The following is a 115,343-nucleotide window of genomic DNA, read 5'->3' on the forward strand; positions in this document are numbered from 1 at the left end:
AAATGAACTTACAAGAACAGGAAGACAATAGATCATGGCATGAAAAAACAGCCATTTATGCGCAATCATTTTTGCATGGAGTTATCGAATTTTTTCAAGGTGCTGGTGATGCAGCACTAGAAAACTTTGTTGGACTACAACCACATGAGAATGATAAATTAGAAAGTAAGACAACTTACCAAGCTGGAAGGTTGGCTGGAAATGTTATATCAATAGCCGGGTCCATTGTAGAAATGTTTGAAGCTATTTCGCTCATAGGCGGATCTAATTTCTTAACTATCGTCGCAGAAGTAGGAACTGGCGGATTAGCATCACCAATTGTTATTCCATTAGATATAGCAGCAACAGCTGCTGGGGCTAGTCTTTTTGCACATGGTGGATTTGTATGGGATAAATCGATTCAAAATACTAAGGATACTATTCAAAAAATCCAGTCTTCTGGTGGAGGTAAGGGTGCGAGTAATCGAATACCTTCTTATGGAAAAGATTCTGTACCTAAAGGTCCATACCGTGAAGTAAATGGTTATCCAATAAAAGTGAAAGCAGGAGCTCAAGAGAAGCATATTCCTGATACACCGAACTATAAACAAGAATTAGCAAATGGAAAAAATAAGAGCATTTTCTATGGCGATAATAAAATAGCACAAGAATTGCTTGATAAGTTCGCCGGAAAAGGTGAACTATTAAAAAACGGTAGAGAAAGAGTAGACTTTGGTGAGCCAATAGGAAAATATTATGACCGCAATACTGGTGAATACCATGAGACTACTAAAGGGTTGATTCATTATGGAAAAGATGGCGCTCATATAGTACCATCAAGACCATAAAAATCATAAGAAAAGAGGATGCAAATGGGGTACGATTCTTTAATTGGAACATTAATAAATTATGAACATAGTGACATGATACTAGAATGGAAAAGTGGATTGAGGATTATTGGAGAACTAGATACAGTTTTTGAAACAGACAATGGACTAGATGAGGATGATATAAATTATACAGAATATGATGCAGCTGTATTTAGAGTAAATAATATTTTATCTCGACCTAATACAAACGAAGGTACTGTATATAATTGGTTAAAACAAGAAAAAAGTTCATTGGTTGAAATTTCTCTCTATGATGATCCGCCAAGTGCAGTGTTTTTAACTGACGGAAAAAGAGTATGGGAAAGAGAAATGTGTAAATAATAGGTGGCATTTAAACTGTTACCTTATTAGTCAAATTAGATTTAGTTAATTTTGATATATGGTTTTTAAAGGAATCAGAACAGGCTACTAACATATACTCTGGTATGAAGAAAAGATATCCTAATCGTAAGCTGATTCCTTTTGCTAAAAGATTTGATAATGATGATACTGCATGTTTTGAAATCGGCAAAGGAAGTAAAGTTCAATTTATTCATGATTTTACTTGTGAAGGTTTTGAACAAAGAAAAGAATTTGATGACTTTTGGGATTGGGTTGAATGTGCTATGAAAGAAATGATAGATTACAATCGAAGTGAAAAAAACAATAATCAAAATCATTTAAAAATTTAATTGAATAAGTATCTTATGCTTTACGTCATGCTCCGTGGGAATACGAATTGGAGTTAGATGAGAATGGCTGGGTGTCTGTTGAGCAACTTTTACACGCACTTCACCAATCCATTGAATGGAGAGATGTGAAGATAGAAGATTTAAAAATAATGATTGAGAAATCTGAGAAAAAAGGCATGAGCTAAAAGAAAATAAAATTCGTGCGTTGTATGAACATTCTATTCCCATGAAAATAGTAAAGGAAGAAGGCGTTCCACCTAAATTTCTTTATCATGGTACATCTCCTCGCTTTTTAAATTCTATTGAATTAAATGGGCTATCACCTATGTATAGACAATATGTCCATCTTTCTGAAGATATTGTAACTGCTGAATTAGTGGGGAAAAGAAAAGATAAGCATCCTATTATTTTAGAAGTTAATACTGAAAAAGCTAGAGAAGAAGGCGTTAAATTTTATTTAGGAAATGAAAAAGCTTGGTTAGCAGATGAGATTCCTAGTGAGTTTATCGCAATTAATAAGAATTAATTGAATCTATTCTACTAGATTATGACGGCAGGAAAAAATTTTTCTTTAGGATATATATTTGAATGAACCATGTTATCTGTCTTAAAATAAACAAATAAAAGGCGAGTTACTTATGGAAAATAATCAACAAGAGAGACTTCACATTTGAGGTCTCTTTTGTTGATTTAAATTGAAAATTATTATTTAAGCGAATGCACTTTCGTACCTCGCATTTCACAGGCACATAGGCTTCAATTGATGTTATATAGTATGTTTTTCAATGTAAAGAAACATTAGAAAAAGCTGGACAATATTATTAAATAGCCGGGTCCATTGTAGAAATGTTTGAAGCTATTTCGCTCATAGGCGGATCTAATTTCTTAACTATCGTTGCAGAAGTAGGAACTGGCGGATTAGCATCACCAATTGTTATTCCATTAGATATAGCAGCAACAGCTACTGGGGCAAGTCTTTTTGTACATGGTGGATTTGTTTGGAATAAATCGATTCAAAATACTAAGGATACTATTCAAAAAATCCAGTCTTCTGGTGGAGGTGCGGCTAACGGTAAACCTAGCAGTAACAAAAATACAACTGTAGATAATTTTGATGCAAAAACAGCTACAAATAAGCAAAAAGGTAATTATGGTGAAATAAAATCTAGTGACAATTTATTGAATAATCAAAGTTTAAAAGAAGCTGGATTTGATTTAAAGCCAGTCGGAAAAAGTGCACCATCAGGCATAAATGATAAAATAGTAAAAGGAATTGATGGATTATACGAAAATGCAAATGCAGAATCAAAGATCAAATATGTTATTGATGAAGCAAAGTTTGGTAGTTCACAATTGGGGAAAACTAAAGATGGACGACAAATGTCAAATATGGATAGATGGTTCTAGACGTTTGGAATCAACTGTTGGAGAAGAAATGGCAGATAAAATTCGAGAAGAAATGCTTTTGAATCCTGAAAATGTACAAAATATACTAATTAATGTTGATAAGGATGGTAATGTGGTTAAAAACATTTTGGATTCTTCTGGGAAGAAAATAATTGAGTAAGGAGAATGAAATGAGAGATATTTTAAAAAATGAAGATTATTTCGAGGATTATTTAAATAGACAGAATAATAGAATAGAAAAATATAAAGAATTAGCAATAAAAGTAAAAAATGAAAGACCAAATGATTTAGGTAGTATTAAAAGAGCTTATGGATATATTGAATCAATTTGTATTGATAAATTTAATTGTTTATATTCAATGGGAAGACCTATGGAAGTACTAAGAGATTTTTACCCCGAAATAATTGAGGCGATGAAAAAGGGGTGGAGTGGCAAATATAGATATGTAGATTTATTGTGGGTTCTTTCTATTGGGATAATGCTTGATGTTTCAAAAGATTATATAATTGAATTAGAAAAGTTGGTAGAAAAAGAGAAATTGAATGATTATTTGATTGATTTTTTATTTAGTTATAAAGATGAAAATTGGGAAGGGAATACCACAGAATTTATCTTTGTAGACCCATATAAATCAATTTATCATGTGATCAATGCAAAGAATAAAGAAGAATCAGTAAAGGAATTGAAAGAATATTTAGAGGGGAAATGGTATAAGGGGCATAGTGATACAGGCTGGTATGACTCACATGAAAATAAAAATGATATCTACAATGGTTATTGGAGTTACGAAAGCGGAGCAATCGTAAAGATTTTAAAATTAGATGATTCAAGTTTAAAAAATACTTTATACTACCCTTATGATATGGTGCATTATCAAGGAAAATAAATGTAAGAATCCACAGTGTTCAACTTTTTACACTGTGGATTTTTTAGTTTGTGTTAAAGTATCTATAAGGGTAATGTTGGTAAGGGATCTAGTGAGCTAGAAGTAAGATTGATGCAGAACTAATTAGGAATTATCACTGTTTTTTTTATCTAAATAATCATAATATCTATAGGAGGAATCAAATAGAATGAGAGATTATTTAATTATAGAAGAAAAATGTAGAGAAGGAATTGAATATAATAAAGAGTTTATTCAAGAAAATAAAGAGGATATTAAAAGTTTAGAAGAAGGTGAGAAAAAGGGAATTCAAAGATATTCTAAGGATAATAATAGTATTATAGAAGGAACCTACTTATCAAGCTTTAATTATGAGTTAGAGGATATTATTGCAAAATATTCTCTAGGAGAAGCTATCCATACAATAGAAGGAGATTTTGACAAAGCTCTTATTAATTTGAAGCATATAGGAAAAAAAGAAGTTGGATATTTAAATCTAATTTGGATGATATCTCTAGGGATTTTATTAGAGACGGAGAAAAAGAATCTTGTAAGTTTAGCTAAGCTAGTTGAGAAGGAAAATATGAATGACGCAGTAATTGATTTCCTCTTATGCGCTAGTGATATCGGATACACAAAAGTGACGAATAGATATTATAAAGAAAATCCATATGCAAAAACGAGAGAGATTATAGAACTTGCACAAACAGATAAAAAAGAAGCATCTAAAAGATTACAAACGTACATGGAGAAAGAATGGTTTAAAGGCCATTATGATTATGAATGGAAAAATGCGCATAAAGAACCTGGATATGTAGGGTATTGGAGCTTTGAGACAGCTGCAATAGTAAAGATACTCGAACTTGATGATACAAGTTTAAAAGATAATAATCATTATCCATATGATTTGGCACATTATAAAAATGAAATGAAATTCAAGCATATAGACCTAAGTGAATATCACTATGAAGATGAGACAGAAGAAATCGAGGATATAGTAGAAGGAATTGAACATAATCCTGCATTGGAAAATATTATTCCGCCAAAATGGCATTCATTGGTCAATGAATTAATACATGATTATGAGAATATGGATGATAGTAGTTTTTATGAAAAATACAAAAAAACGATAGGAATAGGTCAAGTGTGGTTCTTACCACAAGAGTATGAAGAAGAAAATGAGCAAAAAAATCTATTAGGAAGTTTAATTGTGTTTGCCCTGACGGTAAGAGATTATATATTACAACTGGACTATAAAGAAGATTTAGAGGACTACATTGATAATCTTAAAAATTTCTGGAATGGATCAGAAACAAAGTTAATTCAATTTATGTTAGAAAATGATCAAAATTATTATGCATGGGTACCAAAAGAAGCAAGTATCCCAAATATGTATGAAGTAAAGATAGAGAGTGTCGATGTAGAGGAAGTTCTATAACGAACAAATCGAAATGTTTTTTATTATATGTAATATTAGAATGCATTTTACTAGTTAATTGAAAACAATGCATGCGTGGCAGAAAAAAGGATGTATCGTTACTAAAAATTAGAGGGAAAGAAGGGTGTTGGATTGAGTTAAGCACCTCATTGTCAATATACGACAATAGGTGCTTTTTTGCGTGCAATGAAGAAAAAATAAAAGATTCATTTTCACTCTATTTCATCTTTGAAATACATGTTATAATTTGGAAAAAATATATTCTTAATTTTTAGATAATTAAAAGGTGGTAGATTACTATATGAGTACATTAAAGAAAATTACTAACAATATTTCGAAAGTTATTATAGGAAAAAACGAATCGATAGAACTAGCAGCCATTGCTCTAATAGCAAGAGGACACATTTTATTAGAGGATGTACCTGGGACAGGAAAAACAACATTAGCGAAAAGTTTGGCTAAAAGTGTGGACGCTAAATTTCAAAGAATACAATTTACAGCGGATACTTTGCCGGGAGATGTTATTGGTCTTGAATATTTTGATGTGAAGGAATCCGAATTTAAAACGAGGTTGGGTCCTATTTTTGCAAATATAGTAGTAGTAGACGAAATAAATCGTGCTGTACCGAGAACGCAATCTTCGTTACTGGAAGTGATGGAAGAACGTACTGTTACGATTGCGAAACAGACACATTCATTACCAGAACCCTTTTTAGTAATTGCAACGCAAAATCCTCTTGAATCGGCCGGTACATTTCCTTTACCTGATGCTCAGTTAGATCGATTTTTACTTACTATACGCCAAGGCTATCCTACAAGAGAAGCAGAAAAGGAGATGATGAATCGTTTCCAAACAAATGATCCGTTAGAAACGTTACATTCCATTATTTCAACTGAAGAAATTATTACAGTGCAAAAACGTGCAAGAGAAGTGTTAGTAGGAAATGATGTGCAAGATTATCTACTTGAAATTATTGAGGCAACGCGTAAACATGAGTTAATTGAAATTGGTGTAAGTCCTCGGGGTACTTTGGCATTTATGAGAGCAATTCAAGCACGGGCAATATTAAATGAAAGAGATTATTGTACGCCAGATGATATTAAGACGCTTGCTGCATCTGTTTGCGCTCATCGGTTAACGTTAACGATTGAGGGGGAGATGAAAACGACGAAAGAACAAATTATGAAAGAAATTCTTCATACGATTAGTGTGCCAGTGGAGAATGTACGATGAATCAACAGCTTGTGTATACACCTTTAGCGGAGCCTTTCGTAATGGTTGTTATGTCAGTTGTAGCCGTTATTTTATGTGTATTTTCAAGTAATCTACTGTTTCTATCTCTCGTATTTTTGTATGTAATTTTAATAGGTGCTATGCATGTATATATACGTAAAGTATCTCGTGTTGAATGGGAATATAGCCAAGGAAATTCAAACGTTTTTATAGGTGAAACGAATATGTGCAAAATGAAAATCTCAAACAAGTCGTTATTCCCTATTTTCAATATCGTATTTCGATTTAAATGTGAAAATAAGTTAACTTGGAATCATGATGAAATAAACAAAAATCATAGTACAGGTTCAAATTATTATATGAATTTTAATATAAAAGGAAGAGAATCGGTTTCATTTGATTTGCAAGCTGTAGCTGTAAAAAGAGGAATTGCGAAATGGGAAGAAGTTGAAATTGTCATTACGGATCCTTTTGGATTCATAACGAACCATATAACGTATAAACAAGTTGGAACGCCGTCTTATTTAGTTTTACCAGCTGTTCCGAAAATGCAAGTTCCTGAATTGCAAGAATGGTCACGAGGGTTTCGAAAAGCGATGTCATCCCCCTTATATGATGAAACGAAAGTAATGGGAGTGAAGTCGTATGAAAATGAAGATTTTCGTTCTATCCACTGGAGTGCAACAGCGAAAACAGGGACGATAACCGCGAAAAAGTACGAGCGAACACAATCAGATAAATATGCGATATATCTCAACTTGCAAAATAAAAGCGGTATTTCTTTGCGAAATGATACAGAGGAACTCATTGAATTAACGGCAGGCATATGTAAACAACTGCTTATGCAAAACTGTTCATTTGAAGTATGGATCAATAGCGTAAAAGATAACGGTTTGCTACATATAAAGAACGGTCATAACCGAAAACATTTGCAAAATGTATTAAAAGTACTTGCCTCAATATCGGACCAAGATACTCCTGTATCGTCTACTTATTTTTACACAGCAGGCTTTCGGCGAAAAGAATTGGATGCAGTTCCTTTAATTCTTGGTACTTCCCCAAAGAAATACAGTAGAACGAATAAATGGGTCGTAATTAAAGAATAAGAAGGGGTTTATGTTATGGCTAATAAAGAGCGACATATGAAGGTGAAGATTTGGAGTATTAGAGTTTTCATGATACTTTTCTTTACGGTTAGTGCGATAACGTTATCACAAGGTGTTGTGCATGTACAAGACATAGTAAAAGGGCTTTTTTCTAGTAAGACGGAGACAATATCGGAAAGAAATTATGATTTTACTAGTTTAGATGAACAGTTTGATGAACCTGAAAGAATTATAGATGAAGAAACAGGAGTTGTAGATACAAGAACAAAAATAGATAGGAAAATTCCACTTTTTGTACGAAAAAATTCATGGACTGATGTGTTTTCTGTTCTTTCAAATGCATGGATTAGTGTCGTTTTTTATGTAATTATTGCAGTGGTCATTCTCTATGCTTTTTATAAATTAACGAGGAGAAAGGTAACGAAATTAGAAATAGAACAGGATAAACAATCGATAACAAAAGAAAATATGGATAGAACCGAAAAGAACAAGAAAGTGAAGCATCAGTTTGAACAGCCGTTACTTAAAGATAAGATAAGGCAAACGTTAGTGGAATGGGAAAGAACATTACCGTTTCATGAACAGAGAAGGTCATATGAAACGATGCAACAATGGTTAAGCAGAATTTGTAGAACGCAAGATATTATTCCGATATATGAGTCTGTCCGATATGGAGAAAAGACGTATACGGAGTTAGATGTAGAGAAGACTGTACGATGGATAGAGCGAGACGGGAAGGCGTGACATTAATATAAGTAAATGAAATTAACTGTAAATTAATTTCATTTACTTATATTTAATTACATGGTAATGTATACTTACTTTTTTATATCTCTACCAATGTAAAAAGGTAGCCTTAGTAAAGTATTGCTCGTTGAATTTTTTTTGAGGTTATCTTCACTTCATCAATATAGAATGAAAAAGTGATGAATCCATTACGGGTATCATGTAAATAAAAAATATAATTTATATTTAAATTTTTGTGAGGGTGTGAAAATAGAATGAAACCGGTATTGAAAAACATACTCCTTTCCTTTATTTTTTCTGCAGCAGGGATGTGTTGGTTCCTATTTATGTTAGTTAGAGGAGACGGAGATTGGTTATTGTCTTGGGTAGGTGTATTAATGGCCTTTTTATCTTTATACACGTTAATAGATTTATATTGTAAGTATACATACGATAAAAAATTAAGTGAATTGTTTATCAAAGCAACAATTACTACCTTTAGTTTTGCAGTATTGGGAATCACATTTGGTATTGTACACGAGCTATTACAGCCATGGAGTCTTAGTTTAATGGTTTGGTATTGGTTGTTAGTGTTACTTTTATTTGTAACGACCATAATATTATTAGTTTTTGTATTATTTGTTAATCGTAAAAATTATAATATTCCTGGGAGATATAGAATACTTATACTGTTTAATCTATTTCTTACGTTAGCCCCAGTGCTGTGGCCATTACTACTTACTCTTATCGGGAATGGCATGAACGCTAGTGCAGGATGGTAAAAGTGAATGAACTAAAAAGTTGATATAGGGTTTTAAGTATGTAAGAGAACGTGTTTTGATAAATTGAAAACACGTTCTTTTTTTATTTTCATACATTACTTTTTCTCATCTGGGCGTCTAATTTTGAAAGTAAGTATTTCGTAAGGAATGGATAAGAAAAAAGAGAGATTTATTATATAAGATGAAAGTGTAGCTTGAATCAATACGATATGGATAGAGGAGAGAACCTTATGAAAAAATGTACTTCAATAAAGTTAGGAAGTTTTGCAGTTTTAATAGCGGGTACTACTCTTTTCGCACCAGGTTTTAATGTGAAAGCAGAGTCTACTCAAAATATTTCTAGTCCGTCACAAGCACAGGATCAAAAGAATCGGAATAGTTGGAAACAAATAATGCAGGAAACAGTACAGCTTGGAACACCAGGGGTATTAGCGAGGGCATCAAACAATGGAAAGATTAGTAGTTATACTGCAGGCGTCGCGGATTTAAATAGTAAGAAACCAATGAAATCGGATTATCGTTTTCGGATTGGAAGTGTGACGAAGACTTTTACTGCTACGACTGTTCTTCAATTAGTAGGAGAAAATCGTGTACAACTTGACGATTCTATTGAAAAGTGGCTACCTGGCCTCATTCAAGGAAATGGATATGATGGCAATCAAATTACGATACGTCAACTTTTGAACCATACAAGTGGTATAGCTGAATATTTAAAGTCAAAAGACGCTGACATTATGAATTCGAAAAAAACGTATACAGCAGAAGAAATAGTGGAAATAGGGCTTGCTCTACCTCCAGATTTTTCGCCAGGTAAAGGTTGGTCGTATTCAAACACGGGATACGTAATACTAGGAATGCTTATTGAAAAAATAACTGGTAATAGTTATGCGGAAGAAATTGAAAAGCGAATTATTGAACCTTTGGACTTGTTAAATACGTTTTTACCAGGTAATTCACCAGTCATCCCAGGAAAGAATCATGCTCGAGGGTATATGAAAATTGACGAAACAAGTGAATTGAAAGACATGACGTATTATAATCCGAGTTTAGCTAATTCAGCGGGAGATATGATTTCAGATGCGGACGATTTAAATAAGTTCTTTTCATCTTTGCTCGGTGGTAAGTTATTGAAAGAACGCGAGCTAAAAGAAATGCTTACTACAGTTCCAATAGAAGGAAAAGATCTTGGTGATGGATATGGCCTTGGGATCTATGAGACGAAACTTCCAAACGGTGTTTCAGTTTGGGGTCACGGAGGAGCAATTCCTGGGTTTATGACTTTTGCTGGCGGAGTAATTGGAGGCAAGCATACATTTGCTGTCAATGTTAACTCTTTAGGTGCGGCTGGTATTCTTACACAGTTTAATAAAATGATGCAAATTGAATTTAAGAAATAAATGAAAAGAATGTAAATGGGATCCTGTTTTAAGGGCAGTATTAGTATTCATAGTATGGCATCAAGTGTAATTCAAACTTATAGTCTGGTGGTAAAAAAGGATGTCGGTTACACGACATCCTTTTTTATTGAGAATCAAAGAGGTGTGTTTTGAATTTTGAAAATTGTTATTTTTGCAATCATTCCATATAATGAAAGGTATAGGGGATATACAGGGGAGTTATGAATGGAGAATACTTTAGTTTGTTAATTGTTTTTATTTTAATAAATAAAAGTAAATTGATTTGGAGTGAAATTCATTGGGAGAAAATCAGTTTAGATGGAGTAACACACAATTACGAGAACATGTTGAAGTAATAGATGGTAAAAGAAGTCCGCACATTTTATGTAAGAACGCAACTTATTTAAATTCCTATATGCGCGAGTGGATGCAAGCAAATATTTGGATCTATGATGACCGGATTGTTTATGTAGGGGAAAAGCTGCCAGTGCAACTGCATGAATGTGAAGTCATTGATTGTGATGGAAAGTATGTAGTTCCAAGTTACATAGAACCTCATGCACATCCGTATCAATTATATAATCCTGAAACTTTAGCGAATCATGCGATGCAGTTTGGGACAACAACTTTTATTAATGATAATTTAACTTTATTTTTCACATTACAACGTGAAGAAGCATTTCGTTTATTAGATGAATTTGAAAAGATTCCAGCAAGTATGTATTGGTGGTGTCGTTTTGATGGACAAACTGAATTGCAAAACGGGGAAACTTTATTTAATCGTGAAGAAATAATAGAATGGCTTAAGCATAAAGCAGTTCTTCAAGGCGGCGAACTAACAGCGTGGCCAAAACTATTACATGGCGATGATGAAATGTTAACTTGGATGCAGGAAACGAAGCGATTGCAGAAGAAAGTAGAAGGACATTTTCCAGGTGCATCTGAAACGACTTTAGCGAAGTTAAAACTGTTAGGTACAGATTGTGATCATGAAGCGATGACAGGGCAGGAAGCTTTCACTCGTCTTATGCAAGGTTACACTGTTTCCCTAAGAAATTCTTCAATCCGCCCAGATTTAGAAGTTTTACTGAAAGAATTGTTGGAACTAGGCGTAAAGCAGTTTGATAGATTCTTTTTTACAACAGACGGCTCACATCCTTCGTTTTATGAGAATGGAATGACAAACGTTATGATTTCTACCGCGATAAAACAAGGAGTGCCAGTAATAGATGCATACGATATGGCAAGTTATAATATTGCTCGTTATTATAATATGGAACATGTACATGGTTCGATTGCGACAGGTAGAATTGCTAATATCAATATTTTAGAAAGTAAAGAAAACCCAGTACCAATTAGTGTCCTTGCAAAGGGGAAATGGGTGAAGCGTGACGGTGTAAATACACATGAGGCATTACATATAGACTGGAGTAAACATAAAGTAACTCCATTATCATTAGATTGGTCAATAGAAAAAGAGGATATGATTTTCTCTAATAAAACGGGGATACACTTATTAAATAACGTTATTACAAAACCATACACTAGTGAAATCAATATAGACTGTGATGAATTGTCCACAGATCATGATGAATGTTTCCTTATGATGATTGCCCGTGATGGCAGTTGGCAAGTGAATACAGCTGTGAAAGGTTTTGCGAAAAAACTAGGTGGGCTTGCTAGCTCTTATTCTGGTACAGGTGACATCATTCTTATCGGAAAAAGAAAAGAAGATATGCTAACAGCTTTTCGTAGAGTAAAAGAGCTCGGTGGTGGAATGGTCATAGTAGAAAACAATGAAGTGTTACACGAAATAGCATTACCATTGCTCGGGATTATGTCTAATTTAAAAATGAGAGAATTAATACAGGAAGAGAAACAGATGGTGAAATTACTACAAGAGCGTGGCTACGCGTATGATGATCCAGCATTTACAATTTTATTCTTTTCTGCGACGCACTTGCCTTTTATACGAGTAACACCTATAGGATTATATGATGTGAAAAGTAGTAAGGTAGTTGCCCCGCCCGTGAATTTGATAAAGCAATATTAAAAGGAAAGATCCTATAAAAATTTTATTTTATAGGATCTTTCTTATTATTAGCATAAGAATATTGTAAGCCTCAAATGATATAGTATCTAAATCATTTGAGGTGATATGTAAATATGAAAAAAATATTTTACATTTTAAGCGTATTTATTCTGTGTGTATCGATACAACACGTTGTACATTCCCAATCAGATGCACCAGAGTTATCTTCGGATTGTCTCGAAGAAAGAAAAGTTAGAGATGAAAAGTATGTGAAGAATATAATACAGGACATTAAATCCACATTTAATTTAAATATTGATGAACATAGTTTTTGGGAAGTAAGTAAAAGAGATTTGGAGGCTGCCCATTTGATGTATGGTGGAAAGGAAAATGATTCTTATTATAATTCGCTAACTAAAATTTATGACAGTGGTAGATTTAGCGAACAGCCCAGCCTATTTGTGAGGGCGCAAGAAGCATTTTTACTTTATAAAGAACAAGATAATATCAATGTAATGAAAAGCCTAAAACTAGACGTTGAAAAAGGGGAATGGCTCGTTATAAAAACGAAAAAGAAGAAAGGGAAAAAAGTGAAATTCAAGCCGTTGCAATGTGAAAAAGATTATATGAAAAAGAGAAATGAATAACAAAATACTTATTCATGCTATTTTATTCAACGATATTTTGCTGTTGATATGAAATAACAAAGGTAAACGAACATATTAGCTTTATGGAATATGTTTGTTTACCTTTGTTTGAGAGATTTAAAAATTGGGATGTTGTTAGTTGAAATTTATTTACTGGCTAATGAGCTTATAGCATTCAATGAATTTGTTCTTCATAAACATTAGATTTTGTGTCAAATGATTTATACATTGCCGAATCACCTATGTATATTTTATTCTACAGTATTTATAAAAAATGTTGGCTATTCATAAGAAATATAATTGGCACAGTTTTTGCTTGTATTACATGTAAGGAAGGGAGATTGTATGTAAGGAATCTGTACTCGTAATAGTATAAAACAAGCTACTATTGCATTATTAATCATATTTGTATTTATGGCGGAACTGTAAATACATACAAATAAGTGGTTTTTTGGTTTTAAAATTCTGAATTTTCTTTTAAATTATTAGGGGGCAATGGTATGGTTAAATATTCGAAAATTTCTAAGTGGATTCTTGGTGTGGGACTAGTGACGATAACATGTAATGGTTTGCAAATTCAAGCAGAGACAAAAGAGAAAAATGTGAAGAACGTATTACAAATGGAGCCGGTAGGAATACAGAAATCTGTTGATGAATTGGCGCACCCTTCAAAAGTACAAGAAAATGCATCTTTTACAAAACGATTAAAATTAGCGGATTTATCGCAGCGTCCACTAGCACCAACCGATAATATTAAACCGTTAGCTGAAGAAAAAAAGTATTCAATGGCTGAGTTAAATCAATTAAATAACAAACAATTAACTGATCTTCTTGTGACAATTAAATGGTATCAAATTCCGGAATTATTTCAGTTTAATAGTGATAGTCTTAAATTCTATCAAGATGATAGTCGAATGCAAGCAATTATTAATAAACTAGCAGAACAAGGACAAACTTATACGAAAGATGATTCAAAAGGAATTGAAACATTAGTAGAAGCTCTACGTGCAGCATTTTATTTAGGTTTTTACCATGATGAATTAAGCAAACTAAATGAGCGTAGCTACCATGATAAATGTTTACCAGCTTTAAAAACAATTGCAAAAAATCCAAATTTCAAACTTGGTACATCAGAACAAAATAAAGTAATTGCATCATATGGAAAATTAATTGGAAATGCATCAGCAGATGTTGAAACGGTTTTATATGCAGGTGAAATTTTTAAACAATATAACGATAATCTTGCAACTTTCATTGAAGACCGAACAAAAGGAGACGCTATATATGAGTTGATGAAGGGAATTGACTTTGATATTCAGACGGATATGTACACGACTGGAAAAGAGCCAAAAGATACGATGTGGTATCGAAATATCGATAACTTTATTAATGAAATAAATCGTTTTGCACTACTTGGTACAGTAACAAATAAAAACGGATGGTTAATTAATAATGGAATTTACTATGCTGGCCGATTGGGCAAGCTTCATAGCACGCCGACAAAAGGACAACAAGTTGCTACAGATGCAATGCGAATTTATCCATATTTAGGAGAGCAATACTTTGTTGCGGCAGAACAAATTACTACAAATTATGGAGGAATAGATGCGAATGGAAAAACTGTAAATTTAGATCAAATTCGAGAAGAGGGTAAAAAGAAATATTTACCGAAAACGTATAAGTTTGATGATGGTGCAATTGTCTTTAAAGCTGGGGATAAAGTTAGCGAAGAGAAAATTAAACGTCTATACTGGGCGGCAAAAGAAGTGCGTTCTCAATTTTATCGTACAGTTGGTAGCGATAAACCACTTGAAAGTGGACATGCTGATGATGTGTTAACGATGGTTATTTATAATAGCCCAGATGAGTATCAATTTAATCGTCAACTGTACGGATATGAAACGAATAATGGTGGGATTTATATTGAAGGGACAGGGACTTTCTTTACATATGAACGTACACCAGAGCAAAGTATTTATAGTCTGGAAGAATTGTTCCGCCATGAATTTACGCACTACTTACAGGGAAGGTACGAAGTTCAGGGATTATGGGGCCAAGGGGAAATGTATCAAAATGAACGTTTAACATGGTTTGAAGAAGGGAATGCAGAGTTCTTTGCAGGTGCAACGCGATTAGATAGTGTAGTACCACGAAAAAGTATAATTGGTGGGTTATCTAATGATCCTACAAAACGTTATACAGCATCACAAACATTAAATGCGAAATATGGAACGTGGGATTTTTATAATTATTCGTTTGCACTACAATCATATATGTATAATAAGCGCCCAGAAATGTTCGATAAAGTACATGATTTAATTCGCGCAAATGATGTTTCAAGTTACGATGAATACCGTGCTACATTAAGCAAAGATAATAAGTTAAATGAAGAATATCAATCTTATATGCAAATGCTTATTGATAATCGTGATAAGTATACAATTCCACAAGTATCAGATGAGTATTTAACTCAGCATGATCCAAAATCGCTTTCGGACGTTACTTCAGATATTACGAATGAAGCGAAACTAAAAGATGTGAAAGTAACAAAGAATAAATCACAATTCTTTAATACATTTACACTACAGGGGACATATACAGGAAGTGCGGCTAAAGGAGAAGTTGAGGACTGGAAAGTGATGAATGAAGCAACAAATGATATGTTGAAACGCCTTTCAGGAAAAGAGTGGACTGGATATAAAACATTGACTGCTTATTTTGTAAATTACCGTGTAAATAATGCTGGGCAATTTGAATATGATGTTGTGTTTAGCGGAGTGAATACGGAAGAAGGTACGGCTGTAGAAAAAGAACCAAATAATTCATTTGAAACAGCAAACCCACTATCTTTGAATATTTTGTTAAGAGGAACCTTGAGCGATCAAGATCAGGGGGATAAATTTGTTATTGATGTAAAGGATCAAAAAGATTTACAAATTTCGGTTACGAACGAACAAAATCTTGGACTGAACTGGGTATTATATTCTGAATCAGATCTAAATAATTATGTAGCTTATGCAACAAAACGTGATGGAAACAAATTGCTTGGAAATTATAATGCAAAGCCAGGGAAATATTACTTAAGTGTATATAAGTATGGTGGTGGAACAGGGAATTATACGGTACAAGTAAAATAGTTTACTATAGTTTGTTTTGAAAGGCTACTTATCGCATTTTGTAGCGAAATAAAGTAGTTTAATGTTAAACATTAAACTACTTCAATATATCCCTGTTCTAATTATAGAACAGGGATATATTGGCTTTACATTTTTAAATTAAATAATCTCATTGGATTTTGATAAGAAAATAATTAATATAGATTTGAATTCTCATTCGTAAAGCATGTTTTAATCTTCTTAATGCTCTTTCATTTTTGTCTCAATGTTTGTTTTCAAATCAGTGGATACTTGATTGAAATACCCCAAAACGATCTTCCTAATATCATCGGATATAACTTTCAAATCACTAGCTAAGTTTTCAGCGAGATGTTCTTTTTCTATTGGCTGTAACTTCGTATAAAATTCACTAGCCTGCGTAAAGTTATCCTGTTTCGTTATAGAAGTTCTTTCAAGTTTACCTTCAACGTACCTTCCTTCACCGGTTGTAATTTGATTAGCAGGTGTCCAATCTTGCTGCTGGTTAATCGTTAATTTGCGAAATTCGGGACCAATTCTTCTTCTTTGTGAATCACTGTAAATGTTAGCGCGACCTTGCAGCATTTTATCATCTGATAGTTCTGCACCATCCAGTAAATTAGAAGGGGAGAATGCGACTTTTTCTACTTGTTCCATAAAATTTTCAGGATTTTTATTTAATACCATTTTCCCGACTGGTATGAGAGGATACGTTTGTTCATCCCATACTTTTGTGTCATCTAAAGGATCATAAGAAAGGTGCGCTTCATCTTTCGGATCCATGAGCTGGACGTATAAACCATACTCCACTGGTTTACCATTTTCAATAGCATCATATAAATCTTTCCCGCTATAATCAGGATTTTCGGCAGCTAGTTTAATTGCTTCTTTACTAGTAATGTACTGTACACCTTCAAACGGGTACCAATGATACTTTACATACTTTCGATTACCTTCCGCATTTCTCCATACATATGTATTAACACTATGTCCTGGAATGTGGCGAAGACTTTTGGCCGTACCATTATTAGAGTATAAACGGACAACAAAATGAATAGATTCAGGTGCTTTAGCGACAAAACTCCAAAATCTATTAGGGTCTATTAAGTTATTTTTAGGTGAAGGCAATAATGCTTGAATCGTTTCAGGGAAACGCATCGGATCACGGACAGAAAAAACAGGAATGTGATTACATAAAAGGTCAAAAATGCCTTCTTTTGTATAAAATTTTGTAGAAAAACCGCGTACATTTCTAGCAGTATCCGGTGTTCCTTTCGTACTAACAGCTAACGAAAATCGCACCATAATAGGAACTTTCTCATTAGAATTTTGTAAAAAACTTAATTTAGTATGTTCAGACATCGAATATATCGTTTGAAAATAACCGAACGCACCAAATCCTTTTACATGAACAGGTCTTTCTAAAATTTTTTCATGAATAAATTCTTGTAACGTCTCGTGAAGTACACTATCTTGCTCTAGAACAGGTCCACGTGAACCAACTGTTTGTGAGTGGAGTGTAGCTTGTTCATTACGTTCTCTATCTTCATTAAAGTCATTCCCTAGTAAAGATTGCCCCTGTTTATCATAGTTTTCATTCATCGATATAGCCTCCAAATTTATTTCGTCTATTGTTACTAAATATGATTTTATAACCTTGATTATGTATGACATGCAAAGTAGTAACAGACCGCTAGATGAAAAAAATGCACATGTAGTGGACCTGTTGAAATAGAAGAAATTATGGAAAAATGAATATCGTGAAGAAAATTACTATTAAAATTTTAATCTGAAAAATAAATTTATAGAGAATAAACATAAATAAACAGGAAAAATAACTAGGAGGAATTTAACATGTCGGATTGGTTTCAATTAGATAAAGAATATATGATGTCTACATATTGTCGTACAGAGGTTGCAATGGAAAGAGGAGAAGGGTGTAAACTGTATGATGTAGATGGTAAAGAGTATTTAGATTTATTTTCTGGCGTAGGAGTAAATGTATTAGGATACAATCATCCTAAAATTGTACAAACGACAATGGAGCAAGTTACAAAATCGTTGCATTTACCGTTTCATTTTTTAAACCCAGTTGCGATTGAGTATGCAAAGAAATTAGTGGATTGCTCATTAAAAAACGGAAAGGTCTTTTTTACAAACTCTGGTACGGAAGCGACAGAAACAACTTTGAAATTAATTGATAAATATAGAGCTAATACGAATGAAGAACGTGAAGGAATTGTAGTGCTGAAGAAAAGTTTCCATGGGCGTACGTTAGGGGCACTACATTTTACGAGACAAGAAAGTGTATATCAAAATTTCCCTAAAACATCGATTCCTGTATACGAAGTAGAGCGCGAAAATATAGACCAATTAGAAGAGACTATTATTAAAGAAAACCCAATTGCGATTATGCTAGAGCCTGTATTAGGAAGTGGGGGGATTTATCCTTTATCAAGTGAATATTTGCATGGTATTCAATATTTATGTGAAAAATATAATGTACTTCTTGTCGTTGATGAAGTTCAAAGTGGTATGGGGAGAACCGGGAAACTGTTTGCGTATCAAAATTTTAATATTACACCGGACATTATTCAAATTGGTAAAGGAGCAGGAGGCGGGATACCGCTAGGGGGAATTATTGTAGGTGAAAAGTTATGTGATGTATTTTCACCAGGAGATCACGGGACAACATTTGCTCATTCATCAATGGGAACAGCTTTAGGTTTAACTGTATTAAATACATTACTTGATGAGGGGTTAATGCAAGAAGCTTATGAAACGTCACTATATTTGAATGACAAACTGCAAGACATTCAGAAAGAAAATTCTTATTATATTCAGGAAGTGCGTCATGCTGGCATGATGTTTGGAATTAGTCTGAATGATACGAATGAAAATGTGAAGAAATTACAGGTTGAGCTAATGAATAAAGGAATGTTAGTCGATGTAACACAAGGGAATATTATTCGATTACTTCCGCCGTATATTATTACAAAAGAGGAAATTGATGCATTTATTAATCAGTTTATTTCTTGTCTGGTTAAAGTAGCTGTTTTAACAATTGTTTAAAAATAAATTTCAAGTTCTACTCTTCAGAATACATTCTTTTTTTCATAAATATATCAGTAGCTATGAAATATTCTTAATTATTTCTTCAGTTGTGATTGGTAAAATAGTATGTCTTCATCTACCAAAAAAATGTGTCTAAAAGGGGAATAATTTGAGTTATTGATTTGAATTTTAAAAGTTTTATTTCAGAAGCATTATTTTATTTAGTAATTTATATATTACTAGACGACATTTGTCTGGTAAAAAGCCAAAAAATAAGAATGCTAGAACATTTTCAAAAAAATAACATACGAATATAAATATAATGAGAATGAGGTGATATGTTGGAATACAAGGATATTCAATTCACGTCCTTACAAATGAGAACTGATAGATTTGGGTGGGCCGGTATTCAATATACAAATAAAAAGCAAGCTATTTTATTTACTCGAAATGGAGGGGAAGAATGGGATATTGTCAATCCTCTTAATTCTATAATATTATCCATATATCCGATAAACTCTCGAAGCTCTTGGGCATATGGTTTAACAAAAACGAATGATAATCTAGTGCCTGCTATATTTTATACAGTTAACAGAGGGGAAAAATGGAGTGAGTTTATTTTACCAATTGAAGAAAATTGGGAGAAATCGACTGATGTTCAGGTACAATTGCATGCCACGAATATGGATAGTATATGGATTATAATATCTAGAAAACTCGCATCGAATAAATTTGAGCATAATTTGTATTATTTGAAAACTAAAGGACAAGTATGGAAGGTAATAAGAAAAATAAATATTAGTGATAGTATATCAGGTGTAACATTTATAAATAGGTTAGTTGGTTTTATTTCTCTACAAAAAAAATATAAAGAATCAACGATATATAAAACGGTAGATGGTGGTAGAACTTGGCACCCTATAAAAAACAATCAGAATATTCAAGAGGTTAATAACGGGAATTCCATGGCTTATAAAACGATCTATAAAAATAACTTGTTAGCGATACCAACTAAAACGAATGATAATATATTTTTTATAAATTATTCATTTGATAAAGGTAATACATGGCATACTCCAAATCGAAAAATAAACACTAGTAAAGTTGCTATTTCTTTTTTCAGTGCACATTATGGTTGGGTTATAAATAGTGAGAACGGAGATGTGTATCAAGTAAAGAAAAAAGCATCGGAATGGATAAAATTATCAAGTAATCCGTTGTTAAAAAATGTATTTTGTTTACATTTTATAAATGAGCATAGTGGCTGGGCTTGTAGTAAAGAAGAAATATTTACTACAACAGATAGGGGTATAACCTGGAAGAAAGTGTTATATAAAATTAATCATATTGATAAATTAACTTAAAAAAGAGTCCTAAAAAATTAGGACTTTTTTTATGATTTTTAAAAGGCGAGAGTTGTAATATACATAATTAGAAGGGGGAAGGATAAAAGCGTAAAGCATATATTTTCAAAAAAATGGACGTTTGTTTTTACACAGTACAATCCATTTTTGAATATATTGATAAAGTAGCAAATTTAGAGGGAATAGTAATACTTAATATTTTATGTTCATATTAATGATGCCACATGGTGTGTAAAAAAGGGGGATTGTAATGAGATCATTAACAGTTATTATTTCGTATAGTGATAGAGCACAAATATTAGAAGATTTAATTAAAAATGTATGGGAGCTAAACCCAATTGAAATTATTGTTATGCTCCCTAATGATAGAAGTAAATTATATGAAATAGCAAAGAAATATAGATGCCGAATTGTTTTGACAGAGAAATATAGTGGGCATTATCGCGGATATGAAGCTTTTATAAAGGAAGCAAGAGGAGATGCTTTATTATTTTTAGATGGTAAATTTTCATTATCTACAGATGAAATGAAGGGATTTATTGAACCAATTGTTACAAATCAGGCTGATGTAATTTTGAATAAAATAGATAAGTTTATAGAAATAGATAAATGTCCGAATGTGGATATTGTATGGAGAAAAATGTTAAATGAAATTTTAGGTCGGCCAGATTTAAAATGCAATTCAATGCTTTCATTACCATATGTGCTTACGAAGGAAGTATTGGTTAATATCGGTTGTGATTTTATAGAAGATGCCATTCTTTCTCATATCAAGATTGTGAGTCAAGGGTGGCGGATTAGCGATCAATATGCAATAAACACTTTATCTAAAGATGAAACTTTAGAAGAAAAAGGATATTTAATAAAAAAGGAACTATCAAAAAATGAAAAAGAGAAAGTGAAAAAATATCTAATTGGAATATCTAAAGGGATAGAGGAAAAAGGGAGAAGAGGAGGGTTTACTGATGCAGGAAAAAGAAGAGATATTATTCAAAGGTTAGGTGAATTAAAACAATACCCTTGTTATCATCAAGGTTTTGGGATGCATTCTTCAATTTATGGTGGAAAGCAACTTTCTGTAATTATACCGGTGCAGGATGAAGAAGACACTATAGAACAAGTGATACTTGAGACTAGAAAAATAGAACCGCTAGAAATTATTGTTGTTGTAAATGGGTCAACAGATAATACCGCCAATATTGCTAAAAGTCTTGGTGCTACTGTTATTAAATATAACGAGCGACTTGGCCATAATGTTGGACGTGCAATTGGGGCACTTGAAGCGATAGGAGATATTCTCTTATTTATTGATGGTGATTTTAGTATTTCAGGAAGTGATTTGCATTGCTTTACGCAAGCAGTCTCAGATGGTGTAGATATAGCATTAAATAATCTAAATCCAAGTTTAAATCCGCCTTTTTATATTGTTGATATTGTAAAGTATATGCTTAATTTAGCATATAATCGTCCTGAATTAAGTAATGGTTCGTTAGTAGCTATTCCACATGCAATGAGTAGATCATGTTTAGATGCAATAGGATGGGAAACTTTATTATGCCCTAGCCTTGCTCAAGTGAAAGCTATATTACAAGGATACAGAGTAGAGTGTGTGCACTATGTAGATGTTGTAAAGCCGAATAGAATTCGTTTAAAAGAACATGTAGATTACACTGGGCATCCTCCAGCAGTATTAAGAATTCTGGGTGATCATATTGAAGCACTCTCCTACTTAATAGAAAAGTTAGATTAGGGCAATGAGTTATATAAGAGAATTGGTGAGGTGTAAAAATGAAGAAATTACTTTCCATAATCATATTAGTTGAATATGAAATAGGTTTGTTAAATGAAATTATTCAGAGTGCTAAAAGTTTATTTCCATATGAGATTATTATAGTAATAAATGAGAAGCGAAACATAAACAAAAAAACTCTAACTGAATCTGGAGTTAAATGTATTAGAAGTGATTCAGAAAATATGCGTGTTATAGGGGCAAAAGAAGCAAAAGGAGATATATTGTTATTTTTAGATGATAGTAATAGTATTTCTGCATGTGAACTTAAACAATTTATGCAACCTGCTATTAAAGATAATGCAGATGTGGTTTTAAATAACTTGCACTCTTTCTTTATTGAAAGACAGAAAAAAGAATTTCCAGGTGCTAATATTATTTGGAGACAAATTATAAATGAAGTGTTAGGAGCGAATGAATTAAAAATAAATTCTTTGCTCTCTTTACCAAATATAATTACAAAAAAAGCTTTACAAGAAATTAAATATGAAACTCTTAAAAACCCTGTTTTGGCGCAAATAAGACTTATTGAAGAAGAAAAAAAGTTTAGTTGCCATTACTTTATAGAAACACAATTGGCTAAAGAGTTTTGTTTAGAAGAAAGAGCATTAAATGAAAGATCATTAGTAGATATAGAAAAGAAAAATATGAACAAACACTTAGTTGCTATGGCAGAATGGTTAATGAAAACTGGAATTAGGGGAATGTATCATGATGTTACAAGAAATCGAAAACTTGTAAATATTCTTAAAAAACATAATACCATCCCTTTTTCACAAAAAGGATGGGGAATTCAATCACAAAAATATAACGGAAAACAATTGTCTGTAATTATACCCGCTCAGAATGAGGAAGCAACAATTGGACAAGTGATTTGTGAAGTGAGAAAAATTGAGCCCCTAGAAATTATTGTCGTTGTAAATGGTTCCACAGATAATACAGCAAATGTTGCTACGCAACTTGGTGCTACTGTTATTACGTATAAAAATCCGTTAGGGCATGATGTGGGAAGAGCAATTGGCACTGTAGCAGCAAAGGGAGATATTCTTTTATTTTTAGATGGTGATCTTGTTGTTTCTGCAAAAGATCTATATCCATTTCCACAAGCTATTGCAGATGGATGTGATGTTGCCTTAAATGATTTAAATCCCTTTTTATGTAAACATTTTCCCCTTCATATTGTCACCTTATTTAAATACGCGTTGAACTTAGCATGTGATAGAAAAGATTTAGGTGTAGGTTCACTTACAGCAATTCCACATGCAATTAGTAAACAATTTATAAATGATATCGGATGGGATATATTACTCTGTCCAAGCGTTGCGCAGGTAAACGCTATTTTAAATGATTACAAGATAGAATGTGTACATTATGTAGACGTAATTAAAAATAATCGGCTCCGCCCGAATGAAAATGTTGTAGCGAAAGGAATTTCTCCAACTATATCACTCATTCTGGGAGATCATTTGGAGGGTTTCTCTTATTTGTTGAATCATAGCAAAATGTAAGTATATTTTAGATAGATGGGAAGGGTGATTAAACTGTTAGATCAGTATAAAAAAATCAATATTTCATATGAACAATTACAGCAAATGAATTTTCAAACTACGGAACCTTTTATACTCAAAATTGATTGGGATAAAGTAGCTTATGAATTTTTAATTCGTATTAAGCATAATGCTTCCAATGTTATTGTTTTTGGCTCTGGAGCAGGTGGTTTTCAAGAACAACCAATTGGTCCACCTATTTTTCATAGACATTCTTGGATGGAAGAATTTGAAGATACTGTTATATATTATAATGATCCTACTTTATATCATGGAGAAATATCTTTAGGTTGGGGACAGGGGGAGTTAGATAGATTTTATTTACAAGATATCGCAAATATTTTAAAACTATTATTGATAAAGTTGCAAGTTGATTCGAAAAATGTGTTGTTTTATGGAAGTTCCGGGGGAGGATTTATGTCTTTAATATTAGCTGGTTTCGTAAAGGGTTCCACAGCTTTAGTTAATAATCCTCAAACAAATTTAATGAAATGGATACCTGTACCGGTAAATCAAGTTTTCAATTTATCTTATCCAGGCTTATCAAGAGAAGAAATTGAAGAGAAATTTGGCGAAAGAATTAACATCACGGATTTTTTTAAGAGTATTGAATACGTTCCAAATATTTATTTTTTACAAAATGTCGCATGTGAATTTGATGTGCAAAATCACTTACTACCATTTATTTCTGGGTTAGAGCAAATGGATGAAAATACGGAAGTGAATCAAATTTTAGTAGACTTATATTTCGACAAGAAAGCAGGGCATGCAGCTTTAGAGAAGAATGAAACGATTGAATATATAAAAAAGGTAAAACCTAATCAGACTGTAAGAGAGGTGAAAGAAGGAGTGGAATTGTCAGTCGTTATTGTCGTGGGAGAGCAAAAGTCGAAATTAAATCGAATTTTAGAGAAATTAAATTATTTAAAACCACTAGAAATTATCATTGTAGCTGATAATAGAATGAATACTATACAATCAATAACGACAATTGTTGAAAGTAATGTTGTTGTTATTGAAGAGAAAAACAAATGTAAAGCACCAGTTAATGGGGCAAGAATAGCCAATGGAGATGCTGTCTTATTTTTAGACGGAGAAGATGTTGTTTTTTCAGTGGAGTTAGCACAATTTTTAAAGCCGCTATTAAAAAAAGAAACAGATGTAATATTGAATAACGCAGACTCCGTATATTTTGAAAAAATGAAAATAGAGTGGCCGAGTATTGCTATGGTGTATAGAAAAGTATTAAATGACGTATTAGGACATATAGATTTAAAGTATGATTCGATGTTATCTATGCCATATGCCATTTCAAAAAAAGTAATTGAAGACATTGGATATGACATCTTACAGAATCCTATACTTGCTCAAGCAACACTTATTGAGAAAGGGTGGCGAGTACACACCTCATCAGCAATTACTAAAACCTCTTTGAATAATATATCTACAAATAAAAACTCTTTCTCTGGAAATGAATTAACTAAATTAGAAGTGCGTGAGATTAAAAAAAATGTAAAAGTATTAGAAAACTGGTTACAACGAAAAGGTGATAGAGGTAACTATACGGATGGAGGAAGGAAAAGAGAAATTATAGAGCAACTAAAAATACAAAAAAATTATTTGCGTTTCCATAAAGGATGGGGAATGAAGTCTTCTATTTATAATGGAAAACAGCTATCAATTATTATACCAGCACAAAATGAAGAAGCGACGATTAAACAAGTTATTCTTGAGGCAAGAAAAATTGAACCGAAAGAAATAATTGTTGTTATAAATGGATCGACAGATCGGACAGAGGAAATTTCAAAGCAATTAGGAGCAACAGTGATTGTCTATCAAGAAGCGTTAGGACATGATGTCGGGCGTGCAATTGGTGCGCAGGAGGCCATAGGAGATATACTTCTCTTTATAGATGCCGATTTTGCTATTCCAGCAAAAGATTTACATCCATTAACGCAAGCTGTTACTGACGGTGTTGATATTGCTTTAAACGATTTAAATTTAAATCTTAGATTCCCTCTATATATTGTAAATATATATAAATATATGTTGAATATTGCTTGTAACCGTAAAGATTTAGGAGTGGGATCTCTTGTAGCGGTTCCTCATGCTATTAGTAGAAAATGTTTAGAGGGAATTGGCTGGGATACTCTTCACACATCATGTATTGCACAAGTAAAAGCAATATTAGAAGGATATAAAGTAGAATGTGTTCATTATGTAGATGTAATGAAACCAAATCGTATTCGACCACATGAGCACTTCGCGACAATAGGGCATCCGCCAGCTGTATTAAGAATTACTGGTGATCATTTAGAAGGCCTTTCGTATTTATTGAAGCATAGGAATTTTAAAGATTTATTTCTATTTTAAGAGGTGATTCAGTCGATTAATCAATTGAGAAATGTAAATATTTCATATGAGCAACTTGAAGACATTTATTTTAATATGGAAGAACCGTTTTTACTAAGTGTAGAATGGCAAGGAATAAATTATGAGTTTATTATTAGAATGAAATTACAATCAAAAAAACTTATTATTTTGGGTTCGGGGGCAAGTGAAAAGCAGTCGCCACCTATTTTTCAAAGATACACTTGGATTAAGGATTTCGAAGAATCTGTAATTTTTTATAATGATCCAACCCTTTATTTAGGTGAAATTTCTTTAGGGTGGGGGCAAGGAACGATAGATAGGTATTACTTGAAAGATATAGCGATAATTTTAGAAAAAATAATAAGAAAGATAAATATTTTAAAAGAAAATGTGTTACTTTATGGAAGTTCAGGTGGAGGATTTATGTCCCTTATATTAGCAGGTTATTTAAGAGGGACTTTCGCATTGGTCAACAATCCTCAAACCATATTAACAAATTGGTATACTACTCCTATTACACAAGTTTTTCAGCTATCATATCCTAACTTATCAATACAAGAAATTAAAGATACGTTTGCAGAGAGAATAAATGTTATTGCATTTTATAATAAGATAGGCTATGTACCGCCAATTTATTACTTGCAAAATATAGCAGCTGATTTTGATATGAAAAATCATTTGGAGCCTTTTATAACTGGATTACAAGAATTAGAAAGGATAGATGCTGTAAATAAAGTTAAATTAGATTTATATTTTGATAAACAATTAGGGCACATCCCTTTAGAGAAGAATAAAATTATGCCATATATGAAACAAACGCTCTATGAAGATAGAATATTGTAATTAAAAGTTGAGAATCTCTTCATGTATTTGAAGAAGTTTTTACCTCTTTAGTTTATTTTATCTCACTATTTGCGGGCAGTAAAACTCCCACCTCAAAATTCGGCTGTAGCAAAGAAGTTAGGTGGGAGATTAACTGCCCATAATAGCCCGATTGGTGAGGGCTGAATAAAGTTGTAACGATATTATTATTTTCTCATAAATTGATATTATGTGTAAGAAAGGAGGGAATATCTTGTCTTGCATCAACAAGAGTTGTTTTAACATTTGCTTAGAATCTATAGTTAATCCAAATGGTGGGGCAGAAATATTTGTAAGGTGCAATGATGAATGTCCATCTAATTTCAATGTAATACCATTCATTGCATGTATTGCTATTTCAGTAAAGGATGATTTTAGTTTCTTATCTTATTTAGATAGTTTAATAAAACGTTAATTAACTATCCAATTAATATTAAAGAAGCACCTAATTTATTAAATTTAGTAAGAGAGTTGTATCCGAATTTAAGTAACTGCATATATTGTTAAGAGAAAGGAGGGAGAGTTATGGCATGTACTACGAATAATGTTTGTTTTGATGTGTGCCTTAAGATTACAATTACCCCTGGAAGTGGAATTGATGCAGTAGTGGATTGTGGGGGCACATGTGGGACAAGTCCTACAATTGTAATTAGTTCTAGTGGATCAATTGTTATTACTTTACCATTAATTGCATGTTTCTCAATCTCGCTAAACGATGATTTAAGTGTTGCATCTTCATTAACAAGCCTCTATTTTCAAACTTCTTAAGAAAGATACAGAAATGAAAAGCCTGCCTGCTACTTTTCTTTTGATCTAATGTAAAAATAAAAAAGATGGTTACAACCATCTTTTTTATTTTGCTATATATTTAAAATAAATTCATATATTATTTGGTGGTAAGAATATACAATTAAAAGCATTCAGTGTTTCTTTTTTGTTCGATGAGGTAAGAAATTGCTTCTATATGATCACCAATGATTTGTTGCGTTGCTAATGAAAGAAAACCTTCTTGAGAGAAGTGTTTTTCTGGTCGAACACGATTCATCTTATCAACATCGACAGAATGGGCATTTTTCACATGAAGGCCTGCTAAAATTGTTTTAACTTGACTTGAGGTAGGTGAAAGAAGTGAATCAAAACCAATTGTATCAATACATTTGCGACTAAAAGCATGAGGCACAGCAATTGTGGATCCCATCCCTAAATCCTTTCGATTACATGCTAAATTCACAACATATTTACATGCGGTCACGATAGAATAAGGAAATCGATACATATAGTAATACTCTAACTTATTTAAAGCTAAATCTGTACCATTTTGAACAGATTGTACAAATGGTAATAGATCAGAACTAGGAATTAAGAAATCACCATCTATAAATAATAATATATCACCTTTTGCAAAACGTGCGCCAACAGCACGTCCAGTATCATTACCAAGTGGCTCTTTGTAGCTAATAACTGTTGCACCACAATTCTTTGCCAATGCCTCTGTTTTATCTGTTGCTCCATTAACAATAATGATAATCTCTAAAGGTTTTAATTTTTGTACCTCATAAATTACAGATTCTATCGTTTTTTCTTCATTTTGAACAGGGATGATAACCGATAATTGTTTATCCCCATAAGTATTCGAATAAAATTCTTTACCTGTACTTATTTTTGGCATATATTTTTGTTCGCCGTTTTGAAGCCCTAAAATAATATCCCGCCTTCGGCTACTATCAGTGTAGTTTCCTCTTGAATCTTGCGCTATATTTATCCAATGTTCAATAGCTTCAAGATGATAACAAGTGAGTTGTTTTGAAGGGAAGGAGGGGATTTGAGGTATATAAATTTTTAGATGATTGCAAATCTGAAATTTATATTTAATAATTTTCATTTGTGCCAATATCGGATTTGATAAACTTTCTGGAGTAATTGCCTCTAGAACTTTTTTTGTTATTGCATAGGGAGGAAATAATAATGAGTTAACATTTAAATCTGAACGATGAAAAAAATGATTCGTAACTTGCTGCCACATCATTGCTATATTAGGCCGTTGCTTCTTATAAAAAAAATAATCCAAATTATTTAATACTACATCAGCGGATCCGTCTAGTAATGGTTGAAGAAATTGTATAAGTGTGGAAGATTGAATAATGTAATTTTCATCTAAAAATAATAGGCAATTACCTCTTGCCTTTTTTGCTCCAATTGTATAACAAATATTATATTCTGTTGATTCTTCTAGTGTAATAACTTTACAACTGTAAGATCGTGTAATATCAATACAATCATCAATACATCCGTTAATAATAAGAATAACTTCTAAAGGTTTCAGTTGTTGACATGCTTTTAGAATTTCGGGTAAAACGCTTGTTTGATGCTGTATGGGGATAATAATAGAGATTGGATTTTTACACATAAGTAGTCTCCTTTTTAATCAGAGGTAGTTATTAATAAGAATAGATAAAATAGGAGATAAATATTTTCTTGTTACAAACATAGCAATTATTTAGTTTTATCTGCCTCCGAATTTTCATTAACTGAATTAGAACCTTTGTTTATACCAGAAGCTATTAAATTATTGAGAACACTAAGATCTAATTGCATAGGGATTGAGTTTTCGGATGTAGTTTTCTCATTTTCTTTTTTTGTAGTTAATATTGTTCTTATGGTTTTTATTTCTTTATATTGTTTTAAGATGATGAAAAAACCAGAAATGATTAAGAGAAAAGACAAAGAAGTAAGCAAAAATATTATCTCCAACATAAAATATCCTCCTTCAAAAAGAAAATTATAATAATATTATCTAATTAGGTATTTAATGATACTCCATATTTTTATGGTTGAATGCAATAAGAAGAAATTCGTATTAATGAGTTCGCTTTTCTAAATATATGCAAAATTTCAGTAAAAGTTACTGGTTTTTAAGTTAGAGGAAATAATTATAGGTACGTTGTACAATCTAATGAATTAAAGATTTATTTGTAGTGTAAAGGTATATATTATATAAGCTACACGTCATTATATAAAAGTTAAACAGGGTGTAACTTTATAGAAAAAGAGCATTTAATTGGACAAATAATTAATTATGTGAAATAATAATAACAGATAAGGAGACGTTGTTTTTCCTTAAGTGCTTCGAATTAATTTTATTCAATAAGAGAAGGTGTGCTTAAAGAAGTTAAATTAAATAAGGAGCTGTTTTATTATATGCAACAAAATAATGATTTAAATTTTGAACCTCAAGACGTTAATATTGTCAATCCTAAACAAGCCAGGAAAGCAGTAATTGCTACTGGTATAGGGAACGCAATGGAGTGGTTTGACTTCGGATTATACGCGTATTTAGCGGTAATTTTAAGTCAATTATTCTTCTCAGGTGTTGATAATAGTGGATTGCAACTTGTACTTACATTCGGTACATTTGCAGCAGCCTTTCTCGTTCGACCAATCGGAGGTGTATTCTTTGGTAGAATAGGAGATAAGTACGGCCGAAAAATCGTGTTAAGTACTACTATTATTTTAATGGCACTTTCTACATTATTCATCGCATTACTACCAACCTATGAACAAATTGGTGTATGGGCACCAATACTACTTTTAGTTGCCCGAATGATTCAAGGCTTCTCTACAGGCGGCGAATATTCAGGAGCAATGGTTTATATCGCAGAATCTTCTCCAGATAAAAAGCGTGGTATACTCGGTAGTGGTCTTGAAATTGGAACACTCTCAGGTTACATTGCTGCATCGGTAATTGTTACCATTTTGACGTTATTGTTAACAGATGAGCAAATGCTCAGCTGGGGATGGCGTATTCCATTCTTAATAGCTGCACCAATTGGTTTGGTCGGTTTATACTTACGCCGTCATCTAGATGAATCTCCAATCTTTGAAGAGATGGAAAAAGCACAAGAGGAATCTGAAGACAATGAACAATTTTCATTTATGGATATTATTAAATATCACAAAAAAGACTTCTTATTAAGCACAGTAATTGTCGCCTTCTTTAATATTACAAATTATATGATTCTTTCGTATATTCCTTCTTATCTAACTCAAGTACTTAAAGTCGAAGAAACAACAGGCTTATTAATTATTTCTATTACGATGGCACTTATGATTCCACTAGCACTATATTTCGGTAAATTAAGTGATAAAATTGGTAATAAACGTGTTGTGCAAATTGGTTTACTTGGTTTAACTGTATTTGCAATTCCAGCATTTTTACTAATAGGTAACGGACATATTGCAGCTATATTTGCAGGTATTTTCGTACTAGGTTTCTTCTTAAGTGTATATGAAGGAACATTACCTTCATTATTACCATCACTCTTTTTCACTGATGTACGTTATCGAGCACTTTCGATCTCATTTAATATTTCTGTATCGATATTCGGTGGAACAACACCGCTTGTATGTTCATACTTAGTTCATGCAACTGGTAACCCGCTCGCACCGGCATTTTATTTAGCAGGTGTAAGTATTATTGGATTAGTTGTATTTAGTGTACTATTCGTTACGACTTCAGGGCGTGCGCTAAAAGGTTCATATCCTACAGTAGAAACGAAAAAAGAAGCACACCAAATCGCTAAAGAAGATCCTGAAGAAACACTTTGGTGGCATGAAGAGTCATTAGAAATTGAAGCAGGGAAGAATGCTTCCATTTAAAAAGCAACGTAGAAGTATAAAAAGACTCCTATGAATATAGGAGTCTTTTTGTTACGTTATTTCTTTCGTTTCTTCAAACTTTTTTGATATGCATAAAGCTTATGAATCTCTTCCTTAAATTCATGTAGAAGTACAGTGTTTGCACCATTTGAATACCGCACCGTATTATAAGCATCTATAATAATATCACTTTGAATATTTACATCTTCTTCATCGTTTATTCTTTCTAGCCAAGCCTCAACAGTTTCTCCCCGTTTTCTATTTAAAGGAGAGGTTAACTTACTCTCTAGCTTGAAAATTTCCTTCCGAATTTCGTTATGTGGCGGTTTATTTCGTTTAAAACGATTTTGGCTTATTCCTTCTTTATCAGTAATGATAGTAGATTCGAAGGCGGGCATATTTGGTAAACTTAAATGTTTTCGTTTTTTTACTATTTTCCAAACGACGTAAATAGCGATAGCTGTACAGACTATTATTGTAGCGCTATTTATGAGTATTGGATCAAAATCAGGAATTTTTTTTCCGTCTTCAATTTTGGGTTTTAAGAGATGTCCTTTATTTGCCCAAACATCTTCAGTATCTTTTAATTCCGCTGCTTTAATTAATGGCATTAAAGCATAGCCGACGCCTAATGCGACTACTTCCGTTATAAAACCAAAAATAAGTCGAATGAAAGGAAATACTTGAACAATTAATATACTCATTAAGCCAATCGTAATGATAGAAGCAAAACGTAATAGTTGTTGTTTGCGATTTGCCCCGGTTAACCAAAATGTAATCATAAGATGCAAGGCTAACATTAATAGTTTCCACAACGGTGGAAAGGGTGCATAAAATATAGCTGAAACGACAAACCATACAATACCACCTAAAGATTTTTGAACTGGATATCCAGGTCCGACCACATGTACGATAAAGAAAAATAGTGGTAATATGATTGTGCCAAAAAGAGAAAAAGGTAAAAATAAAGAGAAAAGAACGATTTGAAGAACTAAAAGTATTACAAATCCTGTTGTTTTTTTCTGCATAAATTTATGAATAAGAAATACTCCAATATAGCCTGTTGTTAAAAATATTGCAATACTAATTAGTTCATCTCTTTCTGTTAATAATGAAAGCAGGAGGAGCAGAATGAAATCATGAATGTGATATAGCCAAGTTTTCAACTGGTTCCACCATCCCTTCACTAGTAATGAGAAACGTTGGCTGCGAGAGAAGAGGGAGTTCATTTCTTTGTAAACCAATGTATATCATTGTAGACGATCGTTCTCTCTTTCTCTTTACATAATGAAGGAATCCTTGTTTCGGAAGTAACGTACTATCATCTGAAATACGGGCTAATTCTTCTAAAGCTTTTGCATATTGTGTTTGTCCTTCATTTAACGGTACATGTAATGCACCGCCTTCTGCTAATACACTAATAAACAATTCAAACGGAATGTGGTGCTTCGTTGTGTACTGGAAAATGTATGTTGCATATGAAATAAGTTCTTCTACATTATCTTTCCAACCAAATCCACGATCGGCAGCTAAAGAAAGACAAATCGTCCAACTATAATTTTTTACAGGTTCATATTGCTTCGCTTGTAATTGTTGCATTTTAGCAGATGCCTTCCAATGAATAGAGCGGAAAGACTCACGCTCATATCGCTTTACACCGATAATAGATGTTTCATCATTGTAAAAAGAAAAATTCGTTCGATAAAATCCATTCAAAAGTTGCTGAAGTTCTTGCAAACCTGCTACTTCTTTAGGAGAAGGATACACAATAATTTCAGTCCTTAATTTATCAAAAACAGGTAAATGTACAGTTAATAGATGAAATGGATCTTTTAATACACATTCAAACTGTTCAATTTGAAACACACCACGCTTCGTTGCGGTTAATGTTAAACCCCATTTTTGTGCCGAATGTGCGGGTTGTGAAAATGGGAAAGAGAATAATGTTTTTGATATTTGTTCAATGCCTTGCTCTTTATGCGGTATAAGGGACGAATTTAAATGAAAGTAACAAACACCATTAACGAGCGGTATGCTGGCTCCATTTTTTAAATGAATAAAAAACTGTCCAGATTCCTCAGGAAAAAGCCGTGTAGTTTGTTTCTCATTTATGATTTGAAACTTCTTCTCTATGAAAGCGACATATTTATAAATAAAAATCGCAAATATATAATAGAAGAAAAAGAGAAACATAAGCATTCGTTGCGGGAAAAAGAATGTGAAAAGTAACGCGATTGGAACGGTTAGTTGAATAATATGGAGTTGAAAAAATAAAGGCACAGTTACAACACGCTGTCCATTCATGCTTGCTCAATCTCCACAGGTACGTCAACTTCTTTTAAAATACTTTGCATTATATCATTTTTAGTCGTGCGCAGGGCACCTTCCATTGATAAGACGATACGGTGATTCCAAACAGAAGGAACTAACAATTGTATATCTTCTGGTGTGCAATATTCTCTCCCGCGTAAAAAGGCTAAAGCTTGAACAGCACGTACTAAAGCTAATGTGGCACGTGGGCTTACACCGTTAGCGATATAATCATGATTTCTTGTAGCATGAGCAAGTTTAATAATGTAATGTTCTAACGGTTCCGAAACAAATATTTCTTTTACTCGTTTTTGAGATTCTAAAATATCTTCTAATGAGATGACAGATGTGACACTTTCTAATGGTAAATCGTTCCGAAAACGTCGCATCATTTGTAGCTCATCTTCAGGAGTAGGATAACCGATTGAAATCGTCATTAAAAAGCGATCAAGCTGTGCATCTGGAAGAGGGAAAGTCCCTTGTGATTCAATTGGGTTTTGCGTCGCAATAACAAAGAACGGTTTCGGCAGAGGCGTAGATTGTTTTTCGAGCGTCACTTGTCGTTCTTCCATCGCTTCTAACAAACTCGACTGCGTTCTCGGCATTGCACGGTTAATTTCATCTGCTAGCAAAATGTTTGTCATAACTGGTCCAATTCTTAATTCGAATTCGCTTGTTTTTGGGTTGAAGTATTCAATACCTGTTACATCACTTGGAAGTACATCAGGGGTGAATTGAACGCGAGAAAAACTACCACCAATACTTTTGGAAATGGTTTTCGCCAGTAACGTTTTCCCAGTACCAGGCACGTCTTCGAGCAATACATGCCCACCAGCAAGAAGTGAAACGAGCAGTAGATCAATAACATTTTCTTTCCCAACAAACACAGATCCGATGTTTTCTTTCAATTTATTTATCATATGTACCATTCCTTTCATTATAAAAGAGCTAATATTTCTATATTTTAACAAATTATTCAGAAAATTTGTATGGTTTTTTAATTCAAAGAAATGGATATTTAATTATTAAATTACTCTTGCATATTTTGGAATATGATTATACAATATCGATATGCGATGTATCGTAAGTCGATATATCATAAGGCGATGTATCGGAGGTAGTTATAATGAATGGGAAGGCGCAAAAATATATTCCGTTAACTGAGGCGACATATTACATATTATTGTCACTCGTGAAGCCGTTGCATGGCTACGGAATTATGCAAATGGTAGAAGAGATGACAAATGGGGAAGTAAAGCTCGGCCCTGGTACTTTATATGGAAATACGACGAAATTACTAAAAGAGAAGTTAATTGTTGAAGTTGCCTCTACAGACAGAAAGAAGTGCTATGAGTTAACGCCGTTTGGGAGAGAAGTGCTGGAACTGGAGTACAATAGATTGCAGAGATCTGTAAGGAATGGAAATAGTATATTAGGGGAGTGAATGGAAGATGGAGATAAAAAGGGTATTTAAATTTTTTACGGCATGGAATTTAGAAAAAGAAGAAGCTTTTTTACGAAAGATGCATCAGCAAGGTTGGGCATTACAAAAATATAATTTAATGTATACGTTTCAGAAAACTGAGCCAAAAGATGTAATATACAAAGCTGATTTTAGATTGGTTTATAGAGATTCGAAAGAACAACAACAAGAGTATTTCGAAATATACGAAATGTCAGGTTGGAAACGCGTAACAAGTTTCACAAGATGGAATTATTTTTGTAAAGAGGTAGAAGAGGTTAATGAATTGCCTGATATTTACTCAGAAAAAGAGACGAGGATACAAAAACTAAATGAATTATTGCTATTCCTTGTTATTATATCAGCAAGTATATTACCATCAATGTATAACCTATTTTTAAGCCCGATGGAATCAAGATTGCCAATGTGGGCGAAAGTTACGACAGGTCTTTCAGGTTGTATGTGGATGTACTTTTTTATAAGACTCTCTTGGAAAATCAAAAAATTAAAAAGTGAAATATTATAATAAAGAGTGGAGTTTAAAAGAAGTTGATGAGAGGGAAAACCGGGATCAACTTCTTTTGTTTCTATATAAACGTAATTTGCTCACTCTTTTTTACATAATAAAAACTATGCAATTAAGGTGTAGAACTACTAGTTAAGTATTAAAATCTTATAACCAAATAAAAATCATAAATGAATAAGAAATGATTCTTAATAATAAACCACTAGTCAAAATGATCCGAAATCCTAAATATTAATATTACTTGATGTATTGCCCTTTTTTGAATATTAGCAAAATAGTGCGAAGTTTAACATATAATAAGGAAGAAATCCATTTTTAATTAACTTATTAAACGAAAAAATCCCTTATAGAAAAATCTATTTCTATAAGGGATAATCATGTTTTTATTAGAAAGACTGATTTTGAGCAGGTTTAATAAATTGTTCTGGGTTTTCAACAAGCCCACATACAGCGCATTGGACGCGATAAGTAGGTCCTTGATAGGCCATATGAAAAGCATTCATCGTTTCATTTGTGTATTCTTCTTCTACTTGACCAGTTTGTGGATTTAATTTGACTGGTTTTACTTGTTGCTCAAGAATATTAAAGCGGGTACGGTTTGTTTTACAACTTGGACATAGCATTGGTTCCATATGTATACACCTCCATTTGTATCATTTCTTAAAATCTTTAATTTTATGCAAGCAAAAAACTTTCTCAATATAAATAGGTGTTTAATGTATTTAAAATTCAGAAAAAATAAAATATAATAAAAGTACGAACTGGTTATGTCCAAACCAAATCTCCTGTTTTATGCCAATAAGCTGGGGGGCCGAGAAATCGGCCTCATTTTTTTTTGCTCATTACTACAAGGAACAAGGTTTTTATGAGACTTTTGTCGAAATTTTAGGAATAGATACAAAGGGGGATGTAAAATGAATTTGAAAATGAAGTACATCATTTTATATGTAGAAAAGTTTGAGGCATGTTTAAGGTTCTATAAAGATATTTTACAGTTACCTATAAAAGCAGAGCACGGAACATATATTGAATTTAATACTGGAACTACCATTTTAGCGATGAATACGCGGCAAGATGTGAAAGAATTAACAGGACTACCGCTTACAGAAGGTGAATTACAGTCTTCTCATTTCGAATTAGGATTCGTTGTTGAGAATGTACAAGAAACGATTGAGCAATTTAGAGAACAAGGAATCAAGATTTTAGTTGAACCTATTGTAAAACCGTGGGGACAAACAATTGCCTACATTGCTGATCCAGATGGAAATTATATTGAAATTTGCAGTTCATTAGAATAGAAGGAGAAAAAGAGATGGGGTTTCCGAGACTAGAAACAGAACGTTTACAATTAAGAGAACTAACACTGTTAGATGCAGAAACGATGTTCCGTTATTTTTCAAAAGAATCTGTTATACGTTATTTCGGAATGGATTCTTTTGAAAATATTGAGCAAGCGAAAACAACGATTCAAACGTTTAAAAATCGTTATGAAGAGGGCAGTGTATTTCGCTGGGGAATCGAGAAAAAAGGGACGGGCCAATTAATCGGAACGTGCGGATTTCATTTAATTAATAATCATCATAAACGAGCTGAAATTGGTTATGAATTAGACGATACATATTGGGGACAGGGGTATGCATCTGAAGCATTACAAGCAATTTTAGCTTATGGATTTGAAACATTGCAACTTATAAGAATCGCAGCGGTTGTATATGTAGAAAATAAATCTTCTCAAAAATTGTTAATAAAAGCAGGATTTCAAGAAGAAGGATTACTTCGAAAATATATGATTCAAAATGGAGTTGCTCATGATACTATTTTATATTCTTTATTAAAAGAAGAGTGGAAGAAGTAATGAGCACAAACGAACTTATAACGATTATGAAGAAGCATAGGGAAAATAGATTCATTTTAGGTATAGATGGTTTAAGTCGATCTGGAAAAACAACATTCGTAGCAAATTTAAAAGAAAATATGAAACAAGAAGGCATTCCGTTTCATATTTTCCATATTGATGATCACATAGTGGAGCGTAATAAACGATATCATACTGGATATGAAGAATGGTACGAGTATTATTATTTACAATGGGACATTGAATGGCTAAGGCAGAAATTTTTTCAAAAGCTACAACATGAAACAAAATTGAAATTACCTTTCTTTCATGAAGAAACAGATATATGTGAAATGGAAAAAGTACAGATTCCTATTGTAGGGGTAATTGTTATTGAAGGAGTTTTTCTGCAGCGAAAAGAATGGAGAGATTTCTTTCATTATATGGTCTATTTGGACTGTCCAAGAGAGACAAGGTTTCTACGTGAGAGTGAGGAGACACAGAAAAACCTTTCAAAGTTTGAAAATAGGTATTGGAAAGCAGAGGATTATTACTTAGAAACGGAATTGCCTAGGGATAGGGCGGATTTAGTCATCCAATGATTTGAAAATAGAAGGTGAATAGAATGAATATTTTATGGGATTTTGATGGGACGTTATTTGATACGTATCCTGCATATACAATAATGCTTTCTGAAATATTAGGTGACTCAGTAGAAAAACAAGAAATATACAAAAACTTAAAAATATCATACTCTCATGCAATTCAGTATTATAATATTTCATGCGAGCAGGAAGAAAAGATTAAAGTTTTGAAGGGAAAATTCACGCCAAAAGATATGAAACCTTTTGCAGGTGTCGAAGAGGTTTTGAAATTTGCAGATAAAAATGTGATTATGACCCATAAACATAGGGCAGGAGTTATGGACATTTTAAAATATTACGGCTGGGAAAAATACTTTGTAGATATGGTTACAATTGACGATGGCTTTCCCCGAAAGCCCAACTCTTTAGCTTATAATCATTTACATAAAAAGCATAATATTGATTTAGCTATTGGAGATAGAGAATTAGATTTATTACCTGCAAAAGAATTAGGTATTTCAACATGTATGTTTCAAGGTAATTGTGATGTAGCGGATTATTCTTTATCACATTACTCGGAGTTTTTTAAGATAGTGAGTGATAGAGAGTTTTCTTTATAAAAAAAGTTATTAATAAAGACTGAATCTTTCATTTTAAAGGTACAGTCTTTATTTTTTAGAACTCTTTCATTTTGTTCTGCATTAACAGGCAGCCTGATTGGTTCAACTAATAATCAGTGGAGGGTGAACAAAACTTCCACTGATTAAAGTTTCACTTTATTTTCTGTATATAATAATTACTAGAGATAAAAGGATAATCGTCCATTTTTATTAAGGAAGTAGCCAGGTTAATTGTTAGATAGAAATAAACTGAAAGATAAAGTGATAGCGTCCACTTTATCTTTTTTATATTTTAACCAAATTATGGTTATTCATGTTAATATGAACTCATAGCTATATAGAAGGGATGGGGTTAGTATGAAAACTGAAATTGTTCCTAAAAAGAAGTACAGTATAATAAGCTATGTATCTTTACTCATCGGCATTTTGTGTTTTCTATTCGTTTTTATAACGCCAACAAGGATAGCCAATGCAGGTAATATAGTTGGAGATTATATTACAATTGCCCTGACAGGTGTAGGTATCATGCTTTCAATAATCACAATGACGAAAAGAACAGAGAAGAAGGGAATTGCTATTCTTTCATTAATACTGCCCTCATCATTTTTTATATTCTGGATCATAGCAATTATCCTATTGTTTACTGGTCAAATTAGTTTTGCGCCGTAATGTATAATAAAAAGATTCCTTCTCGTATGATATCGATATCAGGTTCAGTTACGGGAGAGAGAATATAAAATAACACATAAATTAGGGATGTAAATCACATATGATTTAGCAACCCTTTTTTTATTGTTATTATAGTGTTTAAGCACTTTTATATAGTTAAATAGCGTTCTAAATAACAAGATAAATGGAAGAATTATGTTAAAATAATTATAAAGATTATGAAAAAATGTTCTTAAACTAACAGTCAGGTTACTTTAAGAAAGTTTTTTCAAAGGAAATGGTAAATATCATATTTTGAAGGGGTGATTGTAGTGGAGTAAGTAATGTTTTTAATCTTGGTTAAATACTTTGAAGGTAGGGGTTTATAGCTATGAATACAAAACTAATAATAGTAGAAGGGTTACCTGGATTTGGAAAATCAACCGCTGCAAAGCTAATAAATGAAATTTTAAGCCAAAATAAAATTGAAGTTGAACTATTTTTAGAAGGAAATTTGAACCACCCAGCCGACTATGATGGTGTATCTTGTTTTAATAAATTTGAGTTTGATAGATTATTATCTAACAGTGGGGATTTTAAAGAAGTGCTCCTTAAGAAAGTTCTAAAAAAAGGAAGCAATTATTTATTACCATACAGAAAGATAAAAAATGAGTTTGGTAACCAGTTTTCGGACGAATTATTTAACGTTATTTTAAAAAATGATATATATGAATTATCATTCGATAAAAATGTTGAATTAATTGTTGACAAATGGAATGACTTTGCTGAAACTGCTCTAGAAGACAATAAGGTTTATATCTTTGAATGTTGTTTCATACAAAATCCATTAACAATTGGGATGATTAAATATGGTGAACAAAAAGAAAAAATAATAAATTATGTAATGAAAGTTGCAAAAATCATAGAGAATTTAAATCCAATGTTATTGTATGTAGAACAAGATAATCTTGAATTTTCATTTAGGAAGGCGTTAAAAGAAAGAACTCCAGAATGGTCCACAGGAATTATTGACTATTACACTAACCAAGGCTATGGGAAAGAACATAACCATTCAGGTGTAGAAGGAGCGATAAAAGTTCTTGAAGCTAGAAGGAATTTAGAATTAGAAATATTCGATATGTTAAAAATGAAAAAAGAAAAAATCAATAATACAAAATATGAAATTGACTCATATAGGTCAATGTTAAAAGATAAGTTAGCCATACAAATGGTGAAATAGCTTTTTACACTAACTGGTGCTTTAGTTGAAGAAGGAAATAAAGACGCTCAGAATATCTTCTGAGCGTTTTATTTTGTTATTTCTAATGGTTATTAGCATTTTTCTCTTCCTACACTGAACCCATTACTCATATGAAGGACTCTTTTTACTCGGTATCTTCAGGTTGATATTCTAAAATATCACCCGGTTGGCATTCTAATGCTTTACATATTGCTTCTAAAGTTGAAAAACGGACTGCTTTTGCTTTTCCATTTTTCAAGATAGAAAGGTTAGCCATTGTAATTCCAACCTTCTCCGAAAGTTCTGTTACACTCATTTTTCTTTTTGCTAACATTACATCAATATTAATAATAATTGCCATATTATTCACCTCAGACCGTTAAATCATTTTCTGATTTTATATCTATAGCATCTTTTAATAGTCTTTGGAGAACGGCAGCAAAGACCGCGATTACCATTGAAGCAAAAATCATAATCATTCCGATAATAATAATGCCGGGGGCGTCATCTCTCTCTGCCACGAGATAGAAAAGTGGCATACCTAATATATATAATACACTAATTGCCAATGCGCTGTACTTAATATTTTTTAATGCTTGAACAGATAACTCTGAGAATGCGTTATTTTTATCAATATAGTTTAAAAGCTTAAATGTTTGGTACAGTGCGAAGTAATAAGGTATTGCTGTTGCGTATAAATTGATAAATACAAGATATTTAATATATGCAATATCTGGATATAATTCTGCGGCGAAATTTCCTATTTTAGGCACTAAAAAAATGCACATAGCAAGAACCGGGATTCCGATCAGAATTACAACGGTCTTTAAAAAGAGTGTGGATCCTTGTTTCATAAAAAGCACCTCATTTATTTAATATCTTATTAATTTAACATGGAATTTATTGTTTAACAATAAATTTTTATTTCTTTTAATCGAGGATTTATTGTTAAACAAGTAATTAATGAAAAGGATGTTAAATCTTTTTTATAAGATAAATGATACATATCGATATTTAATTAAAGAAAGAGAAAGTAACTATTGTTAGCTTTATGAGAATTGGGAACTAATAAAACATATGTAGGTTTTGGTATGGAAAAGGAAATAAGGTGTATTGAAATGAATGCAAAGTTTATGGAGGAACAATCATGTTGAATTATGGTGTGAAGATGAAAAAGTTACTATTAGTGGGAGCTATAATAGTAAGCGTATTAAGTACGGAAAGTATGATGAATTATCATGCGGCCAAAGCTAAGGTGAAAAAAGTAGAACACCAGCCTAAAAATATAATTATGATGGTTATGGACGGAACGAGTTCAACGGCGACAACATTGGCTCGCTGGTATAAAGGGGCACCGCTTACGTTAGATCAAATTGTAACAGGAGGTGTTCGTACGTTTTCGGCGGAATCAGCTATTACAGACTCAGCGCCAGCAGCAACAGCTTTAGCAACTGGAAATAAATCGAATTCAGGATATGTAGGTATATTACCTTCTATTGTAAGTTCGCCTAGCTTACAGCCAATAAAAGAAGAAGAAAAGTTACGGCCGGTCGCAAACGTATTAGAAGGCGCAAAATGTACTGGTCGTGCAACTGGCATTGTTGCTACATCTGAAATTCAGCATGCTACTCCGGCCGGATTCTCCGCTCACCATGTCAATCGCAAACATTTTGACGTAATTGCGAAGCAACAAGTGTATCAAAATATAGATGTTGTATTAGGTGGGGGAAAAGCGGCACTGCTACCTATAAAAAGTAATGGGATCCGAAAAGATGGTGAAGATTTAGTAAAGGTGATTCAAAACAAAGGATACGACTTTGTTGAAACGAAAGATGCGTTATTGAACTCCAAATCTAATAAAATTTGGGGCTCTTTCTCACATCATGCTCTTGCGTTTGATATGGATCGTATAGCAACAAATCCAGAACAACCAACACTTTCTCAAATGACAGAAAAAGCAATTCAAACATTATCAAAAGATAAAGATGGCTTCTTTTTATTCATAGAAGGTAGTAAGCCTGATTGGGCAGCTCATGCTAATGATCCAATTGGGATGATTAGTGATGTATTGGCATTTGATGAAGCGGTAGCAAAGGCGTTACAATTTGCGAAGAAAGATGGGGATACGATGCTCATCGCTTTAACTGATCATGGTAACAGCGGCATCTCTATAGGGAATAGGAATACGACAAAAGGATACAATACTACACCGGTTTCTGCATACATTGATCCATTGAAAAAGGCGAAAATGACACTTGAAGGAACTATAAATAAACTGAAATCTGATTTATCAAATGTAGAAGATGTAGCTAAACTATACGGTTTGGATAATCTAACTCATGATGAAAAAGAAAAATTAAAAGTGGCAAAAAAGAAAATGGATGTAGGACGAATTCTTACTACATTATTGGCTAATCGTGCAAATATCGGCTTTACGACAGGAGGACATACAGGTGAGGATGTATTCTTACATTCTTATGGACCTCAAAAACCAGAAGGCTTAATCCAAAATACAGACATTGCGAAGACGATGGCGAAAGCGATGGGCTTTAACTTAGAAGAAGTAACGAATAAAATATTTTTAGAGAGTGAACAAGCCTTTAAGAAAATCGGTGCAACTGTAACAGCCAACAAAACCGAAGGAGCAAACCCGTTACTCGTAGTAAAACATAATAAAGTAGAAGCACAATTATTTGGTAACAAAAATATAATTCGTATCAATGGTAAAGGGTATGAATTAAGAAGTATTATTGTAGAGAGTAATGGAAAGTGCTATGTACCAGAAGAAGCAATTCAACTATTTGTAAAGCATTCTCGTTAAAAAATTGCCAACCAGTTAAGCTAACTGGTGGCAATTTTTTGTGTTTATTCTAAATATAAGTGTTCGAATTGTTTTGTAAAGTTTTCCATATGAGACTTGTATAAATGTTAAAGGGAAATTATATTTTTTTCTTACATTAAAAAATTTCGTTTTGTAGAATAAGAAGTTATACATATAGTAAAGTCTAATGTGTTATCAATTAATATTTACGAAAAATATATTAATAATTTAGAATTTCTTTAATGTTCATTATTTTTTATTTAAGGTTATCCGTTATATTTATAATATGTTTATTTCAATTTATTGTATTGAAGCTCAGTTTTATATAATTATAAAGCAATCATCAAAATAAAATCTCCACTAGAGTAAATTTATTATTTTTTTGCGGAAATTATTATGCAGCTAAGAAAACTGTAATTTATTGAATTAGAAATATATTAGAATTTAGTTGAAGAAAGAGAGAGGGAATAAAATGAATATAGTGCACTTACGTCCTAAACAGCGGTCTAAGTATCGCATTATGCTAGGGAAGTGGTATTACTCTACAAAGAGGTACATTCAGTGGTTAGCAGACGGAAAAACATATGCAAAAAGGTTTCAACAAGAAAAGCTACCTTGTACAGCAATTCAGCACCGAACGATATTACTTCGTAAGCTCAAAGATGTAGATATGTGGTATCAACAGAATAAGGTTGTTAATTTGAAAATTGCTGTTAAAAAACTAAATGGTATCGTCATTAGACCGGGAGAAACATTTTCTTACTGGCGTTTAATAGGTAAGCCAACGAGGAAAAAAGGGTATGTAGAAGGTATGGTATTACATTACGGATCTTTTCAAACAGGTATTGGAGGAGGTCTTTGTCAGCTTTCGAATTTAATATATTGGATGACTTTACATACACCACTGACAGTAACAGAACGATATCGTCATAGCTTTGATGTCTTTCCTGACTCTAGGCGCACTCAACCGTTTGGGAGTGGGGCGACTTGTTCCTATAACTATTTGGATTTACAAATTAAAAATGAAACGGACCAACCGTATCAACTTCACCTTTATATGACAGATGAACATTTAGTTGGTGAATGGAGAACAGTCTATCCGCAACTTTATCAATATGAAGTGTATGAGAAAGAACACTCAATTCAACCTGCATACTGGGGCGGTTATATACGACATAATGTGATTCAACGTAAAGTATATAATCAACAGAAACAGTTAATAGAAGATCAATATGTAACAGAGAATCACGCTATAATGATGTACGAACCACTATTAGCTTGTAATAATGAGAATAGTGAGTAATATGGTAATCCATAGATTAAATAGTATAGAAAATATTTAATTCTTATTTTTATTAAAAAAGCATGAATCCCAGATTTACTGGGTTTTGATTGTAACTAAGAACATATAAAAGTTCACTGTTATTTATAGGAGAGTCTGTTTGTTTTTATATCTTATGTATTTCACCCTGCATAAAAAAATCTTTTTCAACATTTTATTTGTTGAAAAAGATTGAATATTCGTATTATAACGAATATTATGTTGTTATCGGCAAAAAACGATAATTTGCAGACACTGGGGAGGAAATACATTGAAAAAGAAAAAGAAATTAAAACCATTAGCGGTATTAACAACAGCAGCAGTACTAAGTAGTACGTTTGCTTTTGGAGGTCACGCAGCGTATGCTGAGACACCAACATCATCTCTACCAATAGATGAGCACTTAATACCGGAGGAGCGTTTGGCTGAAGCGCTAAAACAACGGGGGGTAATTGATCAATCTGCATCACAAGCTGAGACTTCAAAGGCTGTCGAAAAATATGTTGAGAAAAAGAAAGGGGAAAACCCTGGGAAAGAAATCTTAACAGGAGATAGTCTTACGCAAGAAGCCTCTGACTTTATGAAAAAAGTAAAAGATGCAAAAATGAGGGAAAATGAACAGGCGCAGCAGCCTGAAGTAGGCCCAGTAGCTGGACAAGGTGCAGCATTGAACCCTGGGAAATTAAATGGAAAAGTACCTACTACATCAGCGAAGCAAGAAGAATACAATGGAGCTGTTCGAAAAGATAAAGTACTTGTTTTACTTGTAGAATTTAGCGATTTTAAACATAACAATATTGATCAAGAGCCAGGATACATGTATTCTAAGGACTTTAATCGTGAACATTATCAAAAAATGTTATTTGGTGATGAACCATTTACTTTATTTGATGGATCGAAGATTAACACATTTAAGCAATATTATGAAGAACAATCTGGTGGTAGCTATACAGTTGATGGGACTGTAACAGAATGGCTTACTGTTCCAGGAAAAGCATCAGATTATGGTGCTGATGCGGGTACTGGTCATGATAACAAGGGACCTTTAGGACCAAAAGATCTTGTGAAAGAAGCATTAAAAGCAGCGGTAGCAAAAGGGATAAATTTAGCAGACTTTGATCAATATGATCAGTACGATCAAAATGGTAATGGAAATAAAAACGAGCCAGACGGCATTATTGATCATTTAATGGTTGTACATGCTGGTGTTGGTCAAGAAGCTGGCGGCGGTAAATTGAAAGATGATGCGATTTGGTCACATCGTTCAAAATTAGGTTCAAAACCATATGCAATTGATGGCACGAAATCTTCTGTTTCGAACTGGGGCGGAAAGATGGCTGCATATGATTATACAATCGAGCCTGAAGACGGAGCAGTTGGTGTGTTTGCACATGAGTATGGCCATGATTTAGGCTTACCAGATGAATATGATACAAAGTACTCAGGACAAGGTGAACCTGTTGAGTCATGGTCTATTATGAGTGGTGGTAGCTGGGCTGGAAAAATTGCAGGAACAGAGCCAACGAGTTTCTCGCCACAAAATAAAGAGTTTTTCCAAAAGAATATGAAGGGGAACTGGGCGAATATTCTTGAAGTAGATTATGACAAACTTAGCAAAGGAATCGGTGTTGCAACATATGTAGATCAAAGTACTACAAAATCTAAACGACCTGGAATTGTTCGTGTTAACTTGCCGGACAAAGATATAAAAAATATCGAATCAGCGTTTGGTAAGAAGTTCTATTACAGTACAAAAGGAAATGACATTCATACAACACTTGAGACACCAGTATTTGACTTAACAAATGCAAAGGATGCTAAGTTCGATTATAAGGCATTTTACGAACTTGAAGCGAAGTATGATTTCCTTGACGTATATGCGATTGCAGAAGATGGAACGAAGACACGCATTGATAGAATGGGCGAAAAAGATATAAAAGGCGGCGCGGATACAACTGATGGTAAGTGGGTTGATAAATCATACGATTTAAGCCAATTCAAAGGAAAAAAAGTAAAACTGCAATTTGAGTACTTAACAGATATTGCAGTAGCTTATAAAGGATTTGCGTTAGATAATGCAGCCTTAACTGTAGATGGAAAAGTTGTTTTCTCTGATGATGCAGAAGGTCAGCCTGCAATGACGTTAAAAGGCTTTACTGTGTCTAACGGATTTGAACAGAAAAAACATAATTACTATGTAGAGTGGAGAAATTACGCTGGTTCTGACACTGCGTTACAATATGCACGTGGCCCAGTATTTAATACAGGAATGGTTGTATGGTATGCGGATCAAAGCTTTACAGATAACTGGGTAGGCGTTCATCCAGGTGAAGGGTTCTTAGGAGTAGTAGATTCTCATCCAGAGGCAATTGTAGGGACATTAAACGGACAACCTACTGTGAAGAGCAGTACGCGTTATCAAATTGCCGATGCGGCATTCTCATTTGATCAAACACCAGCATGGAAAGTAAATTCACCAACACGCGGTATCTTTGATTATAAAGGATTACCAGGAGTGGCAAAATTTGATGATTCTAAGCAATACATCAACAGCGTTATTCCTGATGCAGGACGTAAGTTACCGAAGCTAGGACTGAAGTTTGAAGTGGTAGGCCAAGCTGAAGACAAGTCTGCAGGTGCAGTTTGGCTTCATCGATAAAATAAGGTAAAAAGAAGAGAAGCTGCGATAAGTCGGTGAAACTGACTGATTGCAGCTTTTTTCTTCTTGTGAAAAAACTCGCTGTTTTTTATGTACTTATTGGAAAAATATGAAGTTTCTTTGATACATAAAATGCTCCGTCTGTCCAATTATAGAAGCTATTTTGGACGTAAGAAATTTGTAAGTAATGAGTAAGAAAAAAGAGATTTTCATAGTATAAAATATTTATTATAGCTACTTTTAACACCTGCTACTAATAGTGTGCTATAATATGAATTAGCAACAAAAAGGAAAGGAATTAGAACAATGACCTTAGAAAATACTAAAAATTTAAAAAAACAAGTTGCTCCTTTTGAAAAATCAACGATTAAAAAAAGTGTTTGGCAACTGATCAACACAATCGTGCCATTTATTATTTTATGGTACCTTGCTTATAAAAGTTTGTCAGTTTCTTATTGGTTAACATTAGTTCCAGCACTGTTAGCCGCTGGATTTATGACAAGGATTTTCATTATTTTTCATGATTGTACCCATTATTCATTCTTTAAAAGTCGACGTGCAAATAGAATAGTTGGAACGTGTATGGGTGTTTTAACATTATTCCCATTTGATCAGTGGGGGCATGAGCATTCTATTCACCACGCTACGAGTGGTAATTTGGATAAGAGGGGTACAGGGGATATTTGGACGCTTACAGTAGATGAATATGTAGCAGCACCATTTAGACTCCGTTTAGCATATCGTTTATATCGCAATCCATTCGTTATGTTTGGGTTAGGCCCGATTTATGTTTTCTTGCTTAAAAATAGATTTAACCGAAAAGGTGCTAGAAAAAAAGAACGTATGAACACTTATTTAACGAATATTTTAATCGTTGCTATTGTAGGAATGCTTTGCTGGGCAATTGGATGGCAATCGTTTCTTTTAGTACATGGTTCTATATTTTTAATAGCAGGTTCAATAGGGATTTGGCTGTTTTACGTACAGCACACATTCGAGGATTCTTATTTTGAAGAAGATAAAGAATGGGAATATGTGAAAGCGGCAGTGGAAGGAAGTTCTTTTTATAAACTTCCAAAAATTTTGCAATTTCTAACGGGTAATATTGGATTTCATCATGTTCACCATTTAAGTCCAAGAGTACCTAACTATAAACTAGAAGAGGCACACAACAATACCCTTCCTTTAAAAAATGTACCAACAATTACGCTTGCTACAAGCTTGCGTTCACTCCGTTTCCGTCTTTGGGATGAGAAAAGTAACAATTTTGTTAGCTTTAAAGATGTCAAAAATATAATTAAAAATAATGTTTCTGTTCGGGTGAAATCTGAACTATAATTGCATCGTATATAAAATTCCCCTTAATCATTTTCGATTTAAGGGGAGTTTTTGTTTAAAGATTAGATGCCAGATAAGAAGAAAAATTAAATGTTCAAATTGTAATGGAAGCAGATTAGGAATTGCTAGTACGTAAGTACAAATACAAGATAACAATAAATGCATTATGTTAACAAGTGGAGTTATCATGAATTTTCCATTACGATAACTGTTCATAAATCCGACGAAAATTAATAGCAAAAGGGGGATCGTACAACAGTATATCTAAAAAATTAGAAAAGACTTGAACGGAAATTTCATTCATTTTTCTTGGTGTTCCGCATTCCATACACTTAAATAGGATGCATATTCTAATTCATCTGGATTGTCATGTAACATAGAAATGAATTCTAATTTATTTCTATCACAATCTAGAAAGTATACACTTGCAGCGGGCATCCACCTTTGGACAATTGGCTCTTGATTTCCTTTTCCTTGACTTCCTATCACTTCTATTCCACGCTCCTCTAACCACGCTTTAGAAGTCATTAAAAACTCTAAATTTACACCAAAAGCAAAATGTCTCAGCTCAAAGTCTTCGATATTATTTACTTCCCATAGTCCAAGCATTTGTTTTTTATTTTCTCCGACCCAAAAGAAAGCCACTCTTCTTTTGGAGAGTTTTCTTGCTAAGGTTAATCCTAGCTTGTTTTGATAGAAATTTATCGCTTTTTCTAAATTTCTTACATGTAAATGAGTTTCGTATATGTTCTGTATCATTATGATCATTCCTTTCTTTCTTGATAACTACCAGTTGAGTAATAAATGTAGTTCTAATAATGTACAGCTATATCTGATATACCTATTTATTATTATATCGAAATTGAAATACGATAAATCCAACTGAGGTAGCAAGTTCAAATGAAAATTTTACTACTTTTGTAGGAGAAGAGAAAAATCCATTAAATTCAGGTGAACTCATATTTAAATAATAAAAAAAGACAACACATGAAGTGAAACGCCACGTGTTGTCTTTTTTGTATCGTACAATATTACGAAGTTTCGCTAATTTTAGTTTCACTTTGAGTGTTAGTTGCAATTCTTTTCTTAACTTTAAAGTGATAGTAAGTATAGCAAAAGATGATAAATGGTACAGTACAATAAATGCCTAGTCTTTGATCTGGGATAAAGATAAGACTTACTAATATAATGCCATACAATCCAAAACCAAGAATTGGTACAAGGGGATAGAGTGGAGTTCTGAACTTCAAGTCGTCTAATTTCCCACCTTCAGCTAAATAGTGTTTGCGGAAAAAGAATTGAGAAACACAAATTGACATCCAAACAATAATTGTTATGACTCCAGAAATGGAAATTAACCATAAGTAAACCGTTTCAGCAGCTACGACGCTTGTTAAAAGAGAAAAAGCAGAAATAGCTATTGTCATGATTAAAGCGTTGAGAGGAATCCCACGTGATGATAATTTCTTTAAAAATGCTGGAGCCATTTCGTTTTTTGATAAAGACCAAAGCATTCGAGTAGCAGCGTATAGTCCTGAGTTTGCAACAGAAAGAACAGCAGTAAGAATAACAAAGTTCATAATATCAGCTGCATATGGAATACCGATATTATCAAAAACAGCAACGAATGGGCTCTTTGTGAGTCCTGCTTCTTCCCAAGGAATTAAAGCAACAAGAACAAAGATTGCTAAAACGAAGAAAAACATTGTGCGCCATATAATATTTCTAATAGAACGAGGTAAAGTTTTTGCTGGATCTTCACTTTCACCTGCTGCGATTCCGACAAGCTCTGTACCTTGGAAGGAATAATTGACTGTAACCATTGTTAATAGAATAGCTGCAAGTCCATTCGGAAATAAACCACCATGATTTACGAAATTTGAAAGGAGTGGAGCTGGTTCGTCGCCTTTTAAATCAATAAAGCCGAACATAGCGGCGCCACCAAGAATTATAAAAGCTATAATGGCAGATACTTTTATACTTGAAAACCAAAATTCTGTTTCTGCATAACTACGAGCAGATAATGCGTTAATAGTAAAGATTGTAACGCCAAATATTAAACACCAAGCCCAAACAGGAATATCAGGAAACCAGCGCTGCATTGTAATACCGGCAGTTGTAAATTCAAGACCGGTCGTATTCGCCCAGCTTAACCAATACAACCATCCGATTGTAAAGCCAGTTGCAGGATTGATGAATTTAGTGGCATATTCCTGGAAAGAACCCGAAACAGGCATGGCTACAGCGAGTTCACCAAGACATAGCATAACGAAATACATTAATAATCCACCGGCCATAAAGGCAAGTACGGATCCACCAGGTCCAGCTTGACTTATTATAAAGCCAGATCCGTTAAATAACCCCGTTCCAATCACACCACCGAGTGCAATCATGAATAAGTGTCTACTTTTCATCGTACGTTTTAATTCATTGTTTGTATTGTTTACTTGCGCCATTGTTTTCCTCACTTTCGTAGTTGATAGAATAAAGTTTGATGTTTTTCCGTATTATGGAATGTATTCCGTGATGTGAAATCTTGTTATAATTTTCAGATAATTAAAAAGAAAAGTCAATATTTTTTTGTTTGCGTTTTCAATTCGTTGTTAGTGATATATTTTTATTGTTAGAAAATTGAATAAATATATTGATTTCATTTCGAATGTTTGCTAAATTGATAGTTAATTAAACGTACTAACATACTACGAGTAAAGTTGAGGCGAGTTATGGTACAGTCCATTGATCGAGCGATAAGTATTATTAAATTATTGAATTCTACAAATGAAAAAGAGTATTGGGCTATTTCTGATATAGCTGATGGAACACATCTCCCAGTTAGTACAGTACATAGATTACTTAACTCTCTAATGGAGCATGGGTTAGTTACACAAATACCAGAGACAAAACAGTACAAAATTGGACCAATGTGGATGGAAATAGGGTTACGTCAATTGGAGAAGGTAGACTACAGATCAGTTGCAAGAGAAGTGATGAAGCGGTTGGCCTTTGAAGTCGAAGAAAGTGTCTATTTAAATATTCCAAACGGAACACATTCTATTATCATTGAAAGAATTGATAGTCCTTTAAAAATTCGAGTTATCGATAATCTAGGGGAACAAATTCCACTTTCAATTGGTGCCGCAAATAAAACGATGCTTGCCAATATGAAAACGAATGAAATGGAACATATTGTAGAACATTTACTTTCTTCATTACCAGAACAAAAGCAAATTCTTCTTAATCAAATAAAGCAAATAAAAAATGAAGGATATGCTGTCAGTTATGGTGAAAAAACAGAAGGGACAGCTTCAGTAGCTGCACCTATTATCGGATTTAATCATAAAGTAGTAGGAGCATTAAGTGTTGGGTTAATTAGTCATCGTATTAATGATGATCGACTATCTTTTCTTATTAGCAAGGTAAAACAAGCAGCTCATGAAATATCAATAAAAATCGGCAGTACATCAGAACTATAATTTTGATAGCTGTCGTCATTTTTTATTCATATACTGGAATTCGTTTTCATAATGCGGAAAAATAGGGGGATTTATATGTCAAGGTGGCAATCAAAAGAACAATTGATTCAATTATTAAGCAGTCTTGTTGAAATTCCTAGTATTACAGGTACAGAGGCTGAAGTGATATTGCCAGACTTTGTTGTGGAGCAATTATCTGATTTACAGTACTTCAAAGAAAACCCGCACCATGTGCAAAAAAATCCGACGGGGGACGGACGATATTTTGTTACAGCACTAGTAAAGAAAAGTGATAGTACAAAAAATACTGTAATTCTAGTAAGTCACTTTGATGTTGTAGATGTACAAGATTACGGAGTGTGGAAAGAAGATGCATTTAATCCTAAAAAGTTAACATCTATGTTTTATTCTCATAAAGATGAACTTCCAGACCATGTACGTGAAGATATAGAACATGGAGATTGGCTGTTTGGTAGAGGAACAATGGACATGAAATGCGGCCTCGCATTACAAATGGCAATGATTGAACAAGCATGTGAAGGAAGATTCGATGGGAATGTTCTTTTATTGGCTGTACCAGATGAAGAAGTGAATTCTGTAGGGATGAGGGCCGCTGTTCCGAGACTATTAGATTTAGCAAGAGAGCATAATTTAGATTATAAAACGGTCTTAAACTCAGAGCCTATGTTTTCAAGACATCCTGGTGACCAAAATAAGTATATTTACACTGGCTCTATTGGTAAAGTGTTACCTGGTTTTCTTTGCTACGGAAAAGAGACACATGTAGGTGAACCTTTTGCAGGGTTAAATGGGAGTTATATGGCTTCATTAATAACAGCAGAACTAGAGTTAAACACAGACCTTTGTGATATTGTAGAAGGGGAAGCGAGTCCTCCACCAACTAACTTACTTCAAAGGGACTTAAAAGAGGATTATTCTGTACAAATTCCGCATCGTGCAGTCACATTATTTAATTTGTTTTTATTAGAAAAATCAATGACAGATGTAGTTTCATTGTTACGTCAAAAAGTAACGAAAGTAGCAGAGAAAATAGAAGAGTCGTATGAAAAACATGCATATCGTTTTTCTAAATATAATCCATTTATACCACCTAATCTCAAAGTAAATGTATTAACTTATGAAGAGCTTATCACATATGCAATTGAGCAACATGGACGAGAAAAAATAGATCATATTCAATCTAATATTATAAAAAATAGAGGAGATAAAGATGATCGTGCGGTAACGATTGATTTAGTAGATAAATTAGCGATTTTATGTAAAGAAAAGGCACCGATGATTGTACTTTTCTTCGCTCCGCCGTACTATCCAGCTGTGAGTTCACGCAACAATCCTTTAATAAAAGAGGTAGTTGTAGAAATGGAAAAGTATGCACATTACAATCATAAAATTACATTTGAAAACCAAAATTATTTTGGGGGGATTTCAGATTTAAGCTATGTAGGCTTGCAGTATCCACTGGATTCAATGAGTTCGCTTGTAGACAATATGCCATTATGGGATAAAGGCTATTCAATTCCGCTTCAGGAATTAGAAGAGTTTGATGTTCCAGTATTAAATATGGGACCGGTAGGAAAAGATGCACATCAATGGACAGAACGTCTAGATGTAAACTACGCATTTGAAACACTATTAGATATGTTACCGAAATGCATTGAAAAATTATTAGTTTCTAATAAAATTACACAATCATAGTAGGGAATAGGTAAGGGATAAAACAGAACCTTTAAAGAAGAGTCGAATCAAATTATTTTAATATAATTAAAAAGTAGAACGGCCAAGCTCAATTTTATATGAGTTTGGCCGTTTATCATGTAGTGAATTTTTAATTAAAATTATGTGAATTCATAGCTAACGTAATCTCTTTTATAGTTTTATTTTTTAGTTTGACCAGATAGTTCAACAGACTTTTGCGTACAACGCTGCATAGCTGAAATAATCGCTGTTCGTAATCCTTTTTCCTCTAATGTTGCTACAGCTTCTATTGTCGTTCCGCCAGGAGAACAAACCATATCTTTCAATTCACCTGGATGTATTCCTGTTTCTAGTACCATTTTTGCAGAGCCTAACACAGCTTGAGCAGCGAATTTATATGCTTGATTTCTTGGCATACCATCTAGTACAGCAGCATCTGCCATCGCTTCTATAATCATATATACATAAGCTGGTGAAGAACCACTTACGGATGTGACAACATCCATTAATTTTTCACTTACGATCTCTGTTTGACCAAAACTATTGAAAATGTTTAGTACATCTTCTAAATCTTTTTCTGTCACCATTTCATTAGGGCATAATGCAGACATTCCTTCTCCAACAAGAGCAGGAGTATTAGGCATTACTCTTACAACCTTTACTTTTTTATTAAAGGCATTTTCAGTACTTTCAATACTTTTTCCAGCAGCGATCGTAACGATGATAGCATCGTTTTTGATTACTTCTTTTATTTCATTAATTATTGATGAATATAGGTCTGGTTTGATTGATAAAATTAAAATATCAGCATTTTTAGCTACTTTATTGTTGTCGGTAGTTGTAGTTAGCCCATATTTTTCACTAGCATTTTTTAAATTAGCAGTGTTTAAATCTGAACAAATAATTTGATTTGAAGATACTATATTTTTGTTTATCATTCCGCCAATCATAGCCATTCCCATATTTCCGCAACCGATGAATCCAATTTGTTTATCCATAATAACTCAATCTTGCTCCTTTTATAATCAATTATATCGGTTTGATATTATTTTCTTAGAATAAGAATAACATCCCTGTGCAATATAAAGAAACATTCTAAGAGAATATATTCCTTTTTGCAACACTAAAAGACAAAAATTAATTATATTCGACATTATGTAAATATATACACTATAATGTAAGGTTTTATGTTTATGAATATGAGTTAAACTTATATCATTTTGTATTTTCATTCAGTAGGGCGATAATTTCATACAAATAACTTGTGGCTCTATTTATTTTTAAAAATACCTCTTGACACCGAATCGAACTATATCGCATAATATAAAAAAATTAGATTGAAAATCGTTGAAGGGAATTAGTACATATGTCTTCTTGCGAAAGAGAGTGGAATTCACCGGCTGAAAGATTCCTCGTATAGAATATATCGAACCTATCCCTGAGTCTTAAATGAAAGTTTAGGCGTTCGCCTGCGTTATAGGCACCAAGTGGATATCTATGTATATCAATTAAGGTGGTACCGCGGAACAATGACCGTTTCGTCCTTTTTATTTTATTAAGGGCGAAGCGGTCATTTTTATTTTGCTCTTAAATACTTCAGTGCAGCATTGATGAGAATAGATATAGTTACAAAGTGAATGAAGTGTAATTTATAAAAAAACTTTGATTTTAGACTTGGGGGATAAAAAAGTGAAAAAACAACGAATTGTTGTAAAGATTGGGAGTAGTTCCTTGGCAGATAGTCATGGAGGCATCTCTACAGAACAGCTTTCAGATCACGTTGCCGCATTGGCTCGGTTGAAAGAAGATGGGCACGAGGTTGTGTTAATTACATCTGGAGCCGTCGCTGCAGGTTTTTCAGCGCTAGGATATCCTAGCAGACCTGTAACGATTAAAGGGAAACAGGCTGCAGCAGCTGTCGGACAAAGTTTGTTAATGCAGGCGTACACGGAGGAATTCCGTAAATATGGCATCGTTACTGCGCAACTTTTGCTGACGAGAAGTGATTTTTCTAGAAAAGAACAATATAGTAATGCTTACGCTACGTTAGGAGAATTATTAAACCGTTCCGCTCTTCCAATTATTAATGAAAATGATTCCATCTCTTTAGAGGAGCTAACGTTCGGTGATAATGATATGCTGTCAGCTTTAGTAAGCGGGCTTGTTTCGGCGGATATGCTTATGATCTTTACGGATGTGAACGGGTTATATGACAAAAATCCTCAGAAAAATGCGGATGCAAAAAAATATTATTTTCTTCCTGAAGTTACGGAAGAAATTTCTTCTCTTGCAGGAGATGCAGGCTCAAAACTTGGGACTGGCGGTATGAAATCAAAAATCGATGCTGCAAAGACAGCACTCTCTCTTGGTGTGAGTGTATTTATCGGAACAGGACGTGGACAGGAAAAGTTTGTAGATGTTTTGAAGGGTAAGGGTGATGGAACGTATGTTGGTAATGCTCCTCAAAAAGAAATGAAGATGAACAAGCAATGGATTGCCTTGCATTCGCTTGTTAGCGGACAAATTGAAGTAGATGCTGGGGCAGCTACTGCCATCATTCAGCATGGGAAGAGTTTACTTCCAGCTGGTGTTACGAATGTATCAGGATTTTTCCAAGTGGGTGAAGTTGTAGAGGTTGTAACGCAACAAGGGCGCGTAATAGGAAAAGGACAATGCACATATAGTGCAGAGGAACTAAGAGATGTAAAAGGTATGCAAAGCCAAGATATTCAAGTAAGAGGCGAGAGACATAGTTATGAAGTCATCCATAGGGATCATTGGGTTTCACTTTAAAAAGGAGGAAATAAAAATGAATGAAGTGTTAGCAAAGGGGATAAAAGCAAAAGAGGTTGCTAGAGAACTTGTGCTTAAAACTACAGATCAAAAAAATGAAGCACTTGCTGCAATTGCTAATCAGCTGATAGTAGAAACAGCTTATATTTTAGAAGAAAACAAACGGGATATTGAAGAAGGTAAGGAGAAAGGATTTTCTCATTCACTCCTTGATCGCCTTTTGCTGAATGAACAACGAATTGTTGATATGACAGAGGGTATTAAGCAGTTAATTGAATTACGTGATCCTATTGGAGAATGTGTAAGTGCATGGGAACGACCAAATGGACTATCTATTCAGGAGATGCGCGTACCACTTGGTGTTGTCGGAATGATTTATGAGGCAAGACCGAATGTAACTGTTGATGCTGCTACAATTTGTTTAAAAACAGGAAACGCAGTAATACTACGTGGTAGTTCTTCTGCTATACATTCTAACAAAGCTATCGTTAGCGTTATTCACCGGGCGCTTAAGCAAACTAGCTTGCCTTCAGAAAGTGTACAGCTCATAGAAGATACAACGAGAGATAGTGCAAAACAGTTGTTTACATTGAACGAGTACTTGGATGTTCTTATACCAAGAGGCGGTAAACAATTAATTGATACAGTAGTGAGAGAAGCGTCTGTTCCAGTACTTGAAACAGGTGCGGGAAATTGTCATATATTCATTGATGAAACAGCAGATAAACAAATGGCGTTTAATATTATTATAAACGCAAAAACGCAGCGTCCATCTGTATGTAATGCAATTGAGACGATTGTACTTCATGAGAATTGGGCAGAGCAATATGGTAGCGAGTTGTTTTCTTCCTTGAAGGAAAGAGGAGTGGAGCTACGTGGTGATAATAAAGCAGTGGCGATTGATCCTTCTATCTTACTTGCGACAGAAGAAGACTGGGAAACTGAGTTTTTATCTCTCACACTAGCAGTGAAAGTGGTTTCCACTGTTGAAGAAGCGATTCATCATATAAATACGTATGGATCTATGCATTCTGAAGCGATTATTACTGAAAACGAGGAAAACGTCAGCAAGTTTTTTACTTCTGTAGATGCCGCGGCACTTTATCATAATGCATCGACTCGTTTTACAGATGGATCCGAATTTGGATTCGGAGCGGAAATTGGTATCAGTACACAAAAGTTACACGTAAGAGGACCAATGGGGCTTCCAGCATTAACTTCTACAAAATATGTGATTCGTGGAAATGGGCAAATTCGAAAATAATAATAAAAGACACTCAATTGGCTTGGGTGTCTTTTATTATAAAAATTATTTACCATACAAATAGCCCAACGAGCATAGCACTTAATAAAGAAACAGCCATCCCGCTAACAAGAAGCTTCCAAACATTTTTACCGATGACTGATGATTTTTCTCCGCCAAATAATGAATTGTAAGTTCCGTAAATCATACCTACTGTACTAAAGTTAGCAAAAGAAGCTAGAAATGTCGTTGCAACCGCAACCGTATGCGGTTGTAACGACTTTAAGTTTGATTTTAAATCCATCATTGCAACAAATTCATTCGTCGTTATTTTGATCCCCATTAATTCAGCTACATACATAGCATCACTGCCTGATAAACCGAGTAAAAATGCAAAAGGACTAAAGATAATGGAGAAGATTTTTTGAATTGTTAACCCCGTTACAAAAAATCCTAAAATCCCATTTAAACATGCTGTTAAAGCTACATAACCAATTACCATAGCTAAAATAACGATAACCATATTCATCCCAACTAACATACTGTTTGAAATAGTAGAAAAGAAATCCTTTTTTTCATGTTTTGAAGGTGTGTAAACAACGTCTTCTTCTTTCGAAACTTCCACAGGATTTAATACATTGGCTAAAATTAATGCGTTAATACAATTTAATGGAATGGCACTGAAAATATATGTTGCTGGCACCATTGATAAATAAGCGCCAAGAATGGATCCGCTAACGCTACTCATACTCATAATTCCAAAAGTTAATAATCGATTTTCTTTTAACACAGATAATTGATCACGAACAACCGCAAGTGCTTCGGTGTTTCCTAAAAACATCATTTGAATCGAAAAGAAACTTTCTAACTTTGGTAAACGAGAAATCTTTGAAATAACTGCACCTACTTTATCAATAATCCAAGTTAAGATTCCGAAATAAGATAGAATATCGAAAAAAGTAATAACAAAAATGATAGGAAGTAACGCACTAAAGAAGAAATCAATGTGCTGACTTTCCATAGCTGAAGGAAATGCAAATCGAATACCTTCATTCGCACATGCTAGTAGCCAACTGAAAAATGACGCAATTTTATTAATGATAATACTGCCGAGCTTTGTGCCTAACATAAACCATGTAATAAAAAGCTCCAATAGGATGAGAATTACAATTGGTCTCCATTTTATATGTTTTTTATTAGGCGAACATAAGAAAACGATTAATATGACAACGAAAATCCCTAACATATTCAATATGAAATGCATGTCAACAACTCCTTGAGGCTTATTATTTGTATATAAAAAAGCATCTATTCTTCCAAATTTGGATTATGATTAGAAGTTATGAAGCATGTAAGTTATGTTAGGAATCAATGTATTTTAATTTGCTTTATTTTGAGCAATCGCAGTAATTATCGAACAATTAGTTGTTTTCAATTGTTTTGTTGGATATTAAACGTATGCGATTTTAAACATCGTTTATCCCGGATTAACGGGCAGTAAGACTTTTACCTCAAAATTCAGGGAAAGCAAAGAAGTGAAGTGGGGATGGGCTGCCCGCAAAATCCCGATTGGTAAGAGCTGATTAAAATTTCACTTTATAAATAAGAACGGTGAGTTGGCCATGAACCTTGAAGTTTCCGAAGCTGTATAATTTGTCCTGTATGATAAGCATCATGCAAAAGGATATTCATATATTGTTGCCAAACTGGTAGAGAAGGACTTAGTTGATCTAGTTCTGCTTCTTGAAGGGCGGTTAATGAAGATTGTAAGGCATCATGTACTTGAAGCGTTCGCTTTACTGTTTGTTGCCAAGCGTCATCATCATTAGGCTCACCTTGGATAAAGGTTTCATCATTATTTTGTGGAGCAACAAATGTATTATCTTCATGTAAGCGGGAAAGTAAGCGCTCTTTAAAAATTAATAAATGGTTCACATTTTCCCAAATCGTATTACTGGCAGCACCTTCTGGTTTCCAACATGCTTGTTCAGCAGTAAGATTTTTTAACGCTTCAGATATCGGTGGGTACCATTCTTCCTCGTAAAAAACTTGTTGGACTCCATTTTGCAACATTTCTTTTCTTCTCATTCTTATAGCCTCCTGCTCATTTTTCTTAATGAAATAATTTCTCTCTTCTCTTTAATAAACCTTCTCTATAGTTGAACAAGAGAGTGAAATACAACGTATAATTGAGCCATTAAAAAATCTCATTTTTAATATGATATTTAATAATCAAGGCTTTCATTGAGTCAGAATGAAAAGAGTATAAACCTTTTTTTGTTTGCTCATTGATTAAAGTTTTTTTAAAGTTGCAAAACGGTTCTAAAAATATAGAAGGTAAAATTCGATAAAAATAGAATATATTATATAGCAAACAAGGAGGGGATAAAAATGGAGGTCTATCACATAACGAGCAGAAAAAGGGAAACATACAACGTTCAGGTGAAATATTCGATACTTTTCGAATGTGCACTTGGCATTGCTGCGATTACTCATAAAAGGTTAATTGATACTCTTGAAAAGAGTCAAAATGAATGGGAAGAAATTAAGGAAGCATTAACAGAAGAAATGAGAGAACACTTACAGTTTGTAGAAGAACATAATACGTGGAAAGCATTACTCCAGTTATTGTATGAAGAGGATTTTCAAGATTTATCGCAGTTTAATTTTAAAATTGATTCATTTTCAGAAGAAGATTTGAAATTTATATGTTTACCGTTTTTAGGAGAGAAGTATGAAGAGAAAAGACGTTTAGCTGCAACGGGAGTTGTATGTGCAATACACGAACTAAAGGAACTAACAGATAATCATCAGTTTTTTTCTACTTATATTAGCTTTATATGTAATGTAGATGTACAAGTGCTGAAATCGCATTTAATCGCTGTTATGACAGGTTGGTATGAGAGTGTTATTAAAAGAGAGGAAGAACAAATACTTTCTATATTAAAACGAGATTATGAAGCGAAAAATGAAATGAATAAAAAGATGAAGCCGGAAGAGTTTGTCGAGTGGGCGACTGGCGGAGTGAACTATATGCCAGAGCCAAGTGTTCATCACGTACTTCTTATTCCGCAAATGACGTACAGACCGTGGAATATTGAAGCGGATATTGATGATACGAAAGTATTTCATTATCCAGTTGCGAATGAAAGCATTCATCCTGAAGATCCGTATGGACCGAATTATTTTTTAGTTCAAAAACATAAGGCTCTTGGGGATGAGGCGAGATTGCGAATTGTAAAAATGTTATTTGAAAAAGAACGTACATTACAGGAAATAACGGAAAGATTACAGCTTGGTAAATCGACTGTACACCATCATTTGAAATTGTTACGTGCAGCGAAGTTAGTTGATATACATGACGGAAAATATGTATTAAGAAAGAAAGCAGTACAGTCTTTAGCGAAAGAATTAGATATGTTTTTGAATAGATAATTAACAACGAGAATGTACATAAAGGGAGGAATATAAAAGAAAAGTTGGTGTGTGAAATTGAAAAATATATTGAAAAATCGTTCGTTCTTTTTTATGTGGATTGGTAGTGCAATCTCTGAATTAGGAGGGGCTTTCGGAACGTTATGTAATTCAATTCTAGTATATGAGTTAACAGGATCGGAAATGGCTTTAAGTAGTATGTGGCTATTATATTTCATCCCATCACTCATACTGCAATTAATAAGTGGCCCATTTATTGATAAATGGAGCCGGAAGTGGATTATGATTTTTTCACAATGGATACGGGCGTCCGTATTCTTATTACCTTTGGTGATGCTAGTTACAGGTAGTATAGAAGTTTGGCACATTTATGTTGTTCAAATTGTAGTGGGACTTATTACACCTCTTTATACACCTGCAAGTCAAGCAATTACACCGAGCATTGTAAGTCAAGGACAACTTCAAGACGCAAATGCGTATATTGATGGAATGACTCGTCTCATGATGTTTCTTGCGCCAGTATTAGGCGGAGTAGTCATTCATTTCATTGGAACAGAACTTACATTATCTTTCGTATATATTTGTCTATTTGTTAGTGGTGCTTTCTTACTTTATATAAAAGAAAAGAGAACTACAACAGATATACGAAAAACGTGGCTAGAACAATTTCTTCAAGGTTTTACATATTTTTTTACAAAGCCAATCATCGTTTGGCTCGGTATATTTCTTACTTTCGTGCAGTTTGGAGTAGGGGTAACGATGGTCACAAATCTTCCTTATATAAAAGACGAGCTGTTAGCGGGATATGCAGAGTACGGCTATTTTATGGCAGGTTTTCCACTTGGCTACGTAATTGGCTCAGTATTAGTCGGAAAAGTAACATATAAAAGCCGGCGTATACTTATGCTTGGGGGATTGTTTATAGGGGGACTCACATACATTTCGCTAGGGTTCAATCATAGTATTATCATTGCAATACTAATTGAAGTAATAGCAGGGATTTGTATTGCATTTTTCAATGTTCATAACACAACAATATGCCAACAAATCGTCCCAAATAATATGATAGGACAAGTATTTTCAGTGCGTTTATTTTTCATACGATCCGCTATGCCATTAGGTGTGTTAGTAGGGGGAATATTGAGTGAAATGTGGGGAGTAAGAGCGCTATATGTAATTATCGGTGCAATTATATGTGTTACATCTTTAATAGGGATGTTACTTCCATATTTCAAATTTTTAGATGAGGCGATAGAAAAGAAATCAGCATAATTCAAAAAATTAAAACTTTACAATTGAAAATAATTATCATAATCAATTATAATAGAAGAATACTAGTATTCGTATAACAAAGAGGGAGTGGAATATATGTTTATCGAAACGAAAACATTTACAGTAAAAGAAGGTACATCAAATATAGTTGTAGAACGTTTCACTGGAGAAGGTATTATTGAAAAATTTGAAGGCTTCATCGATTTAAGTGTTCTCGTGAAAAAAGTAAGACGCGGCGACGAAGAAGTTGTCGTAATGATTCGCTGGGAATCGGAAGAAGCATGGAAAAACTGGGAAACAAGTGAAGAACACTTAGCTGGACATAGAGCGGGCCGTGGTAAACCAAAACCAGATCATATTATTAATGTGGATCATGCGGTTTATTATGTGAAATCATCGAAATCAGCTTATCAACAGTTGTAATATACAAGCAGAGGATACATGTTGTAGAAGCAAACATGTATCCTCTTTTTTATTACTGGGGGGATGGGAATGATAGGAAATCTTTCATTCATTTAAAAAACGTTCTAGGCTATAGAAAAAAATATTAGACTTATAAAGCATAGTCTTAGACGGAACGCTTGAATATTTTCCCTTACATATTTAAGTGTTATGAAAAAAATGAATCCATATACCCTCAGTTTAAAAGGAGATGAGTACATGAAGCTGAATCATTTAAATTTATGTGTTGATGATTTATCGGAAGCGAGACATTTCTTTGAAACATTTTTTGATTTTCAATTTTTGGAGCAAAAAGGGAAAGCACTTGTAGTCATGAGTGATGAGAGTGGTTTTATACTTGTACTAAGTGATCCAAAAGCATTTAAAGGGAATAAGGAAGTTACGTATCCGGAAGCTTTTCATATTGGTTTTTTAGTGGATACATCAAGTGAAGTGGATCAAGCATATAATCGTTTAGTAGCCGGCGGCATTGAAATAGACAAGGAACCTTATTCGATGAGAGGTTGTAGTTATGGTTTTTATTTTACAGTATTTAATGGCTTATTAATTGAAGTGTCTTGTCTTGATTATAGAGAAGATAAGAAAGTTTCAAAGCTTAATAGTAATCATCAAGAGTAATCATTTGAAGGTGTATAAATTTAAATATGTATCATATTAGAAGACGGATTAAGAAAGTTTCACTGTAAAGTAAAAAAGACAGACTAATAAATAGTCTGTCTTTTTTACTTTAATTCTTCACATCATCATAAAGTTCAAGTGCCTCTTTCACATTCAATCCATTTTTTACAATGCCATGTATTGCTTGAATCATCGCAGCTGGATGCTCGGATTGCCATATGTTTCGGCCCATGTCTACTCCAATTGCGCCTTCTTGTAGCGCATTGTACGTAATGTTTAATGCGTCTTCAATTGAATCTAGTTTTGGGCCGCCCGCGATGACGACTGGGGCAGGGCATGTGCTCGTTATTTTTTCGAATCCTTCGCAGTAATACGTTTTAATAATATCAGCACCCATTTCAACACATACGCGGGAAGCAAGTGCTAGAAAGCGAGCTTCACGTTTTTGTAATTCTTTTGCGACTGCGGTAATGCCGAGTACAGGTAGGCCGTAATCGTGAGCTTCAGAGACTACATTTGCGAGATTCGAAACAGTTTGTGTTTCATAGTCTGATCCGACAAAAACAGAAACGCCAACGCCAATTGCGTTTTGCTTCACTGCTTCTTTCACAGGTGTAACAATTGTTTCATTCGCTAAATCTTTACCGACGACAGTAGCGCCGCCAGATACACGCATAACCATCGGTGTGCTGCAGTTTTCAGGAATGCAGGAGCTAAGTACACCGCGCGTTAAAAAGAGGGAGTCTGTATAAGGAAGTAAGTTTTTTACTGTTTCAAGTGGTTGTTCTAGCCCGTGAATTGGTCCTAAGAAATAACCATGATCTATTGCTAACATAACCGCTCTACCATCAGGTAAAATTGTATTTAATCGATTTTTAAATCCCCAAGTCATTCCAAATCACTCCTTCGTTAATGTTGGATTTTCCGTTTGTACTGTATCTTTATTTGGTAAATGTGGTGACTTTATAAAAACAGCTTTAAAAGGTTTGTCAGAATGGTTAATTAGATAGTGAGATTCATGAGGGCGAACTTGCAGGACATCACCTTGTTTAATCGGAACTCTTTCGTTATTTACATAGAAGTCTATTTCACCTTCTAACGCATAAAAAACTTCTTCACACGTCGTATGGTAATGGTTTTGAAACTCTTGCCCAGGCTGAATGACAACAAGACCTAGATCAATATTCGGGCCTTGTATTAAATATTTCGGCCCGTTATCACCGAAGCGATAGGAGAAATCATTTTCATTCGCTTTTAACATACAGTTCACTCCTTTATGTAAATGAGTTACAGTGCACCAGGTGCAATCCACATATGTGTTGTAAGTCCTTTATCAGCTAAAGCGAGCTGATTGCTATACACGGTTTTCCATGTTTCATAGAATTCTTTGTATAGCTCGTGATTTTCAGTGATTGGTTCAAATGTATTTTCCCACTGTACAAATTGTTCGGCAGTCTCTTCCATAGATGTATATATTCCAGCGCCAACTCCAGCAGCAATTGCAGTTCCTAAAGCAGCTGCTTCTTTCACAACGGGTACTTTTATAGGAATACCGAGTACGTCTGATAGAATTTGTGGCCATAGTTTTCCTTTAGCGGCACCGCCAGCAAAAACGACTTCAGAAGGGAATGTACCAGTAAGATTTTCAATTAGTTTTAAGTTTCCAAGTGTAACGAAGGCGGCATTTTCTTCAATAGCACGGAACATTTCCTTTTTTCCGCATTTGTCAGCATCTAAACTTAAATTTAAGAATGAAGGTGCGGCATGACGCCAAGAAATGTAGTTCATAACGTTTGAAAAAGTAGGGATAATACCATATGAACCGACAGGTACGTCTTTCGCTTGTTCTTCTAATAATTCATAAGCATCTACACCGAGTTTGTCAGCAAGTTTCTTTTCCTCTTGGCAAAAAGCGTCTCGAAACCAACGCATAACGAGGCCAGGGAAAAAGGCAATCGTTTCATATTGCCAAAGGTTCGGAACGACGTGACAATTTACTCGAATTGCAGCATTTGGATCCGTTGTTGACTCTGTAATATTCACTTCCTGTTGCCAAAAGCTGCCGCCGCATATTAAAGTTTGATTTGGTTTTACGATTCCTGTTCCGAGCGATGCCATTTGAGCATCACCGCCGCCAGCGACGACAGGAATCCCTTCAAGTAAACCAGTTAGTGCTGCACACTCTTTTGTAACATTACCAATCACAGTGCCAGCTTCATTTACTTTTGGTGAAAATTGTAAAGATATACCACACTCTTTAGCGACATCGTTATCCCAATTCCTATTTTGTAAATCAAAGATTCCGGACGTACAACCGTTGGAAGGGTCGATTTGCAGTACGCCGCTTAATTTATACAAAATCCAATCATTTAACATTGTAAAGGAGTGAATATTGCTATAGACGTCTGGTTCATGTTTTTTAATCCAAAGTAGACGTGGTAAAGCACCCAATGAAAAAGTTTGCCCAGATTTTCTGTATAAATCTTTTTCAAGATGTGAGCGGATTTCTTTTAGCTCACTAACTTCAGCGGATGCACGGCCATCAACATTTGCACATGCCCATATTTCTTGCCCATGTTTATCATATAAAACAAAACCTTCTCGCATACTTGTAGCGCTAATAGCAAGAATAGAAGAGGCAGGGGTATTGCTTTTTTGAAGAACCTCTTTCGTACATTCTTGTACTAGCTTCCAATTTTCTATTACATCAAAGTTCATAGAGCCTGGATAACGAGGGTCAGATTTGTGAATCCATTCTTTTTGACTTACTGCAGTTTGATTCCCATGTAAGTCAAAAAGAACTGCTCGAATGCTTCCTGTACCAGCATCGAAAGCTAATAAATTGGACATTAACAATCACCATCCTTTCGTAATAAGGAGAGGGCAGTTTCCTCATCGGTAATTAATGTATGAATAAACTTTCCTTTTAAGGCACCATAAATTGCATCTATCTTTTCTATACCTCCAGCAACACCGACGACATGATTCATATTGCGCAAAATAGAGAGAGGCGTGCCAATTAGACGATTATGATGCGAGAGCTCTAATAACTCACCATTCGTATTATAAAACTGTCCTAAAATATCGCCCGCCCCGTTTTGACTTCGAATATATGTCATTTCACGTAGCGTTAATTTTTCTTCTTTTACAATTGTAGCGTCTTGAGATAACCCGCCAATACCGACAACTGCTGTATGTGCAAGTGAAGCGACATGAAGCATATCTTTCACACTTGGTTCTGATAAAATACTTCGTGCCATTTCAGTAGAAGATGCTAGAAAAGGAGTAGGAATAATATGAAGATCACCTTGCATGTAGTGTAAATAGTTTTGTTTTCTTGGGAGATAGTGGTTTACTCCGCCTGTTAGCGTTACGAATGAAAGATTAATAGAACTTTCAAAATGAATGTTTTCTAGCATTTTACTTATCGTTTCACCCCAGCCGATGCCGAGTAAATCACCTTGTTGGAGATGAGTCTCTAAATATTGTGCAGCGGCTTTTCCGAGAGAAGTAGCATAATTGTTTATTGGAGTAGGGATAATGAAAGCATCTTTTAAGTGGAACTTTTTCATTAAGTCACGTTCAATGCTCAAGCAATGCAAACCGGTTCCTTTTACGTGAAATGTAACGATGCCTTCACTGCGTGCCTTATCTAATAACCGGACGACTTTATTTCTTGAAATATGAAGAAGTGCAGCAATCTCTTGTTGTGTTAATTGATCTTTATAATAGTACCAGGCTACTTTAGTTAATAAATTTTCTTCAAAGTTCAGCTGTGACATACTCTTCATCCCTTTCAACAATTGACCAATGCTTAAACATATGTGTCACATATTTTGTTTATTCCAGTTGAAACGATTAATAGTACATTGAAAAAAGTGTTCTAGATATGAAAAAAGGAATATACAATGCTACAAAACAAGTAGAACAAATAATCATTTTCTCAAAAAATGTTCTGGATAAAGGCAGGTGACATCATGTGGAGAACGTACCTTTACTTATTATCATATTAGATAGCGTCATGAAGAGGTGGAAAGCAGAAAGGAGGATGAATCTATGAAGTATGTATATAGATGGGAAGGGGTTCTAATTGTATTACTTCTTGTAGAATTCATCCTTTTTAGTTTAATAAATAGTGATTTCTTAAATATTAGTAATCTCCTTTTTAGTACAAATGATTTTCTATTCATAGCAATCGCGGCAATTCCAATGACTTTCGTTATTGTAACAGGAGGAATTGACGTATCTGTAGGATCAATTATGGGGCTAACCTCGATTTTAATTGGTGTGTTTTGGATGAATGGAATTCATATTTTACTAGCAGTAATAATGGCACTTATAGTCAGTTGCTTAGCAGGAGCTTTAAATGGACTCATTATAAAAATGACAGATGTAGAACCACTAGTCGTTACACTCGGAACGATGTTTTTATACGGAGGAATTGCGCTTGTCGTTTCAGGAGGGGCGGGTGCTTCTGGATATGAAGGGATAAGCGGTTTACCTGATACTTATGTACAACTAGCAAATGGTAGTTTTATAGGAATACCCAATTTATTATGGCTACTTATTTCATTAACAATTGTATGCACGATTTTGTTTCACCGAACGATATATGGGCGCCACGTACAATTAACAGGCGCGAATGAAAATGCAGCAAAATACACCGGGATTAAGACGAAGAAAGTAGTAATCATTGCTTACATACTTTCTGGGTTAGGAGGTGGATTAGGAGGAGCTTTCTTAACTGCATATTTCGGTTCTGCACGTGCTGATATAGGAAGCGAAACAATATTACCAATCATTACAGCAGTCGTCTTAGGCGGTACACTTATTACAGGCGGAAAAGGAAGCATTATCGGTACTGTACTGGCGAGTATTTTCATTGGGCTCATGCAGTATGGCTTGCAAATGGCGGGTTTAACAAATGAACAATCCAATGTAGTAATAGGTATTATCCTTATTCTTTCAGTTATTATGAGACATTTCAAATTACATCAATTTTTAGCGGGGAAAAGACAGAGTTTGCATAAGGGGGAAATGTCATGAAGAGAAAACTAGGGATTGTATTGATTGTATGTATTTGTTTAATCGGTTTAATTGCGTGTTCTAGCCAAACGGCAGATAAGAAAAAGGCTGATGATGTGAAATTTGCATTTATTCCGAAATTAACAGGAGTTGGTTTCTTCACATCGGGAGGTGAAGGAGCAAAGGAGATGGGAGAGAAGCTAGGCGTACAAGTGAAATATGATGGGCCGTCTGAAGCGAGTGTATCAGGGCAAGTAAAGTATATAAATAATTTTATTAACCAAAACTATGATGCACTTATGGTTTCCTCTACATCAGTTGATGGTTTATCGCAATCACTACAACGTGCTAAGAAAAAAGGAATGACCGTCTTAACGTGGGATTCTGATGTGAATCCGAAAGATCGTTCTTTTTATATAAGCCAAGGAACACCAGACCAACTTGCTAACTTATTAATAGAAATGACTTCTAAGCAAATTGGAGATAAAGGAAAAGTAGCATTCTTTTATTCTAGCCCGACAGTAACGGATCAAAACCAATGGGTAACGAAAGCGAAAGAAATTATTAAAAAGAAATATCCGAACTGGGAAATTGTAACGACGCAGTACGGTGAAAATAATGCACAAAAATCTTTAACCGTAGGGGAGAACATATTAAAAACGTATCCAGATATTAACGCAGTTATTTGTCCAGATGCAACAGCACTCCCAGCAATGGCGCAGGCAGCTGAAAACTTAAAAATGGATAAAAAAGTAGTGGTAACTGGATTTTCTACACCGAACGTTATGCGTGATTATGTAAAACGAGGAACAGTACAACAATTTGGTTTATGGGATGTAAAACAACAAGGTGCTCTCGCAACGTATGTAGCAAATGAAATTGTTGTAAAAGGGAAGAAGTTAAAAGTAGGGGATAGCTTCGAAGTAAAAGGAATTGGAAAAGTGAAAGTAGAGCCAAACTCCATTCAAGGATATGATTATGAGGCAGAAGGGAACGGAATTATCGTATTACCAGAACGAGTTGTATTTACGAAAGATAATATTGATAAGTATAATTTTTAGTAGACAAAAAAACGTCCGAATATATCGGACGTTTTTTTATTTCTGCATTAATTATGAACAGTTTCTTTTTCGTTTAATCCAAGTGTACGACCAGTAGAAGTGTGAAGATCTTGGAACAATCTTGGATTTTCAGTTAGTGAAATGCCATATGAAGGAATCATTTCTTTTATTTTTTCTTCCCATTCTACCATGCGGCTTGGGAAACATTTTTCTAATACTTCAAGCATGACGTGAACAGCAGTAGAAGCACCTGGTGATGCGCCTAGTAATGCGGCGATTGAGCCGTCAGCTGCACTTACTACTTCTGTACCAAATTGAAGTGTTCCTTTACCGCCAGCATCAGTATCTTTAATTACTTGTACACGTTGTCCAGCAACTACAATATCCCAATCTTCACCTTTCGCGTTCGGAATGAATTCGCGTAATTCTTCCATACGTTTTTCATGTGATAACATAACTTGCTGAATTAAGTATTTTGTAAGTCCCATTTCTTTTACACCAGCGGCTAACATCGTTAAGACGTTATTCGGTTTTACAGAACCGATTAAGTCAAGATTTGAGCCAGTTTTTAAGAATTTAGGTGAGAAGCCTGCGAATGGTCCAAACAGTAAAGCTTTTTTATTGTCTATATATCTCGTATCTAGATGAGGTACAGACATTGGCGGAGCGCCAACTTTAGCTTTACCGTACACTTTCGCATGATGCTGCTCTACAACTTTTTGGTTTTTACATACCATAAATAGTCCACTTACTGGGAAGCCACCGATATGCTTTGATTCAGGGATACCAGTCTTTTGGAGTAGAGGTAGGCTACCGCCACCGCCGCCAATAAAGACGAATTTAGCAGTATGATGCTCAATTTTACCACTATTCATATCGTGTACTTTTACTTCCCACAAACCATTTTTCGTGCGCTTAATATTTTCGACACTATGCTTGTAGTTTAGCTCGACATTTTTTGTTTTTAAGTAATCAAACAACATACGTGTTAATGCACCGAAGTTAACATCTGTTCCAGAGTCAATCTTCGTTGCCGCCATCGGTTCATTAGATGTGCGACCTTCCATAATGAGTGGAAGCCATTTTTTTAATGTTTCAGGAGCATCAGAAAATTCCATTCCTTGAAACAGTGGATTTTTTGAAAGCGCTTCAAAACGGTTTTTTAGAAACTCAACATTTTTTTCCCCTTGTACTAAACTCATATGAGGTAGTGGCATAATAAAATCTTGTGGATTACGAATTAATTTGCTCTTTACAAGATATGCCCAAAATTGTCTTGAAAGCTGGAATTGCTCATTCACTTTTACAGCCTTACTAATATCTATAGATCCGTCAGCTTTTTCGGAAGTATAGTTCAGTTCGCATAGCGCAGAATGCCCTGTACCTGCATTATTCCATTCGTTAGAGCTTTCTTCCCCGGCACTTGCGAGTTTTTCAAAAACTTTAATTTCCCATTCTGGTGCTAATTCTTTTAGTAATGAGCCTAATGTTGCACTCATAATTCCTGCACCAATTAAGATAACGTCTGTTTTTTGCTGCATGTTGCTCATGATAATCTCTCCATCCCCTATATTGGCAAAAAAGTGTAGGTGTTTTCTATGTCTAAGCCGTAAAAGAGAAACACCGCCTAGGCCCCACCTAGGTGTATACCTTTTTTGTCTCAATTATATAACCATCTCATACTCTATTATAATAATTAATAGACTAAAATATCTAGTGTTATCTGATAATTTTAAACTATTTAACGTTTTATTCGCTAAAAATCTTATTTAACAAGCTCTTTTAAGGTGGTAAATAGAAAAAAATTACAGTTTGAAATTATCTCGAAAAAGCTTACGTATCCTTAAGTGACTAAATCGAGTACCTTTTTATGGGATTATTCTTTCCGTAATGGTAAGATTATTCTGAAAAATAAAAAGGAGGGACTCTAATGTGTACAAAAGAACAAATTTCAAACTTATTTCGAAACTTTTCAATAAAGGAATGTAAAGGGTCAAGTGATTTATATGAATATTTATCAATGAAAATTGCTGAAGATGAGGAAGTACTTACACTATCGTCCTATGCTCAGGTAGGTCAACCAGTCCCAAACTTACTATTAGGTGCAGTACATTATTTATTGCTAGCAGGGAAAGAACATCATTTAAAAACGTATTATAGTAGTTTAGTTGAAAATGCTGATACAAATTTAGATAAAGCTTTTAATCATTTTAAAGATTTCTGTAAAGAGTACCGAGAAGAAATCATTACTTTGTTACAAACGAAACTCGTTCAAACAAATGAAGTAAGACGGTGCGCATACTTATACCCAAGTTTCTGCTACATATTTAACAAAGTGAAGAAGCCGTTAGCGTTAATTGAAATTGGGACAAGTTCTGGGTTGCAACTGTTCTGGGACCAATATCGTTATTCGTACGGGACGGATGAAATGTACGGAAATATAGATTCAAATGTGCATGTAACTTCTGAAATAAGAGGGGAGAATGTGCCGCATTTTCTAAAAGAAAGCCCATCTGTCGTAGAAAGAATCGGACTGGACTTACATGTGAATGATTTACATAATGAGGAAGATTATTTATGGTTACGTGCTTTAATTTGGCCAGAGCATAAAGAAAGGTTTGAGATGTTTGATCAAGCTGCATCTTTAGTGAAAAATGAATCTGTCCAATTAATAGAAGGAGACGGTGTAGAGCTATTATCATCTATTATTGAACAAATAAGTGAAGAAGCTGTTATTTGTATTTTCCATACACACGTCGCAAATCAAATACAAGAACAAGTAAAACATAAGTTAGAAAAACAAATACAAGAAATTGGCGCAAAACGTGATGTATTCCACCTGTATAACAACATGTGGGATCGTGACCTTCATATTGATTATTATATTAACGGAAACGAATATCGTGAAACGGTTGGAGAAACAGAAGGGCATGGGAGATGGTTTAGCTGGAAGATTGGAAATGAGACGCTTATTTAGATTAATAGGGGCGCCCTCACTTGTAAAAGAAGGGACCATAGGCTCAAGCATTGACTAAATGGTTAAGGAATAAATGTATTAGTAACATTCAAAAAATGCTTCGGAGAAATCCTAAGCATTTTTTGAATTACATTTAAACCCCATAATGGATCATGTACTTCTGTTCTGCTGTAGCTTGTACAATTTTTGAAGCTAACTCATTCAGCTCATCAGATTTTCTGAAGAACTTTGAAGATGTAACTGTTTCATAGAGAATTGCTAAAGATTCAGGAGGGATAATTGTAATACCACAATAAGCTAAACCGTATTCCTGATTTTTGACTGTATGAAAGTAAGTTTTCATAATTGATAAATTTTGATTTAAACTACTGATAATATCATCATTAACAGAAATACAATGATATTTCTCTGGTGTATAATCATTGTAACTTTTTTGAGAATTAAATTCGTCAATTATTCCAAAATCATGGACACATGCCATCATTATCATCCTTTCAACTTTAATAAAGTGAGTTCTATTAAAGCAAAATGGTCATTTTGTTTACGTGTAATAGAAATGATTATGTAGTTCATTAGTATAGTACTTCATAAAATATCTTCGTTTCTTCTTCGTGAAGACAGTTTACTTATCGATAAACGCATCAGGAGCCCAAGTGGCGATTTCATTCCCAGGTGCAGCGACTACAAGCCATTGCTCACATAGGACACCAGCTTGCCAACATTCATAATAATCATGAAAACCATTTAAAAAAATAATTTGTCCACTATCTAATGTAATAATTAAATGAGGGCTTTCTAAGCCAAGTTGTATATCGGTAACTTTTTGTCTTCTTATCTTAAATATTCTTTCATATTCTTCTTCCTCAGAATAAACTTCAAATTCATCTTCATTTAATGGGTATCTTTTTTGAGGTTTATTAAATAAACACCATTTTGATTCGATATTGATATATAATTGCTCGTCATAATCAACGGAGTCGTGAAAGTTTGTAAATTGAATCTTTATAGCGCCTGAAGAAATACCAAATTGTAATCCATCAACTTGTGATCCGATAAAGAGATTTTTTAACACTTTTTCAGCGTAAATTTTATCCTCTGTATTCATTCTTGAATTCCTCCTTTTCATAAAAATATACCTTATATTTTTATTGTAATAAATAAATTTTCATGTAAAATGAACCTTTTGTGAAAAACGAGCGAATATAGTGTGAAGGATCATGAGAGGAGAACGGAGCTTTGGATGAAGTACAATTAAAAGAATGGCTATATAAACGAAAGTATGTTGTCCAAAAAAGAGTTTGAGAAAGTGTTACTTTGGATTGTTGAATAGATATTTAGTAAAAGAATTAACCAATAATTATATTATGTAAACTTTATTTATAAAACACCCATTTAAAAAATGGATGTTTTATATTTTAATATATTAGGTGGAATATATAGTTTAAAAAAGCGGAATACTTTGCGGAAAGTTAAAAACATTTTTCGGATCATATTTCGCTTTTACTTCCATTACTCGGTCAAAGTTGCAACTGAAGTATGCATCTGGCCAATTTTTAATGGATAGGTCAGGCGTATTAACGTAGACACCTTTTGTAAATGGAAGCATCGCTAAGCGGAAGTCTTCAACCCATCGAATACTTCCAGCGGCACCTTCTGGTTGCTTCCAAGTAGCGAATATTGACATGTTTGATAGCGCTTTTCGGTAAAAGTAAGCAGTTGCCTCATTTGGCACCTCAGCAACAGCACCGCCTAATCCGTGGAAAAATACGGAGGTGGTGGAAAAGGGAGGTGCATTATTAATAAAGTGATCGATAATGGATAATCCTTCTTCTGGTAATAGTTCATATACATATGGACCAACACTTTTAAATGGTAAAGGTGTTGCAGGTTGCTTTTCAGCTATTTTCGCTGCTGCTTCTGCCCATGGTATTTCTTCGATAGTTACTTGCATTGGTGAACCAGCTTCTAGTAATGGCTGTAGTAGCGACTGCAATTCTTGTACAGAACCGAGAAATACACCTTGCATTAATAATGATGGTTCTAATTCTGCAGACATAAAAAGAGTAGTTGTAAATCGTTTATTAGCGCAAGGTAGCGTATATTCTTGCCAAGAGGTTAATACAGGTTTTAAATCTGATATCCCCCAGCTTATTTCTGCAAATCCTACCGTATTAATTTTATGTGTTCGAAACTTAAACGAAGTACATATTCCAAAGTTACCACCACCAGCACCGCGCGAAGCCCAATAGAGATCGTAGTTACACTTGGCGTTAGCGCGTATTATACAACCATTCGCGTCTACCATTTCTAATTCAAGTAAATGATCGAGAGTTAATCCAAACGGACGAGAGAGAATACTATGTCCGCCACCTAAAGTAACACCTGCAATCCCGGGAGTAGGACAAACACCACTCGGCACAACTAACCCTTCAGCTGCAAGTGTTTCAATTAAAGAAATATTTCTCCATCCAGTCCCGATAGTTACAGTTCCATTATTGTGATCTATTTCTAATTGTTTCATTTCACTTACATCAATTACAAGACCAGCATTACTGACGGATAATGCCTCATAATTATGACGTCCAGAGCGCATGCGTATAGGAACGTTATGTAGCCTTGACCAGCGAACAGCGTTTACTACATCCTGCGTATTTTGAGCAAAAACAATGATTAACGGAAATTTGTTGAAGAATGTATTGAATTCTTCACGCGCTGAATTATAATCAGGATCATTAGGTGTAACGATACGACCAGTAAGTTCAATTTTTTGATTATTCATTTCAGTCATCTCTCCTTGACGTGAAATATTTATAATGTGGAAATACAGAACATAAAGAAGAACTGACAATACTTTATAAGTAAATGAATAAAGGAAAAGGATTATTCCAATAAAGAAAAAGGCAGTGCTACATAAGTAGCGCTGCCTTTTTGGAATTATATGTATGTGCTCAAAATTTCCCCAGGTAATCCATCAATCTCACAAACTTTCTCCGATGTAAAACCTACACTTAGTAAAATTTTGCGAGAAGGGATATTATTCGGATCGATAATTGCTTTTAGTACGTTTACATCTGTTTGCTTCGCTATTAAAGCTAGTTGTTAATTTTTGATTATATACGTACATACAATATGTAATTAAGTGAATGACCGTCATAGTAATTACAGAAAAGGGTGAATACAGCATATGAATCAATTTGAGCAAATGATGTACGTTGGTGTCATCATGTCTATTGTACTATCTGTAATGATTTTAGGGTCCTTATATTATAATCCTCGACTATCGTTAACTGATTATCCGAAAGATATTCAAAAAGTAGTTTTTCCAAAATCGATTCATGAAAAAAAGCAAAGCATTTATTTTAATATTGTATATAATACTATTCTTTTCGGTAGTCCTTTCGTTTCTACATATATACTACATAAGCATGAAAAGTTAATGTATATGGATGCCTATTTACACACTTTTGGTATTTTAATGATTTTCAATTTAGTAGATTTACTTATAATTGATTTGCTAATTTTTTGCTGGATTACTCCAAGGTTTGTTGTGATTCCTAGTACGGAAGGTATGAAAGGATATAAAGATTATAAGTTTCATTTAAGAGGGGCTATTGTTGCTACTCAAATTTTAGCAATCGTAAGTTTATTTTTGGCGGGAATTGCCACAACTATTTAGTGTGAAGAAGGGTATGGAGCTTTTATAAAAGATAAGGAGATTTATAATATATAGAATTAGAAATGAGAATTTGATAGTATTGGAGTAAGGAGTTTTAATAACAGTATATTAAACAATATTAATATACTGTTGCAAATGTTTTGATATTATGTAAAATTATACAATTTTACGGAGGCATTTGATAAAATTCAAAAAATTTAATGGAGGTTAATATGAAAAAAGTAATTGGCGCAGCAACAGCAACTGTTTTTGGATTGGGGGCGTTTACCACAACTGCTACCGCAGAAACAATTGTAACAGCAGATGTACTTAACGTACGTGAAAAACCGACTACAGAATCAAAAGTTGTCGAAAAAGTAAAGAATGGGCAAGAGTTAAAAGTCATAAATACCGAAGATGGCTGGTCAAAAATTGAGTTGAATGGTAAAGAAGTGTTTGTAAGTTCGGAGTTTACAAAAGATGTATATCATGTAACGGCGAATTTGTTAAATGTACGCACTGAAGCAAACACGGATTCAGAAATTCTTGGCAGACTAAAAAAAGATGATGTAATTGAATCAACGCATCAAGTAAAAGACGGATGGCTGCAATTTGAGTATAAAGGAAAAACTGCTTATGCAAACGTTTCTTTCCTATCAAGTACAGCACCAACTGAAAAGAAAACTGAAGAGAAAACGAAGCAAGTAGCGAAAGTACAAAAATCAGTTAAAGAAAAGAAAGAAGTAAAGACGCAGAAAGTAGCAAAAGCGAAAGAAACAACGAAAGCACAAGAAATAGTAAAGCCTAAAGAAGAGGTAAAAGTCAAAGAAGAAGTAAAAGTTAAAAAAGAAGAGAAAGCGCAAGAAATAGTAAAGCCTAAAGAAGAGGTAAAAGTCAAAGAAGAAGTAAAAGTTAAAGAAGAACCGAAAGTGCAAGAAATAGTAAAGCCTAAAGAAGAAGCAAAAGTCAAAGAAGAAGTAAAAGCGCAAGAAATAGTAAAGCCTAAAGAAGAGGAAAAAGTCAAAGAAGAACCGAAAGCGCAAGAAATAGTAAAGCCTAAAGAAGAGGCAAAAGTCAAAGAAGAACCGAAAGCGCAAGAAATAGTAAAAGCTAAAGAAGAAGAAAAAGCAAGAGAAATAGCAAAAGCTAAAGAAGAAGAAAAAGCAAGAGAAATAGCAAAAGCTAAAGAAGAAGAGAAGGCAAGAGAAATAGCAAAAGCTAAAGAAGAAGAGAAGGCAAGAGAAATAGCAAAAGCTAAAGAAGAAGAAAAAGCAAGAGAAATAGCAAAAGCTAAAGAAGAAGAGAAGGCAAGAGAAATAGCAAAAACTAAAGAAGAAGAAAAAGCAAGAGAAATAGCAAAAGCTAAAGAAGAAGAGAAGGCAAGAGAAATAGCAAAAACTAAAGAAGAAGAGAGAGCGAAAGAAGCATCTAAAAACAACATACAGTCTGCTAAACGTGAATTAACGGTAGTAGCGACAGCGTATACTGCTGATCCAAGTGAAAATGGTACATATGGTGGACGCGTTTTAACTGCGATGGGGCATGATTTAACGGTAAATCCGAATATGAGAATTATCGCAGTTGACCCGAAAGTAATCCCATTAGGATCTAAAGTATGGGTAGAAGGTTATGGAGAAGCTATCGCTGGTGATACTGGAAGTGCAATTAAAGGTAATCGTATTGATGTTTTAATGGGTTCAAAAAGTAAAGCTATGAATTGGGGAAGACAAACTGTTAAAGTGAAAATTTTATAGTAACAATAATTATCCAAATAGAAGTCAGTTCTCTTTATTGAGGCTGGCTTTTATTTTTTTAGTAGAAGGATAATAGGATTTTTAAATGGCTTATTACTAAACCTGTAACAAAACATAAAAATTAATTCTCTGTTTTGATTTAAAAGATGGGAGACTTGCTGAACTTAAAAGTAATGAACTAAATATTTTACCATTCGTTTCATGCTTGAACTGCGCGATGGTGTGGGAACCGCAATATTTTCAGTTAAGTGATGGAGGGAAAACTGTTCAAATCATACAGCAGCAAAATACAGAAGAATGGATAATGGAAGAGGAATATAAGTTACCAGTTTTATTACCAAAAACAACGGTAAAGCTTATAAATATGAAAAATGAAGATATACCTACAGATGAAGATAGTTACTGGGAAGCTTTTGACTTGTTCGGTTCTGAATATGTATGTAGATTATTAGGGGTACCGTTATATGATGATCTTCCAAAGGATTTGGCGTGTCCAACTTGTGCGAAAGAGATGAAATATGTTGCTACAATTGCTCAAGATATTGAGGAACGTGGACTTATTTCAGTAGTTAATTTCCAGTTTGGGGAAATGAATATATACTATTATTTATGTATAGATTGTTCAATTATAAAAACTGAAATACAAAATACATAACAAGCCTAACATATTATGTTAGGCTTGTTTTTTGATTGCAACATCATTAAGAACTGCATCAAATATATCTTTTTGCGTAAAGTTATCTGTAAAAATAGTTTCTCTGGCAACCTTAATAGTATCGTGCGGATTATACCATTTTTGTAGGGAATCTTCACCAAATTCGTGTCGTTTGTCCCTTGTGTTATGTCGTCTAATAGTTTCCTCTAATGATAAATCAAAGTAATATGCAAATGCATTTTCATCAAAATAACGAATTAATTCTTTTAACATCTCACCATACCTATGACTGTTCAATATACCTTCTAAAATAACAAATTCACATTTTCCTTTTCCGTACTTCGTAATTTCAAATAGTAAATCATGTGATAAATTACCCATTGTGTCGTGTACTCTAAGCATATCTCTACGTACAATATCCTGTGATACTAAAAGTGTCCCTTGTCCGAAATGTTCTTGTAGTTGTTTTGCAATCGTTGTTTTACCACTTGCGGAGTTTCCTCTAAGAATGATTAAAGTGGATGTAAATATAGGATTAGACATAATGTATTCCCCCCAAACAGCATTAATTATATAGAAAATTTTAACAAATAAAGTGAGGAAAGTGTATAATCAATATGATGGATATTTAAGGAGGGGGTAAGATGGGGGATATATTAAAAAATGCACAACCTATATGGAAACGGACTTGGTTTCGTTATCTAGGGGCATTTTTTATTGTTCAGTTACTGTTTATTTTGTGTGAAATAACTGGGTGGGTACCAAACTTTAGGCCAGGCGGAGAGTTTTTTAATAGAATATTAAATTCTCAATTTTTCACTGAATGGTTCACACTCTATACAATCCCGCAATTTAACGTATTTACAGCATTTTTTGCGATTACATTACTACCATATGCATTAGTAGGTGCAATGAAAGATGTAACAGCAAGAAAAAATATAAAGGAATAATAGAGGTATAATATGCTTTTTCAAAAAGAAGGTTTATTGATTAGATACGTAATGGAAGATGATGCATCTATCATTTCTAAATGGTTAACGGACCCAGAAGTCCTGCGGTATTACGAAGGACGAGATAATCCGCAATCTGTAGAAAAGGTGCTTGATTATTTTATACATAGTCCAAACAGTAATGAAAAAAGATGTTTAATAGAATTTGATACCATTCCGATTGGTTACATACAAATGTATCCAGTGGATTCAGAGTGGAAAGCGTTATATGGCTATAAAGAATCACAAAATGTATGGGGTATGGACCAATTTATCGGTGAACCAGCCTATTGGGGAAAGGGAATTGGAACAAAACTCGTTCAGGCAGCAATTACATATATTATGGGTGAAATGGGAGCAGAAGCAATTGCAATGGATCCGAAAGTAAATAATGAACGGGCAATAAAGTGTTATGAAAAAAGTGGATTTAAAAAAGTAAAGATTTTAAAGGAACATGAGTTGCATGAGGGGAAATTAGAAGATTGTTGGATGATGGAATATAAACAATAATAATGGCTTATACAAACAAAGGGGGATGTGTGAAATGAAAAAAGCATTAATCGAAATTGATGTGCAAGCGGGTATGTATACAGCTGGAATGCCAGTACATAATGGGGGAAAGTTTTTACAAACACTGCAAGAGCTTATTAGGGAATGTCGTTCAAATGATATTCCAGTTATTTATATCCAACATAACGGTCCTAAAGACCATCCGTTAGAAAAAGGTACGGATGGATGGCGAATCCATGCGGCCATCGCTCCGCAAGAAGGAGATAATATAGTTGAAAAGACGACTCCAGATTCATTCCATAATACAAACTTAAGCGAAGTGTTACAAGAGAAAGGAATTGAACACGTTATTCTTTCGGGAATGCAAACAGAGTATTGTGTAGATACGACAACGCGCAGAGCATGTAGTGAAGGATATAAAGTAACGTTAGTGAGTGATGCACATAGTACATTTAATACAGAAGTGTTACGTGCTGAAGATATTGTGAAACATCATAACGCAGTATTGGGAGCGTTTGCGGATGTTGTTGAAGTAAAAGACTTAAAAGTGGCTGCCTCTAAATAAGAGGCAGTTTTCATTAGAAAAAATAGCGTCAAATATTGTTAGTAGGTCGGTATTTTGAAATAATCACTTATATAATTTCACGTACCATAATGAAAAAATACAAAAAAGGAGCACCACATAATTAAAAAGGGCGCTCCTGCATTAAAACGTTACTTTTTTTTATCTTTATCCAATATATTTTGTTCTTCAGCAAACTCTGTACCATATGCAAAGCGGCGATTAATACGAATGTTATCATTGTTGTGCCTTGTATGAGAGTTAGAGAAGCGATGAACGATTACTTCAGATAAAGTGAAGACGATGGCAGAAAGGATACTGCCCCATGCAATTTGCATATAGTTGTCTAATAAAATATTACCGAAAATCCATACGCTTAAATATGTTAATAAGAAATCCGACATAATGGCACCAGTATTGCCAATTCGATTTAAAATGATTTTATCAACGAACATGTAGGATACGATTGTAACAAAGAGACTGAATGAAATAATTTGAACAAACGTTGCAGGGAAAAATAAAGCAAGCCCAATGCTAAATGCGATAATGCACGATATAAACTTGATAAGCACTACTGTGAAATCATTCAAAATTTACACCTCCGATTTATACATAGTTTTTCAATAAATTCTGGAGTTCATACATTGTAACGGATTTATTTACATAAAACTTTTTCATGTTCGGAATTTAGTCTAAATATTATAAAAACAATGAAAAAATGTTATAGTAAAATGAGAGTGTATGACATTTTTAGGTAAGGGGGAATCCAGGATGTGGATTACTTCAGAAGTAGAAATTCCAGATGAGTTAATTGATCACCTTGAGCAAGGAAAGTTAGTATTATTTGTTGGAGCGGGAGTTTCTATGAAAGGGAAATCAAACTTACCGAATTTTGATGATTTAGTTGATGAAATTGCAAAAACGTTATATGTCGAAAAACGTGAAATAACAGAACCACATGATTATTATCTTGGTAAAATTGCGAAAACAAAAGATGTACATCAAGTCGCAAGAGATCTTGTTCATATAGAGAAATCAAAACCGAATCCATTGCATTATGCAATTCCAAGGCTATTTCCTTTAGATACAGATATCCGCATTGTAACAACAAATTTTGATCAACATTTTACAACAGCAATTAAAGAAATAAATAGAGATATCAATGTTTATTACGCTCCAGCTTTACCGACTGGGAGAGCTTTTAAAGGTCTTGCTTATATACATGGTAATGTAGAACAGGAGAAAGAGGCTTTAATTTTAACAGATGGTGATTTTGGAAGGGCTTACTTAACGGAAGGGTGGGCGAGAAGATTTTTAGTTGATCTATTCTCAAATTACACCGTTTTATTCATTGGATATAGTCATAATGACCCAGTAATGAAATATTTAGCAACTGGTTTACCACCAAGTACAAGACGATTTGCTTTTGTCGCACAAGGAGAAAATACGTACCACTGGGAACATTTAGGGATAAGACCAATTGTGTATCCGAATAAGGTGAATAATCATCAATCCCTCGTAAAAGCAGTAAAACGCTGGGCTGAATTAATGGGTGATAATTATATTACGAAAAGAATGCGTATTCGGGATATTGTAACGGTTCCCCCGTCAGTAGAACAGGAACAATTATCATACATAAAGCAATCGATTAAAAAAATTGAAACAGTACGTTACTTTGTGGAATTTGCTCATGATTATGAATGGGTCGAATGGTTAGAAGCAGAAGGTAAATTACAAAATTTGTTTATGCTTACGCTAAACTATAATGAAGTAGATGAATTACTTGCAGAATGGTTAGTGGAACAATTTCTTTTTAGTCATCAGAAAGAATTATTTCAATTAATTTATAAAAACTATTCTAAAATATCACCGTTATTATGGAGAACAATTTGTAACTACTTAAACGAAACGAAGAGTAAGATGGACCCGCTGTTGTTTGCAAGGTGGACACTCCTTTTATTAGAAACAGCTGAAAAAGATAGTAGCTCTATAGAAAAGATTTCTAAGTTACTGCAAAAATGTTCTTTTCCTGAGCATAAAGAAATTGCCTTATTGTTACTAACTTTTATTTTAGACGGAAAACTGAAGTTGAAACGTGTAAGAAAATGGGGGAATGATACGCAAGAATCAATAGAACTCGAGGAATCGAGTCGCTTACCAGTATCTACATTTTCTCATGTGGAGCAAATTTGGAACGAAAAGATGAGGCCATATATCGCTTATTATGCTGTTCCAATTATGATGATTGGATTAGAAAAATTGAGAATGTTGTCGTTAAGACAAACGGCACTGAAAAAAAGAAATAAGGAAAATGTAGAGAAAGAGTTTCATCAAAATGATCTTGCATTTTTAATACGAATTGTAAAAGAGTGTCTAACTTATTTATGCGAAAACAATGAAAAAAAAGCGGATTATTATATTACAGAAATGATAGAAGCAAATAGTGTACTTCAAAAGCGAATTGCAATTGATGCGATGAATAAAAATATTTTTGTTCGTGTAGATGACAAAATGAAATGGTTGTTACATGAAGGACTTCTTTTAGATTTCACTTATAAACACGAAGTTTTTCAACTTTTAAAAAGGCATTATGCATATTGTTTAGAAAAAACAAAAGAAGAAGTCACTCGAACTGTAATAAAGCATCTTACAGAAGAGAGGGTATTTGATGCATGTCTCGTATTAGACTTATTATTCAAGTGTGATTCGAATAGCCCATCTACGGCAAATGGGTATGAGTTAATGAAGCAAAAGCATCCTCATTTTCATTCTGAACGATACAGTGTACAAAAGAAAGAAGATACAGCAGAAAGCATTACTTGTAATGTAACTGCTGACGGATTATTGCAGCTGAAAGATGTTGAAATTATGAAGCAAGTTCAGCAATTTTCGCAAGATGGTGTTTTTGAACAACGCCATTTTTTAGAGATGTTATCAAAAGCATGTAAATTAAACACAGAGTGGAGTATTTCATTTGCATACCAATTAGTAGGAGTGCAAGAAATAAGTAATGAAGTATGGTTTGTTTGTATTAGAGAATGGCGAAATAATCGAGGATTGACGAATGAGCAAATCCAAAAAATTATTCCGCTATTGCAGAAATTTGTTAGAAATACTGCTTTTCATTGGTTAATTAGTAGTTTTCTATATGAAATTAGTAATCGACTAGAAGAGTTAGAAGAGAATAGTATACGTGTTGTAAAACGATTTGCTTTTTCAGTGTTCCCTCAAGTTATGAAGAGTGATGCAGACTTTAAGCTTGGGAAACAAGATTTTTATAATGAATCAATTCAGCATCCAGTTGGAAAAATGACGGCTGTATTATTAAAGTTGTTATCATATGATCATTTATACGATCGTAATGTATATGAATATTTATTTTTATTTGAAGAACAAGTAAGAGTTAATTCGGAACGAACAAACTTTATGTTTGCTCGTTTAATAGCAGATATTACATTTCTATATCATATTGAAAAACAATGGTGCCGAAAATATTTGTTACCATACTTAGATTTAAAAAAACAAAATGAGATTACGGAATATGCATGGGCCGGCTTATGTTACACGCAAATAAATTTACCTTTATTTACAGAAATGAAGCGATTTATTAAGTATGCGATAGAACATTTGGAAGTATTACATCCGCATACGAGAGAAGCTTTCTTGAAGTGGCTTAGCTTTGTATTTATTAAATGTGTACTATATTGGGAGCAAAAAACAAATTGGTTATACCCGTTACTCATACTAGAAAATGAAGAAAATAAAATTAAGTTTATGCAGTTTTTATGCTATTACGTCAAAACATTAAGTGTAAAAGAACAACAAAAGTTTTGGACAGCTTGGCTCAGTGTATTTTTGCGAGAACGACCAAAAATGGGTGAGATAACTGCGAGAGAATATGTGATGCTTTTACGTATTATTTTATACATGGATGAAATATTAGAAAAAGGATTATGTATTATGTCTCGTGCATTTTCAAGTGTACAAGGTAAATGTACAGGTGAGGAAATGAAGCGGTTATTGATTGAAATGCTTCATAAAAAAGAAAGTATGAAAGCGCATAAAGAAATGTTTGCAAATGTGTTTTTTATTTTACTACAAACATGTCACGAAGCCGTTTTATTTGAAAAAGAAATCATACAAATAAAAGAATTATTAGTTCAGTATGAAGTAGAGGAATATGTTTTACATTTACTAGAAAATGAAATAATTCGCATAGGAATTGTAATGGGTGATTTACAAAAAGAATTATAGGACGAAAGTGGAATTTAAAAAAATATATAAAAAGTTGTTGACAGTGTTTTGAAAAGCGTTCTATAATACGAATCATACTTATTCAATTTCAAAAACATTTGAATAAACAAAGTGCAATGAAGAGATCACAGTAGTGGTTAGTCTTACTGTAACAGAGAGCTGGTGGTTGGTGTGAACCAGTACAGGGATAATCATGAATTACAGTCTTGGAGCATCTTTTTCGTAATAAAGATAGTTTGTCTTTATGAGGAAAAAGCGGTCAATTGATCGTTAACAGTGAAGAGAGGTAGACGGAAAGTTAGTCTACAACTAGGGTGGTACCGCGATAAATATCGTCCCTACTGATTTATTCAGTAGGGACTTTTTGTATTTTAGTGGTTCAACTTGAAAATTAAATAGTCATGCATTGAAAGGAAAAGCAGTAGTTGTTGTTTCCCTGTAACAGAGAGCTGGTGGTTGGTGCAAACCAGTACATAAACAAGAGCGAATTACAGTCCTGGAGCATCTTTTTCGTAGTAAAGATAGTATTGTCTTTATGAAGGGAAAGACGGTCAGATGATCGTTAACAATGAAGAGAGGTAGACGAAAGAAGTCTACAACTAGGGTGGTACCGCGATAAATATCGTCCCTACTGATTGAATCAGTAGGGCTTTTTTGTACAAAAAAGTGGGTTTTTAACTAGTAGTTCATGTCTTTGTACGAATTATTAGTTTAAAATAAGAAGAGGTATCGATTCCACTATAAATTTGTATAATTAGTCAGTTCAGAAAATAGAGAATTTTTTATTCTCTTACTATACTTTTAAAACATTAGAGGAGGATTTCCAAATGGCAAATCATGAATTAGATCAATTACGTAAACAGGTAGATGAAATTAACTTACAACTATTACACCTTTTAAACAAACGTGGTGAAATTGTTCAAAAAATTGGAGAGCAAAAGCAAGTACAAGGCACGAAACGCTTTGATCCAGTACGTGAGCGTGAAGTACTTGATATGATTGCAGAGCATAACGAAGGACCATTCGAAACATCAACAGTTCAACATATTTTCAAAACGATTTTCAAAGCAAGCTTAGAGTTACAAGAAGATGATAACCGTAAAGCGTTACTAGTATCACGTAAAAAGAAACAAGAAAATACAATTGTTGATGTAAAAGGTGAATTGATTGGAAACGGAACACAAACGTTCATCATGGGACCTTGTGCAGTAGAAAGTTTAGAACAAGTTCGTCAAGTAGGGCAAGCGATGAAAGACCAAGGCTTAAAATTAATGCGCGGTGGTGCATTCAAACCGAGAACTTCTCCATATGATTTCCAAGGTTTAGGAGTAGAAGGACTTCAAATTTTACGTCAAGTAGCAGACGAGTTTGACTTAGCAATTATTAGTGAAATTTTAAATCCGAACGATGTTGAAATGGCATTAGACTACGTTGATGTAATTCAAGTTGGCGCACGTAACATGCAAAACTTCGATTTATTACGAGCTGTAGGTAAAGTTAACAAACCAGTATTATTAAAACGTGGATTAGCAGCAACAATTGATGAGTTCATTAACGCAGCGGAATACATCATTGCGCAAGGTAACGATCAAATTATTCTTTGTGAGCGCGGTATCCGCACATACGAAAGAGCAACACGTAACACATTAGACATTTCTGCAGTACCAATTTTAAAGAAAGAAACACATTTACCAGTTATCGTTGATGTAACACATTCAACTGGACGCAGAGATTTATTATTACCAACAGCGAAAGCGGCACTTGCAATTGGCGCAGATGCAGTAATGGCTGAAGTTCATCCAGATCCAGCAGTTGCATTATCAGATTCTGCACAACAAATGGACATTCCAGAATTCCATAGATTCATGGATGAGTTAAAAGGTTTCAAAAATAAATTATCTTAATTCCATATCATATATGCATTGAAGAGGAAACAGTAGTGCTTATCTCACTGTTAAAGAGAGCTGATGGTCGGTGTGAATCAGTACAAAGGTAAGCATGAATTACAGCCTTGGAGCATCTTTCCCGACAACTTTTGGAGGGTAAGACGGTCGAACGATCGTTAAAGAAGAAGAGAGGTAGACGAAAGAAGTCTACAACTAGGGTGGTACCGCGATAAACATCGTCCCTACTGAGCGCTCAGTAGGGACTTTTTTGTACAAAAAAATAGTAAAGGGGCAAGAGAAATGAGATACATTACAGCTGGAGAATCACATGGACCGCAGTTAACAGTTATTTTAGAAGGTGTACCAGCAGGTTTGACACTTACGGCGGAACATATTAATAAAGAATTATTAAGAAGACAAAAAGGTCATGGACGCGGAAGACGTATGCAAATTGAAACAGATACAGTTGAAATTGTAAGTGGTGTTCGTCACGGGATGACACTTGGATCACCGATTACGTTAATTGTAAAAAATGATGATTTCAAACATTGGACGAAAGTAATGGGTGCAGAGCCAATTTCGGAAAAAGAAAGTAAAGACATGAAACGTACAATTACAAAACCACGTCCCGGACATGCAGATTTAAATGGAGCAATTAAATATGGTCATCGTGATATAAGAAACGTATTAGAGCGGTCATCTGCAAGAGAAACGACAGTTCGTGTAGCTGCTGGTGCAGTTGCAAAACAAATTTTAAGCGAATTAGGCGTGGGAATTGCAGGACATGTTCTTGAAATTGGTGGAGTAAAAGCAAAACATATTTCAAACTTATCAATTGAAGAAATTCAAACAATTACTGAAAACTCACCAGTTCGATGTTTAGATAAAGAAGTAGAGCAAGAAATGATGAATGCGATTGACAACGCAAAAAGTAGTGGAGATTCAATCGGTGGTATTGTGGAAGTCATTGCAGAAGGTATGCCGATTGGCGTTGGTAGTTACGTTCATTACGATCGTAAATTAGATGCAAAACTTGCTGGTGCAATTATGAGTATAAATGCATTTAAAGGTGCTGAAATCGGCGTAGGTTTTGAAGCGGCACGACAACCAGGAAGCAAAGTGCATGATGAAATTCTGTGGGATGAAAAAAAAGGATACACGAGAAAAACGAATAATGCCGGCGGTTTAGAAGGCGGTATGACAACAGGTATGCCAATTATCGTAAGAGGCGTGATGAAGCCAATTCCTACTTTATACAAACCGTTAGCAAGCGTTGATATTGATACGAAAGAAGCATTCCAAGCGAGTATTGAAAGATCTGATAGTTGCGCAGTACCAGCAGCGGGTGTAGTAGCTGAATCTGTTGTGGCATGGGAACTTGCAGATGCACTAGTCGAACAATTCGGAAAAGATCGTATGGAATTATTAAAACAAAACATTATGCAACACAATAACTACGCAAAAGAATTTTAATAAAAAGGTGGGTTTAACGTGCAAGTAAAAGATCAACTATCATCATTACAACCATATAAACCAGGTAAATCACCAGAACAAATGAAAGAAGTGTACGGAGATCATTCGTTTGTGAAATTAGCATCGAATGAAAATCCATTTGGTTGTTCACCGAGAGTTTTAGAAGAGTTGCAAAACTCTTGGTTGGAACATGCTTTATATCCTGACGGAGGTGCTACAACGCTCCGTCAAACAATCGCAGATAAGTTGCATGTGCAAATGGAACAAGTACTTTGTGGTAGTGGTTTAGATGAAATCATTCAAATAATAAGCCGCGCCGTATTACGAGCGGGAGATAACATTGTAACAGCAGGTGCAACATTCCCGCAGTACCGCCATCATGCGATTATTGAAGGGTGTGAAGTGAAAGAAATTCCTTTAAATAAAGGTGTATACGATTTAGACGAAATTTCGTCAGCGGTAAATAATAATACGAAAATCGTATGGATTTGTAATCCAAACAACCCGACGGGCACATATGTGAATGAGCAAAAATTAACTCGATTTATTGAAGGCATTAGTGAAAATACGTTAATTGTCATTGATGAAGCGTACTATGAATACGTAACAGCAAAAGATTTCCCTGAGACATTACCGCTTTTAGAAAAACATAAAAACATTCTTGTACTTAGAACGTTTTCTAAAGCATACGGATTAGCTTCTTTCCGCGTTGGATATGCGATCGGACAGGAAGAGCTAATTGAGAAATTAAATGTCGTACGTTTACCATTTAACGTATCTTCATTAGCGCAAAAAGCAGCGACGATTGCTTTTGGTGATGACGAGTTTATTAAAGAAATAGTTCACATGAATACAGAAGGATTACAGCAATACGAGAGTTTCTGTAAGGAAAACGGTATACCATTTTATTCGTCACAAACTAATTTCATCTTCTTACCGGTAGATAATGCTGGAGAGATTTATGAAGCTTGTGCACATGCAGGATTTATTATTCGTCCGTTCCCGAATGGTGTCCGTATTACAGTTGGAACAAGGGAGCAAAATGAAGGGGTGATTTCAGTGTTAAAACAACACTTTGAAAATAAAAAAAATAAGTCTCGAGATGAGGCAAATGCGTAAAAAGGTAGTATTAATTGGAACAGGTTTAATAGGAGGCTCTCTCGCATTAGCAATTAAGAAAGAGCACGATGTAACGATAACAGGGTACGATATATTTAAAGAGCAAGTAGAGCGTGCAAAAGAATTACACGTAGTAGATGAAATAGGAGTTGATTTACAGCGTGCATGTGAAGAGGCACATTTAATTGTTTTTGCTTCTCCAGTTGAAGAAACGAAGAAGCTATTACACAAACTTGCGTCATTCCGTTTACGAGAAGATGTTATAGTGACTGATGTTGGTAGTACAAAAGGGTCTATTATGAACGAAGCGGAAGCTTTATTTTCAAAGGATGTTTCTTTCATTGGTGGACATCCGATGGCGGGTTCTCATAAAACGGGAGTTGAAAGTGCAAAGGCACATTTATTTGAAAATGCATTTTACATTTTAACACCGATGAATCACGTGCCAAATAAACAAGTGGAAGACCTTAAAGTATGGTTAAAAGGAACAGGGTCACATTTTCTTGTTTTAAATACGGAAGAACATGATTATGTAACAGGGATCGTTAGTCATTTTCCGCACCTTATCGCAGCAGGTTTAGTAAAGCAAGTTGAGAAACATGCAGGAGATAATCCGCTCATTCATCAACTAGCTGCTGGAGGTTTCAAAGACATTACACGTATCGCATCTAGTAGTCCAAAAATGTGGAGTGATATTGTAAAGCAAAATCGAGAGCATTTAATGGTATTATTAAAAGAGTGGATCTCTGAAATGGAAGATTTATATAAAACAGTTTCTACCGGAGATGCAGGCGAGATTCAAAACTATTTTGCAGATGCGAAAGAATACCGTGATTCTTTACCAGTAAGAAAGAGAGGGGCAATTCCTGCCTATCACGACTTATACGTCGATGTATTAGATAAGGTGGGGGCATTGGCTCATATTACGAGTATTTTAGCGCGCGAGGAAATTAGTATTACGAACTTGCAAATATTAGAAGCGCGTGAAGGACTGCTTGGGGTATTACGTATTAGCTTCCAAAGGGAAGAAGATCGTATGAAAGCAAAGCTAGCGCTTGGAGAAGAAGAATACCAAACTTATGAAACAATTTAAATGAGAAGGTGAAAAACGTGAAAGAAAGAACAATACAACCTGTTAATAACGGATTGAATGGCAATATTACAATCCCAGGTGATAAATCCATTTCACACCGTGCTGTTATGTTCGGTTCTATTGCAGAAGGGAAAACAATAATTAGAGGTTTCTTGCCCGGTGCAGACTGTTTAAGTACGATTTCATGTTTTAAAGAAATGGGAGTAGAAATTACGCAAAACGGTGATGAGGTTACTGTAGTTGGTAAAGGATTAGAAGGTTTACAAGAACCGAAAGCTGTATTAGATGTTGGTAATTCTGGTACAACAATCCGATTAATGTCAGGTATATTAGCTAACACACCATTTTTCTCTTGCGTACAAGGTGATGAATCTATCGCAAAAAGACCGATGAAGCGTGTAACAAACCCATTAAAACAAATGGGCGCAAACATAGACGGCCGAGAAGAAGGAACATTTACACCGTTAACAATACGTGGCGGCGATTTAAAAGCAATTGAATATATTTCTCCTGTTGCAAGTGCACAAGTAAAGTCGGCTATTTTACTTGCAGGTCTTCGTGCAGAAGGTGTAACAGCTGTTACAGAACCACATATTTCACGCGACCATACGGAAAGAATGCTCGAAGCATTTGGTGTTAAAGTAACTCGCGAAGGGAAAACAGTGAAGCTGTCAGGTGGACAAAAATTAACAGCAACAGACATTCAAGTGCCAGGTGACGTATCATCAGCAGCGTTTTTCTTAGTAGCAGGTGCAATCATCCCAAATAGTAAACTAGTATTACAAAATGTAGGAATGAATCCAACCCGTACAGGTATTATTGATGTTTTAGAAAAAATGGGTGCTACGTTCACTGTAGATCTAATTAACGAAGAGGCATCAGAACCAGCTGCAAATATTACAATCGAAACATCTTCATTAAAAGGAATTGAAATTGGCGGAGATATTATCCCTAGATTAATCGATGAGATTCCTGTAATCGCATTAGCGGCAACGCAAGCAAAAGGAATTACAGTAATTAAAGATGCACACGAATTAAAAGTAAAAGAAACAAACCGTATTGATACAGTCGTTGCTGAGTTAACGAAACTAGGAGCTCGCATAGAAGCAACTGATGACGGTATGATCATTTACGGAAAATCAGCTCTAAAAGGCAATACAGTAAATAGTTATGGTGATCACCGTATCGGAATGATGCTTGCAATTGCTGGCTGTTTGGCAGAAGGAAAAACAATTATTGAAGATGCAGAAGCAGTAGGTGTATCATATCCTACATTCTTTGACGAACTTCAAAAGTTAGCTAAATAAAAAGGGTGGAAAGCAGATACGTGATGTATCTGCTTTTTTTGTTAAAACGTCCTTGTAATTTCACTTATCGAACTATAATAGTAAGAATTATGATACAATTCAAACAGAGAATGGAGGAGAATTATATGAATGTCATACAATTAAAAGAAGATAAGTTTAGAGAAGCATTACGTTTATCAGAATACGCTTTTCAATATAAAGTAGATGAGGAACGATTACAGCAGCAACTTACAAAAATGAAGGAAAGTCATGAAATATACGGCATTATGGAAGGGGAAGACTTAGCTGCAAAACTACACCTCATCCCGTTTCATATTTACATAGGTAAAGAAAAATTTAAAATGGGTGGCGTTGCAGGAGTAGCGACGTATCCAGAGTACAGAAGAAGTGGGTATGTAAAAGAGCTACTTCAACATTCACTTCAAACAATGAAAAAAGATGGCTTTACAGTCTCTATGTTACATCCATTTGCTGTTTCGTTTTACCGTAAATACGGCTGGGAACTTTGTGCGAATCTACTCAAATGTCATATAAGTAAGAGCGATTTAGTGATGAAAAAACAAGTAAATGGTACTGTGAAACGTTTTAATAAAGAAAATCATCCAGAAGAAGTCGAGAAGCTCTATGAAGCATTTGCAGAACGTTTTTCATGTATGTTAGTTCGAGAGAAGAACTGGTGGTTACAAGCGGTTTATGATGATTTAACATTAGCGATTTACTATGATGAAAATAAAAAAGCAGCAGGTTACATGTTATACAAAATAGAAAACTATAAAATGACAGTAGAAGAATTTGTACCACTGCATAATGAAGCACGAAATGGTCTGTGGAACTTTATTTGTCAGCATGATTCTATGATTAAAGAAATTGAAATGACAGTAAGTGAAAGCGAACCGTTATTATATTCATTGCAAGAGCCACGCGTGAAGACAGAAATAAAACCATATTTTATGGGAAGAATTGTAGATGTAGAGCAGTTCTTAAAACAATATGAGTTGAATTGGAACAATGTAGAGCAAGAAGTGATCCTAAACATTACAGACGCATTTGCTCCGTGGAATAACATAACAGTGAGACTTGCAAATCATGAAATAACAATAATAAAAGAAAAAACAATAGATAAAGGCATCAAACTGGATATAAACGAGTTATCTACAATAATGTTCGGCTATAAACGTCCGTTACAACTGAATGAATTAGAATTAATTAGCGGAAGTGAAGAGGAAATACAAGCGTTTGAGAAAATAGTTCCGGTACGAGAAGCATTTATTTATGATTTCTTTTAAGTTTTCAATAGAAAATTGGGCTGCCCAAAAACAATTTTTGGGACAGCTTTCTCTTTGGTTGTCGGTAAGTCGATATATCCTGAAAATCGCTGATATAATTGGAGATGCGCCGATATATTCTGAAAATCGCTGATATAATTAGACTTGCGCTGATATATTCTAATAATCGTTGATATAATTTTTTCACTAAAACGTAACTATACTTTGTCACGCACTTGACTTTTAATCCATGTAATTTATAATTAAAAACGGAATGAATTTTCATTCCTGGAAATAGAGGTGGAAAAAATGGCTAAAAACAAACAAGAGGATATTTTTGATGCTGCGATGCAACTTTTTGCAGAGCGTGGTTACGATGGTACGACAATTCCAATGATCGCTGAAAAGGCAAAAGTCGGTGCGGGTACTATTTATCGCTATTTTGAAAATAAAGAGGCACTTGTTAACTCATTATTTTCAAAAAGTATGTTACAGCTTTCTGAAATAATAAAAACGGATTTTCCTGTTGAAGCAAATATTCGTGAACAGTTTAGTCATACGTACAACCGTTTATTTGAATTTGCGAGAAACAATGTAGATGCTTTTTTATTTACAAATTCTCACTGTGATAGTTATTTTCTTGATGAACAGAGTAAGAAAATATTTGATGATTTTATAGGCTTCTTTATGAATATTATTGAAGATGGAATCGCAAAAGGTTTTCTTCGTCCATTGCCTCCAGTTGCTTTAATTATTATTGTATATCAACCGCTAGAAAAATTAACGAAAGTAATTGCAACAGGGCAATTAGAATACTCGAAAGAGTTAGTAAAAGAATTAGAAGAAAGCTCTTGGAACGCTATTAGAATCATTTGATTCTATAGCTTTATAAGGAAAGGAATGAATATTCATTCCTAAATAGATTTAAAAAATGAGAGTAGGAAAGGATGTTTGTGTAACTAAGGGAATGAACATTCATTCCGGAAAGACTAGTTTAATAGAATTTACAAAATAATGTAATAGAACAATAGGAATGAACGTTCATTCCGTTACTAACGTGAAACTTTCAAAACGGGAGATGATTCAAATGAGCAAGTTAAAAAGTTGGAGAAGTTTATCTTTTCTATTATGGATAGTTATTACTATTACAATGGTCGTAACGATGCCTAATATGGATCAATTAGTGAAAGAAAAAGGGAAAATTACAATCCCTAATACAAAGCAAAGCAGTATTGCTGACAAGATGATGAAAGAGATGGATAAAGAAGGGGTTGAAAAGTATGAAATTATAGCCGTTTTTAATAGTGGCAATAAGGCAGCTTTAACAGATGAACAAAAAAAGGAAATAACAAAAACAATCAACGCCCTGCAAACTGAAAAAGAGCAATTAGGAATTAAGGAAGTTGTTTCACATTTAGACAATAAAGACTTGGAGAAACAATTAGTTTCTAAAGATAATACGACTATTTTAACGCAAATATCGATAGATAAAAAACATGGTGAAATATCAAAAGTTTCAAATAATCTTCATGAAAAAGTGCAAACGAAAGGGGTAAAAACGTATTTAACAGGAAGTGACTTAATAGCGGGTGATTTTCTTAAATCCTCTCAAGAGGGAGTGAAAAAGACAGAAGTTATTTCAATCATTTTCATTCTTGTAGTATTAATCCTCGTATTCCGTTCACCAGTTGTTCCAATTGTTTCTCTTCTTACAGTTGGTATATCGTATTTAGTTTCAATGGGGATTATTGCCCAGCTTGTAGATCAATTTAATTTTCCATTCTCAAACTTTACACAAGTGTTCGTAGTCGTCGTCCTGTTTGGGGTAGGAACAGATTATAACATTTTATTATATACGAGGTTTAAAGAAGAATTAAGTAAACAAGAAAATGCATTTTTAGCTACGAAAGAAACATTCAAATCAGCAGGTAAAACTGTATTATATAGCGGAATAGCGGTGCTAATTGGTTTTGCATCACTTGCTTTAGCAAGTTTTAAATTATATCAATCGACTTCAGCGGTAGCAATTGGTGTTTTAGTATTATTACTCGTATTAACGACTTTAAATCCATTTTTCATGGTGCTTTTAGGAAAAGGAATGTTTTATCCAGTTAAAACATTTAAAGGTCATGAGGATAGTCGCTTATGGGGATTCTTTGCGAAAAACTCAGTAGCAAGGCCATTTGTCGCTTTAATCATCGTATTCGTAATATCGATTCCTTTCGTATTAAAATACTCTAATACACTTAATTACAATGATTTATTTGAAGTGGATAATAAGTATGAATCCAAGATGGGTATTAACGTAATAGAGGATCATTTTCCGCCTGGTTTCTCTTCACCGAGTACATTAGTCATTCAATCTGATAAAAAGCTGGATGAAGGAACTTCTCTACAAATTTTAGACGAATTAACTGATAAAATTTCGAAAGTTAAAGGTGTGTCAGAAGTATATGCACCAACACGTCCAACTGGTGAGAAGATAAAAGAATTATATTTAAATAAGCAAGCGGGAGAATTGAATACAGGATTAGGAGATGCCGATGGTGGCATAAAGGAAATTAATGATGGATTAACAGATGCGAAAAATAAAATGGGAAGTAATGATTCAAATAGTCTTGCGAATGTTCAAAAATTAATTGATGGAACGAACGAGGTGAAAAACGGGGTATCAGCATTAGGAACAGCTTTACATCAATTATCAAATGGCATAAACGACGGTGCACAAGGAGCACAGCAAATTGAGAGTGGTTTAGCTTCAGTAAACGAAAATATAAATGTTCTATCTAATGCAACGTCGCAGCTGCATGCTGGTTATGCACAGTTAGAAAAAGGTTTAAACTCTTACGATCAATACTTCGGAAGTATTTCTCAAGCGATTGATGGTGCGAAAAAGGGATATGAACAAATTGAAATGTTAATGACCAATTTCGTTCAAACGAAACCAGAATTAGCGAATGATCCAAACATACAACAAACGATAGGAATTGCTAAAGAGGCTCAAAAGAAATTAAGCGTACTTTCAAATGAATTAAATCAATTAGCAACACAGCACAAAACGGCGATGAGTTCATTTAAAGAAGCGAATCAATCGTTACTGAAAGTGGATAACGGCTTAAAAGAAATGAGCAATGGAGTTAATAAGTTACAAAAGGGAGCAGCCGATCTTAAAAATGGATTAAATGAAGGTTCTTCAGGTTCAAAACAAATTGCAAATAAATCAGTTGAGTTACTATCTGGATTAACGAAAATAAACGATGGGCAAGGACAACTTTTAACGGGCCTTAAAGACCTGCAAGAAAAGATGGGGCAATTACAATCCGGTTTATCTAAAAGTACAGAAGGGCTTGGAAAAGTAAGTAATGGCCTGCATGACGCACAAAAATATTTAGGGGAGCTCAATGAATCGAAGAGCTCTGAGAAGTTTTATATTCCAAAAGAAGTGCTAGAGGGAGAAGATTTCCAAAAAGCATTGAACACGTACATGTCGCAGGATAGAAAAATTGCTAAAATGACTATCATTTTAGATGTAAATCCGTATTCAAAAGAAGCGATGCCAATTATTCAAGAAATCAATAAAACAATCGATGGCACTGTAAAGGGAACGGAATTACATGATGCGAAAACAGCAATTGGCGGAACAACAGCTAGAAACGTTGATTTAAAAGAAGTAACAGGGCAAGATTTCTTACGTACAGCTACAATTATGTTAATTGGAATTGCGATTGTATTAATCGTAATTACTCGCTCATTACTAAACACAATATTTATTATTGGCTCATTACTATTAGCGTACTTCGCATCACTCGGTATAAGCGAACAAATTAGTGCACATGTATTACATGTAGATTCATTAAGCTGGAATGTTCCATTCTTTAGCTTCATTATGATTGTCGCTTTAGGAGTGGATTATAGTATTTTCGTAATGATGCGCTATAACGAGATAGAAGGGGATTCGGTAACGAAAATTGTAACTGCATCTCGTCATATAGGAGGAGTTGTATTATCAGCTGCGCTAATTTTAGGCGGGACATTTGCAGCATTAATTCCATCAGGTGTATTAACACTTATACAAGTTGCATCAGTAGTTGGCGTTGCACTTCTTCTATTAGCTTTAATTGTGATGCCGATATTATTACCGGCGTTAATAGGGTTAACGAGTAAAATGAAGAGTTACAAAGAGAAAATAATAAATACGAAATAAGAAGAGACTGTAGGGAATGATTTCTCTACAGTTTTTTCGGTATATAATATTTCAGATGAAAATGAATCCGATATATTACAGAATGAGCAGTGAAAGGTTATATGAGAAAGAGGTCGATGATATACATACAATAGCTAGGGGAATGGACAAAAACTATCCGATTTCATTGTAGAAAGGTAATCAACCGTTGCTATTCATCCAGCTTCTACTATATAATAGCTATAGTCTACAATAATTGAGTCGTAATATGCGATTTTTTAAGACAATCGGTGAGAAAACGCTGAAATAAGCGGTATTAGTAGGAGGACACAAATGATTACAGTAAGTAACGTTAGTTTGCGTTTCGCGGATCGCAAATTATTTGAAGATGTTAACATAAAATTCACGCCAGGTAACTGCTACGGTTTAATCGGAGCAAACGGTGCTGGTAAATCTACATTCCTAAAGATTTTATCTGGAGAAATTGAACCATCAACAGGTGACATACATATTACGCCAGGTGAGCGTCTAGCAGTATTAAAACAGAACCACTTCGAATATGAAGAGTTCCCAGTATTAGAAACAGTAATTATGGGTCACACGCAACTTTACAAAGTAATGCAAGAGAAAAATGCTATTTACATGAAAGAAGACTTTAGTGATGAAGATGGAATGCGCGCTGCTGAACTTGAAGGTGAGTTCGCTGAGCTTAACGGTTGGGAAGCTGAGTCAGAAGCTGCAATTCTTCTTAAAGGTTTAGGTATTGGTGAAGACCTTCATGATAAGAAATTGTCAGAATTAACTGGGGCAGAGAAAGTAAAAGTATTACTTGCTCAAGCTTTATTCGGTCAACCTGATATTCTATTATTAGATGAGCCTACCAACCACTTGGACTTAAAAGCGATTCAATGGTTAGAAAATTTCTTAATGAACTTTGAAAACACAGTTATCGTAGTATCCCATGACCGTCACTTCTTAAATAAAGTATGTACGCACATGGCTGACCTTGATTTCGGTAAAATTCAACTTTATGTTGGTAACTATGACTTCTGGTATGAGTCAAGCCAATTAGCTTTAAAATTAACACAAGATGCTAATAAGAAAAAAGAAGAGAAAGTAAAAGAGTTACAAAACTTCATTGCACGCTTTAGTTCAAACGCTTCTAAAGCGAAACAAGCAACTTCTCGTAAAAAATTATTAGACAAAATTACATTAGATGATATTAGACCGTCATCACGTCGTTACCCATTCGTTGGCTTCACACCTGAGCGTGAAGTAGGGAATGACTTATTAACTGTTGAAGGTCTTTCTAAAACAATTGATGGTGAAAAAGTGTTAGATAATGTGTACTTCACTTTAAATAAAGGTGATAAAGTTGCATTTATCGGCCGTAACGATATTGCGATGACAACATTATTTAAAATTCTTATGGGTGAAATGGAGCCGGATAGCGGTTCATTCAAATGGGGTGTTACAACCTCTCAATCTTACTTCCCAAGAGATAACTCTAAGTACTTTGAGAACAGTGATTACAACTTAGTTGAATGGTTACGTCAATTCTCTCCACAAGATGAGTCTGAAAGCTTCTTACGTGGTTTCTTAGGCCGTATGTTATTCTCAGGTGAAGAAGTTAAGAAGAACGTTTCTGTATTATCTGGAGGCGAAAAAGTTCGTTGTATGTTATCTAAAATGATGTTAAGTGGTGCGAACGTAATCACACTTGACGATCCAACGAACCACTTAGACCTTGAGTCAATCACAGCATTAAACAACGGTTTAATTGCATTCAAAGGTACAATCTTATTCACATCTCATGACCATCAGTTCGTGCAAACAATTGCAAACCGCATTATCGAAGTAACACCAAACGGTGTAATCGATAAAGAGGCTACTTATGATGAGTTCTTAGAAAATGAGGAACTTCAAAAACAAGTAGATGCAATGTACAAAGGTCAATAATATATAATGAAAAAACTCGTTCTTTTTAGAGCGAGTTTTTTTGTCGAGAAAACGTAACATCGCTGGTCGGTCAAATGAATAATTATTCAAATATAATATTAATGAACAGGAGAATTCTTTCATGTATGGAAGGGATGTAATGACTTTAAGATTTAAAGAGTTAGTTGAAGAAGGGAAATGTAAGTGGAGTAATATAATCAAATCGTATTATTTTGTCATGTGAAATATGTACCAAATTTGGAGATAGAATAGTTTGCGAATGAGTTTATAAAGGTATATAGTATGGGGTGTCATAATTAGTGGATGAATCTTGGGAGAAAACAGGAAATGTTACAAATTTATTTTGTTAAATAGAAACCAAGGTCAAAATGTCTAGAAAGAAATAGTTGAATAAATACTAGCTTCAAATTATAATTACTAATATTCTTCATATAGTTAAATAAAGATAATCTATTTGAAGAAGAAAATTTGAATAGAGAGACAGACTTATAAAAAATAAGCCTTGGATGATCAAAAGAGGTGGAGAAATGAAACAGTTCTTATTAAAGAGCAAAAGTGTGTTAAGCAATCATTTTGGATTCTTTCTGTTTGCCGTTATTTTATTGTGGCTCAAAACATATGCAGCTTATGTAACGGAATTCAATTTAGGAATTTCAAACACAATCCAAAAATTCTTGCTGTTTTTTAACCCGCTTAGTTCAGCAGTTCTATTTTTAGGACTTGCATTATTTGCAAAAGGGAAACGATCTTATATTTGGTTAATTATCATTAATTTGTTATTGTCGATTCTTTTATACGCAAACGTAGTATACTATCGCTTTTTCAGTGACTTTATTACGTTCCCGACATTAACACAAACGAATAACTTTGGAGATTTAGGTGGTAGTATTCTTGCGTTGCTACATCTTTATGATCCATTATACTTCTTAGACACGATTATATTAATTGTGTTAGTCGCAACAAAATTTGCAAATCCAAAACCAATTCGTGTTGCGAAGCATAAATTATCTCTAGTATTTGTAGTAGGTATTTTATTATTCAGTGTTAACTTAGGTCTTGCAGAGTCTGACCGTCCTGAATTATTAACAAGAACGTTTGACCGTAATTATATTGTGAAATATTTAGGTGCATACAACTACACAATTTATGATGGAATTCAAAGTGCGAAAGCATCGACAGAACGAGCATTAGCGGATGGCGATAATATGACAGAAGTACGAAATTATTTAACATCAACTTATGCAAGTCCAAATCCTGAGTATTTCGGTAAAGGAAAGGGAATGAACGTAATTTACATTCATTTAGAGTCATTCCAAAACTTCTTAATTGATTACAAATTAAATGGTCAAGAAGTTACACCGTTCTTAAACTCATTTACAAAAGATGCGAATACACTATACTTTGATAACTTCTTCCATCAAACAGGACAAGGGAAAACATCAGATGCGGAGTTTATGTTAGAGAATTCAATGTTTGGCTTACCGCAAGGTTCTGTTTTTACAACGAAATCTCATAATACGTATCAATCAGCACCAGCTATTTTAGGACAACAAGGATACACATCAGCAGTATTCCACGGTAACTACAAAACATTCTGGAACCGTGACGATATTTATAAATCATTTGGTTTTAATAAATTCTTTGATGCGTCATACTACGATATGAATGAAAAAGACGTAGTAAACTACGGATTAAAAGATAAACCGTTCTTTAATGAATCTATTCCGTTATTACAAACGTTGAAACAACCGTTCTATACAAAGTTTATTACGTTATCGAACCATTTCCCTTATCCAATCGATAAGGCAGAAGCAACGATTGAACCAGCAACAACAGGTGATTCATCAGTAGATACGTACTTCCAAACAGCACGCTATTTAGATGAATCTGTAAAAGGCTTCATCGATTACTTGAAACAATCTGGTTTATATGATAACTCAATTATTGTTATGTACGGAGACCATTACGGTATTTCAGATAATCATAATGCAGCAATGTCAAAAGTAATGGGTAAAGAAATGAACTCATTTGAAAATGCACAGTTACAACGTGTACCATTAATCGTTCGTGTACCAGGAGTGAAAGGTGGCGTACAACATCAATACGGTGGTGAAATTGACGTTCTTCCAACGCTATTACACTTACTAGGTACAGATACAAAGAATTATGTTCAATTCGGTTCTGATTTATTATCACCAGATCATAAACAAGTCGTTGCGTTCCGTAACGGTAACTACGTAAGCCCAACAGTTACTGCACTAAACGGCAAATACTATGATACAACTACTGGAAAACCTGTAGAATTTACAGATGAAATAAAGAAAAATGAACAAATGGTTCAAAACTCACTAAAATACTCTGACCAAGTCGTAAATGGTGACTTATTACGATTCTACACACCGGAAGGATTCACTCCAGTAGATCGTTCGAAGTATAACTATAACAACCGTGATAAAAACAAAACGAAGGTAAAAACGACTCCGGAAGGGGAAGCTAAATAAATAATAAAAGGCGCTATTCATATGAATAGCGCCTTTTATTTGTAAATATACCATCATTATGAGACAAAACCAGCTGTTGCTTTTTGTTTTGTCTTTCCGAAGAAAACTACACCGACGATGATAATAATGATAAATGCCCATTTAACGAAAGGGTTACTTTCGAAAAATCCAGCGAACCATTTCTCATCTACAATCATTTTCGCGGCAGTATAAGCTAAAACGGCTGCTCCGATCGTAATGATGACAGGAAAACGATCCACCCATTTTAAAATTAATGTGCTGCCCCATACGACTACTGGAATAGACACTAATAGTCCGATGATTACTAAAGAAAAGTTACCATGGGCAGCTCCTGCAACAGCGAGTACATTATCAATGCCCATTAACGCATCAGCAATAATAATGGTTTTAATAGCAGACCAAAATCCTTCTTCGGCTTTAATATCATGATTTTTGCCCTCAGCGATCAGCTTGTAAGCGATCCAAATAAGAAGTACACCACCAATTAGGAGTAATCCAGGTATTTTTAATAACCAAACGACAACTAAGGTAGCGAGAGCCCTAATAGCGATTGCTCCAATGGTTCCCCAAATGATAACTTTCTTTTGTTGGTCTTTCGGTAATCTTCTTGCTGCTAATCCAATTACGATGGCATTATCTCCGGCTAACACTAAATCGATTACAATAATGGCAAGCAAGGCAGACAAATATTCAGGTGAAAGAAAATCCATATACATATCACTCCTTAAGAGTAATATGTGCTAAAGTGTTGATAATATAAAAAAGGATTGAAATTGTATATTCAATCCTTTTTTGACTGTATTCTGATATGTATGTTTTTATTTTGAATAAGTCGCTTTTGTAGTTTTTACTTATCGCGTTTCTTTCTTAAATTGATTCCAAGTTTCTTCAGTTTGCACTATAAATACGATTATATAACATCTACTTATTTAAACTAGGTTAAAGATAGCATGTGATATTTCAAAGTTAAATTTATTTGATAAAAGGGAAGGGACGTATAATATTGATATGGTGCAAGCGTGTATAGGTTTTCTCTATAAGGAAATTCTAAAAACGATAAAAAAGACTTGATAACCTACTAGAGGGGATCAAGTCTTTTCATTACATACGATTATCATGCCAGAAGTTTAATGGGAAGTGTTCGTTCTCATTATATGCTTCTAATTCATATCCTTTTTCTTTCAGTCCTTTAATAATTCCAGGTACTGCTTTTACTGATTGTGGATGAATATCATGCATAAGGATAACTTCTGTTGGGTTTGTAGAATGAGCTAGAACGTTTTCTACAATTTTAGCTGATGCAGCATCAACTTGCATTTTGTTATATTTCCAGTCTAAAGAATCAATTGTCCAATCCCAAACTTTTAAGCCATTGTCTACAACTTTGTTGCGAAGAGCTTCGTTTAATCCTGGCATAGAGCCGTAAGCTGGACGAGTTAATACTGGTGATTTACCTAAAACACCAGCGATTAAGCCTTGGTCTTCCTTCATTTCATCTACGTAATGACCTTCAGTATAAAGTTTCTTGTAGTTATGAGTCATACTGTGCATCCCAACGTAGTGGCCTTCAGCATCTTCGCGTTTTACAAGATCAGGGAAAGCTTTTACGTTTGAACCAATTAGGAAAAATGTTGCTTTTGCATTTTCTTTCTTTAACATATCTAAAAGCTCAGCTGTGTATTTTCCAGGACCGTCATCAAATGTTAAATAAGCGACTTTTCTAACTTGCCCGTTATAATGTTTTGGAGCTTCTTTCGGAGCAAGAGATGTTTGAATCTCACTTACAAGTTGAACAGATTTTGCTTCATCCTCTGTACTAGCTAAAGCAGTATGTACTGATCCAAAAGCCGCTTCGTATGTGAATAATACTCCCGCACAAACTAACATAGCCCTTTTTACTAAAGTTGTCATTCGAATTCCATTGTGCATAATTTTCCTTCTCTCTATAAAAGTTCTACTCTACTATATTAGCAATTATAGGTAGGGAAATGCAAAGAAACTTTTTTACACTTGTAAAAAAGTTTACCCAAAAGTATGCAAGATTTTATATCAATTGCAGTTTTGAAAAATAGAATGAATTTAAACTTTATTATTTAAACTTTCAATCACCAAATCATACTTTCGTATCACTTCGTTTTCGTTCCAAATATTGATTCGAATATTTTTGATTTTTATTAAAATATTGGTAAAGAAACAATTATATGAAAAAAGGAGCGGGAATATGAATAATTATATTTGCACTACATGTGGAGTACAGTATCCCGAAAATGAAGAAGCACCTTCTCACTGTAAAATTTGTAATGAGGAAAGGCCATATGTTAATCCAATTGGGCAGTCATGGATAACATTAGAAACAATGCAAAATAGCAATTTATACTAAAGACCTATTGTTTATTAACTAATAGGTCTTTCAACTTAGGAAGCTCACACTAATGAGGGATGTTAAAGGGAATATATCTAACCTATACTAATTACTATAAAGCTTTGGAAAATGAAAAGGAGGAGATTTGCATGAAGAATTGGGTTCAATTTAGAATTGCAAGACCAACAGATAAATTGGAAGAAGTGATTAGTTTTTATGAAACAGGATTAGGATTAAAACGTATAGGGGAATTTCACAATCATGAAGGATATGACGGGGTTATGTTTGGATTACCAGATGAAGAGTATCATTTGGAGTTTACTTCACATGTTAATGGAAGTCCATGTCCGGCACCGACAAAAGATAATTTACTAGTTTTTTATATGCCTAATAAAGATGAAATTGAAAATATAGTAAATCGATTAAGTAATATGGGCTACCATGAGGTGGAACCAGAAAACCCGTATTGGATAGAGAAAGGAACCACCATAGAGGATCCAGATGGTTGGAGAATTGTGCTTATGAATGCATCTGAATAAGGAAACTATTTTCATATGAAATAGAGTGTAGCAAAATGATTTAGACATAAATCCCTACAGCGTTTGTAGGGATTTTTATATAAGAAAATCTTATTGAGAGAGTTATTAAAATGTAGAAAGTATTTTGGCTAAGAATAAATGTAGTAAACATAATTTATGAAGGAGGTATAAAAGTATGATAGTAAACCATTTTAAAGAGTTTTCTAAACATGTTGGAAATACACATCTCATTAAAAGTTCTTTCGTAGTTTATATCTTATTCTACGGAAAATTGATACCATCAAAAAACTGTATGTTTAACATGTATAGTTTTTTGATGGTGTAGCTGTGCAATGTTTAAAAATTTCACATACCGTATTTTAAAAATAAATATAGGAAAACCAAAAAGTAATGTAGAATATATCGTACATACATATATACAGTCAACATAAAAGATAAAGAGGTGGGTATATGTTACTTGAGGAAGTAATGCAGCAACTAGAGGAATATGGAACAGAACAAAATCGAAAAACGTATAAAAACCACGGAGCGAAAGAGCCGTTATTTGGAGTTAGTTTTGCGAATTTAAAATTGTTAAAAAAGAAGATAAAAAAAGATCATGATTTAGCAGTTGGATTGTGGGAAACGAAAAATATGGACGCAATGACATTAGCAACTTATATTTTAGATCCGAAAAAAATAACGACAGAACAGCTTAATAGTTGGATTCAGGATGTTGATTATTACTGTTTGATGGATGTTCTTATGACATCTATATGTACTTCGCCAATTGCAATAGAAAGAATGGAAGAGTGGACAAAGTCTAATGATGAATGGATTGGAAGAGCTGGCTGGTCTTTATTAGCAAATATAGCGATTAAAAATAAAACGTTACATGATGATTTCTTCTCTCCGTACTTAGAAGAGATTAAAGAAAATATACATAATGAAAAAAATAGAAAAAAAGAAGCGATGAATAGTGCTTTAATCGCAATAGGAATTCGTAATGAAGACTTAGAGCGACAAGCGATTGAAATTGCACGTGAAATTGGAAAAGTAGAGGTTGATCACGGTGCAACATCATGTAAAACACCAGATGCAGAAAGCTATATAAAAAAAGCGAGAGAAAGAGCTGAAAAAAAGAAAGTGAAATAAGAAAAGAGGATCGGTTATGAAAGCAATTGACGCAGCACAAAACATAATTACATTACAATTTTCGAATTGTGATGTAGCTTTACTCGGCGGAAGCGTTGCACGAGGAGAAGCGACGAAAACATCTGACCTTGATATTGTAATAGTTGACCAAAGTTTAACTTCTTGCTATAGGGAATCTTTCTATAGTAATGGATGGCCTGTTGAGGTGTTTGTTCATAATTTTGAAACATATAAAACCTTTTTCAAAATGGATTGTGATCGAGGGAGACCGTCGTTACCACAATTAGTTTCGGAAGGGATTGCATTAAAAGGGGAAAAGGAAATTGTTGAGAAATTAAAAAAAGAAGCGAATGATTTACTACATAAAGGACCAGCTAAATGGACCGAAGAAACGATTAAGCAGAAGCGATATTTTATTACGGATACTTTAGATGACTTTATTGGTGCAACAAAAAGAGAAGAAGAATTGTTTATCGCTAATTTATTAGCGGATTTAGTACATGAATATGTATTAAGAGTAAATGGTAAGTGGCTTGGGAGTTCAAAATGGTTTATTAGGGTGCTAAGAAGATATGATGAGCAATATGCAAACAAATTTGTAGCCGCTTTTGATCATTTTTATAAAACGGGAGAGAAAAATGAATTAATTTATTTTATAGAAAAGACGTTAGAACAGTATGGTGGAAGAGTGTTCGAATGATTTTCTATTGGTAAATAAAAAGGGGCGAGAAAAATGAATGTACCATATGTTCAATTAAGAGAATTGACACTAGATGATGTAGAAAATCGCTATCAATGGTCATTAGATAGAGATGTAACAAAGCATTTAGTTGTACCAGATCAATATCCTCCATTCACTCGTGGAGATACGAGAAACTGGATTGAAGCTTGTATAAGCCGAAAAAATGGTTATGAACAAAGGGCAATCGTTACTGAGAAAGGTATACATATTGGATGGGTAGACCTTAAAAATTTTGATAAAACAAATAAAAATGCTGAACTAGGAATTGCGATTGGAAATAAAGACTATTGGGGTAAAGGATTTGGAATGGCAGCTCTAAACAGCATGTTACAAATAGGTTTTTCTCAGTTTGAATTGGAGAAAATTTGGTTACGTGTAGATGAAGATAATACAAAAGCTAAAAAGAGTTATGAAAGTGCCGGATTTGTATGCGAAGGGTTAATGAGAAATGATCGATTGAGACAGGGGAAGTTCATTCATCGCTATCGTTACAGTATATTAAAAGAAGAGTATGAATCAAAAAAGTAGCCTATAAAAATATTATGTAAATTAAAAAGGGGGAAATAAAATGATTCGATTACTTACAAAAGCGGATGCAAAACAATATTGGGAGTTGCGTTTACAAGCATTACAAGTAAATCCAGAAGCATTTGTAACGACTTATGAAGAAGCAGTACGTCAAGAAAACCCTCTTGAACGAGTTGCTAGTAATCTTTCATCCAATAGTAGTTTTACATTTGGTGCTTTTAATAATGAAAATCGTTTAGTTGGGGTTGTTACTTTATTAACAGAAGAAAAAGACGCATATAGGCATAAAGGACATATCGTTGCAATGTATGTAGATACTGAAAATCGAAGAAGTGGTCTTGCACGTGATTTAATACGTAAAGCAATTGAAAGGGCAAAAGAGATGAAGCTAGAGCAATTGAATTTAGGGGTTGTGTCAACGAACGAACCAGCCAAACGATTATATGAATCAATGGGATTTAAAACATACGGAATTGAAAAAAGGGCTATAAAAATGAATAGTGTGTATAGTGATGATGAACATATGGTGTTGTTCTTTTAAGAGAGGAAGTTTTGTATGAAAAAGGCGAAACTGCGACAATAAGATGGGGAATATGGCATATAGCAGATCATAATTGGTATCATCAAGCTCATATCAGTCGTTTGAGGAAATTATACAGAGAATATAAACTACATATTCTTTAATTTTTGAATGAACGAACGCTCCAAAATAATAATTAAAGGAGGCGTTTGTTTTTATTCGTTCGCTTTTCTTCCCAAGCTATCATTAAATTTTTATGATAATCTTTTGGTTTTTCAATAGAAAACCAGTAAATTGAATGTGCAATAGTTGGTAGCCATCTTTTATAGCGGATGTGTATATTTTCATGGTGAGTATAGTAGGTCGAGATTAAAGTAGATTTTGACCCTTAAAAATTTTAATATGTAATGGCCTCGATTTCATACCAATGCACTTTATTCCCATGTAAATCTACTACAATTCCTTCATCATCCCAAAGTGAAATGTAAGTTTGTATGTAGATTTTTAATCGCGTATACTAAAATATATGTCATAGAGATAAAAAATTAAATACAAGGGGTTTTACAATGAAAGCAATTGTTATAGGGATACTGGCATCATTTTTCTTTGCCTTTACTTTTGTTTTAAACAGGGCAATGGACTTAGAAGGTGGAAGCTGGATTTGGAGTGCATCATTACGGTACTATTTTATGGTTCCAATGTTATTACTTATTGTTATGTATAGAGGGAACTTAAAGCAACTCTTTCAATATATGAAAAACAATCCGAAAGAATGGTTAGTATGGAGTATCGTTGGATTTGGTCTCTTTTATGCGCCGCTTAGTTTTGCTGGAGCGTTCGGACCAGGTTGGCTTGTTGCATCAACATGGCAAATTACAATCGTTGCAGGGATTTTGTTAACACCATTTTTTGCGGTGAATCCACTACATAAAAAACTTCCGATGAAGGAATTAGTTATGTCGGGCATTATTTTATTCGGTGTTGTTCTCATGCAAGTAGAACATGCTTCTTCATTAGGTATTCGTGAAACCGTTTTATGTGTAGTTCCTGTACTTATTGCAGCATTTGCGTATCCTCTTGGAAATAGAAAAATGATGCAAGTTTGTAAAGGGGAATTAGATGTATTTCAGCGAGTACTCGGTATGACATTAGCAAGTTTACCATTTTGGTTTTTATTATCTGGTTACGAAGTATCAACAGGCGGATTACCGTCAAGTAGCCAAGTTTTTCAATGTTTTATTGTAGCAGTTAGCTCTGGGTTAATCGCGACAGTATTATTTTTCTTTGCAACAGATCTTGTGAAAGATGATCCGCAAAAATTAGCAACAGTGGAAGCGACGCAGTCTGGTGAAGTTTTATTTGCGCTAGTAGGAGAGCTGATCTGGTTATCTGCACCAATTCCGTCATCATTATCTTGGATTGGTATGAGTCTCGTTATTATTGGAATGATACTTCATAGTTATGTGGCTGTCGTTGTAAAAAAAGAAGAAAAAATAACGGCGTAATGAGATTAGCTCTTTTTATTAAGAGTTAGTCTTTTTTTCATAGAAAGGGATGAAAATATGAATTTACATCGCGTTGAACAAATTGAAAAAGATTCAATATTAAATGTGCTACAATATGCCGTCGGTCCAAATGAAATAAGCTTAAAGAAAGCAGTATTATTTTATCAAAGTAATAAAGGGACTTTGTACAAATATGAAGAAAAAGCTTGTCTAGGTATTGAAGTAATCGGAGCAACTAAAGCACGAGTATGTCATATAGCAGTGGCTCCAGATTATCGTCAAAAAGGAATTGCACTGCAAATGATTAAAGAAGTGGTAAGGATATATCAATTGACTTATATAGAAGCAGAGACAGACGATGGGGCGGTAGAATTTTATAAAAGAATTGGTTTTCAAGTTAAAAGTTTAGGAGAAAAATATCCAGGGATAGAAAGATTTCATTGTTACATGGAAAAATAGCATGAAAATATACAATTGTACATATTGAATATAGTTTGAAAAAAATAATAATTTCATTATATAATATAGGTATCTGGAAAAATATAGATAAAAGAAGATGGGTGTATAACAAGTGAGAATGGATAAAAGTAAGTTTATAAAAATAGCTACTTCAATAGGGGTGTCATCTTTTTTATTAACAGGTTGTGGTGATTATGAAGAAGAAACTGCTCAGCAAGAAAGTACAGCTGTTAAAACAGATGGTGCAAAACAAAGAAATGAGCAAGAAACATTAAATTGTGATGATAAAGCCCCAACCAATGAAAATGTAGAGAAAGATGAGTTATGCAAGGAAAATAATCCGTCATTTTCATCTTATCATGAAAACTCTCATTTACCGATACTTCCATTTGTAGCAGGATATTTATTAGCGAGTAGAACTTCAAATATGAATTATACAGCAAAACCAAATTTAATGAAGAAACCGTATGCAAATAATGTTATTCCATATCGTGAAAAAGATGAGCGTAGAACAGGTGGCGGTAGTAGCGGTGGTTATTCTGGTGGTTCTAACGGTAACAATAATACTTCCAATAAAGTAGATTTAAATAAACAGCAGCCAAATCCATCCAATAAAGTAACACCAGATACAAATATGCCAAAATCATCTACTACGCAAACACCGAAAGTAAACTCTGGTTCAAGTGGAATTGGAAACGCAAAAGCGCCAGCAGGATCCTAAAACGAAAGGGTAATGGAGTAATGTATACAGAACGAGAGCAAGAAGAGTATATGAAAGTATGGTTTTCACTTGCAGAAGAGGCTAGTAGGAATGGTTTCACTTGGCCTAGTCTGTTAGAGAATGAAGAATGGAATCAATATATGGCAACAGGGATGTATCGCATGCCAGCAAAAACTTATACTGCTATCTCAAAAGCGACAGAAGAAATCATGTATGTGTTATATAGAACGTATCAATATATTGTAAATACGACAGAAGATTTTCAAAAACTTGGATTCCCAGCTGAAGCGTGGGAAATGGCGAGAATGAAACATAATGGTTTATTTTCATATTTTACAAGGTTTGATTTTATCGTAAATGGTGACGATATAAAATTAATAGAAGTAAATTGTGATACGCCAACAGGCTATTTAGAACCGTCTGTCGCAAATGAAGTGTTATGCCGTTATCATGATGTAAATCACCCAAACCATATAGAAGAGCATATTGTGCAGGCATGGGAACAAATTAAACATGACTATCATATAGGCCCTGAAGAGACGATATATTTTACTAGTTATGATTGGCACGATGAAGATAGTCAAACGGTTCAGTTTTTAAGAACGTATTGCTTAAATCAGTCAACGGACTATGTAGGAATACAAGACATTGTCGTTGCGGAAGATGGTATATATACGCCAAGTGGAGAAAAAATAAAATATTTATATAGACTGTATCCAATAGAGTATTTAGTAACGGACGTTGATAAGAATGGAAAAAGGATTGGTTTACAATTTTTAGATCATATTGCGCAAGAAAGAGTGAAAATTATTAATCCGCCAGCCGCGTTTGTTATGCAAAACAAAAGTGTACTCGCACTAATTTGGAAGCTTTATGAAGAAAGTGTTTTCTTTACAGAAGAAGAGCAAGACATTATTTATAAATACTTTCTACCAACATATTTTTCAAATAAGCGATTTCTAGAAAGACATGAATCATACGTTTCAAAACCTGTATTTGGTCGTGAAGGTGGCGGCGTATCTATATACGAAAATGATGAATTATTAGCTGAAGATAAAACAGAGTATTACTTTGAACAAAGGAAGATATACCAGCAATACATAGAAATGCCTGACTATACCATTGACACATGGGATGGTCCATATACTGGTAAACTATTAATTGGCTCTCACTGTATAAGTGGAAGAGCAGCAGGCTTATTTTTACGTGTAGGTGAGAAAATAACGGGAAACTTATCAATGTTTACTGGGGTTACAATTGAAGGATAAAGTAAACAAAGAGCTCATCATTTGTGATGAGCTCTTTCGTCTATGTATAAAACAGCTTTTTATGGTTGGATGTAAAATCTTCACTTTCTTTTTGTGTTTTAAATCTGAATATTATAATTCAAATATTTTTTTGTGTAATAATATTACTATTTTTTATAGATGTGAAAAATGATTAAGTTAAAAATTAAGAAAAATATGATAATATATTTATATAAAAGTTTAAATTTACGTAGCTAGTGGGGGAACCAATATGAAAATGAATGAAATAGTAGCAAGTACACAATTTCCAAATACAATCGAAACAATAACAAAAGATTTAAAAGCATTAGGAGTCGAAAAAGGAATGACAATTATCGTTCATTCATCACTAAGTTCTATCGGGTGGATATCTGGTGGTGCGGTTGCTGTAGTAGAAGCATTAATGAAAGTTGTTACGGAAGAAGGAACGATAATAATGCCAACGCAATCTTCGGATTTGTCCGATCCGAAACATTGGTCAAGACCACCTGTACCGGAAGACTGGTGGCAAATTATCCGAGATAACGTCCCAGCATTTGATTCACGTATAACCCCAACAAGGGAATGGGTGAAATAGTTGAATGTTTTCGTACATATCCGAATGTAGTACGTAGTAATCATCCGTTAGGAAGTTTTGCTGCATGGGGAAAACATGCAGTAGAAATAACAATGAACCATTCGTTATCAATGAGCTTTGGAGAAGAATCTCCATTAAGAAAAATATATGATTTAGACGGGTACGTATTATTAATTGGTGTTGGATATGATTCCAATACGTCTGTTCATTTATCCGAGGTGCGTTCTGGTGCATGTGAGTTAATACAAGTAGGAGCACCTATTATAGAAAACGGTGAAAGAGTGTGGAAAGAGTTTTTTGAAATGGATTACGAATCTGAGAAGTTTGTAGAAATTGGTGTGGAGTTTGAGCGAAAAGGAACTGTAAAAAATGGGAAGATAGGGAATGCAACGTGTCGTCTAATGAAACAGCGTGATATAGTTGACTTTGGAACAGAATGGTTTCGTAAGAAAAATTAGTAAGGGATGGTTACAATGAAGGGGAAAAAGGTATTAATTACGAGCGGTGGTTGTCTAGAAAAATGGGATCAAGTACGCGGGCATACGAATATGGCCAAAGGTACAATCGGAAGGATAATCGCAGAAGAACTTCTAGCTAAAGGGGCACATGTTATATATTTACACGGTTATTTTGCGGAGAAACCGAGTGATGTACATAGAGGGTTAGAATTACATCCATTTGAAGGAATCGTTGATTTACAAGATAAAATGAAAAGTATCATATCACATGAAAAGATTGATGCAGTCATTATGGCAGCGGCTGGATCAGATTGGATTGTGGAGAAAATTTGTGATCAAGATGGTAATGTTCTTAATATGAACGGAAAAATTTCAAGTGATATAGCACCGATTATTCACTTTCAAAAGGCTCCAAAAGTATTAAAACAAATAAAAGAATGGGACCCAGAAACAGTACTTGTTGGTTTTAAACTTGAAAGTGATTTAAATGAAGAAGAACTGTTTGAAAGAGCAAAAAATAGAATGAAAGAAGCAAGGGCGAATGTAATGATTGCGAATTCACCACATTCTTTATATTCGCGCGGAGCTGTGCATTATGTAATTGGACAGGATGGTAAAGGGAAGTTGTGTAATGGGAAAGATGAAACAGCGAAAGAAATTGTCAAAAGCTTAGAGTTATTATGTAATCGTGTCACTGCTTTTTAAAATTAAGTTTTTAGATGAGAATGAATCCGCATAGTAATAAGTAAGCGAAACTTTAATTGGTGGGAATTTTACTTTTACACGAATGTGAAGCGTATACCAATCAAGAGCTATACACAGAATAATTGGTGAGGAGTGGATTCTATGGAACATTTATTAAAGCAAGCTATTAAACTTAGAAACGAAAAGAAATATGCGCAGTCTAAAGAGATGCTTATAGGATTAACAAACTTTACAAAGGATGCAGAAGTACTGTATCAGTGTGCGTGGATACATGATGTAATGGGGCTAGAAACAGAAGCAGTTCCGTATTATGAGCAGGCAATCGCAAATGGACTTGATGGCGAATCGCTTTGCGGTGCTTATATTGGTTTAGGAAGTACATATCGTTGTATAGGGGAATATGAAAAGGCAATTACAGTATTAGAAGCTGGGGTGAAAAAATTCCCAGAGAACGCTCCGATGAAAGTATTTTTATCATTAGCAAAATATAACGTAAACGATCACGAATCAGCGATGAAATTATTACTTGAAACTGTCGTGAAAGTAGAGGAAGTAAAAGAATTTGAACGTGCCATTTCATTTTATAAAGACCATTTAAATGAGGTTTTTAAATAAAGGAGTGAACGTATGGAGGTTACACTATCACGAAGGCGAAAAGGTGTTTGGATTGGACTCGTCTTTTTAATTATGCTACCAAACTATTTATTGTATGCCCTTCCAATTGTACCAGTTGCGCCGAAAGAAGTTGTGCTTGGGTCATTATTAGATTGCATGTTTGTCATTCCAATCATCACGTATTTCTTCATTATTCGAAAAAGATACTCGTTAACGTATATAGTTCCTGTTGTAATAGCTGGTTATATTTTTGCGAGATTTATTATTCCAAGTGACTATTTACAAGCTTTTTCATTCATCTCTTATATTATTGTTGCGGCTGAAATTGCATTTGTAGGTCTAGAATTATTCCTTCTCTATAAAATTGTTAGAGTGCTTCCTAAAATAATAAAAAAATATAAAGAATATAGAAGAGAAAATTATTCCTTTTCTTATGCAATTGATGCAGCGTTTGACGCTACTATGAAAAGAAGTAAGTTAGTAGATGTCATTCTAACAGAGTGTAAGTTAATCTATTATGCGTTTTTATCGTGGCGTGAAAAAGTACCAACAGGTAAATCTGTATACTCATATCATAAAAAGACTGGTGCTATAGGT

At 34.0% G+C, this 115,343-nt stretch carries 96 protein-coding genes, 9 pseudogenes and 4 other annotated features (2 of these 109 cut by a window edge); of the genes and pseudogenes, 78 read left to right on the top strand and 27 right to left on the bottom strand.

The window, feature by feature from the left end; all coding sequences use genetic code 11:
- The 15 genes and pseudogenes from B9A45_RS32715 to colA form a co-directional block, all read left to right on the top strand.
- Positions 1–827: pseudogene (locus B9A45_RS32715) on the top strand (polymorphic toxin type 50 domain-containing protein); its annotated part reaches 217 nt to the left of the window's first position; the annotation flags it as partial.
- Between the two features lie 24 nt (positions 828–851).
- On the top strand, positions 852–1,190 hold the full coding sequence (locus tag B9A45_RS14430; RefSeq protein WP_000540188.1) for a hypothetical protein: 339 nt from the start codon (positions 852–854) through the stop codon (positions 1,188–1,190).
- A 26-nt stretch (positions 1,191–1,216) separates the two neighbouring features.
- Positions 1,217–1,540, top strand: a pseudogene (locus B9A45_RS14435) (hypothetical protein); the annotation flags it as partial.
- Positions 1,540–2,066: pseudogene (locus tag B9A45_RS14440) on the top strand (RNA 2'-phosphotransferase). The pseudogenes B9A45_RS14435 and B9A45_RS14440, both read left to right, overlap by 1 nt.
- Before the next feature lie 299 nt (positions 2,067–2,365).
- Positions 2,366–3,107, top strand: a pseudogene (locus tag B9A45_RS32720) (hypothetical protein); the annotation flags it as partial.
- Positions 3,108–3,117: 10 nt separating this feature from the next.
- Positions 3,118–3,834 carry a PoNe immunity protein domain-containing protein gene (locus B9A45_RS14450; RefSeq protein ID WP_084064185.1) on the top strand — a complete coding sequence of 239 codons (717 nt, stop codon included), beginning with the start codon at positions 3,118–3,120 and terminating at the stop codon, positions 3,832–3,834.
- A gap of 187 nt (positions 3,835–4,021) precedes the next feature.
- A complete protein-coding gene (locus tag B9A45_RS14455) occupies positions 4,022–5,269 on the top strand; it encodes a PoNi-like cognate immunity protein (protein WP_084064186.1) in 1,248 nt (415 codons plus the stop codon).
- A gap of 301 nt (positions 5,270–5,570) precedes the next feature.
- Positions 5,571–6,503 carry an AAA family ATPase gene (locus B9A45_RS14465; protein WP_084064187.1) on the top strand — a complete coding sequence of 311 codons (933 nt, stop codon included), beginning with the start codon at positions 5,571–5,573 and terminating at the stop codon, positions 6,501–6,503.
- A complete protein-coding gene (locus tag B9A45_RS14470; RefSeq protein ID WP_016110212.1) occupies positions 6,500–7,609 on the top strand; it encodes a DUF58 domain-containing protein in 1,110 nt (369 codons plus the stop codon). The genes B9A45_RS14465 and B9A45_RS14470 overlap by 4 nt, the downstream gene beginning before the upstream one ends.
- Positions 7,610–7,624: 15 nt before the next feature.
- Complete coding sequence (locus B9A45_RS14475; protein ID WP_016110211.1) at positions 7,625–8,353, top strand: hypothetical protein; 729 nt, start codon at positions 7,625–7,627, stop codon at positions 8,351–8,353.
- Between the two features lie 257 nt (positions 8,354–8,610).
- Positions 8,611–9,117 carry a DUF3902 family protein gene (locus B9A45_RS14480; RefSeq protein ID WP_000805742.1) on the top strand — a complete coding sequence of 169 codons (507 nt, stop codon included), beginning with the start codon at positions 8,611–8,613 and terminating at the stop codon, positions 9,115–9,117.
- 230 nt (positions 9,118–9,347) lie between these two features.
- Positions 9,348–10,514, top strand: a complete 1,167-nt coding sequence (locus B9A45_RS14485; protein ID WP_000710662.1) for a serine hydrolase domain-containing protein — start codon at positions 9,348–9,350, stop codon at positions 10,512–10,514.
- Positions 10,515–10,812: 298 nt separating this feature from the next.
- Entirely contained in the window at positions 10,813–12,567 is a 1,755-nt protein-coding gene (locus B9A45_RS14490; protein WP_000504436.1) for an adenine deaminase, read from the top strand.
- 113 nt (positions 12,568–12,680) lie between these two features.
- A complete protein-coding gene (locus B9A45_RS14495; RefSeq protein WP_000719376.1) occupies positions 12,681–13,193 on the top strand; it encodes a hypothetical protein in 513 nt (170 codons plus the stop codon).
- Positions 13,194–13,693: 500 nt separating this feature from the next.
- Positions 13,694–16,330 carry a collagenase ColA gene (colA, locus tag B9A45_RS14500; RefSeq protein WP_084064188.1) on the top strand — a complete coding sequence of 879 codons (2,637 nt, stop codon included), beginning with the start codon at positions 13,694–13,696 and terminating at the stop codon, positions 16,328–16,330.
- 219 nt (positions 16,331–16,549) lie between these two features.
- On the opposite strand, the gene B9A45_RS14505 is transcribed toward colA, so the two are convergent.
- A complete protein-coding gene (locus tag B9A45_RS14505; protein WP_084064189.1) occupies positions 16,550–17,929 on the bottom strand; it encodes a catalase in 1,380 nt (459 codons plus the stop codon).
- A gap of 252 nt (positions 17,930–18,181) precedes the next feature.
- Between B9A45_RS14505 and B9A45_RS14510 the strand changes: the two genes are divergently transcribed.
- The 8 genes from B9A45_RS14510 (at position 18,182) to B9A45_RS14545 (ending at position 28,083) form a co-directional block, all read left to right on the top strand.
- Positions 18,182–19,399: an aspartate aminotransferase family protein gene (locus B9A45_RS14510; RefSeq protein ID WP_053512521.1), complete on the top strand. Its 1,218-nt coding sequence runs from the start codon at positions 18,182–18,184 to the stop codon at positions 19,397–19,399.
- A gap of 323 nt (positions 19,400–19,722) precedes the next feature.
- Entirely contained in the window at positions 19,723–20,745 is a 1,023-nt protein-coding gene (locus tag B9A45_RS14515; protein WP_058840380.1) for a VPS10 domain-containing protein, read from the top strand.
- 250 nt (positions 20,746–20,995) lie between these two features.
- Positions 20,996–22,495 (top strand): glycosyltransferase, encoded by a 1,500-nt coding sequence (locus B9A45_RS14520; protein ID WP_058840376.1) that lies wholly within the window; start codon positions 20,996–20,998, stop codon positions 22,493–22,495.
- A gap of 38 nt (positions 22,496–22,533) precedes the next feature.
- Positions 22,534–24,042, top strand: coding sequence for a glycosyltransferase family 2 protein (locus B9A45_RS14525; protein WP_000735456.1), 1,509 nt, complete (start codon positions 22,534–22,536; stop codon positions 24,040–24,042).
- Positions 24,043–24,126: 84 nt separating this feature from the next.
- Entirely contained in the window at positions 24,127–26,454 is a 2,328-nt protein-coding gene (locus tag B9A45_RS14530; RefSeq protein WP_179135412.1) for a glycosyltransferase family 2 protein, read from the top strand.
- 3 nt (positions 26,455–26,457) lie between these two features.
- A complete protein-coding gene (locus B9A45_RS14535; RefSeq protein ID WP_084064191.1) occupies positions 26,458–27,297 on the top strand; it encodes a glycosyl transferase family 2 in 840 nt (279 codons plus the stop codon).
- 232 nt (positions 27,298–27,529) lie between these two features.
- Positions 27,530–27,730 carry a hypothetical protein gene (locus B9A45_RS14540; RefSeq protein WP_033676526.1) on the top strand — a complete coding sequence of 67 codons (201 nt, stop codon included), beginning with the start codon at positions 27,530–27,532 and terminating at the stop codon, positions 27,728–27,730.
- 110 nt (positions 27,731–27,840) lie between these two features.
- Complete coding sequence (locus tag B9A45_RS14545) at positions 27,841–28,083, top strand: hypothetical protein (RefSeq protein ID WP_000752467.1); 243 nt, start codon at positions 27,841–27,843, stop codon at positions 28,081–28,083.
- A gap of 142 nt (positions 28,084–28,225) precedes the next feature.
- Here B9A45_RS14545 and B9A45_RS14550 read toward each other — a convergent pair whose 3' ends face one another.
- Positions 28,226–29,722, bottom strand: a complete 1,497-nt coding sequence (locus tag B9A45_RS14550) for a glycosyltransferase (RefSeq protein ID WP_000335240.1) — start codon at positions 29,720–29,722, stop codon at positions 28,226–28,228.
- A gap of 86 nt (positions 29,723–29,808) precedes the next feature.
- Positions 29,809–30,069: a hypothetical protein gene (locus B9A45_RS14555; RefSeq protein WP_000889686.1), complete on the bottom strand. Its 261-nt coding sequence runs from the start codon at positions 30,067–30,069 to the stop codon at positions 29,809–29,811.
- Positions 30,070–30,513: 444 nt separating this feature from the next.
- Here B9A45_RS14555 and B9A45_RS14560 point away from each other — a divergent pair, with 444 nt between their 5' ends.
- Positions 30,514–31,971 carry an MFS transporter gene (locus B9A45_RS14560; RefSeq protein WP_001186926.1) on the top strand — a complete coding sequence of 486 codons (1,458 nt, stop codon included), beginning with the start codon at positions 30,514–30,516 and terminating at the stop codon, positions 31,969–31,971.
- Between the two features lie 56 nt (positions 31,972–32,027).
- Here B9A45_RS14560 and B9A45_RS14565 read toward each other — a convergent pair whose 3' ends face one another.
- From B9A45_RS14565 to B9A45_RS14575, 3 genes are read right to left on the bottom strand one after another with little or no spacing between them, the layout of a single operon-like run.
- The gene (locus tag B9A45_RS14565; RefSeq protein ID WP_084064192.1) at positions 32,028–33,137 is read right to left on the bottom strand and encodes a DUF4018 domain-containing protein; all 1,110 of its coding nucleotides are present in this window, start codon (positions 33,135–33,137) and stop codon (positions 32,028–32,030) included.
- A complete protein-coding gene (locus B9A45_RS14570) occupies positions 33,109–34,275 on the bottom strand; it encodes a DUF58 domain-containing protein (RefSeq protein ID WP_001014390.1) in 1,167 nt (388 codons plus the stop codon). The genes B9A45_RS14565 and B9A45_RS14570 overlap by 29 nt, the downstream gene beginning before the upstream one ends.
- Positions 34,272–35,201 (bottom strand): AAA family ATPase, encoded by a 930-nt coding sequence (locus B9A45_RS14575; protein WP_000608798.1) that lies wholly within the window; start codon positions 35,199–35,201, stop codon positions 34,272–34,274. Before B9A45_RS14575 ends, B9A45_RS14570 begins: the two co-directional genes overlap by 4 nt.
- A gap of 206 nt (positions 35,202–35,407) precedes the next feature.
- On the opposite strand from B9A45_RS14575, the gene B9A45_RS14580 reads away from it, so the two are divergent.
- Together B9A45_RS14580 and B9A45_RS14585 are read left to right on the top strand one after the other, a co-directional pair.
- The gene (locus B9A45_RS14580; RefSeq protein ID WP_001013432.1) at positions 35,408–35,725 is read left to right on the top strand and encodes a PadR family transcriptional regulator; all 318 of its coding nucleotides are present in this window, start codon (positions 35,408–35,410) and stop codon (positions 35,723–35,725) included.
- Positions 35,726–35,732: 7 nt separating this feature from the next.
- The gene (locus tag B9A45_RS14585) at positions 35,733–36,269 is read left to right on the top strand and encodes a DUF2812 domain-containing protein (RefSeq protein WP_058839993.1); all 537 of its coding nucleotides are present in this window, start codon (positions 35,733–35,735) and stop codon (positions 36,267–36,269) included.
- A 386-nt stretch (positions 36,270–36,655) separates the two neighbouring features.
- Here B9A45_RS14585 and B9A45_RS14590 read toward each other — a convergent pair whose 3' ends face one another.
- Positions 36,656–36,901 (bottom strand): hypothetical protein, encoded by a 246-nt coding sequence (locus B9A45_RS14590; RefSeq protein ID WP_000433609.1) that lies wholly within the window; start codon positions 36,899–36,901, stop codon positions 36,656–36,658.
- A gap of 282 nt (positions 36,902–37,183) precedes the next feature.
- On the opposite strand from B9A45_RS14590, the gene B9A45_RS14595 reads away from it, so the two are divergent.
- From B9A45_RS14595 to B9A45_RS14620, 6 genes are all read left to right on the top strand, one after another.
- Entirely contained in the window at positions 37,184–37,567 is a 384-nt protein-coding gene (locus tag B9A45_RS14595; RefSeq protein WP_001049847.1) for a VOC family protein, read from the top strand.
- Positions 37,568–37,581: 14 nt separating this feature from the next.
- Positions 37,582–38,124, top strand: coding sequence for a GNAT family N-acetyltransferase (locus tag B9A45_RS14600; RefSeq protein WP_084064193.1), 543 nt, complete (start codon positions 37,582–37,584; stop codon positions 38,122–38,124).
- Positions 38,124–38,705 (top strand): kinase, encoded by a 582-nt coding sequence (locus tag B9A45_RS14605; protein ID WP_000106112.1) that lies wholly within the window; start codon positions 38,124–38,126, stop codon positions 38,703–38,705. The genes B9A45_RS14600 and B9A45_RS14605 overlap by 1 nt, the downstream gene beginning before the upstream one ends.
- Before the next feature lie 23 nt (positions 38,706–38,728).
- Entirely contained in the window at positions 38,729–39,307 is a 579-nt protein-coding gene (locus tag B9A45_RS14610) for an HAD-IA family hydrolase (protein WP_001024220.1), read from the top strand.
- Between the two features lie 357 nt (positions 39,308–39,664).
- Entirely contained in the window at positions 39,665–39,976 is a 312-nt protein-coding gene (locus tag B9A45_RS14615; RefSeq protein WP_058839990.1) for a hypothetical protein, read from the top strand.
- 370 nt (positions 39,977–40,346) lie between these two features.
- Positions 40,347–41,195, top strand: coding sequence for a P-loop NTPase family protein (locus tag B9A45_RS14620; RefSeq protein WP_058839989.1), 849 nt, complete (start codon positions 40,347–40,349; stop codon positions 41,193–41,195).
- A gap of 145 nt (positions 41,196–41,340) precedes the next feature.
- On the opposite strand, the gene B9A45_RS14625 is transcribed toward B9A45_RS14620, so the two are convergent.
- Positions 41,341–41,556 (bottom strand): helix-turn-helix domain-containing protein, encoded by a 216-nt coding sequence (locus B9A45_RS14625; RefSeq protein WP_000974619.1) that lies wholly within the window; start codon positions 41,554–41,556, stop codon positions 41,341–41,343.
- A gap of 10 nt (positions 41,557–41,566) precedes the next feature.
- Positions 41,567–42,049 carry a DUF2975 domain-containing protein gene (locus B9A45_RS14630; RefSeq protein ID WP_058839988.1) on the bottom strand — a complete coding sequence of 161 codons (483 nt, stop codon included), beginning with the start codon at positions 42,047–42,049 and terminating at the stop codon, positions 41,567–41,569.
- A gap of 293 nt (positions 42,050–42,342) precedes the next feature.
- Between B9A45_RS14630 and B9A45_RS14635 the strand changes: the two genes are divergently transcribed.
- The 4 genes from B9A45_RS14635 (at position 42,343) to B9A45_RS14650 (ending at position 49,334) form a co-directional block, all read left to right on the top strand.
- Positions 42,343–44,016: an alkaline phosphatase gene (locus tag B9A45_RS14635; RefSeq protein ID WP_084064194.1), complete on the top strand. Its 1,674-nt coding sequence runs from the start codon at positions 42,343–42,345 to the stop codon at positions 44,014–44,016.
- Between the two features lie 472 nt (positions 44,017–44,488).
- Positions 44,489–45,319, top strand: a complete 831-nt coding sequence (locus tag B9A45_RS14640; protein WP_001028242.1) for a VanW family protein — start codon at positions 44,489–44,491, stop codon at positions 45,317–45,319.
- A gap of 289 nt (positions 45,320–45,608) precedes the next feature.
- Positions 45,609–47,996 carry an immune inhibitor A domain-containing protein gene (locus tag B9A45_RS14645; RefSeq protein WP_000727451.1) on the top strand — a complete coding sequence of 796 codons (2,388 nt, stop codon included), beginning with the start codon at positions 45,609–45,611 and terminating at the stop codon, positions 47,994–47,996.
- A gap of 306 nt (positions 47,997–48,302) precedes the next feature.
- Positions 48,303–49,334, top strand: coding sequence for a Delta(5) desaturase DesA (locus B9A45_RS14650; protein ID WP_000171499.1), 1,032 nt, complete (start codon positions 48,303–48,305; stop codon positions 49,332–49,334).
- A 300-nt stretch (positions 49,335–49,634) separates the two neighbouring features.
- Here the strand turns inward: B9A45_RS14650 and B9A45_RS14655 are convergent, their stop codons facing one another.
- Positions 49,635–50,093, bottom strand: coding sequence for a VOC family protein (locus tag B9A45_RS14655; protein ID WP_000615639.1), 459 nt, complete (start codon positions 50,091–50,093; stop codon positions 49,635–49,637).
- A 272-nt stretch (positions 50,094–50,365) separates the two neighbouring features.
- Entirely contained in the window at positions 50,366–51,790 is a 1,425-nt protein-coding gene (locus B9A45_RS14665; protein ID WP_000079962.1) for an amino acid permease, read from the bottom strand.
- A gap of 267 nt (positions 51,791–52,057) precedes the next feature.
- Between B9A45_RS14665 and B9A45_RS14675 the strand changes: the two genes are divergently transcribed.
- Positions 52,058–52,807 (top strand): IclR family transcriptional regulator, encoded by a 750-nt coding sequence (locus tag B9A45_RS14675; protein WP_000250746.1) that lies wholly within the window; start codon positions 52,058–52,060, stop codon positions 52,805–52,807.
- A gap of 51 nt (positions 52,808–52,858) precedes the next feature.
- On the top strand, positions 52,859–54,523 hold the full coding sequence (locus B9A45_RS14680) for a M20/M25/M40 family metallo-hydrolase (RefSeq protein ID WP_113623474.1): 1,665 nt from the start codon (positions 52,859–52,861) through the stop codon (positions 54,521–54,523).
- A 179-nt stretch (positions 54,524–54,702) separates the two neighbouring features.
- On the opposite strand, the gene proC is transcribed toward B9A45_RS14680, so the two are convergent.
- The gene (gene proC, locus B9A45_RS14685) at positions 54,703–55,521 is read right to left on the bottom strand and encodes a pyrroline-5-carboxylate reductase (protein WP_000360729.1); all 819 of its coding nucleotides are present in this window, start codon (positions 55,519–55,521) and stop codon (positions 54,703–54,705) included.
- Positions 55,522–55,861: 340 nt separating this feature from the next.
- Positions 55,862–56,072 (top strand) — a binding site (T-box leader).
- A gap of 140 nt (positions 56,073–56,212) precedes the next feature.
- Here proC and proB point away from each other — a divergent pair.
- Together proB and B9A45_RS14700 are read left to right on the top strand one after the other, a co-directional pair.
- The gene (gene proB / locus B9A45_RS14695; protein WP_000744736.1) at positions 56,213–57,316 is read left to right on the top strand and encodes a glutamate 5-kinase; all 1,104 of its coding nucleotides are present in this window, start codon (positions 56,213–56,215) and stop codon (positions 57,314–57,316) included.
- 16 nt (positions 57,317–57,332) lie between these two features.
- Positions 57,333–58,580: a glutamate-5-semialdehyde dehydrogenase gene (locus tag B9A45_RS14700; RefSeq protein WP_001006620.1), complete on the top strand. Its 1,248-nt coding sequence runs from the start codon at positions 57,333–57,335 to the stop codon at positions 58,578–58,580.
- A 49-nt stretch (positions 58,581–58,629) separates the two neighbouring features.
- Here B9A45_RS14700 and B9A45_RS14705 read toward each other — a convergent pair whose 3' ends face one another.
- Positions 58,630–59,823: a NupC/NupG family nucleoside CNT transporter gene (locus B9A45_RS14705; protein ID WP_000545484.1), complete on the bottom strand. Its 1,194-nt coding sequence runs from the start codon at positions 59,821–59,823 to the stop codon at positions 58,630–58,632.
- A 332-nt stretch (positions 59,824–60,155) separates the two neighbouring features.
- Entirely contained in the window at positions 60,156–60,647 is a 492-nt protein-coding gene (locus B9A45_RS14710) for a DinB family protein (protein ID WP_053514283.1), read from the bottom strand.
- Positions 60,648–60,950: 303 nt separating this feature from the next.
- Here B9A45_RS14710 and B9A45_RS14715 point away from each other — a divergent pair, with 303 nt between their 5' ends.
- From B9A45_RS14715 to B9A45_RS14730, 4 genes are all read left to right on the top strand, one after another.
- Positions 60,951–61,994, top strand: a complete 1,044-nt coding sequence (locus B9A45_RS14715) for an ArsR/SmtB family transcription factor (protein WP_000454543.1) — start codon at positions 60,951–60,953, stop codon at positions 61,992–61,994.
- Between the two features lie 51 nt (positions 61,995–62,045).
- Positions 62,046–63,266 (top strand): MFS transporter, encoded by a 1,221-nt coding sequence (locus B9A45_RS14720; protein WP_084064195.1) that lies wholly within the window; start codon positions 62,046–62,048, stop codon positions 63,264–63,266.
- Between the two features lie 96 nt (positions 63,267–63,362).
- Entirely contained in the window at positions 63,363–63,689 is a 327-nt protein-coding gene (gene hmoA, locus B9A45_RS14725; RefSeq protein ID WP_000469497.1) for a heme-degrading monooxygenase HmoA, read from the top strand.
- A 237-nt stretch (positions 63,690–63,926) separates the two neighbouring features.
- Entirely contained in the window at positions 63,927–64,346 is a 420-nt protein-coding gene (locus tag B9A45_RS14730; RefSeq protein WP_053514284.1) for a VOC family protein, read from the top strand.
- Between the two features lie 109 nt (positions 64,347–64,455).
- Here the strand turns inward: B9A45_RS14730 and lsrF are convergent, their stop codons facing one another.
- Genes lsrF through B9A45_RS14750 form a run of 4 tightly spaced genes read right to left on the bottom strand, consistent with a single transcriptional unit; the run spans position 64,456 to position 68,128 of the window.
- Positions 64,456–65,238 (bottom strand): 3-hydroxy-5-phosphonooxypentane-2,4-dione thiolase, encoded by a 783-nt coding sequence (gene lsrF / locus B9A45_RS14735; protein WP_000219772.1) that lies wholly within the window; start codon positions 65,236–65,238, stop codon positions 64,456–64,458.
- Positions 65,239–65,244: 6 nt separating this feature from the next.
- Complete coding sequence (locus B9A45_RS14740) at positions 65,245–65,607, bottom strand: cupin domain-containing protein (protein WP_000909986.1); 363 nt, start codon at positions 65,605–65,607, stop codon at positions 65,245–65,247.
- A gap of 26 nt (positions 65,608–65,633) precedes the next feature.
- On the bottom strand, positions 65,634–67,196 hold the full coding sequence (lsrK, locus tag B9A45_RS14745; protein WP_142263061.1) for an autoinducer-2 kinase: 1,563 nt from the start codon (positions 67,194–67,196) through the stop codon (positions 65,634–65,636).
- Positions 67,196–68,128 carry a sugar-binding transcriptional regulator gene (locus tag B9A45_RS14750; RefSeq protein WP_053514286.1) on the bottom strand — a complete coding sequence of 311 codons (933 nt, stop codon included), beginning with the start codon at positions 68,126–68,128 and terminating at the stop codon, positions 67,196–67,198. The genes lsrK and B9A45_RS14750 overlap by 1 nt, the downstream gene beginning before the upstream one ends.
- 274 nt (positions 68,129–68,402) lie before the next feature.
- Here B9A45_RS14750 and B9A45_RS14755 point away from each other — a divergent pair, with 274 nt between their 5' ends.
- The gene (locus tag B9A45_RS14755) at positions 68,403–69,392 is read left to right on the top strand and encodes an ABC transporter permease (RefSeq protein ID WP_053514288.1); all 990 of its coding nucleotides are present in this window, start codon (positions 68,403–68,405) and stop codon (positions 69,390–69,392) included.
- A complete protein-coding gene (lsrB, locus tag B9A45_RS14760) occupies positions 69,389–70,432 on the top strand; it encodes an autoinducer 2 ABC transporter substrate-binding protein LsrB (RefSeq protein ID WP_084064197.1) in 1,044 nt (347 codons plus the stop codon). Before B9A45_RS14755 ends, lsrB begins: the two co-directional genes overlap by 4 nt.
- A gap of 47 nt (positions 70,433–70,479) precedes the next feature.
- Here lsrB and B9A45_RS14765 read toward each other — a convergent pair whose 3' ends face one another.
- Complete coding sequence (locus B9A45_RS14765; RefSeq protein WP_084064198.1) at positions 70,480–71,982, bottom strand: malate:quinone oxidoreductase; 1,503 nt, start codon at positions 71,980–71,982, stop codon at positions 70,480–70,482.
- A 380-nt stretch (positions 71,983–72,362) separates the two neighbouring features.
- On the opposite strand from B9A45_RS14765, the gene B9A45_RS14770 reads away from it, so the two are divergent.
- Positions 72,363–73,409: a DUF2332 domain-containing protein gene (locus B9A45_RS14770; RefSeq protein ID WP_000337436.1), complete on the top strand. Its 1,047-nt coding sequence runs from the start codon at positions 72,363–72,365 to the stop codon at positions 73,407–73,409.
- A 133-nt stretch (positions 73,410–73,542) separates the two neighbouring features.
- On the opposite strand, the gene B9A45_RS14775 is transcribed toward B9A45_RS14770, so the two are convergent.
- From B9A45_RS14775 to B9A45_RS14790, 4 genes and pseudogenes are all read right to left on the bottom strand, one after another.
- Entirely contained in the window at positions 73,543–73,893 is a 351-nt protein-coding gene (locus B9A45_RS14775; RefSeq protein ID WP_053514290.1) for a hypothetical protein, read from the bottom strand.
- Positions 73,894–74,031: 138 nt separating this feature from the next.
- Complete coding sequence (locus B9A45_RS14780; RefSeq protein WP_048567554.1) at positions 74,032–74,514, bottom strand: hypothetical protein; 483 nt, start codon at positions 74,512–74,514, stop codon at positions 74,032–74,034.
- A gap of 336 nt (positions 74,515–74,850) precedes the next feature.
- Complete coding sequence (locus tag B9A45_RS14785) at positions 74,851–76,188, bottom strand: FAD-binding oxidoreductase (protein WP_053514291.1); 1,338 nt, start codon at positions 76,186–76,188, stop codon at positions 74,851–74,853.
- Positions 76,189–76,343: 155 nt separating this feature from the next.
- Positions 76,344–76,496 (bottom strand): annotated as a pseudogene (locus B9A45_RS14790) (N-acetyltransferase); the annotation flags it as partial.
- A 97-nt stretch (positions 76,497–76,593) separates the two neighbouring features.
- On the opposite strand from B9A45_RS14790, the gene B9A45_RS14795 reads away from it, so the two are divergent.
- The 3 genes and pseudogenes from B9A45_RS14795 to B9A45_RS31670 all read left to right on the top strand — a co-directional run.
- A complete protein-coding gene (locus B9A45_RS14795; RefSeq protein WP_001071232.1) occupies positions 76,594–77,085 on the top strand; it encodes a hypothetical protein in 492 nt (163 codons plus the stop codon).
- Between the two features lie 212 nt (positions 77,086–77,297).
- On the top strand, positions 77,298–78,818 hold the full coding sequence (entB, locus tag B9A45_RS14800; protein WP_142263062.1) for a cell wall-binding protein EntB: 1,521 nt from the start codon (positions 77,298–77,300) through the stop codon (positions 78,816–78,818).
- Between the two features lie 124 nt (positions 78,819–78,942).
- A pseudogene (locus B9A45_RS31670) lies at positions 78,943–79,473 on the top strand (hypothetical protein); the annotation flags it as partial.
- A gap of 18 nt (positions 79,474–79,491) precedes the next feature.
- Here the strand turns inward: B9A45_RS31670 and B9A45_RS14810 are convergent.
- The gene (locus tag B9A45_RS14810) at positions 79,492–80,016 is read right to left on the bottom strand and encodes a kinase (protein ID WP_016110186.1); all 525 of its coding nucleotides are present in this window, start codon (positions 80,014–80,016) and stop codon (positions 79,492–79,494) included.
- 101 nt (positions 80,017–80,117) lie between these two features.
- On the opposite strand from B9A45_RS14810, the gene B9A45_RS14815 reads away from it, so the two are divergent.
- From B9A45_RS14815 to B9A45_RS14825, 3 genes are read left to right on the top strand one after another with little or no spacing between them, the layout of a single operon-like run.
- Positions 80,118–80,423, top strand: a complete 306-nt coding sequence (locus tag B9A45_RS14815; RefSeq protein WP_000502342.1) for a YfzA family protein — start codon at positions 80,118–80,120, stop codon at positions 80,421–80,423.
- 12 nt (positions 80,424–80,435) lie between these two features.
- Entirely contained in the window at positions 80,436–80,972 is a 537-nt protein-coding gene (locus B9A45_RS14820) for a GNAT family N-acetyltransferase (RefSeq protein ID WP_053514293.1), read from the top strand.
- 34 nt (positions 80,973–81,006) lie between these two features.
- Positions 81,007–81,537: a cysteine hydrolase family protein gene (locus B9A45_RS14825; protein WP_084064200.1), complete on the top strand. Its 531-nt coding sequence runs from the start codon at positions 81,007–81,009 to the stop codon at positions 81,535–81,537.
- 149 nt (positions 81,538–81,686) lie between these two features.
- Here B9A45_RS14825 and B9A45_RS14830 read toward each other — a convergent pair whose 3' ends face one another.
- A complete protein-coding gene (locus B9A45_RS14830) occupies positions 81,687–82,124 on the bottom strand; it encodes a YndM family protein (RefSeq protein WP_000997702.1) in 438 nt (145 codons plus the stop codon).
- Between the two features lie 181 nt (positions 82,125–82,305).
- Here B9A45_RS14830 and B9A45_RS14835 point away from each other — a divergent pair, with 181 nt between their 5' ends.
- The 11 genes from B9A45_RS14835 to B9A45_RS14895 all read left to right on the top strand — a co-directional run bounded on the left by B9A45_RS14835 (position 82,306) and on the right by B9A45_RS14895 (position 102,574).
- A complete protein-coding gene (locus B9A45_RS14835) occupies positions 82,306–85,788 on the top strand; it encodes a DUF4020 domain-containing protein (protein WP_053514294.1) in 3,483 nt (1,160 codons plus the stop codon).
- 107 nt (positions 85,789–85,895) lie between these two features.
- Positions 85,896–86,131: a binding site (T-box leader), on the top strand.
- Between the two features lie 54 nt (positions 86,132–86,185).
- Positions 86,186–86,421 (top strand) — a binding site (T-box leader).
- A 194-nt stretch (positions 86,422–86,615) separates the two neighbouring features.
- Positions 86,616–87,692, top strand: a complete 1,077-nt coding sequence (locus B9A45_RS14840) for a bifunctional 3-deoxy-7-phosphoheptulonate synthase/chorismate mutase (RefSeq protein WP_001273575.1) — start codon at positions 86,616–86,618, stop codon at positions 87,690–87,692.
- Positions 87,693–87,701: 9 nt separating this feature from the next.
- Positions 87,702–87,921, top strand: a binding site (T-box leader).
- Between the two features lie 53 nt (positions 87,922–87,974).
- The gene (gene aroC / locus B9A45_RS14850) at positions 87,975–89,147 is read left to right on the top strand and encodes a chorismate synthase (protein WP_001269429.1); all 1,173 of its coding nucleotides are present in this window, start codon (positions 87,975–87,977) and stop codon (positions 89,145–89,147) included.
- Positions 89,148–89,165: 18 nt separating this feature from the next.
- Entirely contained in the window at positions 89,166–90,266 is a 1,101-nt protein-coding gene (hisC, locus tag B9A45_RS14855) for a histidinol-phosphate transaminase (RefSeq protein WP_001197273.1), read from the top strand.
- On the top strand, positions 90,259–91,359 hold the full coding sequence (gene tyrA, locus B9A45_RS14860) for a prephenate dehydrogenase (RefSeq protein ID WP_001228131.1): 1,101 nt from the start codon (positions 90,259–90,261) through the stop codon (positions 91,357–91,359). The genes hisC and tyrA overlap by 8 nt, the downstream gene beginning before the upstream one ends.
- A gap of 17 nt (positions 91,360–91,376) precedes the next feature.
- Complete coding sequence (gene aroA / locus B9A45_RS14865) at positions 91,377–92,666, top strand: 3-phosphoshikimate 1-carboxyvinyltransferase (protein ID WP_084064201.1); 1,290 nt, start codon at positions 91,377–91,379, stop codon at positions 92,664–92,666.
- A 125-nt stretch (positions 92,667–92,791) separates the two neighbouring features.
- On the top strand, positions 92,792–93,952 hold the full coding sequence (locus B9A45_RS14870; RefSeq protein WP_001100915.1) for a GNAT family N-acetyltransferase: 1,161 nt from the start codon (positions 92,792–92,794) through the stop codon (positions 93,950–93,952).
- Between the two features lie 288 nt (positions 93,953–94,240).
- On the top strand, positions 94,241–94,807 hold the full coding sequence (locus tag B9A45_RS14880; RefSeq protein WP_001107303.1) for a TetR/AcrR family transcriptional regulator: 567 nt from the start codon (positions 94,241–94,243) through the stop codon (positions 94,805–94,807).
- Positions 94,808–95,018: 211 nt separating this feature from the next.
- Positions 95,019–98,135 carry an MMPL family transporter gene (locus B9A45_RS14885; protein ID WP_142263063.1) on the top strand — a complete coding sequence of 1,039 codons (3,117 nt, stop codon included), beginning with the start codon at positions 95,019–95,021 and terminating at the stop codon, positions 98,133–98,135.
- Positions 98,136–98,447: 312 nt separating this feature from the next.
- Positions 98,448–100,073: an ABC-F family ATP-binding cassette domain-containing protein gene (locus B9A45_RS14890; RefSeq protein WP_000633864.1), complete on the top strand. Its 1,626-nt coding sequence runs from the start codon at positions 98,448–98,450 to the stop codon at positions 100,071–100,073.
- A gap of 527 nt (positions 100,074–100,600) precedes the next feature.
- Positions 100,601–102,574: an LTA synthase family protein gene (locus B9A45_RS14895; RefSeq protein WP_000808774.1), complete on the top strand. Its 1,974-nt coding sequence runs from the start codon at positions 100,601–100,603 to the stop codon at positions 102,572–102,574.
- A gap of 56 nt (positions 102,575–102,630) precedes the next feature.
- On the opposite strand, the gene B9A45_RS14900 is transcribed toward B9A45_RS14895, so the two are convergent.
- Together B9A45_RS14900 and B9A45_RS14905 are read right to left on the bottom strand one after the other, a co-directional pair.
- Positions 102,631–103,305 (bottom strand): TerC family protein, encoded by a 675-nt coding sequence (locus B9A45_RS14900; RefSeq protein WP_084064203.1) that lies wholly within the window; start codon positions 103,303–103,305, stop codon positions 102,631–102,633.
- Between the two features lie 391 nt (positions 103,306–103,696).
- On the bottom strand, positions 103,697–104,524 hold the full coding sequence (locus B9A45_RS14905) for a peptidoglycan-N-acetylglucosamine deacetylase (protein WP_000551443.1): 828 nt from the start codon (positions 104,522–104,524) through the stop codon (positions 103,697–103,699).
- 582 nt (positions 104,525–105,106) lie between these two features.
- Here B9A45_RS14905 and B9A45_RS14915 point away from each other — a divergent pair.
- The 14 genes and pseudogenes from B9A45_RS14915 to B9A45_RS14985 form a co-directional block, all read left to right on the top strand.
- Positions 105,107–105,496, top strand: coding sequence for a VOC family protein (locus tag B9A45_RS14915; RefSeq protein ID WP_000800677.1), 390 nt, complete (start codon positions 105,107–105,109; stop codon positions 105,494–105,496).
- 450 nt (positions 105,497–105,946) lie between these two features.
- Positions 105,947–106,630: a DNA alkylation repair protein gene (locus tag B9A45_RS14920; protein WP_000923455.1), complete on the top strand. Its 684-nt coding sequence runs from the start codon at positions 105,947–105,949 to the stop codon at positions 106,628–106,630.
- A gap of 16 nt (positions 106,631–106,646) precedes the next feature.
- Complete coding sequence (locus B9A45_RS14925) at positions 106,647–107,330, top strand: nucleotidyltransferase domain-containing protein (protein WP_084064204.1); 684 nt, start codon at positions 106,647–106,649, stop codon at positions 107,328–107,330.
- A gap of 33 nt (positions 107,331–107,363) precedes the next feature.
- Positions 107,364–107,900 carry a GNAT family N-acetyltransferase gene (locus tag B9A45_RS14930; protein WP_084064205.1) on the top strand — a complete coding sequence of 179 codons (537 nt, stop codon included), beginning with the start codon at positions 107,364–107,366 and terminating at the stop codon, positions 107,898–107,900.
- 40 nt (positions 107,901–107,940) lie between these two features.
- Complete coding sequence (locus B9A45_RS14935) at positions 107,941–108,441, top strand: GNAT family N-acetyltransferase (RefSeq protein ID WP_084064206.1); 501 nt, start codon at positions 107,941–107,943, stop codon at positions 108,439–108,441.
- A gap of 5 nt (positions 108,442–108,446) precedes the next feature.
- Positions 108,447–108,584: pseudogene (locus tag B9A45_RS14940) on the top strand (DinB family protein); the annotation flags it as partial.
- Positions 108,585–108,986: 402 nt separating this feature from the next.
- Positions 108,987–109,925 carry a DMT family transporter gene (locus tag B9A45_RS14950; RefSeq protein ID WP_084064208.1) on the top strand — a complete coding sequence of 313 codons (939 nt, stop codon included), beginning with the start codon at positions 108,987–108,989 and terminating at the stop codon, positions 109,923–109,925.
- Positions 109,926–109,982: 57 nt separating this feature from the next.
- Positions 109,983–110,384, top strand: coding sequence for a GNAT family N-acetyltransferase (locus B9A45_RS14955; protein WP_053514303.1), 402 nt, complete (start codon positions 109,983–109,985; stop codon positions 110,382–110,384).
- Positions 110,385–110,496: 112 nt separating this feature from the next.
- Positions 110,497–111,105, top strand: a complete 609-nt coding sequence (locus B9A45_RS14960; RefSeq protein WP_084064209.1) for a hypothetical protein — start codon at positions 110,497–110,499, stop codon at positions 111,103–111,105.
- Between the two features lie 20 nt (positions 111,106–111,125).
- The gene (locus tag B9A45_RS14965) at positions 111,126–112,373 is read left to right on the top strand and encodes a glutathionylspermidine synthase family protein (protein ID WP_000287883.1); all 1,248 of its coding nucleotides are present in this window, start codon (positions 111,126–111,128) and stop codon (positions 112,371–112,373) included.
- A 250-nt stretch (positions 112,374–112,623) separates the two neighbouring features.
- Positions 112,624–113,426 (top strand): annotated as a pseudogene (locus tag B9A45_RS14970) (AAC(3) family N-acetyltransferase).
- A 15-nt stretch (positions 113,427–113,441) separates the two neighbouring features.
- On the top strand, positions 113,442–114,131 hold the full coding sequence (locus B9A45_RS14975; protein WP_000676724.1) for a phosphopantothenoylcysteine decarboxylase domain-containing protein: 690 nt from the start codon (positions 113,442–113,444) through the stop codon (positions 114,129–114,131).
- A 141-nt stretch (positions 114,132–114,272) separates the two neighbouring features.
- Positions 114,273–114,746, top strand: coding sequence for a tetratricopeptide repeat protein (locus B9A45_RS14980; protein WP_000400636.1), 474 nt, complete (start codon positions 114,273–114,275; stop codon positions 114,744–114,746).
- Between the two features lie 12 nt (positions 114,747–114,758).
- Positions 114,759–115,343 (top strand): annotated as a pseudogene (locus tag B9A45_RS14985) (hypothetical protein) (it continues 471 nt past the right edge of the window).

The sequence above is a fragment of the Bacillus sp. JKS001846 genome, assembly GCF_900176455.1.
Lineage (GTDB): Bacteria > Bacillota > Bacilli > Bacillales > Bacillaceae_G > Bacillus_A > Bacillus_A cereus.

Excerpts from the sequence above, each read along its gene's own strand:
- colA (WP_084064188.1), top strand. The coding sequence starts at position 13,694 with ATGGTTAAATATTCGAAAATTTCTAAGTGGATTCTTGGTGTGGGACTA.
- B9A45_RS14590 (WP_000433609.1), bottom strand. The coding sequence starts at position 36,901 with ATGGAACCAATGCTATGTCCAAGTTGTAAAACAAACCGTACCCGCTTT.
- B9A45_RS14880 (WP_001107303.1), top strand. The coding sequence starts at position 94,241 with ATGGCTAAAAACAAACAAGAGGATATTTTTGATGCTGCGATGCAACTT.
- B9A45_RS14625 (WP_000974619.1), bottom strand. The coding sequence starts at position 41,556 with ATGGCAATTATTATTAATATTGATGTAATGTTAGCAAAAAGAAAAATG.
- B9A45_RS14950 (WP_084064208.1), top strand. The coding sequence starts at position 108,987 with ATGAAAGCAATTGTTATAGGGATACTGGCATCATTTTTCTTTGCCTTT.
- B9A45_RS14635 (WP_084064194.1), top strand. The coding sequence starts at position 42,343 with ATGTTGAATTATGGTGTGAAGATGAAAAAGTTACTATTAGTGGGAGCT.
- aroC (WP_001269429.1), top strand. The coding sequence starts at position 87,975 with ATGAGATACATTACAGCTGGAGAATCACATGGACCGCAGTTAACAGTT.
- B9A45_RS14955 (WP_053514303.1), top strand. The coding sequence starts at position 109,983 with ATGAATTTACATCGCGTTGAACAAATTGAAAAAGATTCAATATTAAAT.
- B9A45_RS14975 (WP_000676724.1), top strand. The coding sequence starts at position 113,442 with ATGAAGGGGAAAAAGGTATTAATTACGAGCGGTGGTTGTCTAGAAAAA.
- B9A45_RS14530 (WP_179135412.1), top strand. The coding sequence starts at position 24,127 with ATGAATTTTCAAACTACGGAACCTTTTATACTCAAAATTGATTGGGAT.
- B9A45_RS14605 (WP_000106112.1), top strand. The coding sequence starts at position 38,124 with ATGAGCACAAACGAACTTATAACGATTATGAAGAAGCATAGGGAAAAT.
- B9A45_RS14870 (WP_001100915.1), top strand. The coding sequence starts at position 92,792 with ATGAATGTCATACAATTAAAAGAAGATAAGTTTAGAGAAGCATTACGT.
- B9A45_RS14825 (WP_084064200.1), top strand. The coding sequence starts at position 81,007 with ATGAAAAAAGCATTAATCGAAATTGATGTGCAAGCGGGTATGTATACA.
- B9A45_RS14915 (WP_000800677.1), top strand. The coding sequence starts at position 105,107 with ATGAAGAATTGGGTTCAATTTAGAATTGCAAGACCAACAGATAAATTG.
- lsrB (WP_084064197.1), top strand. The coding sequence starts at position 69,389 with ATGAAGAGAAAACTAGGGATTGTATTGATTGTATGTATTTGTTTAATC.
- B9A45_RS14620 (WP_058839989.1), top strand. The coding sequence starts at position 40,347 with ATGAATACAAAACTAATAATAGTAGAAGGGTTACCTGGATTTGGAAAA.
- B9A45_RS14580 (WP_001013432.1), top strand. The coding sequence starts at position 35,408 with ATGAATGGGAAGGCGCAAAAATATATTCCGTTAACTGAGGCGACATAT.
- B9A45_RS14890 (WP_000633864.1), top strand. The coding sequence starts at position 98,448 with ATGATTACAGTAAGTAACGTTAGTTTGCGTTTCGCGGATCGCAAATTA.
- proC (WP_000360729.1), bottom strand. The coding sequence starts at position 55,521 with ATGGATAAACAAATTGGATTCATCGGTTGCGGAAATATGGGAATGGCT.
- B9A45_RS14815 (WP_000502342.1), top strand. The coding sequence starts at position 80,118 with ATGGGGGATATATTAAAAAATGCACAACCTATATGGAAACGGACTTGG.
- B9A45_RS14900 (WP_084064203.1), bottom strand. The coding sequence starts at position 103,305 with ATGGATTTTCTTTCACCTGAATATTTGTCTGCCTTGCTTGCCATTATT.
- B9A45_RS14920 (WP_000923455.1), top strand. The coding sequence starts at position 105,947 with ATGTTACTTGAGGAAGTAATGCAGCAACTAGAGGAATATGGAACAGAA.
- B9A45_RS14885 (WP_142263063.1), top strand. The coding sequence starts at position 95,019 with ATGAGCAAGTTAAAAAGTTGGAGAAGTTTATCTTTTCTATTATGGATA.
- B9A45_RS14680 (WP_113623474.1), top strand. The coding sequence starts at position 52,859 with ATGCGGAAAAATAGGGGGATTTATATGTCAAGGTGGCAATCAAAAGAA.
- B9A45_RS14810 (WP_016110186.1), bottom strand. The coding sequence starts at position 80,016 with ATGTCTAATCCTATATTTACATCCACTTTAATCATTCTTAGAGGAAAC.
- B9A45_RS14665 (WP_000079962.1), bottom strand. The coding sequence starts at position 51,790 with ATGGCGCAAGTAAACAATACAAACAATGAATTAAAACGTACGATGAAA.
- tyrA (WP_001228131.1), top strand. The coding sequence starts at position 90,259 with ATGCGTAAAAAGGTAGTATTAATTGGAACAGGTTTAATAGGAGGCTCT.
- B9A45_RS14700 (WP_001006620.1), top strand. The coding sequence starts at position 57,333 with ATGAATGAAGTGTTAGCAAAGGGGATAAAAGCAAAAGAGGTTGCTAGA.
- B9A45_RS14600 (WP_084064193.1), top strand. The coding sequence starts at position 37,582 with ATGGGGTTTCCGAGACTAGAAACAGAACGTTTACAATTAAGAGAACTA.
- B9A45_RS14495 (WP_000719376.1), top strand. The coding sequence starts at position 12,681 with ATGAAAAAAATATTTTACATTTTAAGCGTATTTATTCTGTGTGTATCG.
- B9A45_RS14430 (WP_000540188.1), top strand. The coding sequence starts at position 852 with ATGGGGTACGATTCTTTAATTGGAACATTAATAAATTATGAACATAGT.
- B9A45_RS14575 (WP_000608798.1), bottom strand. The coding sequence starts at position 35,201 with ATGATAAATAAATTGAAAGAAAACATCGGATCTGTGTTTGTTGGGAAA.
- B9A45_RS14795 (WP_001071232.1), top strand. The coding sequence starts at position 76,594 with ATGAATCAATTTGAGCAAATGATGTACGTTGGTGTCATCATGTCTATT.
- B9A45_RS14510 (WP_053512521.1), top strand. The coding sequence starts at position 18,182 with ATGTCGGATTGGTTTCAATTAGATAAAGAATATATGATGTCTACATAT.
- B9A45_RS14895 (WP_000808774.1), top strand. The coding sequence starts at position 100,601 with ATGAAACAGTTCTTATTAAAGAGCAAAAGTGTGTTAAGCAATCATTTT.
- B9A45_RS14930 (WP_084064205.1), top strand. The coding sequence starts at position 107,364 with ATGAATGTACCATATGTTCAATTAAGAGAATTGACACTAGATGATGTA.
- B9A45_RS14730 (WP_053514284.1), top strand. The coding sequence starts at position 63,927 with ATGAAGCTGAATCATTTAAATTTATGTGTTGATGATTTATCGGAAGCG.
- B9A45_RS14465 (WP_084064187.1), top strand. The coding sequence starts at position 5,571 with ATGAGTACATTAAAGAAAATTACTAACAATATTTCGAAAGTTATTATA.
- B9A45_RS14770 (WP_000337436.1), top strand. The coding sequence starts at position 72,363 with ATGTGTACAAAAGAACAAATTTCAAACTTATTTCGAAACTTTTCAATA.
- B9A45_RS14615 (WP_058839990.1), top strand. The coding sequence starts at position 39,665 with ATGAAAACTGAAATTGTTCCTAAAAAGAAGTACAGTATAATAAGCTAT.
- lsrK (WP_142263061.1), bottom strand. The coding sequence starts at position 67,196 with ATGTCCAATTTATTAGCTTTCGATGCTGGTACAGGAAGCATTCGAGCA.
- B9A45_RS14470 (WP_016110212.1), top strand. The coding sequence starts at position 6,500 with ATGAATCAACAGCTTGTGTATACACCTTTAGCGGAGCCTTTCGTAATG.
- B9A45_RS14520 (WP_058840376.1), top strand. The coding sequence starts at position 20,996 with ATGAGATCATTAACAGTTATTATTTCGTATAGTGATAGAGCACAAATA.
- B9A45_RS14525 (WP_000735456.1), top strand. The coding sequence starts at position 22,534 with ATGAAGAAATTACTTTCCATAATCATATTAGTTGAATATGAAATAGGT.
- B9A45_RS14630 (WP_058839988.1), bottom strand. The coding sequence starts at position 42,049 with ATGAAACAAGGATCCACACTCTTTTTAAAGACCGTTGTAATTCTGATC.
- B9A45_RS14935 (WP_084064206.1), top strand. The coding sequence starts at position 107,941 with ATGATTCGATTACTTACAAAAGCGGATGCAAAACAATATTGGGAGTTG.
- B9A45_RS14585 (WP_058839993.1), top strand. The coding sequence starts at position 35,733 with ATGGAGATAAAAAGGGTATTTAAATTTTTTACGGCATGGAATTTAGAA.
- B9A45_RS14710 (WP_053514283.1), bottom strand. The coding sequence starts at position 60,647 with ATGAGAAGAAAAGAAATGTTGCAAAATGGAGTCCAACAAGTTTTTTAC.
- B9A45_RS14750 (WP_053514286.1), bottom strand. The coding sequence starts at position 68,128 with ATGTCACAGCTGAACTTTGAAGAAAATTTATTAACTAAAGTAGCCTGG.
- B9A45_RS14775 (WP_053514290.1), bottom strand. The coding sequence starts at position 73,893 with ATGATGGCATGTGTCCATGATTTTGGAATAATTGACGAATTTAATTCT.
- B9A45_RS14755 (WP_053514288.1), top strand. The coding sequence starts at position 68,403 with ATGAAGTATGTATATAGATGGGAAGGGGTTCTAATTGTATTACTTCTT.
- hmoA (WP_000469497.1), top strand. The coding sequence starts at position 63,363 with ATGTTTATCGAAACGAAAACATTTACAGTAAAAGAAGGTACATCAAAT.
- B9A45_RS14555 (WP_000889686.1), bottom strand. The coding sequence starts at position 30,069 with ATGTTGGAGATAATATTTTTGCTTACTTCTTTGTCTTTTCTCTTAATC.
- B9A45_RS14705 (WP_000545484.1), bottom strand. The coding sequence starts at position 59,823 with ATGCATTTCATATTGAATATGTTAGGGATTTTCGTTGTCATATTAATC.
- B9A45_RS14835 (WP_053514294.1), top strand. The coding sequence starts at position 82,306 with ATGTGGATTACTTCAGAAGTAGAAATTCCAGATGAGTTAATTGATCAC.
- B9A45_RS14485 (WP_000710662.1), top strand. The coding sequence starts at position 9,348 with ATGAAAAAATGTACTTCAATAAAGTTAGGAAGTTTTGCAGTTTTAATA.
- B9A45_RS14840 (WP_001273575.1), top strand. The coding sequence starts at position 86,616 with ATGGCAAATCATGAATTAGATCAATTACGTAAACAGGTAGATGAAATT.
- B9A45_RS14780 (WP_048567554.1), bottom strand. The coding sequence starts at position 74,514 with ATGAATACAGAGGATAAAATTTACGCTGAAAAAGTGTTAAAAAATCTC.
- entB (WP_142263062.1), top strand. The coding sequence starts at position 77,298 with ATGAAAAAAGTAATTGGCGCAGCAACAGCAACTGTTTTTGGATTGGGG.
- B9A45_RS14765 (WP_084064198.1), bottom strand. The coding sequence starts at position 71,982 with ATGAGCAACATGCAGCAAAAAACAGACGTTATCTTAATTGGTGCAGGA.
- B9A45_RS14475 (WP_016110211.1), top strand. The coding sequence starts at position 7,625 with ATGGCTAATAAAGAGCGACATATGAAGGTGAAGATTTGGAGTATTAGA.
- B9A45_RS14550 (WP_000335240.1), bottom strand. The coding sequence starts at position 29,722 with ATGTGTAAAAATCCAATCTCTATTATTATCCCCATACAGCATCAAACA.
- B9A45_RS14905 (WP_000551443.1), bottom strand. The coding sequence starts at position 104,524 with ATGCACAATGGAATTCGAATGACAACTTTAGTAAAAAGGGCTATGTTA.
- B9A45_RS14610 (WP_001024220.1), top strand. The coding sequence starts at position 38,729 with ATGAATATTTTATGGGATTTTGATGGGACGTTATTTGATACGTATCCT.
- B9A45_RS14785 (WP_053514291.1), bottom strand. The coding sequence starts at position 76,188 with ATGAATAATCAAAAAATTGAACTTACTGGTCGTATCGTTACACCTAAT.
- B9A45_RS14980 (WP_000400636.1), top strand. The coding sequence starts at position 114,273 with ATGGAACATTTATTAAAGCAAGCTATTAAACTTAGAAACGAAAAGAAA.
- B9A45_RS14505 (WP_084064189.1), bottom strand. The coding sequence starts at position 17,929 with ATGAATGAAAACTATGATAAACAGGGGCAATCTTTACTAGGGAATGAC.
- B9A45_RS14655 (WP_000615639.1), bottom strand. The coding sequence starts at position 50,093 with ATGATACAGAACATATACGAAACTCATTTACATGTAAGAAATTTAGAA.
- B9A45_RS14675 (WP_000250746.1), top strand. The coding sequence starts at position 52,058 with ATGGTACAGTCCATTGATCGAGCGATAAGTATTATTAAATTATTGAAT.
- B9A45_RS14640 (WP_001028242.1), top strand. The coding sequence starts at position 44,489 with ATGAATATAGTGCACTTACGTCCTAAACAGCGGTCTAAGTATCGCATT.
- B9A45_RS14560 (WP_001186926.1), top strand. The coding sequence starts at position 30,514 with ATGCAACAAAATAATGATTTAAATTTTGAACCTCAAGACGTTAATATT.
- B9A45_RS14480 (WP_000805742.1), top strand. The coding sequence starts at position 8,611 with ATGAAACCGGTATTGAAAAACATACTCCTTTCCTTTATTTTTTCTGCA.
- B9A45_RS14820 (WP_053514293.1), top strand. The coding sequence starts at position 80,436 with ATGCTTTTTCAAAAAGAAGGTTTATTGATTAGATACGTAATGGAAGAT.
- B9A45_RS14965 (WP_000287883.1), top strand. The coding sequence starts at position 111,126 with ATGTATACAGAACGAGAGCAAGAAGAGTATATGAAAGTATGGTTTTCA.
- B9A45_RS14595 (WP_001049847.1), top strand. The coding sequence starts at position 37,184 with ATGAATTTGAAAATGAAGTACATCATTTTATATGTAGAAAAGTTTGAG.
- B9A45_RS14545 (WP_000752467.1), top strand. The coding sequence starts at position 27,841 with ATGGCATGTACTACGAATAATGTTTGTTTTGATGTGTGCCTTAAGATT.
- B9A45_RS14455 (WP_084064186.1), top strand. The coding sequence starts at position 4,022 with ATGAGAGATTATTTAATTATAGAAGAAAAATGTAGAGAAGGAATTGAA.
- B9A45_RS14925 (WP_084064204.1), top strand. The coding sequence starts at position 106,647 with ATGAAAGCAATTGACGCAGCACAAAACATAATTACATTACAATTTTCG.
- B9A45_RS14650 (WP_000171499.1), top strand. The coding sequence starts at position 48,303 with ATGACCTTAGAAAATACTAAAAATTTAAAAAAACAAGTTGCTCCTTTT.
- B9A45_RS14570 (WP_001014390.1), bottom strand. The coding sequence starts at position 34,275 with ATGAATGGACAGCGTGTTGTAACTGTGCCTTTATTTTTTCAACTCCAT.
- B9A45_RS14715 (WP_000454543.1), top strand. The coding sequence starts at position 60,951 with ATGGAGGTCTATCACATAACGAGCAGAAAAAGGGAAACATACAACGTT.
- lsrF (WP_000219772.1), bottom strand. The coding sequence starts at position 65,238 with ATGACTTGGGGATTTAAAAATCGATTAAATACAATTTTACCTGATGGT.
- B9A45_RS14450 (WP_084064185.1), top strand. The coding sequence starts at position 3,118 with ATGAGAGATATTTTAAAAAATGAAGATTATTTCGAGGATTATTTAAAT.
- B9A45_RS14740 (WP_000909986.1), bottom strand. The coding sequence starts at position 65,607 with ATGTTAAAAGCGAATGAAAATGATTTCTCCTATCGCTTCGGTGATAAC.